This is a genomic window from Streptomyces sp. NPDC015171 (assembly GCF_043079545.1).
Taxonomy (GTDB): domain Bacteria; phylum Actinomycetota; class Actinomycetes; order Streptomycetales; family Streptomycetaceae; genus Streptomyces.
Genome location: NZ_JBIBUO010000008.1, coordinates 57,672 through 173,014 on the forward strand (window position 1 = coordinate 57,672; position 115,343 = coordinate 173,014).

The window sequence follows — 115,343 nt, forward strand, 5'->3', positions numbered from 1 at the left end:
GGCGGACATCGGCTGGACACTGGCCACCACCCGCGCCCGCTTCGCGCACCGCGCCTCGATCACCGGGGACGACCCGGCCGAACTGCGCGGCGCCCTGGCCGCCCTCGCCGACGGCGGCACCGCCCGCAACCTCGCCGAGGGCACCGCGCCCGGCCGCGCCCGGCCCGTCTTCGTCTTCCCCGGCCAGGGCTCCCAGTGGTCCGGCATGGCCACCGAACTCCTCGATTCCTCGCCGGTGTTCGCCGCCCGCATGGCCGAGTGCGCCGCCGCCCTCGCACCCCACACCGACTGGGACTTCGCCGCCGAGCTGCGCGGTGACCTCGACCGCGTGGACGTCGTCCAGCCGCTGCTGTGGGCCGTCATGGTGTCCCTGGTCCACACCTGGAGCGCCTACGGCGTCACCCCGGCCGCCGTCATCGGCCACTCCCAGGGCGAGATCGCCGCCGCCTGCGCGGTCGGCGCCCTCAGCCTGGAGGACGGCGCCCGTGTCGTCGCCCTGCGGTCCCGGGCCATCGCCGAGCTGCTGTCCGGTTCGGGCGGCATGATGTCCGTCGGCGAGGGCGCCGACGCGGTCCGCGCCCGGCTCGCCGCCTGGGACGGCCGGCTGTCCGTCGCCGCCGTCAACGGCGCCGCCTCCACGGTGGTGTCCGGCGATTCCGACGCCCTCGACGAACTCCTGGCGCGGCTGCGCGCGGAGAAGGTGCGCGCCAAGCGCCTGCCCGTCGACTACGCCTCGCACAGCGCCCATGTCGAGAGCCTGCGCGCGCGCCTCGACGAGGTCCTCGGGGGCATCGAGCCGCGCTCCACCAAGGTCCCGTTCTACTCGACGGTCACCGGCGGCCCGATCGACACGGCCGCACTGGACGCCGGGTACTGGTACACCAACCTGCGCGGGACCGTCCTGTTCGAGCAGGCGGTGCGCGCCGCCGTCGCCGACGGACACCAGCTGTTCATCGAGTCGAGCCCGCACCCGGTGCTGACCGTCGGCATCCAGGAGACCGACGACGCCGTGGCCGCCGTCGGCTCCCTGCGCCGCGACGAGGGCGGCCGGGACCGGCTGCTGACCTCCCTCGGCGAGGCGTTCACCCGGGGCGCGACCGTCGACTGGGCCGCCGTCGCCGAGGGCCGCCGCCCGCGCCGCGTCCCGCTCCCCGGCTACGCCTTCCAGCGCGAGTCGTACTGGCTCGACTCCACCGCGGGCGGCGCCGACGTCACCTCGGCCGGACTCGACCCCACCGACCACGCCCTGCTCGGGGCCGCGATGGTCCGGGCCGACAGCGAGGGCGCCGTCCTCACCGGACGGCTCTCCCCGGGCGTCCAGCCCTGGCTGGAGGACCACCGGGTCGGCGGCCGGCTGCTCTTCCCCGGCACCGGGCACCTGGAACTCGCGCTGCGCGCGGGCGACCAGGTCGGCTGCGGCGACATCGCCGAACTCACCCTGCACGCCCCGCTGGTGCTGCCCGACCGCGGCGCCGTCCAGCTCCAGGTCGTCGTCGGGCCGCCCGCGGGCGAGACCCGCCCGGTCACCGTCTGGTCGCGTCCGGAGAGCCCGGAGGAGGACCTGCCGTGGACCCGGCACGCCGACGGCCTGCTCGCCCCGACCGGCACCCTCCCGGCCACCGCCGACCCCCTCACCGCGTGGCCCCCGCAGGGCGCCGAACCCGTCCCGCTCGACGGCCTGTACGACGAACTCGCCGCCCTCGGCCTCGGCTACGGACCCCTCTTCCAGGGCCTGCGCGCCGCCTGGCGCACCGAGGACGGCCTGTACGCCGAGGTCGCCACCGACGCCGCACCCGACGGCTTCGGGCTGCACCCGGCCCTGTCCGACGCCGCCCTGCACACCGTCGGCCTCACCGACGCGGCGGGCGACGAGGCCCTGCTGCCGTTCGCCTGGTCCGGGGTACGGCTGTACGCCACCGGCGCCACCGCGCTGCGGGTCCGCGTCCGGCCGACGGGCGAGGGCACCGTCGCGCTCACCCTCGCCGACCCGACGGGCGCACCCGTCGCCACCGTCGACTCGCTCACCCTGCGGCCGCTGAAGACCGAGGCGCTCCAGGCCGCGGCACGTTCGGCCCGCTCGGGCGGGCTGTACCGGGTGGAATGGGTGCCGGCCCCGTCGGCTCCGCCGGACGCGGCCACCGCACCGGAGGCGGTCCGCGCCCCGGCCGGCGCCACCGCAGCCGAAACCCGGGCGGCGGTGCACGCCGTCCTGGACGAACTGCGCACCCGGCTCGCCGACGAGAACCCCGCCGGCGCCGCGCTCGTCGTCGTCACCGGCACCGACCCGGCGGGCGCCGCGGTCGGCGGCCTGGTCCGCTCGGCCCAGTCCGAGAACCCGGGCCGTATCGTGCTGGTCGAGGCCGAGGACATGCCGGACACCGAGCGCCTCGCCGAGGCGGTGGCCACCGGCGAGCCGCACCTGGCGCTGCGCGAGGGGGCCTGGCGGATGCCGCGCCTCGCCCGCGTGATCGACGACGGACCCGGGACCGTGCGGGGCGCCGGTCCGGGCACCGGCACCGTCCTGCTCACCGGTGCCACCGGCGCCCTCGGCCGGATCATCGCCCGCCACCTGGTCGCCGGCCGCGGCGTCCGGCACCTGCTGCTGCTCAGCCGCGGCGGCGCCCCCGACGACCTCGTCGCCGAACTCACCGAGCTGGGCGCCGAGGTGACGAGCGTCGCCTGCGACGTCGCCGACCGTGCCGCGCTCGCCGCCGTCCTGGACGCCGTACCGGCCGACCGGCCGCTGACCGCCGTGATCCACGCGGCCGGCGTGCTCGCCGACGGTGTGCTCGGCTCCCTCACCCCGGAGCGCCTCGACACGGTGTTCCGGCCGAAGGTCGACGCCGCCTGGAACCTGCACGAACTCACCGCGGACCTGGACCTGTCGGCGTTCGTGCTGTTCTCCTCGTCCGCCGCCACGCTCGGCTCGCCCGGCCAGGCGAACTACGCCGCCGCCAACGCCTATCTCGACGCGCTCGCCGTCCACCGCCGGGCCCTCGGGCTGCCCGCGCACTCCCTGGCCTGGGGCCTGTGGGCACGGGCCGGCGGCATGACCGGCACCCTCGACGAGACGGATCTGACGCGCATCGCCCGCGGCGGGGTCGCCCCGCTGGAGACCGAGGAGGGCGTCGCCCTGTTCGACGCCGCCGTGCGCGGCGCCGACCCCGCCGTGCTGCCGGTGAAACTGGACACGGCGGCCCTGCGCGCCCAGGGCGAGGAGCCGGCCCCGCTGTTCCGCGGCCTCGTCCCGGTACGGCGTACCGGCGCGGCCACCGGGCAGAGCGCGGCCGGCGGCGCCGACGCCCTGCGCGAGCGCCTCGCCGGACTGCTGGAGGCGGAACGCGAACCGCTCCTCACCGAACTCGTACGGAGCCACGTCGCCACCATCCTCGGCTACCGCTCCGCCCAGGACGTCGGCCGCACCCTGGCCTTCCGGGAACTCGGCTTCGACTCGCTGGCCGCCGTGGAACTGCGCAACAGGCTCTCCGCCGCGACCGGCCTCCGGCTGCCCGCCACCCTCGTCTTCGACCACCCCACCCCGGCCGGACTCGCCCGCCACCTGCTCGGCGAACTCACCGGCGCACTCGCCGAGACCACCGCCCGTACCGCGCCCCGCGGCGGCGCCGCCGACGAACCGATCGCCGTCATCGGCATGGCCTGCCGCTTCCCCGGCGGCATCGGCTCGCCCGAGGACCTGTGGCGGCTGGTGGCCGAAGGCCGCGACGCGGTCGGCGAGTTCCCCGCCGACCGCGGCTGGGACGTCGACAACCTGTACGACCCGACCCTGGACCGGCCCGGCACCAGCTACACCCGGCACGGCGCCTTCCTCTACGACGCCGCCGACTTCGACCCCGCGTTCTTCGCCATGGACGGCGAGGAGGCCGAGGTCACCGACCCCCAGCAGCGGCTGCTGCTGGAGACCTCCTGGGAGGCGCTGGAGCGGGCCTCCGTCGACCCCGCGGGCCTGCGCGGCTCCGACACCGGTGTGTTCGCCGGCGTGATGTACCACGACTACTTCGGCAGCTTCGGCTCCGGCAGCGTGGTCTCCGGCCGCGTCGCCTACACGCTGGGTCTTGAGGGCCCCACGCTGTCCGTGGACACGGCCTGCTCCTCCTCGCTGGTGGCCCTGCACCTGGCCGCCCAGGCGCTGCGTGACGGGGACTGCTCGCTGGCCCTGGCCGGCGGAGTGACCGTCATGGCGACCCCGGGCACCTTCGTGGAGTTCAGCCGGCACCGGGGCCTCGCCCGCGACGGCCGCTGCAAGCCCTTCGCGGACGCCGCCGACGGTACCGGCTTCGGCGAGGGCGCCGGCGTCCTCCTGCTGGAACGGCTCTCCGACGCCCGCCGCAACGGCCGGCGGATCCTCGCCGTGCTGCGCGGCACCGCCGTGAACCAGGACGGCGCCTCCAACGGCATCAGCGCGCCCAGCGGCCCCGCTCAGCAGCGTGTCATCCGCCGCGCCCTGCGGGCGGCCGGCATCGACGCGGCCGAGGTCGACGTGGTCGAGGCCCATGGCACCGGCACCACCCTCGGCGACCCCATCGAGGCCCAGGCGCTGATCGCCACCTACGGCGCCGAGCACACCGAGGAGAGCCCGCTGTGGCTCGGCTCGGTCAAGTCGAACCTGGGCCACACCCAGGCCGCCGCCGGTGTCGCCGGTGTCATCAAGATGATCGAGGCCATCCGCAACGAGACCCTGCCGGCCAGCCTGGGCATCGACCGGCCCTCCCGGCACGTGGAGTGGGAGGGCGCGGGCGTCCGGCTGCTCACCGAGAACCGCCCCTGGGCCGACCCGGGCCGCCCGCGCCGCGCGGGCATCTCCTCCTTCGGCATCTCCGGCACCAACGCCCATGTGATCATCGAGGCCGCGCCCGCCGGCGAACGGGCCGAGGCGCCCCCCGCACCCCCCGCCGACACCGTCCCGTGGCTGCTCACCGGCCACACCCCGGCCGCCCTGCGCGCCCAGGCCGCCCGGCTGCTGGAGCACCTGACCGCCGCCCCGGACACCGACCCGTACCGCCTGGCCGGCGCGCTCGCCCACGCTCGCACCCGCCTCGGCCACCGGGCCGCCCTCCTCGGTCGCACCCGCGACGAACTGACCGCGGGCGTCCGGGCCGTGGCGGAGGGCCGTACCCCGCGGTCCGGCGTCCTCGGCACCGCGACCGACGGCCGGCTCGCCTTCCTCTTCGCCGGCCAGGGCTCACAGCGGCCGGGCATGGGCAGCGGCCTCGCGGCGGCCTTCCCGGTCTTCGCCGCCGCCTTCGACGAGGTCCGGGCCCACCTGGACCCGCTGCTCGACCGCCCGCTCGCCGACGTCCTGGACTCCGCCGAGCTGCTGGAGCGCACCGAGTACACCCAGCCCGCGCTGTTCGCCGTGGAAGTGGCCCTGTACCGGCTGCTGGAGTCGTTCGGAGTACGGCCCGACCTGGTCGCCGGGCACTCCGTCGGCGAGTTCGCCGCCGCCCATGTCGCGGGTGTGCTCGGCCTCAAGGACGCCTGCACGCTCGTCGCCGCCCGGGGACGCCTCATGCAGGCACTGCCCGAGGGCGGCGCGATGATCGCCGTACAGGCCGCCGAGGACGAGGTCGTGCCCCTGCTGGGCGACGGGGTGGGCATCGCCGCCGTCAACGGGCCGTCGTCCGTCGTCGTCTCGGGCCCCGCCGGCCCGGCCCGCGCCCTGGCCGCCCGCTTCGAGCGCACCAAGGAGCTGGCCGTCAGCCACGCCTTCCACTCGGCCCTGATGGAGCCGATGCTGGAGGAGTTCCGCGAGATCGCCGCCTCCCTGTCGTACGGCACACCGCGCATCCCGCTGGTGTCCGCCCTCACCGGCGCCCCGGCCGCCCCCGACGAGCTGTCCACGCCCGAGTACTGGGTGCGGCACGCCCGCGAGGCCGTCCGCTTCGCCGACGCCGTCACGGCCCTGCACGAGGCCGGCGCACGGCACTTCGCCGAGATCGGTCCGGGCAGCGCGCTGACCGCCGCGGCCGGCGAGTGCCTGCCCGACGGGACGGCCGTCGTACCGCTGCTGCGCAAGGACCGCGCGGAGACCGAGGCCCTGGTCACCGGGGTCGCCGCCCTCCACGTGCACGGAAGCGCCGTCGACTGGACGGCCCTGCTGCCCCACCGCGACGGCGCGGACCTGCCCACCTACGCCTTCCAGCGCGACCGCTACTGGATGACCGGCGACCTCGCCCTGCCGCGCCCGGCCGCCGACCACCCGCTGCTCGGCACCGCCGTCGAACTCGCCGGCGCCGACGGCACCCTGTACACCGGCCGCCTCTCCCTCGCCGAACACCCGTGGCTGGCGGACCACGGCGTCGGCGGAGTACCGCTGCTGCCGGGCACCGCCTTCGTCGAGATGGCACTCGCCGCCGGTGCCCGCGCCGGCTGCGGCGCGGTGGAGGACCTGACCGTCACCGAACCCCTGGTCCTGCCCGGGGACGGCGCCGTCCGCCTTCAGTGCACGGTCGGCGAGCCCGACGCCTCCGGCGCGCGCGCCTTCCGCGTCTACGCCGCCCAGGCCGACGGAGACCCCTGGACCACGCACGCCACCGGCCTGCTGCGGCCCGCCGACGAGCGGCCCGGCCACGACCTCACCGCCTGGCCGCCGCCCGGCGCCGAACCCGTCCCCCTGGACGGCGTCTACGACCGGCTCGCCGAGCTGGGCGCCGAGTACGGGCCCCGCTTCCAGGGCCTGCGCGCGGCCTGGCGGCACGGCGACGAGGCGTACGCCGAGATCGCCGTCCCCGCCGACAGCGCCGCGTTCGGCATCCACCCGGCGCTGCTCGACGCCGCCCTGCACACCATCGGGCTGCGTGCCACAGCGGCGGAGCGCATGGCGCTGCCCTTCGCCTGGAGCGGTGTGGAGCTGTACACGCCGGGTGCGACCGCCCTCCGGGTACGGGTCGCCCCGGCCGGTACCGGAGCCGTGCGCATCGAGGCCGCCGACGAACACGGCCGGGCGGTGGCCCGGGTCGCCTCCCTGTCGCTGCGCGAGGTGGACCCGCAGCGGATCGCCGCGGCCGCGGCGGGCGGACACGACGACCTGTTCGCCCTGGACTGGACGCCCGTCCCGGTGCCCGCTGCCCCGCAGGCCGGGCGGTGGATCGTCCTCGGCCCCGGCCGCGCGGAACTGGCCGGCGCCCTGGCCGGCGAGGTGGCCGAGGTCGCCGTCGCAGCCGACCTGGGCGAGGCCGCCGAACTGGCCCCCGACACGCTGGTCCTCCTGCACCCCGGGGGCGACGGACCGGACGCGATCCGGGCCGGCGTCCTGAGCCTGCTCGACCAGGTGCAGGACCTCCTGGTCGACGGCCGCCTCGCGGACAGCACCCTGGTGCTGGCCACCCGGGGCGCGACCGGCCCCGACGACGTCACCGACCCCGGTGCCGCCGCCGCGTGGGGTCTGATCCGCTCCGCCCAGTCCGAGCACCCCGACCGGCTGGTCCTCGCCGACCTGGACGACACGGACGCCTCGCGCCGCCTGCTGCCCTCGGCGGTCGCCTCGGGCGAACCCCAACTGGCCCTGCGGGACGGCACGATGAGCGTCCCCCGGCTGGTGCGCGCGCCCCGGCTCGCCGAGCCCGCCCGGGCCGACTGGTCCGGCGGCGTCCTCGTCACCGGCGGCACCGGCGCCCTGGGCCGGCTGGTCGCCCGGCACCTGGTGACCGCGCACGGCGCCGAGCGCCTCGTGCTGCTCAGCCGCAGCGGACCCGACGGGCCCGGCGCGGCCGGCCTGACCGAGGAACTGACCGCGCTCGGCGCGCGGGTGACCGTCGTCGCCTGCGACGCCGCCGACCGCGCCGCCCTCGCCCGGGTCCTGGACGAGCACCCGGTCTCCGCCGTCGTGCACACGGCCGGCGTCCTCGCCGACGCCGTCCTCACCTCGCTCACCCCCGAGCGGCTCGACACGGTGCTGCGGCCGAAGCTGGACGCAGCCTGGAACCTGCACGAACTGACCCGCGAGCGCCCGCTGACGGCGTTCGTGCTGTTCTCCTCGGCGGCCGGCCTGCTCGGCAGCCCAGGCCAGTCCGGCTACGCCGCGGGCAACACCTTCCTCGACGCCCTCGCCGCCCACCGCAGGTCGCTCGGCCTGCCCGGAGTCTCGCTCGCCTGGGGCGCATGGGCGGGCAGCGGCGGCATGGCCGACCGGCTCGGCGACACCGACGGGCGCCGCATCGCCGCCGGCGGGATGCTCGCGCTCGACGCCGAGGCGGGGCTCGCCCTGTTCGACACGGGCGTGGGCCGCCCCGAACCGGTCCTGCTGCCGGCCCGTCTCGACCTCGCCCCGCGCGAGGCAGCCCGGGTGGCACCGCTGCTGCGCTCCCTGGTGCGGGCGCCGCGCCGGACCGGGCCCGCGGCGCCGGCCGCCGGCTCGGCGCTCCGCCGCGACCTCGCGGAACTCGCCCCCGAGGAGCGCACCGGACGGCTGCTGGGGCTGGTACGGGACGAGGCCGCGGCGGTGCTCGGCAGCGAGGACTTCGAGAACGAACTGCCCTTCAAGGACCTCGGGTTCGATTCGCTGACCGCCGTCGAGTTCCGCAACCGGCTCAACGAGGCCACCGGGCTGAGGCTGACCGCCACCCTCGTCTTCGACCACCCCACCCCGGCCGCGCTCGCCGGCCACCTCGCCGCCGAACTGGCCCCGCGCGGCGGCGAAGGACCGCGCGACGCGGACGACACCGTGCGGGCGGCGCTGGCCGCCATCCCGGTGGGGCGGCTCCGCGAGGCCGGACTGCTGGACAGCCTGCTCGAACTCGCCGGGCTGCGGCCCGCGCCCGAACCGGCCGAGGGCGGCGAGCCCGGCCGCGCGCCGATCGACGCGATGGACGCCGAAAGCCTGATCAGCATGGCGCTCGACGATCTCGTCGGGGACGACGACGCCCTGTGACGACGCCCGCGACCCCGCGACAAGGAAGAGGACCATGGCCGAGTCCGAGAACCCGGACACCAGGATGCTCGAGGCGCTGCGCGCCTCGCTCAAGGAGATCGAGCGGCTGCGGGAACGCAACCGCGCGCTGACCGCCGCGGCCCGCGAACCCGTGGCGATCGTCGGCATGGCCTGCCGCTACCCGGGAGGCGTCAGGTCCCCCGAGGACCTGTGGCGCCTGCTCGCGGACGGCGCGGAGGGCATCACCGAATTCCCCGGCGACCGCGGCTGGGACCCGGACCTGTACGACCCGACACCGGGCGTGCCGGGCCGCTCCTACACCCGCGAGGGCGGATTCCTGCACGACGCGGGCGACTTCGACGCGGCGTTCTTCGGGATCAGCCCGAACGAGGCCCTCGTCATGGACCCGCAGCAGCGGCTGCTGCTCGAAGGGTCCTGGGAGGCCCTGGAGAACGCCGGCATCGACCCGGTCGCGCTGCGCGGCAGCCGCACCGGTGTCTTCGCCGGCGTCATGTACCACGACTACTTCGGCAGCTTCGGCTCCGGCAGCATCGTCTCCGGCCGGGTCGCCTACACCCTCGGCCTGGAGGGTCCGACGCTCAGCGTCGACACCGCCTGCTCCTCCTCGCTCGTCACGCTGCACCTGGCCGCGCAGGCGCTGCGGCAGGGCGAGTGCACGCTGGCGCTGGCCGGGGGAGTGACGGTGATGGCCTCGCCGGGCACCTATGTGGAGTTCAGCCGGCAGGGCGCCCTCTCCCCGGACGGGCGCTGCCGCTCGTTCGCCGAGGACGCGGCAGGCACCGGGTTCTCCGAGGGACTGGGCGTCCTGGTGCTTGAGCGGCTGAGCGACGCCCGCCGCAACGGCCACCAGGTGTTGGCGGTGGTGCGGGGGTCGGCGGTGAATCAGGACGGTGCGTCGAACGGGTTGACGGCGCCGAACGGTCCGTCGCAGCAGCGGGTGATCCGGCAGGCGCTGGCGTCGGCGCGGCTGGGTGCGGCGGATGTGGATGTGGTGGAGGCGCACGGTACGGGGACGACGCTGGGTGATCCGATCGAGGCGCAGGCGCTGCTGGCTGTTTACGGTCAGGGGCGTGAGGTGCCGTTGTGGCTGGGGTCGGTGAAGTCCAACATCGGTCATACGCAGGCCGCCGCCGGTGTGGCGGGTGTCATCAAGATGGTGCTGGCGATGCGGCACGGGGTGCTGCCGAGGACCCTGCATGTCGATGTGCCGTCCACGAGGGTGGACTGGGATGCCGGGAACGTGCGTCTGCTGACGGAGCAGCGGGACTGGCCCGCGGGGGACCGGCCGCGTCGTGCCGGTGTCTCCTCCTTCGGTATCAGCGGCACCAACGCCCACACCATCATCGAAGAGGCACCCGCCGAGGACCGGGCCGCCGCCGACGCCGAACCCGATGTCCCCGTCGTCGTATGGCCGTTGTCGGCCCGCTCGGCCCAGGCGCTGCCCGCGCAGGCCGAGCGGCTGCACGCCTACCTCGCTGACCGGCCCGTCCTGCACCCGGCGGCCGTCGCCCGGGCCCTCGGCACCCGGCGCACCGCGTTCGACCACCGCGCGGCCGTCAGCGGCGGCGACCGGGACCAGCTCCTGGCCGCACTGCACGCCCTCGCCACCGGTACGCCCGCCCCCACGGCCGCGACCGGCCGGGTGCGGCCCGGGACCCGCACGGCGTTCCTGTTCACCGGGCAGGGCGCCCAGCGCCTCGGGATGGGCCTCGAACTACGCGCCCGGTACCCGGTGTTCGCCGAGACGTTCGACGCGATCGACGCCCGGACCGGCCTCGACCTGGCCGGGGTGCTGGCGGGTGACGACGACGCCGCCGTCCAGCGCACGCGGTACGCGCAGACGGCGCTGTTCGCCTTCGAGGTGGCCCTGTTCCGGCTGCTGGAGTCGTTCGGGGTGCGCCCGGACCTGCTGGCCGGGCACTCCGTGGGGGAGATCGCCGCCGCCCATGTCGCCGGCGTCCTCGACCTGGACGACGCCTGCACCCTGGTCGCCGCCCGGGGCCGGCTCATGGAGGCGCTGCCCGAGGGCGGCGCGATGGTCGCCGTACAGGCCGCCGAGGAGGACGTACGGCCGCTGCTGGACGACCGTGTCGGGCTCGCCGCGGTCAACGGTCCGTCCTCCGTGGTCCTTTCGGGCGAGGAGAAGGCGGTGCTCGCCGCGGCCGAGGGCTTCAGCAAAACCAAGCGGCTCTCCGTCTCGCACGCCTTCCACTCGCCCCTGATGGACGGCATGCTCGACGCGTTCCGAACCGTGGCCGGGAAACTGACCTTCCACCAGCCGCGGATCCCGCTGGTGTCCGCCCTCACCGGCCGCCCGGCCGAGGGCGAGCAGCTGTGCGACGCCGACTACTGGGTGCGGCACGTGCGGGAGACGGTCCGGTTCGCCGACGCCGTCGCCGCCCTCGCCGGCGCGGGCGCGGGCCGCTACGTCGAACTCGGCCCCGACGCCGTCCTGACCGGCCTCGCCCGGGAGTGCCCGGAGACCGACGGCGCGGCCTTCGTCGCCCTCGGCCGGCGGCACGGCGGCGAGTGCGCCGCCCTCATGTCCGGTCTCGCCCGCCTGTACACCGACGGCCTCGCCCCCGACTGGGCCGCGCTCTTCCCGGGCACGGCCCGCGCCGAACTGCCCACCTACGCGTTCCGGCACGAGCGGTACTGGCTGAACGCGGATGTGGCGTTCACCGCCGCACCGCTCGCCGTGCCCCTGCCCGCCGGAGCCGGCGCGGAGGCCGGCACCGAGCCGCTGCGGCAGCGGCTCGACGCCGCCCCGCCGGCCGAGCGGGAGGCCCTGCTGACCGACCTGATCCGAGCGCAGACCGCGGCGCTCCTCGGTCACGCGGGACCGGAGGCCGTGGAGCCGGACGCCGTCTTCCTGGAGATCGGCATGGACTCCGTCTCCGCCGCCGAACTCCGCGGCGCGCTCGGCAACGCCCTGGGCACCACCCTGCCGGCCGGCGTTGTCTTCGACCACCGGACCCCGGCCGCGCTCGCCGCCGCCCTCGGCGCACCACCGGCCGGCGGCGCGGCCGGGGACGCCGGTGGTCTCGAAACGGTCAGCGGCCTGGTGCGGCGCGCGGCGGCCGACGGACGGATGCCGCAGGCCATCGAACTGCTGCGGACCGTGGCCGGGATCCTGCCCGGCTTCTCCTCCCTCGCCGAACTCGGCGACATCACCGCACCCGTACGGCTGGCCACCGGCGACGCCGCGACCCGGCTGGTCTGCCTGCCCTCACCCATGGCGCTCGGCGGCGCCCACCAATTCGCGCGCTTCGCCCGGCACTTCCACGGCCGCCGGGACGTCCTGGTGCCCGCTATGCCCGGCTTCGGCCCCGGCGAGGCGCTGCCCCGCTCGGTGGAGGCGGTGGTGGACGTGGTCGTCGAGGGCATCCGCAGGGCCTGCCCGGACGAGCGCCCGTACGTCCTCGTCGGCTACTCCTCCGGCGGCCAGTTCGCCCACGCGGCGGCCGAACTGCTGGAGAAGGCGGGGCAGCCGGCGGCGGGCGTGGTGCTGCTCGACACCTATCTGCCCGGGGACGACGGCAAGGACGACCTGTGGCGGCAGATGTTCGACGGCATGCTGGAGCGGGAGTCGTCCCTGGGCGGCTTCGGCACCGCCCGGCTCGCCGCGATGAGCCGCTACAGCGACCTGATCCAGCACTGCCCGCCGGGCGCCCTCGCGGCACCCCTGCTGTTCGTGCGGCCCGAGGAGTCCTTCGCCGCCGGCACCGGTGGCGACGACTGGCGGGCGACCTGGCCCGCCGAGCACGAACCGGTCGACGTACCCGGCACACATTTCACGATTCTGGAGGATTTCGCGGAGGCCACCGCCAAGGCGGTCGACGCCTGGCTGCCGGACACCCAGGCCGGCTGACGCCACACAGTACGGAAATACGGGCGACGGCAACGGGAAACCACTGTTCCGCCGTCGGCCGTACAGGAGAGGACGAAGAGCCGCGGTGCGCACCGGCCGAATGGCCGGCGGCGCACCGCGGCTTCTTCACTCACCGGCCTCGCGGAAATGCGCCAACCATGCCTGAATATCGCAGCGGATACTGTCCGGATCCACACCTAATTGCAAGGCGATTTCGTCGGCGGCCAATTCCGGCTGCCAGCCGCTTCGCTGCAGCGCAAGCCACATCGTCGTGCCGCGCGGCCCGCACCTGTGCCGCTTCCCGGTGCGCCGGGACAGCAGCTCCAGATATCCGTCGGGCCGGACCTGGGCGGTCAGCTCGTGGTCGGGCCTCCTGGCCATGGCACTTCCCATCTTTCGAAGATTCTTCTGGCACTTCCGACGGTACCCGCAGACGGGCCGTACGGCACTGGTGGTAGCCGAACCGTTTGAAGGGGAGTCAAGTATTCGGACAGGGTGGGGTTCGGTTATCCGGACGAGGGAAGTTTCCGCACCCTTGACAGGGCGGCGAACACAAAGTCGGCAGCCGCCTGACGAAACCTGACGTGCCGAGGTAGAGAAACCTCTACCTCGAACCGGCCCGACAATGCCAATGTGCGGCGGGCGCACCGTTCCTAATCTGGTTCACAGACGCCGCGCGAGAAGCGCGTTATCTCATAGGGGAGCCCCCAGTGCACACTTCACAGGACCTCCGCCGGGCGGAGGCGGTACGGCTGGACGCCGTGTCGAAGACCTATGGCCGAGGAGACAGCCAGGTGGCCGCGCTCCGCGGGCTCACCATGAGCTTCGCCGACGGCACCTTCACCGCGGTGATGGGTCCCTCCGGATCGGGCAAGAGCACCTTCCTGCACTGCGCCGCGGGCCTCGTCCAGCCGACCTCCGGCTCGGTCACCATCGGCGGCACCGACCTCGCCGGCCTCGACGACACCCAGCTGACCAAGTTGCGCCGCAACCGGATCGGCTTCATCTTCCAGTCCTTCAACCTGCTGCCCGCGCTGACCGTCATGGAGAACATCACGCTGCCGCTGCAACTGGCCGGACAGCGCCCCGACCGGAAGCTGATCCGCGAGGTCGTGCAGCGCGTCGGCCTGGCCGAGCGGATCGGCCATCTGCCCGCCGAGCTGTCCGGCGGCCAGCAGCAGCGCGTCGCCATCGCCCGCGCCCTGGTGACCCGTCCGGCCGTGGTCTTCGCCGACGAGCCCACCGGCGCCCTCGACACCCGCACCGCCGCCTCCGTGCTCGCCCTGCTGCGCGAGTCCGTCGACGCCGGCCGCCAGACTCTGGTCATGGTCACCCACGACCCGGTGGCCGCCTCCTACGCCGACCGCGTCGTCTTCCTCGCCGACGGCGCCTTCGCCGGCGAACTGCACCGGCCCACCGCCGACGCGGTCGCAGCCCGGATGACCAGGCTCGGCGCCTGGGAGGACGACACCCACCGGCAGAGCACGCCGCAGCACTCGGGGGGCCGGTACTGATGTGGCGGCTGGCACTGCGCACCCTGAAATTCCGCAGGACGAGCTTCGTCGCGACCTTCCTCGCCATGTTCCTCGGCGCCGCGATCGTCATCGGCTGCGGCGGCCTGATGGAGACCGGCGTCCGGATGGCGGCCGACCCCCAGCGCCTCGACCGCGCCCCGATCATCGTCACCGGTGAACAGACCTATGAATCGAGCGCCCTGACGGAGCGTCACCGCATCGACGCCGGCCTGGTCGGCAAGGTGGCCTCGGTCGAGGGCGTGCGTACGGCCGTCGGCGATGTGTCGGTCCCCGCCACCGTCCTCAAGGACGGCAAGCCGGTGACCGGCAAGTCCGCCTCGTACGGCCACGGCTGGGCGGCCGCCCGGCTCACCCCCTATACCCTCGCCGCCGGTTCCTCCCCCGTCACCGGCGGCGAGGCCGTCCTCGACAAGGAACTCGCCGAGCGCGTCGGAGCGCGCCCGGGCTCCTCGGTCGACATCGTCGTCCAGGGCGCCACCCGGCGGTTCCAGGTCACCGGCATCGCCGAGCAGCACGGCGGCCACAACCCCGACGCCGCCGTGTTCTTCACGGACGACGAGGCACGCGCCCTCGCCGGGGGCCGGATCGACTCCATCGCCGTCCTGCCCGAACCGGGTGCGGGTACCGGCGCCGTCGCGGACGCCGTACGCGCCGCGGTCGGCGACCGAGCCGAGGTGCTCACCGGCGAGCGCCGGGGCCTCGCCGAGCTGCCCGGCACCCTCTCCAGCCGGCGCACCGTCGTCATCCTCTCGGCGGTCTTCGGCTCCTCGGTCGTCCTGATCGTGATGTTCGGCGTCGCCTCCACCCTCGGACTCTCCCTCCAGCAGCGCGCCCGCGAGATGGCCCTGTTGCGCGCCGTCGGCTCCACCCCGAAGCAGCTGCGCCGCATGATCCTCACCGAGACGGCCATGCTGTCGGTCGGATCCGTCCTGCTCGCCCTGCTGCCCGGCTGGGCCATCGGCCGGCTGCTGTTCGCGGTGCTGAGCGGGAGCGGTGTGGTGTCGTCGGAGATCGTCTACCACGCCGGCTGGATCCCGATGGCCGTCGGCGCGCTCGTCACCGTGCTGGCCGCGGCCGGCGCCACCCGCTTCGCCGGACGCAAGGCCGCGCGCACCGAGCCGGTCGCCGCGCTGGCCGAATCGACCGCGGGCACTCGCTGGTTCAGCGTGCCCCGGCTGCTGCTCGCGCTGTTCTTCCTCGCCAACGGCATCGGCCTGGCCGTCGCCACCGCCACCGTGATGGAGGACGGCCCCACCCTCGCCAGCACCGCGGGACCCGCCTCCGTGCTGTTCTGCATCGGCCTCGCCCTGCTCGCGCCCGGCATCACCAAGGCCCTGGTGGCGCTGCTCAGGCTGCCGGTGCGCGCCCTCTCCGGGCTGTCCGGGCAACTCGCGCTGCGCAACGCCGCGACCGCCAACGTCCGCATGGCCGGCGCCGTCGCCCCGATCGTGCTCCTCATCGGCATCGCCACCGGCACCCTGTACATGCAGTCCACCGAGGACCACGTCTCCCGCAGCTCCTACGACCGGAACATCCTCGCCGACTACGTCCTCGACTCCACCACGGGCGGATTCGCCCCCGGCGTCGTCGACAAGGTGCGCGCCACCCCCGGCGTGAGCGCGGCCTCCGAGTTCGTCACCAGCCGCGGCTTCGTGGACCGCCCGGACGGCCCCGCCGACGTCGATCTGCGCGGCGTCTCCGCCGACGGTGTGCGGCAGAGCCTCGACCTGCCCGTGGTCGCCGGCTCCCTCACCGGCCTGCGCGGCGACACCGTCGCCCTGTCCGAGAAGAAGGCCCGCGAGTACGGGGTGAAGGTCGGCGACCGGCTGCCCCTGCACCTCGGCGACGGCACCGCCGTCCGCCCCGCGGTCGTGGCCCTCTACGCCGACAACCCCAAGCAGCAGTACCTGACCCTGCCCGCGGCGAGCCTCGCCCCGCACACCGGCGACGGGCTGCCGCACCAGATCCTGGTCCGCGGCGGCGGCGCCCAGGTCCACGACCGGCTCGCCGCGCTGGCCGCCCAGATGCCCGGCACCGAACTGGACGACAGCTCCTCGCTGGCCGGCCGCAACAACCAGATCCAGCAGATCCTGGTGTCGGCCAACTACACCATCGTCGCCATGATCGTGGGGTACGCCGCGATCACCGTGGTCAACACCCTGGTGTCCGTCACCCGGAAACGGCGCGCGGAGTTCGGCCTCCAGCGGCTCACCGGCGCGACCCGCGGCCAGGTGCTCGGCATGCTGACCGTCGAGGGCGTGCTCATCGGTGTCGTCGCCACCGTCCTCGGCACGATCGCCTCGGCGACGACCATCGTCCCGTACAGCCTCGTTAAGAGCGACTCGTATCTGCCCTCCGGATCCATCGGCATCTACCTCGCCATCGTCGGCGGCTCCCTGGTGCTGGTGTTCGGCGCCACGCTGCTGCCCTCCTGGCGCGGCATGCGCACCCCCGCCGTGGACACGGTGAAGGCCGCGTGACGCACCTCCTGACCGGGCCGTCCCCGCTTCCCCCGGGCGGGGACGGCCCCTCCACGACCGGCGAACGGGGATGGGACCATGAGGGCATGAAGACTGTGCCGGTCACGTGGCGCGGCCGGCTCGGCCGCGCCACCCTGGACACCCTGGTCGGCGTGGCCGTCGCCACCGGAGCCCTGCTGTCGATCATCCTCTTCGTCACCACCGCCTACTTCATCATCCTGTGCCTGATCGGCATCGGATTCCTCGCACTGCCGTACCTCACCCGAGCGGTCCGCTGGCTGTGCGACCTCAGCCGGCGGGCCGCCGCACGCTCCGGCGTCCCGGTGGAGCGGCCCTACCGGCCCGAGCCGCAGGAGATCGAGAGGGACATCGTCGGCTGGACGCGCCGCTGCAAGTGGATCCTCGCCGACCCTGCCACCTGGCGGGACCTGCTGTGGCTGCTGCTCAACTGCGTCGTCGGACTGGTGGGTTTCGTACCGGCCGCCCTCCTCTACTACACCGGGGAGGGGCTCGTGCTCGCCGGCGGCCTGTGGCGGCCCCTCGCGGACGGCGGGCAGGGCCGCTGGTACGCCTTCGTCACGGTCGACAGCTGGCCGGCCGCGCTGGCCGCCGCCGTACTGGCGCTCGCCGTGCTCACCGGCTGGCTCTTCCTCGGCCCGCTGGTCCTCAAGGGGTACGCCTACTTCGTCCGGTTCCTGCTCGGCCCGACCCGCCGGTCGCAACTCGCCTCGCGGGTCCAGCACTTGTCCGAGACCCGCTCCGGCGCCCTGGACATCCAGGCCGCCGAACTGCGCCGCATCGAACGCGACCTGCACGACGGTGCCCAGGCCCGGCTGGTCAGCCTCGGCCTCCAACTCGGCGCCGTCGACCGGAAGATGACCCAGGACCCCGAGGAGGCGCGACGGCTGCTGCGGCAGGCCCGCAGCTCGTCCGTGCAGGCCCTGCGCGAACTGCGCGACCTGGTCCACGGCATCCACCCGCCGGTCCTCGCCGAGCGCGGCCTGTCCGACGCCCTGCGCGCCCTCGGCCTGGCCAGCCCCTTGCGGTGCGCCGTAGTGGCGGATCTGCCGGACCGGCTGCCCGACCCGGTCGAGTCCGCCGTCTATTTCGCGGTCTCGGAGCTGCTCGCCAACGCCCTCAAGCACGCCGACGCCCAGCGCGTGGAGATCGTCGCCTGGTGCGAGGAGGGCATCCTGCACGCCCGCGTCACCGACGACGGCCGGGGCGGCGCCGATGTGTCGGCCGGGAGCGGCCTGGAGGGCATCAGGCGCCGGCTGGCATCCTTTGACGGGGTCCTGGAGATCGACAGTCCTCCGGGCGGTCCGACCGTGATCAAGATGGAGCTGCCGTGCGCGTTGTCCTCGCCGAAGACCTCTTCCTCCTGAGGCAGGGAATCATCCAACTGCTGGAGGCGTACGGATTCGAGGTGGTCGCCGCCGTCGACAACGGCACGGATCTCGCCGCCGCCATCGCCGAGCACCGGCCCGACGTGGCCGTCGTCGACGTACGGCTGCCGCCCACCTTCACCACCGAGGGCCTCCAGGCCGCGCTGCGCGCCCGCCGGGAGCAGCCCGGTCTGCCGATCCTCGTCCTCTCGCAGCACGTCGAGCAGATGTACGCCCGCGAGCTGCTGGCCGACGGCACCGGCGGCATCGGGTATCTGCTCAAGGACAGCGTGCTGGACGACGAGCAGTTCATCGACGCCGTACGCCGGGTCGCGGCCGGCGGTACGGCCATGGACCCGGCCGTGGTCGCCCAGCTGATGACCAGTCACGCGAGGGACGAACCGCTGGCGGCGCTCACCGGGCGGGAGCGCGAGGTGCTGGAGCTGATGGCCGAGGGCTGCTCGAACACGGCGATCGCCCAGCGGCTCACCGTCACCGAGGGCGCGGCGGCGAAGCACATCTCCAACATCTTCACCAAGCTCATGCTGCCTCCGTCGGGCGACAGCAACCGCCGGGTGCTCGCGGTGCTCGCCTACCTCAACGCCTGACCCGTACACCTGTGTCGGGGCGGGTAGGGGTGGCCCGGACGGTGCCGCGCGGGTCAGACTGCCGGTGCCGGCCGGTGCCCCGGGCGGCAGCCGTCACCAGGAAGGACACACCCGCCCCATGAGCACGCCCGCCGACCACGACCGCCTGTGGATCCGCCGCTACCACCCCCGTCCGGACGCGGCGGTCAGACTGGTGTGCCTGCCCCACGCGGGCGGTTCGGCGACCTTCTACCGCCCGGTGTCGGCGAGCATGCCGGACTCCGTGGACGTCCTCGCCGTGCAGTACCCGGGGCGCCAGGACCGCCGCCACGAGCCGTGCGCCACGAGCATCCGGGAACTGGCCGACCAGGTCACCACCGTACTGCTGCCGTGGACGGACCGTCCGCTGATCCTCTTCGGCCACAGCATGGGGGCGACCCTCGGCTTCGAGGTCGCCCGCCGCCTCGAACGCGATCACGGCATCGTGCCGCGCGCCCTGTTCGCCTCCGCCCGCCGGGCCCCGTCCTGCCCCCGCAACGAATCCGTGCACCTGCGCGACGACGACGGACTCGTCGCGGAGATGCGGCAGTTGAGCGGGACCGACTCGGCGATCCTCGACGACGTCGAACTCATCCGCATGGCACTGCCCGCGATCCGCGCCGACTACCGCGTCGCCGAGACCTACGTCTACGAGCCGGGCCCGAACCTGCGCTGCCCCGTCGTCGGCCTGACCGGCGACGCCGACCCCAAGGTCACCGTGGACGAGGCACGGGCGTGGTCGCGCCACACGGACGGGGCGTTCGAGTTCCACGAGTTCAGCGGCGGCCACTTCTATCTGACGTCCCATCAGAAGCCGGTGCTCGACCTGCTGGCCGCGCACGCCGGGGCGCGGTAGGGGGCCGTAGGGGCTCACCCCTCAGGGCCGCGTCCCTAGGCTGCCGTGTGCTTCCCACCCCCGACTTCCCGGAAAGCAGGCGGTACGGTCATGACGGCGGTCCTCATCACCGGTTGCAGCAGCGGCATCGGCCTGGAGACGGCGCTGGCATTCGCGCGCCGGGGGGACCGCGTGCACGCCTGCGTACGCGACCCGGCGAACGCCGGGGAACTGCTCGGGCGGGCCCGCGCCGAGGGCCTCACCCTGGACTTGCCCCGCCTCGATGTCACCGACGACGCCTCCGTCACCGCCGCCGTCACCGCGGTGCGGGACCGGCACGGACCGATCGACGTCCTGGTCAACAACGCCGGAGTGGATCACACCGGGCCCGTCGAGACCATGCCGCTCGACCGGGCGCGGACCCTGATGGAGACCAACTTCTGGGGCCCGCTGCGGATGTCCCGCGCCGTGCTGCCCGGCATGCGGGCCCAGGGCGGCGGTGTCATCGTCAACGTCTCCTCCCTCACGGGCCGGACGTTCGCCGTGCCGCACGGCGGCTTCTACGCGGCGAGCAAGGCCGCCCTCGGCGCGCTCAGCGAGGCCCTGTACGCGGAGGTCCAGCCCTTCGGCGTCCGCGTGGTGTGCCTCGAACCGGGCAGCTTCGCCTCGGCGATCCGGCGCGAGTCCGCCGCGGGGGCCGCCGCCGGCGGCCCGTCCGGAGCCGGCCCGTACACCGAGGACCGGGCGTGGCTCGCGCGCTTCCTCGCCCGCGTGGCGGACGGCGCCGCCGGCTGCGGCGAGGCGGCCGAGGCGGTCGTCGCCGCGGCCGATGACCCCGCCACCCCGCTGCACACGGCGGTCGGCAAGGACGCGGAGGCGGCCCTGCGCTTCCTGGAGGGCGTCTCCTACGAGCAGTGGCTGCCGCGCTTTTTGGAGCAGGCCGAGTCCCTGGCGGGTCCCCGCCCCGCCCCGCCGGCCGGCCGCTGACCGCCTATGCGGCAGCGCCCGGACCCGCGAGGGCGGCGGTCTCCCAGGCGGTCGCGGACGCCTCGGCCTTGTCGCCGACGAGTGGGATCACGCCCTCGTGTCCGGCCCGGCGCAGCGCCTCGGCGGCGGTCAGGCCGCCCGCCGAGGCTCCGACGATGACGGTCCGGTTCACGACGCGGGCCCCTCCTCGCCGACCTGTACCTTCATCGGGGTTCCTCGGGTGGCCGGGGGACGGTCCGCGGCGGTGTGGACGCCCCAGGCAGCGCGCAGCACGGCGCAGATCTCGCCCACCGTCGCACCGGCTGCGAGCGCGTCCTTCATCGGGTACAGGACGTTGTCCCGCCCCGACGCCGCCCGGCGCAGCGCCGCGACGGGGGCGTCCACCCGTTCCTGGTCGCGCCAGGCCCGGAGTTTGGCGAGGCGTTCACGCTGCCGGGCCTCGACGGCGGCGTCCGCGCGCGAGAGCGCGCGGGACCCCTCCGGGCCGGAGCGGCCGGCGGCACGGGCGACACCGCCGGCCATCTCCCGCCGCTGGAAGCCGTCCGCGAGGGCGGCCAGCGCGCCGCCCAGCTCCTCCACCCTGCGCAGCAGCTCCCCCGCCTCCGCGCGGACCTCGTCGGTCCGCGGCGCCGCGCGCAGCGCGGCGATCTGCTGGAGGAGCGGTGCGAAGTCGTCCGTGTCCAGGCCCGCGGCGAGCGCCGTACGGACGTACTCCATGCCGTTGGCGAGCGTGAACGCCATCTCCTGCGCCGGGGAGGCGCCGGCCTCGGCCAGCAGCCGGCCGGAGAGCGCGATCGCGTTCCAGCGGGGAAGCTCGGCCTTGCAGTACGTGAAGACGTCCGCCGTCAGCCGCAGCGAGGGCGCCGGCGGGAAGATGCACGGCCCGCGCGCGATGTACTCCTGGAGCACGTCGTTGTGGACCGCGCCGGCGAGCCGGCCGGCCGGGACGCCGCGCTCCTCCGCCACCAGCTGGTACAGCAGGAGCAAGGGCGCCGCCGGCGCGTTGGCCGACAGCGACGTCGACACCGTCTCCAGCGGGATGCCGTCGAGCAGCACCCGCATGTCGTCGAGGGAGTCGACGGCCACGCCCGCCCTGCCCACCCCGCCGCGCGCGAGCGGCGCGTCGGAGTCGTGCCCCAGCCGGGTGGGCAGGTCGAAGGCGACGGACAGGGCGGTCGCGCCCTGGGCGATCAGCTCGCGGTAGCGGGCATTGGCCTCCTTGGCCGTGCCCAGGCCGGTGTACGTCGTGGGGGAGCGAGGTCCGTCCGGCACGGCTCGTCAGCCGTGTACCTGGATCGAGCGCGACGGGCAGAGGTCGGCCGCCTGCAGGACCTCGGCGCGGCGGTCCTCGCCCGGCGCCTCCCGCAGCACCACCACGAGACCGTCGTCGTCCTGGTCGAACACGTCGGGGCTGAGCATCGCGCACTGGCCGGAGCCCACGCACCGGTCGCGTTCGGTGGTGACACGCATGAAGGGGACTCCGATCGGGTCGGCCGTCACCAGGTGACGGGGAGTTCGTAGACGCCGTAGACCATGGCGTCGTCCTTGAACCGCAGTTCGTCCGGTGCCGCCGCCAGCCGCAGGCCGGGGATGCGGCGCAGCAGCGCACCGTACACGGCCTCCAGTTCCACCCGCGCCAGGTTGGCGCCGATGCACTGGTGGATGCCGTAGCCGAAGGCGAGGTGGCCGCGGGCCTCCTTGCGGTGGATGTCGAGGGTGCCCGGGTCCGGGAAGACGGACGCGTCGTGGTTGGCGGCGTTGTTCAGGGCGAGGATGCCCTCACCTGCGCGGATGGTGACGTCACCGACCTCGATGTCCGCCACCGCGACCCGGGCGGTACCGGAGTCGGAGATGGAGAAGACGCGCAGCAGCTCCTCGATGGCGTTCGGCAGGAGCGCCGGGTCGGCCCGCAACTCGGCCATCTGGTCAGGGTGGCGCAGCAGCGCCAGCACACCGAGGGCGATCATGTTGGCCGTCGTCTCATGGCCGCCGACCAGCATCAGCCGCGCCATCGTGACCACGTCGGTGTGGTCGGCGGCCTGCTCGGTGCGGTTCTTCTCCAGGAAACGGCTGATGAGGTCGTCGCCCGGCTCGTTCTCCTTGAGGGTGACGAGCTTGTCCAGGTACATGTCCAGGGCCTGCACCGCCGCCCCGTACTCCGCCGGGCTCAGATCGTGGTTCATCAGCGCGGCGGACCACTCCTCGAACTGGGCGTGGTCCTCGTAGGGCACGCCGAGCAGTTCGCAGATCACCAGTGAGGGCACCGGCAGCGCCAGGGCCGTGACCAGGTCCACCGGGCCGCCGGCGGCCAGCATCGCGTCGATGTGCTCGTCCACGATCTGCTCGATCCGCGGACGCAGCTCCTTGACCCGCCGCGCGGTGAACTCCGGGATGAGCATGCGCCGCTGCGCGGTGTGCTCCGGCGGGTCCATGTTGAGCATCATCAGCCGGATGTGCGCCAGCATCTCCTCGGGGATGTGGAACTGGTGCGGGTAGCCCGGCAGTTTCAGGTTGGAGCTCGCCCGGCTGTCGCCCAGCACCTGCCGGACGTGCTCGTGCCGGGTGACCAGCCAGGTCGGCTTGCCGTTCACCTTCAGCGCGGCGCGCGACACGGGGGTGTCGGCGCGCAGCTCGGCGTACTCGCTCGGTTCGCTGAACGGACAGGTGCGCCGCATCGGGAACTGCGGAAGCGGCGCCCCCGTCTCGGGCGCGGCGTCGGCGGACTGGGTCATGGCTGCCTTTCGGTGACGGGTCGGTGGGCGCGGGGGAGGTCCGTCACCAGGTGACGGGCAGCTCGTACAGCCCGTAGACGATGGCGTCGTCCTTGAACCGCAGCTCCTCGGCCGGGGTGGCCAGGCGCAGCGTCGGCACCCGCCGCAGCAGGGTCGTGTAGACGACGTCCAGCTCCATGCGCGCCAGGTTCTGGCCGATGCACTGGTGGACGCCGTAGCCGAACGCCAGATGGCTGCGGGCCTCGCGCCGCACGTCGAGCCGGTCGGGGTCGGGGAAGACACGCTCGTCGTGGTTGGCCGCGTTGTTCAGCGGCAGGATGCCCTCGCCGGCCCGGATGGTCACCTGGTCCAGCTCGATGTCCTCGAGGGCGACGCGCGCGGTGCCCGCGTCGGAGATGGAGAAGAGGCGCAGCAGCTCCTCCACCGCCTTCGGCATCAGCTCCGGCTCCGCGCGGAGGGCGGCGAGCTGGTCCGGGTGCTCCAGCAGGGCCAGCACACCCAGCGCGATCATGTTGGCCGTGGTCTCGTGCCCGGTGACCAGCATCAGCTTGGACATGCTGACGATGTCGGAGTGCTCCACCGCGGGCGTCTGCCGGTTGAACTCGATCAGCCGGCTGATCATGTCGTCGCCCGGCTCGCTCTCCTTGGCGGTGACCAGGCCGTCCACGTACCGGTCCAGCTCGTAGTGCGCGCGGCCCCGGTCCTCGTCGCTGATGTCGTGGTTCATGATCGCCCACGCCCACTCCTCGAACCGGCCGTGGTCCTCGTAGGGGACACCCAGCAGTTCGCAGATGACGAAGGACGGCACCGGCAGCGCGAACGCGGTGACCAGGTCGACCGGTCCGTCGGCCCCCTTGGCGAGCATCTGGTCGATCTGCTGGTCCACGATCTGCTGCACCCGCTCGCGCAGCTCGCGCATCCGCCGGACGCTGAACTCCGGGGCCAGCATGCGGCGCTGCACCGTGTGGTCCGGCGGGTCCATGGAGAGGAAGGTCAGCGGGACCGACTGGAGCGTCTCCTCCGGCACCGGCACCTGGAGGGGGTACCCGGGCAGCTTCAGGTTCGCACTGACCCGCTCGTCGCCCAGCAGCTTCTTGTACAGGTCGTGCCGGGTGACCAGCCAGGCGGGCTTGCCGTTGACCTTCAGCTGCGCCCGGGAGACCGGCTCGGTCTCGCGCAGCCGGGCGTAGGCGGCCGGCGGGCTGAAAGGACAGGCCCGCCGCATCGGGAACTCCGGCAGCGTGGCCTCGTCGGCCGGTTCGGCAGGTGCAGTCATCATGTCCTCTTCGCACGGGAGGGAGCGGGACGCGCCGGCATCGGAGGGGGTCCGGGGGCGGCGCCGGTGCCGGCGCTGTCGGCCGTCCCTCGCACGCTAGGCAGCCACGCCCGGGACTCCCAACCCCTAGGCGCCCCTAAGGGGTCAGGACGGCGGCGCACGTCACGCGGACACGACGCGGCGGGCAGGGGAGTGCGCCTGCCGTTGAGGGGTACGCCTGGGCTGGGGATGGGGCTGGGGCTGGGGGCGGCGGGCTGGTGGCTGCGGCCCTGGTGGCACGGGCTGGTGGCTGCGGCCTGGTGGCACGGGCTGGTGGCTGCGGCCTGGTGGTACGGGCTGGTGGCTGCGGCCGTGGGATGTGGGCATCGGCTGCGGAGGGGCCGTGGACGGGGCCGGTGGAGGGGGACTGCGGACTGGGGAGCCCGGGACTGCCGCTGGGGTCCAGGGCCTGGAAAATGGGGCCGGGAACCGGGAACCGGGGTCCAGGGACTGGGGAATGGGGCCGGGAACCGGGGTCCAGGGACTCGGGCCGGGAACCGGGCTTCCGGGACCGGGTACTGGGAAACCGAGGCGTCCGCGCCCGCCGCTGTGGCTACGCGTCCGATCCGCGCCAATCCGCGCTGGGAAAGCCGACCGCTGCCGGCGCCGCCGCGCTTCGGTCCGGGTGATGGCCCCGGTCGTCCGATCCGTGCCGGGAGCGCCGATCGCCGCTGTCGGCGCCGGTGCTTGTGGCCGAGGGTGCTGACCCGACGCCGGTCGCCACTTGCGCTGCCGGCGCCGCCGCGCTTCGGTCCGGGTGACGGCCCCGGTCGTCCGATCCGCGTCGGGAACGCCGATCGCCGCTGTCGGCGCCGGTGCTCGTGGCCGAGGGTGCTGCCCCGACGCCGGTCGCCACTTGCGCCGCCGCGCTTCGGTCCCGGCGGCGGCCCCCGGTGCCCCTGCCGCGCGGACATCGCCTAGGGGCGGTTAGGGGTCTGGTGGCGGCGCGGGGGCGGTTAGCGTCGGCAGCGGACCACGGCAGAGACACGGATCGCCCGCCGCACCGGCTCTCCCGGTCCCGGCCGGGTGTCCCTGCCCCGGCCGCCGCCCCGTCCGCAGCCGAGCAGAGGTGATCAGCGTGTCCCCGGAAGCCAGCGCGAAGGGCACCGTCCCCTTCGGGGAGTACCGCACCTGGTACCGGGTGACCGGTGAGCTGGGCGCCGGACGGCCCGCCGTCGTCGCCGTGCACGGCGGCCCCGGCAGCACCCATGACTATCTGCTGCCGCTGGCCAGGCTCGCCGAGGACGGCTGGCCCGTCGTCCACTACGACCAGCTCGGCAACGGCGGTTCCACCCATCTGCCCGGCAAGGGCGCCGACTTCTGGACCGTCGAGCTGTTCGAGGACGAACTCGCCAATCTCGTAAGGCGGTTGGGGATCGCCGACGACTACGTGCTGTTCGGCCAGTCCTGGGGCGGCCCGCTGTGCGCCCGGCACGCCATGACCGCCCCGCCGGGACTGCGCGGCCTCGTCGTCGCCAACGCGCCCGCCTCGTACCCGCTCTGGCTGCGGGAGATGGCACGGCTGCGCGCCGAGCTGCCGCCGGACGTGGACGCGACCCTGCGCCGGCACGAGGCGGCCGGCACCTACGACAGCGAGGAATACCACGCCGCGATGCGGGTCTTCTACGACCGCCATGTGTGCCGGGTGACCCCGTGGCCGCGGGACTTCCTCTCCTCCTTCATGGAGATCTACAACGACCCGACCGTCTACTACGCGATGAACGGGCCCACCGAGTTCCATGTCATCGGCTCCCTCAAGGACTGGTCGATCGTCGACGACCTGCACCGGATCACCACCCCCACCCTGCTGATCAGCGGGCGCCACGACGAGGCCACCCCGGCCGTCGTCCAGCCGTACCAGGACCACATCGCGGGGGCGCGCTGGGAGATCTTCGAGGAGTCCAGCCATCTGCCGCACCTGGAGGAGCCGGAACGGTTCTTCGAGGTGCTGACCGACTTCCTCAAGAGCCTGTGACGGCCACCGGAACCCGAGCCGCGCACGAGCCCGTGAAAGGGGGCGGGGATCCCGCCATGGCACACGACACCGCTCTCGTCTTCCCCGGCATGGGACCCGTCCCGTTCGCCGAGGCCGGCAGGTTCATGGTGGCCCACCCCATCGCCCGCGAGCTGGTCGCCGTCGCCGACGAGGCCCTCGGCTACTCCCTCGTGGACGCCTTCAGGACCTCACCGGGCGACTACTCGCAGGCCGCCCAGGTCGCCTTCTTCGTCAACTGCCTGGCCTGCGCCCACTGGGCCCGCGAGCACCTCGGCGTCGAACCCGACATCGTCGCCGGCCCCAGCTTCGGCGAGAAGGCCGCCCTCGCCTACACCGGCGCCCTCGAACTGCCCGACGCGGTGCGGCTGACCGCCGAGATCGCCCGCTGCCTCGAGGAGTACTTCGCCGAGGAACACCGGGACATCGTCACCCTCTCCTTCGTCCGCGCCCCGCGCGAAGGGCTCGACGAGATCCTCGCCGAGCTGGCCGGGGCGGGGGAGTGGCACGAGATCTCCTGCCACATCGACGACGGCTTCTACATGGTCTCCCTCTCCGAGCACCGGGTGGAGTGGCTGGAGGAGCGGCTGCGCGCCATCGGCAGCCTCCCGCTCTACACCATGCGGCCCCCCATGCACGCCTCCGCGTTCCGCTCGCTGCGCGACAAGGCCGAACGCGAGGTGGTCTCCCGCTACTCCTTCGCCGACCCGAAGCTGCCCGTCGTCGCCGACCAGGACGGCAGGCTGCTGCACACCGGCGAGGAACTGCGCACCATGCTGCTCGACGGCTTCGACCACCCGATGAACTGGCCGAGCGTCACCACGGCCCTCAAGGAGGCCGGCGTCCGCCGCCTGTGCGTCGCCGGACCGGACAGCCTCTTCGGCCGGGTGCCCTGCGCGACCCGCAACTTCGACGTCGTCGCCGCACCGCCGCGGCTGGCGATGACCCCCCGGCGCCGTACCCGCGCCGCCTGACCCCGCCCGACTCGTTGGAGGCCCCCATGTGGGACGACCAGTTCGACCAGATACTCCGCCCCTTCCTGCCGTTCCTCCCGCCGCACGAGGAGCTGACGCCCGAGACCGAGCTGAAGGACCTGGGCCTCGACTCGCTCGGCACGGTCCAGCTCCTGGGCACACTGGAGGACGCCTACCAGGTCCGCTTCCGCGACAGCGCGCTCACCATGGACACCTTCCGCACCGCCGGCGTGCTCTGGGACACCGTGCAGAGCATGCTGCAGAGCGCCGCGAGCTGACGGGGCGGCCACCGTGGACCCCACCATGGAGGGCACGCTCTCCGGCCGGTTCCTGCGCGGGCTGGCCCTCGCCCCCGACCGGCCCGCGCTGCGCGTCGACGGCGTCGACACCACCTACCGCGAACTGCACGAACGCGCCCTGGTCCTGGCCGGCTCGCTGCTGGCCGGCCTCCCCGACCAGCCGCCCGCCGTGGGCGTCCTGGCCGGCAAGGGAACCACGGCGTACGCGGCCCTGCTGGCCGGCCTGTACAGCGGCGTCACCGTCGTCCCGCTCCAGCCGGCCTTCCCCGCCGCCCGCACCCGGCAGATGATCGAGGCCGCCGGGGCCGGCGCGCTGCTCGCCGACGACGACGCCCTGCCCGCCCTGACCGCCCTGCACGCGGAAGGCGTCACCCTGCCGACGCTGTTCGCGCCCGGCGGCCAGCCCATGCCGGCGCTCGCCGTCGACACGGACAGCGCGCTGAAGTCCCCCATGCCCGCCCGGCCCTCCGACACCGCCTACGTGCTGTTCACCTCGGGCTCCACCGGCCGGCCCAAGGGCGTGCCGGTCACCCACGCCAACACCGCGCACTACTTCGGACTGCTGGACGAGCGCTACGACTTCGGTCCGCACGACGTCTTCTCGCAGACCTTCGACCTCAACTTCGACTGCGCGATGTTCGACCTGTTCTGCGCCTGGGGCGCCGGCGCCGCCCTCGTCCCCCTGCCCGCCCGGGCGTACGCGCGGCTGCCGGAGTTCATGGCCGAGCACGGCATGACGGTGTGGTTCGCCACGCCCAGCGCGATCACCCTGGTGCGCCGCACCGGCCAACTCGCGCCGGGCGCGCTGCCGTCGCTGCGGTGGAGCTTCTTCGCGGGGGAGGCGCTCAGCTGCAAGGACGCCGAGGACTGGGCCGCCGCCGCGCCGGGCGCGACGCTGGAGAACCTGTACGGCCCGACCGAACTGACCATCACCGTCACCGCGCACCGCTGGGCGCCGGGGCGGTACCTGAACGACATGGTGCCCATCGGCGCCGTGCACGCCGGCCACGAGACGCTGCTGCTCGACCCCTCCGGTGCGCCCACGGACGACGACGAGGGCGAACTGTGCATCGCGGGACCGCAGTCGACACCCGGCTACCTCGACCCGGCCGACGACACCGGACGGTTCCTGGAGCACGCCGGCCGCCGCTTCTACCGCACCGGCGACCGGGTCCGCCGGGCCGGCGACGGCGGCTGGCTCTACCTGGGCCGCCAGGACGCGCAGGTCCAGGTGCACGGGGTGCGGGTGGAACTGGCCGAGGTGGACGCCGCCGCGCGCACCTGCCCGGGCGTCGAGGACGCCGTGACCGTGGCGACGCCCGTGGACGGCACCGTGGAGCTGGCCGTCTTCCACACCGGCGAACCCGTACCGCCCGCCCGGCTCGCCCGCCATCTGCGGGAGCTGCTGCCGGCCGCGGTCGTGCCGCGCGCCTACCACCACCTGGACGCGCTCCCGCTCAACTCCAACCGCAAGACCGACCGCAGGAAGCTCGCCTCCCGGGCCACGGCCATGCGGCAGTCCGCCGGCGCGGGACGCACACACGAAAGGCGGCAGGAGTCGCAGTGAACGGTCAACCGACAGCGCGGGCCCGCACCGACGCCCGTGTGCACGACCTGCTCGACGAGGCCACCGCCGAGCGCCCCGACGCCCCGGCGGTCGCCGACGGCGCGGGCCGCTGGACCTACCGGGAACTGGCCGCCCACAGCCACGCCGTCGACGCCTGGCTGCAGGCGCGCGGCATCGGCCACGGCGACCGGGTGCTCGTCCAGCTGCCCAGCACCCGCGAACTGGTCGCGCTCATGTACGGCACCGCGCGCCGCGGCGCCGTGCTGGTCCCCGTCAACACCGGCATGAAGGACTTCCACCTGCGGGCGGTCGTCGAGAACGCCGAACCCTCGCTGGTCGTCGTCACCGACCCCGCCGTCGACCGGATCACCGCCCTCGCCGAGGGCGTCCCGGTCCTCGGCCTCGGCGAGGTGTGGCCCGAGATCGGCGCGCTGCGCGAGCGGGGCGCCCGCTCCGGCGGGGCCGACGTCGCCCCGGAGGACCTCGCCGTCCTCGTCTACACCTCGGGATCGACCGCCGCGCCCAAGGCGGTCGTCTGCCCGCACGGCCGGATGGTCTTCGCCACCGAGGCCATCAACCTGGAACTCGGCTACCGCCCCGACGACGTGGTGTTCTGCCGCTTCCCCATCTCCTGGGACTACGGCCTGTACAAGGTGCTGCTCACCGCCGCGGGGCGCAGCGAACTCGTGCTCGCCGACGGCGAGTCCGACCTCGTGCTGCTGCGCCGGATCCGGGAGACCGGCGCCACGGTCGTCCCGATCGTGCCGTCCCTTGCCACCATGATCGTCGCCCTCGCCGAACGCGACCCCGGCCGGGAGTCCCGGGTGCGCATGTTCACCAACACCGGCGCCGCGCTGCCGAAGACCACCGCCGACGGGCTGCGCACCGCGTTCCCCGGTGCCGAGGTGGTCATCCAGTTCGGGCAGACCGAGTGCAAGCGCGTCTCCGTGCTGCCGCCCGCCCACCAGGACGCCAAACCCGACTCGGTGGGCCGCCCGCTGCCCGGCACCCGGGCCTTCGTCGTGGACGAGGAGGGCCGGGCGCTGCCGCCCTGGCAGACCGGCGAGATCGTGGTCGAGGGCCCGCACGTCATGCCCGGCTACTGGCGCGCACCGGAACAGACCGCACGCGCCTTCCGCACCGCACCCGACGGCGGACTGCGGCTGCACACCGGCGACTTCGGCCACGTCGACGAGGACGGCTTCCTGTACTACGAGGGCCGTCGCGACGACATGTTCAAGCACAAGGGCGTGCGCATGAGCACCACGGAGATCGAGAGCGCGGCCACCGACGTCCCGGGCGTCCGCGCCGCCGCCGTCCTGCCGCCCGCCCCCGGCCGCGGCCTCGCGGTGTTCGCCGAGGGCGACATCGACCCGCACACCCTGCTCAAGGAGCTCTCGCTGCGCCTCGAACCCGCCAAGGTGCCCGGGGTGAGCCGCGTCGTGGACGAGCTGCCGCTGACCCCGCACGGCAAGCACGACCGCAAGCGGCTCGCCCGCCTCCTGGAAGGAACCGCCCCGTGACCGGCCCCACCGAACTCGCCGAGCGCTTCGGCACCCCGTCCTACGTCTACGACCTGGACCGGGTGGCCAAGGCCCGCGACGACCTGTTCGCCGCGCTGCCCGACGGGGTCGAGGTGTTCTACGCCGCCAAGGCCAACCCGCACCCGGAGCTGCTGCGCGAGCTGCGCGCCGGCGCCGCCCGCGGCTGCCGCGCCGAGATCAGCTCCGTCGGCGAACTCGACGCCGCCCTGCAGGCCGGCTTCCCCGGCGACCGGATCCTCTACACGGGCCCCGGCAAGACCACCGAGGAGCTGACCGAGGCGCTGACCCGCGGCGTCCGCCTGTTCTCCACGGAGTCCTACGGCGACCTGCGCCGCGTCGGTGAGAGCGCGCTGCGGCTCGGCCTCACCGCCGACTGCCTGATCCGGGTCAACAACGCCACCGGCGCCGCCGCCACCAGCATCCGGATGACCGGCGTGCCCTCGCAGTTCGGCTTCGACAGCGAGACCCTGCCCGGCCTCGCCGCCGACCTGCGAGCCGTCCCCGGCACCACCATCGCCGGGCTGCACTTCTTCCCGCTGAGCAACGCCAAGGACGAGGCGAGCCTCATCGCCGAGTTCCGCCACACCATCGCCACCGCCGCCGCCCTCCAGGACGCCCTCGGCACCACGTTCCGCTTCGTCGACATCGGCGGCGGATTCGCGTCCCCGTACGCCGTGCAGGGGCAGCGGCCGGTCTACGGCGAGCTGCGAGACGCCCTCGCCGGGGCACTGGACGAGCACTTCCCCGGCTGGCGCGAGGGCGCCCCGCGGATCGCCTGCGAGTCGGGCCGCTACCTGGTCGCCGACAGCGGCACCCTGCTCACCTCCGTCGTCAACGTCAAGGACAGCCGCGACACCCGCTATGTCGTCCTGGACGCCGGCATCAACACCTTCGGCGGCATGTCGGGTCTCGGCCGCATCCTGCCGGTGACCGTGGAGCCGTACGAGTCCGTCGGCGCGGACGGCACACCCGCGAACCTCGCCGGGCCGCTGTGCACCCCGGGCGACCTGCTCGGCCGGAACGTGCCGCTGTCCGACCCGGCACCGGGCGACCTGCTCACCGTCCCCAACGCCGGCGCCTACGGCCCCACGGCCAGTCTGCTGATGTTCCTCGGCAGGCCGGCGCCCGCCGAGATCGTCGTCCGCGGCGACACCCTCGTCTCCGTCTCCCGCATCCGGCACACCCGAACCTACGACCACGGACAGGCCCTGTGATGAGCCCCTTCCCGATGACCCCCGCCCCCGGCGATCAGCCCGTGCTCGTGGCCGGCGGCATCTCCGACTCCCACACCTGGAACCTCGTCTACCTCCAGCTGCTCCTCGAGGAGCACGGGCACCGCGTGGTCAACCTCGGCCCCTGCGTCCCCGAGGACCTGCTCATCACCGAGGCCCTGGCCCACCGCCCGGCACTCATCGTGGTCAGCAGCGTCAACGGCCACGGCTACCACGACGGCATGCGGACCGTCACCCGGCTGCGCGAGCACCCCGGACTCGCCGCGGTGCCCGCCGTCATCGGCGGCAAGCTCGGTATCGCCGGGCCCTGCGGTGACGAGGAGGTCGCCGCGCTGCGCGCCGCCGGTTACGACGCGGTGTTCGACGACAGCGCCGAGGGCGTCGCCGCGTTCCGGCGGATGCTCGGCACGCTGCCGCAGCGGGCCCTGGTGTGACCGGCGTCGGGTTCGGCGCGTTCGTGCGCCGGGCTCACGACGCCGGCCGCCTCGTGGTCCAGCCCCGGATGGGGATGAGCAGCCCGGACTCGATGCGGGCCGGGCTGCTCGCCACCCGGGACGCCGTCGCGACCACCGTCGGCACGATCACCCTGGACAGCTACACCAGGGTCGGCGACCTGGAGTCGGCGAAACTGGCCGTCCTGGAGGGCGTCGCCCTCAACGGCTACCCGATCGTGAGCCACGACAGGACCACCACCCTGCGAGTGCTCGACGGCATCCACGGCCCCGGCTTCCCGGTGCAGGTCCGGCACGGCTCGGCCGCCCCGCAGGACATCTTCCGGGCGCTGACGGCCGTGGGCCTCGACGCCTCCGAGGGCGGTCCCGTCTCCTACTGCCTGCCCTACGGCCGGGTCCCGCTGCGGGACTCCGTCGCCCACTGGGCCGCCTCCTGCGAACTGTTCGCCACCCTGCGCGCCTCGGGCGCCGAACCGCATCTGGAGACCTTCGGCGGCTGCGTCCTCGGCCAGCTCTGCCCGCCCAGCCTGCTCGTCGCGGTCAGCGTGCTGGAGGCCGTGTTCTTCCACCGGCACGGCATCCGGAGCATTTCGCTGAGTTACGCCCAGCAGACCGATCCGCGCCAGGACGCCGAAGCGGTGGCCGCACTGCGCAGTCTGTGCGCGCGATTGCTGCCGGACACCGATTGGCATGTCGTCGTCTACGCGTACATGGGGCTGTTTCCGGAAACCGAGGAAGGCGTCTACCGGCTGCTCGGGAAAGCGGCCGAACTCGCCGTCGCCAGCGGCTCCGAGCGGCTCATCGTGAAAACCGTGGCGGAATCCCGGCGCATTCCGACGGTGGCCGAGAACGTCGACGCCCTCGAATACGCGGCTGCGGTCGCGGCGCGCACGGCACGCGCCCCGCTCGACGGCACCGGAACCCAGACCTACGCCGAGGCGTCGGCGCTGGTGAACGCGGTGCTGGAGCTGGACGACGACCTCGGCGCCGCGTTGCTGACGGCCTTCGCCGAGGGGCATCTCGACGTTCCCTACTGTCTGCATCCGGACAACGCCGGATTCAGCCGGAGTTATATCGACGCGGACGGCCGGCTGTGCTGGTCGGACATCGGAAAGATGCCGCTGCACGGCATCGCCGACATACGCCCGGCCCGGGCCATCACCTCCGCGGATCTGCTCGACTCGCTGTCCTACGTACGCCGTTCGTTCGACCGGTACGACCCCTAGGGCGCACGGCAGGTGAACGTGGCCGCCCCTAGGGGTGCTTAAGGGTGTGGCCTTTCGGGGGCCGTCACTACGGTGTGGAAAAAGGTGAGGAAAACCGGTGTCGGCCGAAAGTGGAGATGCGTGGATGAACGGGCCCGGATCCGATTCAGCTCTGGCACGGCGGCTCGCCACGGCCGTACCGTCCCGGCACCGCAGGCTGGTGACCGAACTCGTGCGCACGGCCGTGACCGAGGCGATCGAGGCGGCCCGGCCGGGCACGGTGGACGCGCTCGACCCCGACGCCCCGTTCGCGGCGCAGGGACTCGACTCCCTGGCCGCCGTCGACCTGCACCGGCGGCTGACCGAGCACACCGGCCTCGACCTGCCGGTCGGCCTCGCCTACGACTGCCCGACCGTCCACGACCTGGCCGCCCGGCTGCTCGCCGAGGTCCACGGCACGACCGACGACCGCCCCGAGCCGGCCGGTGACGCCACCGACGGCGAACCGATCGCCGTCGTCGGCATCGGCTGCCGCTTCCCCGGCGGGATCTCCTCGCCCGCCGGCCTGTGGCGGCTGCTGACCGAGGGCGGCGAGGTCCTCTCGGGCTTCCCGCGGGACCGCGGCTGGGACCTGGACGCCCTCTACGACGAGGACCCCGAGGTGCCCGGCAGCACCTACGTCCGCAGCGGCGGATTCCTGGACACCGCCGCCGAGTTCGACGCCGAGTTCTTCGGCATCAGCCCGCGCGAGGCCCTCGGCATGGACCCGCAGCAGCGGCTCGTCCTTGAGACGTCCTGGCAGGCCCTGGAGGACGCCGGCATCGACCCCACGGGCCTGCGCGGCACCCCGGCCGGCATGTTCTTCGGCGCCGAGATACAGGAGTACGGGCCCCGGCTGCACGACGCCCCGGACGGCCTCGACGCCTATCTGCTCGCGGGCAACGCCAACAGCGTCATCTCCGGCCGCGTCGCCTACGTCCTGGGCGCCGAGGGACCGGCCGTCACCGTCGACACCGCCTGCTCCGCCTCCCTGGTAGCCGTCCATCTGGCCTGCCGCTCGCTGCGCCAGGGCGAGTCCTCGCTCGCCCTGGCCGGCGGGGTGGCCGTCATGGGCGGCCCCGGCGTGTTCACCGCCTTCAGCCGGCAGCGGGGCCTCGCCCCCGACGGGCGCTGCAAGGCCTTCGCCGCCGCCGCGGACGGCACCGGATTCGCCGAGGGCGTCGGCGTGCTCGTCCTGGAGCGGCTGAGCGACGCCCGCCGCAACGGCCACCGCGTGCTCGCGGTCGTCCGCGGCACCGCCGTCAACCAGGACGGCGCCTCCAACGGCCTGACCGCGCCCAACGGCACCTCCCAGCAGCGCCTGATCCGCCGGGCCCTCGCCGAGGCCGGCCTCACCGCCGCCGACGTCGATGTGGTCGAGGCGCACGGCACCGGCACCCGGCTCGGCGACCCCATCGAGGCCACCGCGCTGCTCGCCACCTACGGCCAGGGCCGCCCCGCCGACGCACCGCTGCTGCTCGGCTCGGTCAAGTCCAACCTGGGGCACACCCAGGCCGCCGCCGGTGTCGCCGGCATGATCAAGGCCATCCTCGCCATGGAGCACGGCCGGATCCCGGCGACGCTGCACGTCGACGAGCCCACCCCGCACGTCAACTGGTCCTCGGGGGCCGTACGGCTCGTCACCGAGCAGCGTCCGTGGCCCGAGACCGGGCGGGTCCGGCGGGCGGGCGTGTCGTCGTTCGGGGTCAGCGGGACCAACGCGCACGTCATCCTGGAGCAGCCGGCGCCCGAGCCGCCCGCCGCGGACCCCCGCCCGGCCCCGGCCGCCGGGACACCCCTGCCCTTCGCCCTGTCCGCGCGCGGCGAGGCGGCCCTGCGGGCCCGCGCCGCCGACCTGCTCGCCGTGGCCGACGAGGCCGAACCGCTGGACCTCGCCCACACGCTGGCCACCACCCGGGCCGCCCTGCCCGACCGGGCCGTCCTGGTCGCCGCCGACCGCGCCGAACTGACCGCGGCCCTGCACGACCTGGCCTCCGGCACCGCACCCCTGAGCGAGCGGGGCGACGGCGACCTCGGCTACCTGTTCACCGGGCAGGGCAGCCAGCGCATCGGCATGGGCCGCGAACTCGCCGCCGCGTACCCGGTGTTCGCCGACGCCCTGGACGAGGTCTGCGCCCACTTCGACCTCCAGCTCGCCCGGCCGCTGCGCGACGTCCTGTGGGCCGAACCCGGCAGCCCCGAGGACGGGCTGCTGCACCGTACCGAGTACGCGCAGCCCGCCCTGTTCGCCGTGGAGACCGCCCTGCACCGCCTCCTGGAGAGCTGGGGCCTCGCGCCGGACCAGCTCGCCGGGCACTCGGTCGGCGAGATCGCCGCCGCGCACGTCGCCGGTGTCCTCACCCTCCAGGACGCGACGATCCTCGTCGCCGCCCGCGGCCGGCTCATGCAGCGGCTCCCCGAGGGCGGGGCCATGGTCGCCGTACGCGCCACCGAGGACGAGGTGGCGCCGCTGCTCACCCCGCGCACCGGCATCGCCGCCGTCAACGGGCCCGCCGCCGTCGTGGTCTCCGGCGACGAGGCCGACGTGCGGGCCGTCGCCGCCGCACTCGCCGCGCGCGGCCACGACACCAAGCGCCTCAAGGTCAGCCACGCCTTCCACTCGCCGCTGATGGAACCGATGCTGGCCGAGTTCCGGCGGGTGGCACACGTCCTGGACTACGCCGAGCCGAGGCTGCCGGTGGTCTCGACCGTCACCGGCGCCCCCGTCACCTCCGAGCTGTGCGACCCCGAGTACTGGGTGGAGCACGTCCGCGCCCGGGTCCGCTTCCACGACGCCGTCCGCGCACTCGCCGACACCGGGGTACGGACGTTCCTGGAGATCGGCCCCGACGCGGTGCTGTCCGCCATGGGCCCCGACTGCACCGACGCACCCGGCACCGCCTTCCTGCCGGTGCTGCGGCGCGAGCGGCCCGAGGCGCGCGAGGCCCTCGCCGCGCTCGCCGCCGCCCACGCCCGGGGCGTCCCCGTCGACTGGCGGCGGCACTTCGCCCCGCTGGGCGGACGCCGTGTCGACGTGCCCGGCTACCCCTTCCAGCGGCGCCGGTTCTGGCTGGAGCAGCGCACCGGCACCGACGCGACGGGCCTCGGCCAGCTCCCCGCCGGCCACCCCCTGCTGGGCGCCGTGGTCGCCGTCGGCGCCGAGGGCGTCGTCCTGACCGGGCGGCTCTCCACCCGGACCCAGCCCTGGCTCGCCGACCACGTCATCGCCGGGCGGGTGCTGTTCCCCGGCACCGCCTTCGTCGAACTCGCCCTGCGGGCCGGCGACCACGTCGGCGCGGGCACCCTGGAGGAGCTGACCCTCGGCGCCCCGCTGGTGCTGCGCGCCGACGAGGACGTCGCCGTCCAGGTCGCCGTGGGCGAACCCGACGACACCGGACGCCGCGCCGTCACCGTCCACACCCGCGCAGACGAGGCGGACCCCTGGACCCAGCACGCCGCCGGCACCCTCGGCACGGCGGCGGCCCCGGCCGCGGCCGGCCTGACCCGATGGCCGCCGCCGGACGCCCGGCCGCTCGACACCGCGCGCGTCTACGCCGACCTCGCCGGCCAGGGCTATGGCTACGGCCCCGCCTTCCAGGGTCTGCGCGCCGCCTGGCGGCACGGCGACGACGTCTACGCCGAGGTCGCCCTGCCCGAGGACGCCGCCGCCGGCGCGGCCGGCTTCGGACTGCACCCCGCGCTGCTGGACGCCGCGCTGCACGCCGCCGACCTCGACGCCCCGCCACGCGCCGAGGTGCTGGTGCCGTTCGCCTGGACCGGCGTCACCCTGCACGCCACCGGCGCCGCCGCCCTCCGCGTGAAGATCACCCGCGCCGGCGGCGACACCATCGCCCTGCACCTCGCCGACGCCACCGGCGCCCCGGTGGCCGACATCGAGGCCCTGACCTCCCGTCCCGTACCGGACAGCGATGTCCTGTACGCGGTGCGGTGGTCGCCGTACCCCCGACCGGCGACCACCGCACCCCTGCGCACCGCCGTCCTCGCGGACTCCGTCGACGCCCTGCTCGAAGGCCCCGCCCCCGACGCCGTCGTCCACCGGGTGCCCGGCCCGGCCGACGCCGACGCCGCGGCGGCCCGCGCCCATGTCCAGGACGTCCTGCGGCTGCTGCGCACCTGGCAGACGGACGGCCGCCTGGCCGGCACCCGGCTGGTCCTCGTCACCCCGCCCGACAGCCCCGCCCACGCGGCCGTCCGGGGACTGGTCCGCTCCGCCCAGGCCGAGAACCCCGGCCGGTACGTCCTCGTCGAGCACGAGACGCTGCCCACCGAGGCCGACCTGCGCCGGATCCTCGCCACCGGCGAACCCGAACTCTCCCTCGCCGACGACCGGTTCGGCGTGCCCCGGCTGACCGCGCAGCCCGCCGGGGACGCGCCGGCCGCCGACTGGGGCACCGTTCTCGTCACCGGCGGCACCGGCGGCCTCGGCGCCCTGCTCGCCCGGCACCTGGTCCGCGCCCACGGCGTACGCCGCCTGCTGCTCGCCGGCCGCCGGGGCACGGCGCCCGAGCTGAGCGCCGAACTCACCGCGCTGGGCGCCGAGGTGACCGTGGCCGCCTGCGACGTCGGCGACCGCGAGGCCCTGCGGCGCCTGCTCGACGCGCACCCCGTCGACTCCGTCGTGCACGCCGCGGGCACCGTCCGCGACGGCATCGTGGACACCCTGACCGACGCCATGGTGGACGAGGTCTTCCACGCCAAGGCGCTCGGCGCCTGGCACCTGCACGAACTGACCCGGGGCCGCGACCTCGCCCACTTCGTGCTCTTCTCCTCCCTCGCCGCCGTCCTCGACGGGCCCGGCCAGGCCAACTACGCCGCCGCCAACGCCTATCTCGACGCCCTCGCCGCCCACCGTGCCGCCCTCGGCCTGCCGGCCACCGCGCTCGCCTGGGGCCTGTGGGCCACCGACAGCGGCATGGGCGCGGCCCTGGACGAGGCGGCCCTGGAACGCATCGCCGCCCACGGCGTCCCCGGCCTGTCCGCCGCGCGCTCCCTGGAGCTGTTCGACGCCGCCCTCCGCTCCGGCGCACCCCACCTGGTGCCCGTGGAGATCGACGCCGCCGCCGTACGCCGCCGCCCCGACGGCATACCGCCGCTGCTGACCGCCCTGGTCCGCCCGGTCACCCGCCGGGCCGCCGCGCACACCGCCCCCGCCGCGTCCGCCGAAGGACAGCTGGCCGCGCTGCCCGCCGCCGACCGCGACCGCGCCCTGCTCGACCTGGTGCGCACCGAGGTGGCCGCCGTGCTCCGGCACGACGGTCCGTCCGCCGTCGACCCCGGCCGGGCCTTCACCGACCTCGGCTTCGACTCGCTGGCCGCCGTGGAGCTGCGCAACCGGCTGAACACCGCCACCGGGCTGCGGCTGCCCGCCACCCTCGTCTTCGACCACCCCACCTCCCGCGCCCTCGCCGACCACGTCCGCGACACCCTCTTCGGCACCGGCGAGCAGCGGACCGCCGCCCCCGCCCCGCGCACCGCGGCCGACGACGACCCGATCGTCATCGTCGGCATGAGCTGCCGCTACCCCGGCGGCGTGCGCTCCCCGGAGGACCTGTGGCGGCTCGTCGCCGACGGCGTCGACGCGGTCGGGGACTTCCCGGCGGACCGCGGCTGGGACACCGACGCGCTCTACGACCCGGAGCCGGGCACCCCCGGCCGCACCTACACCCGCGAGGGCGCCTTCCTCTACGACGCCGCCGAGTTCGACGCAGGCTTCTTCGGCATCAGCCCCCGCGAGGCCACCGCCATGGACCCGCAGCAGCGGCTGCTCCTGGAGACGTCCTGGGAGGCGCTGGAACGCTCCGCCATCGACCCGCACCGCCTGCGCGGCTCCCGCACCGGCGTGTTCGCGGGCGTCATGTACCACGACTACGGCAGCTGGCTCGCCGAGGTGCCCGAGGACCTCGCCGCCTACCTCGGCAACGGCAGCCTCGGCAGCGTCGTCTCGGGCCGCGTCGCCTACGCCCTCGGCCTGGAAGGCCCCGCCGTCACCGTCGACACCGCCTGCTCCTCCTCACTGGTCACCCTGCACCTGGCGGCCCAGGCCCTGCGGCAGGGCGAGTGCGATCTCGCCCTGGTCGGCGGCGTCACCGTCATGTCGACACCGGACACCTTCGTCGACTTCGCCCGGCAGCGCGGTCTCGCCGCCGACGGCCGCTGCAAGTCCTTCGCCGCCGCCGCCGACGGCACCGGCTGGGGCGAGGGCGCCGGCATGATCGTCGTGGAACGCCTCTCCGACGCCCGCCGCAACGGCCACCGCGTGCTCGCGCTGGTCCGCGGCTCCGCCGTCAACTCCGACGGCGCCTCCAACGGACTGACCGCCCCCAACGGCCCCTCCCAGCAGCGCGTCATCCGCGCCGCGCTGGCCGCCGCCGGCCTCACCGCCGCCGACGTCGACGCCGTCGAGGCGCACGGCACCGGCACGACGCTGGGCGACCCGATCGAGGCGCAGGCACTGCTGGCCACCTACGGCGCCGAGCACACCGAGGACAGCCCGCTGTGGCTGGGCTCGATCAAGTCGAACATGGGACACACCCAGGCCGCCGCCGGCGTCGCCGGTGTCATCAAGATGGTGATGGCGATGCGCAACGGGGTGCTGCCGCGGACCCTGCACGTCGACACGCCGTCCGACCAGGTCGACTGGAGCGCAGGCGCCGTGGAACTGCTCACCGAGGGGCGCCCGTGGCGGCCGGCGGACCGGCCGCGCCGCGCCGGTGTGTCCTCCTTCGGGATCAGCGGCACCAACGCCCATGTGATCCTGGAGGAGTTCACCGAGCCCGAGCCCCCGGCGGCGGACCCCGCCACCGCCCCGCCCGTGCTCGCGCTCCCCCTCTCCGCCCGCTCGCCCGAGGCCCTGCGCGGCCAGGCCGGGCGCCTGCTGGAGCTGACCGGCACCGCCCCCGCCGACCTCGGCCTCGCCCTGGCCACCACCCGCGGCACCCACGCCCACCGCGCCGTCCTCCTCGCGACCGGCGACGACCAGGCCGCCACCGCGCTGGACGCCCTGGCCCGCGGCACGCAGGCACCGGGACTGCTCGTCACCGGTTCCGCCACCGACGGCACCCTGGCCTACCTGTTCTCCGGCCAGGGTGCCCAGCGGCCCGGGATGGGCCGCGACTGGTACGACGCCTTCCCCGTCTACGCCGAGCACTTCGACCGCGTGGCCGCGCTCTTCGACAAGCACCTGGAACTGCCCCTCGCCGGGGTCGTCCTCGGCGACGACGCCGAGACCCTGGAGCGGACCGCCTACACCCAGGCCGCCCTGTTCACCACCCAGGTCGCGCTCTACCGCCTGCTGGAGTCCTTCGGGCTGCGCCCGGACTGGCTGGCCGGGCACTCCGTCGGCGAGTTCGCCGCCGCGCACGTCGCCGGCGTCTGGTCGCTCCAGGACGCCGTCACCGCGGTCGCCGCCCGGGGCCGGCTCATGCAGGCACTCCCCGAGGGCGGCGCGATGATCGCCGTACAGGCGTCGGAGGAGGAGGTGGCGCCGCTGCTGGACGGGCGGTGCGGGATCGCCGCCGTCAACGGCCCCCGTGCCGTGGTCGTCTCCGGCGACGAGGACGCCGTCACCGAGATCGCCGCGCACTTCGCGACCAGCCGCAGGCTGCGCGTCTCCCACGCCTTCCACTCGCCCCGCATGGAGCCGATGCTCGCGGAGTTCCGGGAGGTCGTGCGGGGCATCCCGGCGGCGCAGCCGGCCGTGCCCCTCGTCTCCACCCTCACCGGCGCCCCCGCCACCGCGGCCGAACTCGGCTCCGCCGACTACTGGGTACGCCATGTGCGCGAGACCGTGCGCTTCGCCGACGCCGTCGCCACACTGGCCGCGAAGGGCGCCGACACCTTCCTGGAACTCGGCGCCGCGCCGGTGCTCACCGCCCTCGGCCCCGACTGCCTGCCGGACGCCGAGGACACCGCCTTCGTCCCCACCGCCCGCAAGGACCTCCCCCAGCTGCCCGGCCTGCTCGCCGCCCTGGCCGCCGTGCACACCCGGGGCGCGGACGTCGACTGGGCGAAGCTCTACGCGACGTACCACGGCAACCGGGTCGAACTGCCCACCTACGCCTTCGACCACCGCCGGTACTGGCTCCCCACGCCCGCCGTCACCGCCGGCGACGCCGCCGGGCACGGGCTCGCCGCCGCCGACCACCCGCTGGTCAGCGCCCAGCTCGACCTGCCGGGCGACGCCGGCCTGCTGCTCACCGGCCGGATCTCCACCGCCACCCACCCGGTCCTCGCCGAGCACGCCGTGCTGGGCACGGTCCTGGTGCCCGGTGCCGCCCTGGTCGACCTCGCCCTGCACGCGGGCCGGCTGACCGGGCACCCCGTCCTGGACGAACTGACCCTCCAGGCCCCGCTGGTGCTCCCCGCCGACACCGCCGTACGCCTCCAGGTCGCCGCCCGGCCCGACGGCAGCGTCGAGATCCACTCCCGCGCCGAGAACGCCCCCGCCGACGAGGGCTGGACCCGGCACGCCAGCGGCACCCTCACCGGCCCCGCGACCGCGCCGCCGACCGCGACCGGCGCCTGGCCACCGCCCGGCGCCACCCCGCTCGACGTCACCGGCCTCTATCCGGGCCTGCACGCGGACGGCTACGACTACGGCCCGGTCTTCCAGGGCGTACGGGCCGCCTGGCGGCACGGCGACACCCTGCTCGCCGAACTCGAACTGCCCGCGAGCGCACACCAGGACGCCGCCCGGCACGCGCTGCACCCGGCGCTGCTGGACTCCGCCCTGCACGCCACGTCCCTCCTGGACGGCGAGGCGGCGCCCGGCGACCGGCCCGAGGGCATCGCCCTTCCGTTCGCCTGGACCGGAGTCGCCCTGCACGCCCAGGGCTCCCTCACCGCCCGGGTCCGCGTCACCCCCGGTACCGACGGCACCCGTATCGAACTCGCGGACACCGAGGGCCGGCCCCTCGCCACCGTGGCGTCGTACGTCACCCGCCCCGTCACCGCCGACCGGCTCACCCGGCAGCGCCGCCACCTGTACGCCGTCACCGACGAACCGCTGCCCGAGGCCGCGGGGCGCCCCGACCGCCGTACCTGGGCGGTCCTCGGCGCGGACGACCTCGGCCTCGGCATCCCGGCGCACGCCGCCCTCGACGCGCTCGGCGCCACCGTGCCCGACGTGGTCATCCTGCCGGTGACCGCCCCGCACGCCGAGGGCGAGCGGCTGCCGGGCGCCGTGCGCGAGACCCTCGGCCGCACCCTGGAGACCCTGCGGGCATGGTCGGCCGACGGCCGGTACGCCGACGCGGTGCTCGTGGTCCTCACCGGCCCCGGCCTCGCCGACGCGGCCGTCCGCGGCCTGGTACGGGCCGCCCAGGCAGAAGAACCCGGCCGGATCCTGCTGGTCGAACGGGCCGGCCCGGACGCTCCGGTGCCGGACCGGGCCGCGCTGGCCGCCCTCCTCGACTCCGGCGAGCCGGAGGTGCGGTGGCGCGACGGCCGGGCGCACGCCCCCCGTCTGGTCCGCGCCGGGGAGGCCGGATCCGCCGCGGCCGGGCGCCCCTGGGGCACCGTCCTCGTCACCGGCGGCACCGGCGGACTCGGCGCCCTGGTCGCCCGCCACCTCGCCGCACGGCACGGCGTCACCCGCCTGGTGCTGGCCGGCCGCCGGGGACCCGGGGCGCCGGGCGCCGCCGGACTGCGCGCGGACCTCACCGCCCTGGGCGCCGAGGCCGAGATCGTCGCCTGCGACGTCTCCGACCGCGCAGCCCTCGCCGCCCTGCTCACCGCCCACCCCGTCGACAGCGTCGTGCACACCGCCGGTGTCCTCGACGACGGCCTGATCGGCTCGCTGACCCCGGCCCGGCTCGACACCGTGCTGCGGCCCAAGGCGGACGCCGCCTGGCATCTGCACGAACTGACCCGGGACCGCGAGCTGTCCCACTTCGTCCTGTTCTCCTCGGCCGCTGGCACCCTCGACGCCTCCGGCCAGGGCAACTACGCCGCCGCCAACGCCTTCCTCGACGCGCTGGCCGCCCATCGCGCCGGTCTCGGCCTGCCCGCCACCGCGCTCGCCTGGGGCCTGTGGTCCGGCGGCGGCATGGGCGCCGCCCTCGGCACGGCCGACGTCCAGCGCATCGAACGCTCCGGCATCGGCGCGCTCGACCCGGACGAGGGCCTCGACCTGTTCGACGCCGCCGTGGCAGCGGGCAGCCCCGCCCTGGTCCCGGTACGGCTGGACACCGCGGCCCTGCGCAGGCGCGGCGACGACCTCCCGGCCGTGCTGCGCACCCTGGCCGGCGTCACCCGCCGCGCGGACCGCGACGACCGCGCCCGCACCCTGGGCGCCCGGCTGGCCGAACTCCCCGCCGCCGACCACGAGCACACCGTGCTGGAGGCGGTCCGCACCGAGGTCGCCGCCGTCCTCGGCCACGCCGGGCCCGCCGCCGTCGAGCCGCGCCGCGCCTTCACCGAGCTGGGCTTCGACTCGCTCGCCGCCGTCGAACTGCGCAACCGGCTGAACGCGGTCAGCGGACTGCGCCTGCCCTCCACGCTGATCTTCGACTACGCCACCCCGGCGGCGCTCGCCGCCCACCTCCTGGAGCGGCTCCTGCCGGACACCGAGGAGCCCGACCCCGGCGCCGGGCGGCACGACGACGAGCTGCGCACCCTGATCGCGCGCATCCCCGTCGCCCGCATCCGGGACGCCGGCCTCCTCGACAGCCTGCTGAAGCTGTCCGGAACGGCCCCCGAGCCCGCCCCCGCCGAGCGGGCAGCGGACATCAAGTCCATGGGCGTGGCCGACCTGGTGCGCGCCGCACTCGACCGCGGCGGCGACCACTGACCCCCGCCCCGGTGCCGGACGACGCGCCGCGTCCGGCACCGGGCGAAACCCCCCGTCCGGCGCACCCCTCCACCGCGTCACCAGCGCCGCCGAGCCAGCAGGGAGCGACACCGACCGTGGACACATCCGTCGAGCAGATCGTCGAGGCGCTGCGCGAGTCATTGCTCGAGAACGAGCGGCTGCGCCGGCAGAACGACCAGATCACCGAGGCGGCGCGGGAGCCCGTCGCGATCGTCGCCATGAGCTGCCGCTACCCCGGCGGCGTCAGCACGCCCGAACAGCTCTGGCAGCTGGTCGACTCCGGCACGGACGCCGTGGGCGACTTCCCCGCCGACCGCGGCTGGGACGTCGAGGGCATCTACGACCCCGACCCCGACGCCCCCGGCAGGACCCACGTCCGCGAAGGCGGGTTCCTGTACGACGCCGCGCGCTTCGACCCCGGATTCTTCGGCATCAGCCCGCGCGAGGCCCTCGCCATGGACCCGCAGCAGCGGCTGCTGCTGGAGACCGCGTGGGAGGCGTTCGAACGCGCCGGCATCGACCCGCACACCCTCAAGGGCAGCCGCACCGGCATCTACGCGGGCGTCATGTACCACGACTACGGCAGCTGGCTCACCGAGGTACCCGAAGGCGTCGAGGGCTATCTCGGCAACGGCAACCTGGGCAGCGTCGCCTCCGGCCGCGTCTCCTACATCCTCGGCCTCGAAGGCCCCGCCGTCACCGTCGACACTGCCTGCTCCTCCTCGCTCGTCGCCCTGCACCTCGCCGTGCAGGCGCTGCGCACCGGCGAGTGCACCCTGGCCCTCGCGGGCGGTGTCACGGTGATGTCCACACCCGACACCTTCATCGACTTCTCCCGCCAGCGGGGCCTCGCCGAGGACGGCCGCTGCAAGTCCTTCGCCGAGGGCGCGGACGGCACCGGGTGGGGCGAGGGCGCCGGCCTGCTCCTGCTGGAGCGCCTCTCCGACGCCCGGCGCAACGGCCACCGCGTGCTGGGCGTCGTGCGCGGCACCGCCGTCAACCAGGACGGCGCCTCCAACGGCCTCACCGCCCCCAACGGCCCCTCCCAGCAGCGGGTCATCCGCGCCGCCCTCGCCGACGCCCGCCTCGAACCCCGCCAGGTGCACGCCGTCGAGGCGCACGGCACCGGTACCCCGCTCGGCGACCCGATCGAGGCGCAGGCCCTGCTGGCCGCCTACGGACAGGACCGCGCCGAGCCGCTGTGGCTCGGTTCCGTCAAGTCCAACATCGGGCACACCCAGGCCGCCGCCGGCGTCGCGGGCGTCATCAAGATGGTGATGGCCATGCGGCACGGCCGGCTGCCCAGGACCCTGCACGCCGACCGGCCCACCTCCCAGGTCGACTGGGAGGCGGGCGCCGTCGAACTGCTCAGGCAGGCCCGCGACTGGCCCGCCGACGGCGACCCCCGCCGCGCGGCGGTGTCGTCCTTCGGCATCAGCGGAACCAACGCCCACGTCATCATCGAGGCCGCCCCCGAACCCGAGACCCGCGCGGCGGAGCCCTCCTGGACCGGACCCCTCCCGCTGGTGCTGTCCGGCGCCGGCGAACAGGGCCTCGCCGCCCAGGCCCGTGCCCTGCTCGACCACCTCACCACCGGCACCGACCCGGTCCCCGACATCGCCCACACGCTCGCCACCGGACGCGCCGCGCTGACCGAGCGGGCCGTCGTCACCGGCGCCGACCTGCCCGCCCTCACCGCCGGCCTGACCGCGCTCGCCGCGGGCGAGAGCGCGCCGAACGTGGTGCGCGGCAGGCCGGCGGGGGAGTCCCGGATCGCCTTCGTCTTCCCCGGCCAGGGCTCCCAGTGGGCCGGCATGGCCGCCGATCTGCTCGACACCTCGCCCGTGTTCGCCGCCACCATGACCGCGTGCGCCGCCGCCCTCGCCCCCGTCACCGACTGGGACCTCATCGCGACCGTACGGGCCCGGCAGCCGCTGGAGCGGGTCGACGTCGTCCAGCCCGTGCTGTGGGCGATCATGGTGTCGCTGGCCGAGGTGTGGCGCGCGCACGGGGTCAGGCCCGCGGCCGTCATCGGACACTCCCAGGGCGAGATCGCCGCCGCCTGCGTGGCCGGCGCGCTCTCCCTGGCCGACGGCGCCCGCGTCGTGGCGCTGCGCAGCCAGGCCATCGCCCGGGAACTCTCCGGCCGCGGCGGCATGATGTCGGTGGCCCTGCCCGAGGCACGCGTGCGCGACCTGGTCGCCCGCTACGACGGCCGGGTCGCGGTGGCCGCCGTCAACGGCGCCTCCTCCGTGGTGCTGTCCGGCGACGCCGACGCCCTCGACGAACTCCGCGAGACCGTCGTGACCGGCGGCGACCGCGCCAAGCGGCTCCCGGTGGACTACGCCTCGCACTCCGCGCACGTCGAGTCGATCCGCGAGCGGCTGCTCGCCGACCTGGCGGACATCCGGCCCCGGCCCGCCGAGGTGCCGTTCTACTCCACCGTCACCGGCGCCCGGCTCGACACCACCGGCCTCGACGCCGGCTACTGGTACACCAACCTGCGCCAGAGCGTGCTGTTCGAGCCGACCACGCGCACCCTGCTCGACGCCGGGTACGGCGTGTTCGTCGAATGCGCCCCGCACCCCGTGCTCCTGCACAGCATCGAGGAGACCGCGGACGCCGCCGGCGCGGACGTCACCGGCCTCGGCTCGCTGCGCCGCGACGACGGCGGCCCCGAGCGCCTCCTGACCGCCCTGGGCGAGGCCTTCGTCGCCGGTGTCCCGGTCGCCTGGGCCGCCGTGTTCGACGGCATGCCGGTACGCGCCGCCGACCTGCCCACCTACGCCTTCCAGCGCGAGCGGTACTGGCTCGGCCGGTCCGCCGGCGCCGGCGACGTCACCGGTGCCGGGCTCCAGACCACCGGGCACCCGCTGCTGGGCGCCGCCGTCCCGGTCGCCGAGGGCGGCACCCTGTTCACCGGCCGCCTCACCACCGCCACCACCCCCTGGCTCGCCGACCACGCGGTGTCCGGCACCACCCTGCTGCCCGGCACCGCCCTCGTCGAGCTGGCACTCGGCGCCGGACACGACCTCGGCTGCGGGCACCTCGCCGAACTCACCCTCCAGGCACCGCTGGTGCTGCCCGGCAAGGGCGCGCTCCAGCTGCAACTGCGCGTGGCCGCCGCCGACGACCTGGGACACCGCGCGCTGACCGTCCACTCCCGCCCCGAGGGCGCCGCCGACACGGCCTGGACCGCGCACGCCGCCGGCCTGCTCGCCCCGCAGACCACCGCGCCCGCCTTCGACCTCACGGCCTGGCCGCCGCCGGGCGCCGAGCCGCTGCCGGTCGAGGACGCCTACACCCGCCTGGCCGCACTCGGCTACGACTACGGGCCCGCGTTCCAGGGACTGCGCGCGGCCTGGCGGCGCGGCGACGAGACCTTCGCCGAGGTCGAACTGCCCGTGGAGGCCGAGACCTTCGCCCTGCACCCGGCCCTGTTCGACGCCGCCCTGCACGCCGACGCCCTCGGCGCCGAGGGCACGCCGGGGGCCGAGGGCACGGACGCCCCGGGCACCGCCCGGCTGCCCTTCGCCTGGACCGGGGTCTCGCTGTACGCGGCCGGCGCCACCGCCCTGCGGGTCCGGCTGCACGGCGGCGAGACGCTGTCCCTCCAGCTGGCCGACCCCACGGGCGCCCCGGTCGCCGAGGTCGAGGCCCTGGTCTCCCGGCCGGCCGACCCGGCCGCGCTCACCGCGGGCGCCCCGGCCGACGACCTGTACCGCCTGGACTGGCCCGCGCTGCCGGTGGCCCAGACACCCGCACCCGCGTACGCCGTCCTGGACGAACGGGGGCCGGCCGCCCTGGACACCGTGCCGGAGTGGGTGGTGCTGCCCTCCGGCGGCGGCGACCCGGTCACCGGCGCCCGCCGGGCGACCGCACGGGCCCTGGCCGCCGTACAGGACTGGCTGGCCGACGAACGCACCGCGACGGCACGGCTGCTGGTGCTGACGCGGGGCGCCGTCGCGGCGGGGGAGGAGGACGTCACCGACCTCGCGGGCGCCGCCGTGTGGGGCCTGATCCGGGCCGCGCAGGGCGAGCACCCCGGACGGTTCGTGCTCGTGGACGGCGCCGACGGTGACGCGGCCGCGGCGGTGGCCGCCGCCGCGGCCTCCGGTGAGCCCCAACTCGCCCTGCGCAAACGCGCGGTGCGGGTGCCCCGGCTCGCCCGCGCCACGGCGCAGGGGCAGCCGCCGTCCCTCGACCCGGACGGCACGGTACTGATCACCGGCGGCACCGGCGTCCTCGGCGCCCTGGTCGCCCGCCACCTGATCGCCGAGCACGGGGTGCGCCGGCTGGTGCTCGCCGGGCGCAGCGGCACCGCCGCCGACGACTTCGCCGAGCTGGACGCGGAGATCGCCGTGGCCCGCTGCGACGCCGCCGACCGCGACCAACTGGCCGGGCTCATCGCCGGGTTGCCCGCCGCCCACCCGCTCACCGCGGTCGTCCACCTCGCCGGCGTCCTCGACGACGGACTGGTGAGCGACCAGACGCCCGAGCGCCTCGACGCCGTACTGCGGCCCAAGGCCGACGCCGCCTGGCACCTGCACGAGCTGACCCGCGACCTGGACCTCGCCGCGTTCGTCCTGTTCTCCTCCGCCGCCGGCACGGTCGACGGCGCCGGGCAGTCCGGCTACGCCGCCGCCAACGCCTTCCTCGACGCGCTGGCCGCCCACCGCAGGCACCTCGGCCTGCCCGCCCACTCCCTGGCCTGGGGCTTCTGGGAGCAGCGCACCGGCCTGACCGCCCATCTCACCGACGCCGACGTGGACCGCATGGCACGCGCCGGCGTCCGCCCCCTGCCCACCGAGGAGGGCCTGCGCCTGCTCGACGCCGCCCTCGCCGCCGACGAGCCGCTGCTCCTCCCCGTCGGCCTGGACCTGGCCGTCCTGCGCCGCGCCGTGGACGTACCCGCCGTACTGCGCGGCCTGGTACCCGCACGCGCCCGCCGCACCGCCGCCTCCCGCACCGGCTCCGCCTCGCTCGCCGGCCGGCTGGCCGCCCTCGGCCCCGCCGAACGCGAGGCGGCCCTCATGGAACTGGTCCGCACCCATGTCGCCGCGGTGCTCGGACACGGCCGCGACATGACGCTCGACCCGCGCCGCTCGTTCCGCGAGGCGGGCTTCGACTCGCTGACCGCGGTGGAGCTGCGCAACCGCCTCGGCGACGCGGCCGGCCTGAGGCTGCCCGCCACCCTCGTCTTCGACTACCCCGACGCGGGCGCGCTCGTGACGTACCTGGCGACGGAACTCCTCGGCGCACCGGCCGGGTCCGCCGGCGAAGCCGCCGTGCGGGACGTGCGGGAGGCCGACGAGCCGGTCGCCATCGTCGCCATGGCCTGCCGTTACCCCGGCGGCGTCAGCACGCCCGAGGACCTGTGGCGGCTGCTGGCCGACGGCGCCGACGGCATCGGAGCCTTCCCCGCCGACCGCGGCTGGGACCTGGACGGCCTGTACGACCCCGAGCCCGGCAAGGCCGGCCACTGCAGCACCCGGGCGGGCGGATTCCTGTACGACGCGGCCGACTTCGACCCCGACTTCTTCGGCATCGGCCCGCGCGAGGCCCTCGCCATGGACCCGCAGCAGCGGCTGCTCCTCGAGACGTCCTGGGAGGCGCTGGAGCGGGCCGGCATCGACCCGCACACCGTGCGCGGCAGCCGCACCGGTGTCTTCGCCGGCGTCATGTACCACGACTACGGCAGCCGGCTGCGGCACGTGCCCGAGTCCGTCCGCGACTACCTCGGCAACGGCAGCCTCGGCAGCGTGGCCTCCGGCCGGGTCGCCTACGCCCTGGGCCTGGAGGGCCCGACGCTCACCGTCGACACGGCGTGCTCGTCGTCCCTGGTGGCCCTGCACCTGGCCGCGCAGGCGCTGCGGCAGGGCGAGTGCACGCTGGCGCTGGCCGGCGGGGTGTCCGTGATGTCGACCGCCGACACGTTCGTGGACTTCAGCAGGCAGCGCAACCTCGCAGGCGACGGCCACGCCAAGTCCTTCGCGGACGCCGCCGACGGCACGGCCCTGTCCGAGGGCGCCGGAATGCTCGTCCTGGAGCGGCTGAGCGACGCCCGCCGCAACGGGCATCCCGTGTTGGCGGTGGTGCGGGGGTCGGCGGTGAATCAGGACGGTGCGTCGAACGGGTTGACGGCGCCGAACGGTCCGTCGCAGCAGCGGGTGATCCGGCAGGCGCTGGCGTCGGCGCGGCTGGGTGCGGCGGATGTGGATGTGGTGGAGGCGCACGGTACGGGGACGACGCTGGGTGATCCGATCGAGGCGCAGGCGCTGCTGGCCGTTTACGGTCAGGGGCGTGAGGTGCCGTTGTGGCTGGGGTCGGTGAAGTCCAACATCGGTCATACGCAGGCCGCCGCCGGTGTGGCGGGTGTCATCAAGATGGTGTTGGCGATGCGGCACGGGGTGCTGCCGAGGACCCTGCATGTCGATGTGCCGTCCACGAGGGTGGACTGGGATGCCGGGAACGTGCGTCTGCTGACGGAGCAGCGGGACTGGCCCGCGGGGGACCGGCCGCGCCGTGCCGGTGTCTCCTCCTTCGGTATCAGCGGCACCAACGCCCACACCATCATCGAAGAGGCACCCGCCGAGCAGTCCGCGCCGGACACGGCACCGGCCCGGACCCCGGTCCTGCCGCTCGTGGTCTCCGGGGCCACCCCCGAGGCGCTGGCGGCCCAGGCCGCACGGCTGCGCGAGGTGGCCGGCCTGCCGCCGGCCGACCTCGCCCGCTCCCTGGCCACCGGCCGGGCCGCCCTCACCCACCGGGCCGCGGTCGTCGCCCGCGACGGGGACGAACTCCTCGCCGCACTGACCGCGCTGGCCGACGGCACCGCCGCCGACACCGTGGTCCGCGGCAGGCCCGCCGCGGGCAGGACCGCCTTCCTCTTCACCGGCCAGGGCGCCCAGCGCCCCGGCATGGGCCGCGACCTGTACGCCGCCCACCCCGCCTTCCGCCAGGCGCTCGACGAGGTCTGCGAGGCCCTCGACGCGCATCTGGACCGCCCCCTGCGGGACGTGATGTGGGCCGAGCCCGGCACCGAGGCGGCCCGCCTGCTCGACCGCACCCTCTACACGCAGAGCGCCCTGTTCGCCGTCGGCACCGCCCTGTACCGGCTGCTGGAGTCCTACGGCGTCCGCGCGGACTGGCTGGCCGGCCACTCCATCGGCGAACTGACCGCCGCGCACGCCGCCGGCGTCTGGGACCTGGCCGACGCCGCCCGGCTGGTCGCCGCGCGCGGCCGGCTGATGCAGGCGCTGCCCGCCGGGGGCGCGATGCTCGCCGTCGACGCCACCGAGGACGAGGTGCTGCCGCACCTCGGCCCCGAGGTGTCCGTCGCCGCCGTCAACGGGCCCCGGGCCGTGGTCGTCTCCGGCACCGAGGCCGCCGTGGACGCCGTGGCCGCGGCCTTCCCCGGCCGCCGCACCAAGCGGCTGCGGGTCAGCCACGCCTTCCACTCCCCGCTGATGGACCCGATGCTGGCGGAGTTCGAGAAGGCCGCCCGCGAGCTGCGGTACGCGCCCCCCGCGCTCCCCGTCGTCTCCAACGTGACCGGAGCGCGGGCCGGCGAGGACGAGCTGTGCGATCCCGCCTACTGGGTCCGGCACGTCCGCGAGGCGGTCCGCTTCGGCGACGGCGTCCGCACACTGGAGGCCGACGGAGTGCGCACCTTCCTCGAACTCGGCCCCGACGCCGTCCTGACGGCCATGGGCGGCCACGCCGTCGCCGACGCCGAGCAGGCGGTGTTCGTCCCGGCGCTGCGCCGCGACCGCGACGAGGAGCGGACCTTCGCGACGCTGCTCGGCACCGCCCACGTCCGCGGTACGGCCGTCGACTGGCAGCGGGTGTTCGCCGGTACGGATGCCCGCCGCACCGAACTGCCGACATACGCCTTCCAGCGCACGCGGCTGTGGCTGGACGACGCGCCCGGCGCGGCCGGCGACGCGGGCGGTCTCGGCCAGGCGCCCGCCGGGCACCCCATGCTCGGCGCAGCCGTCGAGCTGGCCGCCGACGGCACGGTCGCCCTGACCGGCCGCCTGTCCCTCGCCACCCACCCCTGGCTCGCCGACCACGCCGTGGCGGGCGTCGTCCTCCTCCCGGGCAGCGCCTTCGTCGAACTGGCCGTCCGGGCCGGCGACCGCACGCACTGCCCGCGGCTTGAGGAACTCACCCTCGAACGGCCCCTGGTCCTGCCCGACCGAGGCGCCGTCCACCTCCAGGTGGCCGCGGCGGCCCCCGACACCGACGGCCGCCGGAAGCTGACCGTGCACGCCCGTCCCGAGGGCGCGGACGGCGAGTGGACCCGGCACGCCACCGGGGTCCTCGCCCCGCGCACCGCGCCCGAACCGGCCGCCGAGACCGCCTGGCCGCCCGCCGGAGCCGTACCCGTGGACGTCACCGGCACCTACGGCCACCTCGCCGAACAGGGCTACCACTACGGCCCGCTGTTCCGCTGCCTGCGCGGTGCGTGGCGGCTCGGCGAGGAGGTCTGCGCCGAGCTCGCCCTGCCCGACGCCGGCGCGGCCGACGGCTTCGGACTGCACCCGGCGCTGCTCGACTCCGCGCTGCACGCCATCGACCTGCTCGACGGCCAGGACCCGACCGTGATGACACTGCCCTTCTCATGGGAGGGCGTCAGCCTGTACGCGACCGGTGCCACGGCGGTCCGGCTGCGGCTGACCCCGCACGGCACCGACCACATGACCCTGCGCCTGTACGACGGCGCCGGGGCTCCGGTGGCCGAGGTGGCGGCGCTGCGCGTGCGCCAGGTGACCGCCGAGCAGCTGAACGCGGCCACGCCCGCGCCCGGCGACCTGTTCCGGGTGCGGTGGACCGCGCTCCCGGTGAGCACCGACGGCTCCGCGCCCGCGCCCCGCACCCTCACCGTGACCGCCGACGCCGCCCCCGGCGCCGAGCTGCCCGCCGTGGCCCGCCGGACCGCCGTACAGGCCCTCGCCGCACTGCGGCAGCACCTGGCCGGGCCACCGGACGGGACGCCGCTGGTGGTCCTGACCCGGTCCGCCGTCGCCGTCGGCGCCGACGGGGCACCCGACCCGGCGCAGGCCGTGATCTGGGGCATGGTCCGGGCGGCGGCGGTCGAACACCCCGGCCGGTTCGTGCTGGCCGACACCGACGGCGAGTCCGCGTCGGCCGCCGCCCTCGCGGCCGCCGTCGCCACCGGCGCACCCGAACTCGCCCTGCGGGCGGGCACGGTGTACGTACCGGAGCTGGCCGGGACCGGCGCGCAGGAGCCGGGCGAGGCACCCGCCCTGGACCCGGACGGCACCGTCCTCGTCACCGGCGGCACCGGCAGCCTCGGCAGGCTGCTCGCCCGGCACCTGGTCACCCGGCACGGCGTACGCCGGCTGCTGCTGGCCGGCCGGGGCGGGCGCCTGCCCGAGCCCGGCGCCCTCGACGACCTCGCCGCCCTCGGCGCGACCGTGACGGTGGCCGCCTGCGACGTCACCGACCGGGCCGCACTCGCCGCGCTGCTCGCCGCCGTGCCTGCCGAGCACCCGCTGACCGCCGTGGTGCACGCCGCCGGCGTCCTGGACGACGGGCTGCTCACCGACCTCACCCCCGAGCGGCTCGACGCGGTCATGCGGCCCAAGACCGACGCCGCCTGGCTGCTGCACGAGCTGACCCGCGACCTCGGCCTCGCCGCGTTCGTCCTGTTCTCCTCCGCCGCCGGCACCCTGGGCGCGGCCGGACAGGCCAACTACGCCGCCGGGAACGCCTTCCTGGACGCCCTGGCGGCACGGCGCCGCACCGAGGGGCTGCCCGCGCTCTCGCTGGGCTGGGGGCTGTGGGACACCGGCGAGGGCATGGCGGCCGGCCTCGGCGAGACGGAGCTGCGCCGGCTGGCCCGCGACGGCATCCTGCCGCTGCCCGCCGACCGCGCGCTGGCCCTGTTCGACCGCGCGCTGGCCTCCGCCGGCGCCCCGGACGCCGACCGGGCCCTGCTGCTGCCGGTCCGCGTCCAGGCCACCGCGGACGCGCCCGCCCTGGTACGGGGCCTCGCCCCCGCCGCCGTACGCCGCACCGCCGGGGCGACGGCCGCCGCGGTCCCGGCCGAGGGGGAGACGCTGGCGCGGCGGCTGGCCCGGATGAGCGGCGGCGACGCGCTGCGGCTGCTGACGGAGACGGTGTGCGGGCATGTCGCCGACGTCCTCGGACACGGCTCGGGCAGCGCCGTCGACCCCGAGCGGTCCCTGGGCGATCTGGGCGTGGACTCGCTCGCCGCCCTGGAGCTGCGCAACCGGCTGAGCACCGACACCGGCCTCCGGCTGTCCAGCACCCTCACCTTCGACTACCCGACCTCCGACGCGCTCGCCCGGCACCTCTTCGCGGAACTCGGCGGGGACAGCTCGGGCGGCGACCTCGTCGACATCGAGGCCGAAGTGGTGCGTCTGGAGGCGATGCTGGAGGACGCGCTGGACGCGGCCGCGCTGGACGAGGAGCAGCGGTCCCGGGTGGCCGCCCGGCTGCGCACCCTGAGCGCGCGCTGGGACGGCACCGGGCAGTGGCGGGAGAACGGGACCGGGCAGGGCGAGGACGCGGGGCTGGAGACGGCCACGGCCGACGAGCTCTTCGACATCCTGGACGACGAACTCGGCAGCTTCAGCTGACGGCCGGAACCTGGCACGGCCGAGGGCCCGGGACACCCGCCAGGTGTCCCGGGCCCTCGGCCATGCCGGGCGCCTCGGTGTAGAGCGCTCTCAGCCCGTGGACGAACTGGTGCCCGCCCAGCGGTCGGACAGCTTGGGGATCCGGTGGTCCAGCATCTTCGACGGCAGCTCGGACCGGTTGGCCACGTTCAGCTTCCGGTACACCCGGGTGAGGTGCTGCTCCACCGTGCTGATGGTGACGTGCAGCCGGGCGCTGATCTCACGGTTGGTGTAGCCGAGCGCGGCCAGCCCGGCGACCCGGCACTCCGCGTCGCTGAGGATGGCGGGGCCGCCCTCCGACTCGGTGGCCTCGGGCCGGGCCGGGTCCTCCAGCAGATGCGCGTCGACCGGCGACTCGATGCGGCAGGCCTCGGCCTCCCGCGCCGCCTGCCGCGCCACCAGCCGGGCGCGGGCGTACTCGCCCAGCTCGTAGTGCGCGGCGGACAGATCGGCGTAGGCCATGGCCAGCGCGTACCGGTCGCCGCACGTCTTGAGCAGGTCGATCGACTCGCGCAGCAGCGAGGCCCGGCGGTGCGGCTTGCAGGTCGCGGCCAGCAGGCGCAGTGCCGTCGCCCGGGCCCGGGAACTGTGGCCGCCGGGCAGCCGCAGCTGCTCCTCGGCCCATTCGCGGGCCGTACGGGCCTTGCCGATCCGCAGGTTGGCCAGGGCCAGGTCGGACCGCCAGGGGATGCCCTTCTGCAGGCTGGGGTTGCCCTCCCGGAGCAGCCGGCCGCAGGTCTCGAAGTCGTTGAGCGCGGCGAAGGGCCGGTCGGTGGCGAGGTAGTGGTGGCCGCGCGCCCGCAGGTACTGGATGCCGAACACGGTGCGGAACATCGGCTCGGGCACATCGTGCTTGAGCAGCTCGTCGGCCTCGGCGTAGGAGCCCAGGGCGGTGAACGCGGAGATCGCCGTGGACAGCGGGAGGCCGATGAGCACGCCCCAGCTCTGGGCGCGCAGGGTGTCGAGCGCGGCGAGCGCGCCCCGCGACGCGGCGGTCACGTCCCCCTGGAGCAGGGCGATCTCGGCCCGGATGCTGCCGAGCAGGGCCTGCCAGGTCGTCGCCCGGCGCTCCACGGCGCATTCCAGCAGGGCGTCGCAGGCCCCGGCGGCGAGCGCGGGCCGGTCCGCGTGGGCGATCGCCAGCAGCGACATCGCGACCAGTTCCAGGTTCAGATGGTCCAGTCGATGCCCCTGGAGGGCCTGGGCGACGGCCGCCGCCGACTCGTCGGTGGCGTCCCCGCCGATGAGCGTCGCGACACGGGCGGCGAGTCCGCCGGTCTGGGCCGGTACCGGGCGGCGGCGCGGATCGAAGCCGGCCACCGGGGCGCCCTTCCCCGGGAGCGCCACGCCGTAGAACCACTGCCGGACGAATTCCACCTCGGCGACGATCTGGGCCTCGGTGGGGGAGTGGGTGGGCACGAGGCTCGCCACGGCCTGGGCGGCCAGCTCGGTGTCGCCCCGCCACAGCATGTAGCGCAGCACGGTGGCGGTGTCCCGCATGCTCAGGACGCCGTCCAGCGCGGCCTCGCGCAGCGGTTCCAGATGGGGGCCGGCGGCGGCCGGATTGCTGCGCCACTCCGCGCGCGCGAGCGCCGCCGACAGGGCGTGGCGTTCGCGTACGTCGGCGCAGTCGCGCAGGACAAGGCCGAGGTACTCCGTGCAGCGTTCCACGTCGTCGGCGGCCAGCGCCTGTTCCGCGGCGGCGCGCAGGATCCCCGCGCCCCATCCGGCCGGGACGTGGCCGCCGAGCCGGAGGTGGCGTGCCACCTCGACGGCGGGAGCGCCGGAACGATACAGCATGTGGGCGATCCGGCCGTGGAGTTCGGTGCGCGCGGCGGTGTCCATGTCCTCGAGGACGGCCGCGGCGGCGGTCGGGTGGCGGAAGGCGTGACCGTCCAGGAGACCGGAGGAGTTGAGGGCGTCGACGGCTTCCTGGGCGCCGTCCGGTGTGGTGCCGGCCAGTTCGCCGAGCGGGACGCTCGGTGCCAGGGCGCCGAGCGCGGCCAGGGCCCGGGCCACCCGGACATGGCCGGCCTCGCCGCGGTGCAGCAGCGACAGCACCGCCTCACGGTAGGCGGCGCCGGCGATGGGGCGGCCGATCTCGGGGGCGACGCGTGTGCTGTCGTCCAGCAGGGCGTGGACCAGCAGGGGGCTGCCCGCGGTGGCCTGGTGGTAGGCGCTGCGGATCTGTCCCGGCAGGGGCCGGCCGGCCTGTGCGGCGAGGAGGTCGCCGACGCTCGTCTCCGACAGCGGGGTGAGGCGGACCCGCAGGTGCGGCTGGCGCAGGAGTTCGGTGTGCGCGGGCGAGCGAATCGCGCCGAAGTGTCCTGAGGTGGCGCACACCACGAAGACCCGTCGGGAGCGGCTTCTGCGCAGCAGGCGGACGAGCGTGCGGAGCGAGGGCGGGTCCATGGCGTGGGCGTCGTCCACGGCGATGACCAGGGGATGTTCATCACGGGCGAGGTGCAGGAGCGCCTCGGTCGTCTCGGGCGCCGCGGGCACGGGGTCGGCATGGTGCCGGGGGTCGGCGGGCAGGCGGTTTTTCGCCGATGAGTTCCCGGCCGGGGGTATGTCGTGTGATATCGCGCACCCCGACTCCGCGTTGCCGAGTAATTGCTCTGCGAGACTCATCGGCTGATCCTGTTCGGCCACTGAGGCCGTACCGGTGAGTATGCAGGCGTCGGTGCTGTTCAGTGCCGTGAGGAATTCATGCATCAGCTGGGTCTTTCCGGATCCCGGACCACCAGTGATGATCACGAGCCGGCTGTTTCCCCGCACGCTGTCGGCGAACGCTTCACCCAAGGCCCGAAGTTCTCTCGAACGACCGAAAAGGTGCATTGTGGGTCCCCCCTAGATTCATTTTTCCGACCGAGGTCGTGCCCCGATCCCCGGGTGCCGCGGCGGCGGTGAGCGACGGCGTGTGGAGAGTTTGTGAGGGCGACGGCGGCGACGTAAAGGCGGCACGCCGGGCCGGTCATGGCCCTGGTGGACAGCTCCTGAGGGGTGGCGGAGCATGCGTCCGCCCGTCGGCGCGATCCCTGGCCGCTCTGTGAGAGAGGCGTCGCATCCTCTGATCTCCCGCTTGTGCCGCGTACCGCGGGTGGACCCCAATGCTGTCCTGCATTGATGTGTCGATTCTCACCGCCGGTACAACCGCTGGACGGCCCGAAATCCGTGGACCGAATGGTTTCGGCCAATTTCTGGCTGACATTGATTCGGGGTATCCGTGGCTTTACTGGTCGAGTACCAAATTAGAGATTAGATGCTCATAGCAGACAGTGACGCTATCTGTCCAGGTCAACGTTGTCAACCATCGTCGGGTGCTGCCTCCTGCTTACTCCGGGGACGGTCCACAGAGACGTCCTTTTACAGGCCTGTGATTTACCGGATGGTTAAAGAAAGGAACCGGGCGCGACCAATCGTGACATCGGTCACGGGAAAGCGCTTCCGGTGCCCGATCGGGCACCGGGTACGGCCCCGGGGCCACCGCCCGCGGGGCCCGACCTGGCACGCGGAATGGCGCGGCCTCGGCCGCACACCCGCCCTGAGCAGGGCCGGGACCGGTCAGGGGAGGATCGAGTCGACGTACCCGCCGTCGACGCGCAGGGCTCCGCCGGTCGTGGCCGACGCCTGCGCGGAGCTGAGGTAGACGACCATATGGGCGATTTCCTCCGGCTCGATCAGCCGCTGCAGCAGGGACTGCGGACGGTACTGGCGCATGAAGGCGCGCTGCGCCTCGTCCCAGGGCAGATCCCGGTCGACGAGTTCGTACACGAAATCCTCCACGCCGCCGGTGTGGGTGGGCCCGGCGATGACGGAGTTCACCGTCACGCCCGTGCCCGCCGCCTTCTTGGCGAAGCCACGGCTCACCGCCAGCAGCGCGGTCTTCGACATGCCGTAGTGGATCATCTCGGCGGGGATGGCGACCGCCGAGTCGCTGGCGATGTACTGCACCCGCCCCCAGCCGCGCTCGGTCATGCCCGGCAGATACTGCCGGGTCAGCCGCACGGCGGCGAGGACGTTCACCTCGAAGTAGCGCCGCCACTCCGCGTCGGTGATCTCCAGCGGGTCGGCGGTGCCGAAGACGCCGAGGTTGTTGACGAGGATGTCCACCTGGGGCAGCAGCTCCGCCACCCGGGCCGCACCCTCGTCGGTGGCCACGTCGGCGGCCACCGGAACCAGTCGGGCGCCGGGCGCCCGCGTCGCCAGCGACGCGACGCTGGCGGCCACCCGCCCCTCGTCACGGCCGTTGACGCCCACACGGGCGCCGGCCCGGGCGAGGGCGACGGCGACGGCCGCGCCGATGCCCTGCGTCGAGCCGGTGACCAGGGCGGTGCGTCCTGTCAGATCGATGTGCATGGGCGGTCGGGTTCCCTTCGTGCGCGCCTGCGAGCCACGGTCCGTCAAGTGTGACCGCCCGGTGCGCGAAACGGCCGATCGGCGCGAGCGCGATCGGCCGTTCGGCCCGCGGCCGGCCGGGCCGCGGTTACCGGCGGGAGCCCCGGGCGCGCGTCACAGCCGGCTCGTCGCCAGCCAGACGGTGACCGCGGCGGTGAGCACGAGCGCGATGTTGAGGGCGATCGCACGGTCCCCGCGGCGCAGGTGCACCCTGATCGCGCCGGTCTGCAGGACCACGAATCCGGCGGCGGCGGCCGGTGCGAGCCAGGGCGCGATCCCGGTCAGCGGCGGGAGGACGAGCCCGAGCCCGCCGAGTACCTCGATCACCCCGATGGCCCGGACCGCCGGCATCGGCGTGCCGTCCACCCAGGCCATCATCGGCCGGAGCCCCTCCCGGCTCCGCACCGCCTTCACACCGCCCCCGTAGAGGGAGAACAGGGCGAGCAGGCCGGCGACGGTCCAGTAGGCGACCGTCACGAATCCCGCCCGCCCTCGTGCCCGGCGAAGTCGGTGGCCGGCTCGGTGGCGTACCGGCTCATGACCCGCACCTGCGCCTCGGGGTCCGGTGCCGGGCCGTCGGCGAACAGCTCCTGGAGGTCCCGGAAATAGCGTACGTACAGGTCGGGGGTGAACGTGCTGAGCATGACGGCCGGCTGGTCGGTCGGGTTGGCGAAGGTGTGCGGGGTACCGGGCGGCACCATCACGAGCGTGCCCGCGGTCGCGTCGTGATCCGTGGTGCCGACCGTGAAGCGTACGGTGCCCGAGATGACGTAGAACCCCTCGTCGTGCCGGGCGTGGCGGTGCTGCGGCGGCCCGGGGGTGTGCGGTGCGAGGACGGACTCGGTGATCCCGAGCCGGTGCCCCGTGCGGCTGCCGTCCTCCAGGACCCGCATGCGCGTGGTGCCCAGGACGATCGTCTCGCCTTCGCCCGGACCCACCACCGACACGGCGGGGCCGGGGGCCGGCTGACGGCTCGTCGGCTCACCGCTGTTCGGCTCGCGGGGTTCCGGTTCCCGGGTCCCCGGCTCCCGGGTGTCCGGCTCACTGGTTCTCGGTGTGTCCTTCATGCTTCGATTGCAGTGCCGGTACTCCGGGACTGTCCAAGACCCGTTCCGTGACCTCGATACCGCACGGGTATCGTTGCAGCATGGAGCTGCGCACCCTGCGCTATTTCGTGGCGGTGGCCGAGGAACTCCACTTCGGCCGGGCCGCCGCCCGGCTGCACATGAGCCAGCCGCCGCTGAGCCGGGCGGTCAAGCAGCTGGAGACCGACGTGGGCGCCGCGCTCCTCGACCGGTCCTCGGCCGGTGTCGCGCTCACCCCGGCGGGAGCGGTGCTGCTCGACGAGGCGCGTGCCCTGCTCGACCGGGCCGAACGGGCCCGCGTACGCGTGGCGGCCGCGGGCGGCGCCGCGACCCTCACGGTGGGCTTTCTCTGGGACGGCGGCGACTCGGCGGCGATCCGGCTGGCCCGCGCCTATCGCCGGCGCCATCCCGGCGTCGAGGTCCGCGTCCGCGAGACGGATCTGACCGACCCCACCTGCGGACTGCGCGCCGGTCTCGTCGATGTCGCGCTGACCCGGGGGCCGTTCGACACGACCGGACTGACCGTGATCGAGCTGCGCGCCGACCCGGTGGGGGCGCTGCTGCGCGCCGACGACCCGCTGGCCCGCCGCGCCGGCCTGGAACTGGCCGATCTGGCCCGCCACCGCTGGTTCCGGTTCCCGCCGGGCACCGACCCGCTCTGGCAGTCGTACTGGAACGGCGGGGAGCCGCGCGAGGGGCCGGTGGTGCGCGCCGTGCAGGAATGCCGGCAGGCGGTGCTGTGGAACGGCACCGTCGGGGTGGCACCCCTCGGCCACGACCAGGGCGAGGGGCTCACGGCGGTGCCGCTGGCCGACATGCCGCCGAGCCGTGTGGTGGTGGCGTGGAACGAGGGCGACCGGAACCCGCTCATCGGCTCGTTCGTACGGATCGCGACCGACGCCTACCGCGACTGACCACCCCGGCCCGGGCGGCACGGCGGAGCCGCCGGAACCCCGCCGCGACCGCGTCGCACCAGCCGGGCGCCGCCGAGGGCCGGCCCGGGCCGCGCCGCCGCGTCCGGCCCGGTTGCCCTCCCCGGCGGCTCCCGCAGGCCGGACACGGTTTCCCGGGGACGGCGAGGACGGGCGACGGGAAACCCGTCGACGCGGGCCGGCCCCGGCGGCAGCGTGGATGCCGTAAGCGCCGAGCACGACCTGCGGCGACCACACGACGCAGGAGAACTGCAAGGGGGATCCCATGCGCAACATGATTCGCGGAGCCGCCGCGTTCGCGACCGCCGCCGCCGCGGTGGTGGCGATGAGCGGCGCGGCCCACGCGGGCCCGGCCGCCGACCCCTGGGCGGGCTGCCCGGACGGGGCGGTGTGCGTCTACCCGCAGAACCAGAACCCGGCCCAGTCGCCGAGCCTGGTCTTCTACAGCTACGGGCCGCACAACCTCAGCAACCAGGTCGGCCGCCACTGGGTCCTCAACAACCAGTACGGCGGTGCGACCGCGAGCCTGTGCACGGGCTACAACGGCGTCGGCTGCGGCAGCCCCATCGCCGAGGGAACGGGCGTGTACGCCGACCTCACGCCCATCAACTCCATCACCCTCAACCGGCCGTAGCCCCACCGACGGCCGGCTGAGGAGTCACCACGGGGGCAGCTTCCGGAACCGCGACAGCGGTTCCGGAAGCTGGTTTTCGGCCACTCCGTACGCATGGCTGGGCCACCTGTCCCACCCCCGCAGTAACCTGGGCTCCCGCCGTCTCACGGCCTGGGCACGCTGCCATGGGGGACGCCTTGGGGGAGCCGCAAGAGCATGCCGACTCCGGCAACCGGAACACGGACGACGGGGACCGTACGGTGCCGACCACACCGTCCTTCCCCGCACAACTGAGACGACTGAGGCAGCAGCGCGGTCTGTCCCTCGCCGATCTGGCCCGGCAGACCCACTACAGCAAGGGGTATCTGAGCAAGATCGAGACCGGCGCGAAGCGCGCCACCGCCGACGTGGCACGGAGCTGCGACCAGATCCTGCGCGCCGAGGGCGCGTTGCTGCGCCTGGTCGCACCCCCGCGCCCGCCCGCACCCCGTGACGGCGACGACGTCACCGGACCCGCCTGCCCGTACCCGGGCCTGTCGGCCTTCACCACTCAGGACGCCGGCCGGTTCTTCGGCCGTGAGCGGGCCACGGCCGCGCTCGTGGAGCGGGTCTTCGGCCGCGTCGGCGAGGGGCCGCTGCTGCTCGTGGCCCCCTCGGGCGCCGGCAAGTCGTCCTTGCTCAACGCGGGTCTGGTGCCCGCCCTGCGGCGCCCCGGCGGCTTCCCGATGGCCGGTGCCGACCGCTGGCCGGTGGTCACGCTCACCCCCACCGCCCACCCGCTGGACGAGCTGCTGGAGCGCACCGCCAAAGCCCTCGGCGGCGATCTCGACCTCACCGCCGCCCGGCTGGCCGAGCGGCCCGAGGCCCTGCTGAGCCTCGTCCGGACCCGCACTGACACCGCCCCGGCCGGGCACCGGCCACCGCCGCCGCCCCGCCTCGTCCTGCTCGTCGACCAGTTCGAGGAGCTGTTCACCCTCTGCTCCGACGCGACCGAACGGCGCGCGTTCGCGCGCGTGCTGTGCACACTGGCCGCACCGGCGCCCGGCCCGGCCCGCGACCCCGCGGTCGTCGTCCTCGGCGTACGCGCCGACTTCTCCGGCCGCTGTCTCGAACTGCCCGAACTGGCCGCCGTCTTCACCGACGGCCTCCACGTCCTGCCGCCGATGACCACGGCGGAGCTGAGCGAATCCATCACCCGCCCCGCCGAACTCGCCGGTGTCCCCCTCGACCCCGGCCTTGTCCCGCTGCTGCTGCGGGACGCCGGCCCCACCGGCGAACCCGGCAGCCGGGCCGTCCCGTCCGGCGCCCTCCCGCTGGTCTCCCACGCGCTGCTGGCCACATGGCGGCACCGCGAGGCGGGCGCCCTGACCGTCGCCGGCTACGAGAGCACCGGCGGCATCCAGGGAGCCGTGGCCCGCACCGCCGAGGACGCGTTCGCCCAGCTGTACCCCGCCGAGCAGCAGACCATCCGGCGCATCCTGTCCCGGCTCGTCCAGGTCTGCGACGGCGCCGGTGCCACCCGGCGCCGCGTCGGCCGCACCGCGCTCATGACACAGCTCGCCGGCGCCGACGGCGCGGACACCGCGCTGGACGTCTTCGTCCGCGCCCGGCTCGTCACCGTCGACAGCGACAGCGTCGAGATCGCCCACGAGGCCCTGCTGCACAGCTGGCCCCGGCTGCGCACCTGGATCAGCGACCACCGGGCAGGACTCCTCGCCCGCCAGCAACTCGCCCATGCCGCCGCCGCATGGGAACGCGAGGGCCGCGACCCGTCGGCGCTCTACCGCGGCACCCGGCTGGACACCGTGCGCACCTGGGCCGCCGACCCGGACGGCCTCGGACCGCCGGGACCCGTCGAAGCGGCGTTCCTGCGCGCCAGCCGGGCCGAGGAGGAGGCCGGGCGGCGCCAGGCGCGGCGGCAGACCAGGCTCCGCCAGGCGATGGTGGCCACCCTCGTGGTCCTGCTCGGCTGCGCCCTGGCCGCCGGGGGCCTTGCCTACCGGCAGCGGACCGACGCACTCGCCCAGGAGCGCCTCGCCCGCTCCCAGGCCCTCGCCGCCCGGTCCACCCTGCTGGCCGGGGGCCGCCCCGAGGCGTCCATGCTGCTCGCCGCCGAGGCCTACCGCACGGAACCCACCGCCACCGCACGCGGAGCCCTGCTCAGCACCCAGGCCGAACCCATCGCCGCCCGGCTCGGCGGACACCGCGGCCCGGTCAACGCGGTCGCCTTCGCCCCCGGCGGGCGGCTGCTGGCGACCGCAGGCTCGGACGGCACGGTCCGGCTGCGGCGCCTCGCCGATCACCGCACGATCGCGACCCTCACCGTCCCCGGCCGGATCCGCTCGATCGCCTTCGGCCCGGACGGCCGGACCCTCGCCGTCACGGACTCCACCGGCCCGGTCCGGCTGTGGTCCCCGGGCCGCCCCACCGGCGCGACCCCCCTCCCGGCGGACACCCGTGCGGCCCGCGCGGTCGCCTTCGACCCCCGTGGCCGCACCCTCGCCGTCGCCGCGGCCGACGGAGCCGTCCAGCTCTGGGACACGGCCGGAACACCCCGGCGAACGGCCCGACTCACCGGCCACACCGGCCAGGTCGACGCGCTCGCGTTCGCCCCGGACGGCCGTACCCTCGCCTCGGCCGGCGCCGACCGGACCGTACGGCTGTGGGACCCGCGACGGGCCGCGCGACTGGCCGTGCTGCGCGGGCACACCGACGAGGTGCTCGGCCTCGCGTTCGCTCCCGACGGCCGCGGCCTGGCCAGCGGGGGAGTGGACCGTACGGTCCGGCTGTGGGACATCGCCCGCCGCCGGGCCACGGCGACGCTCACCGGGCACAGCGACGACGTCAACGCCGTGGCCTACACACCCGACGGCACCACGGTGATCAGCGCGAGCGGGGACAGCACGACCCGGCTGTGGGACGTGCGCGGCGGACGGCTCGTCACGACCCTGAGCGGACACACCGACTACGTGATGTCCGTGGCGGTCGACGCGACCGGCACCCTGCTCGCCACCGGCGGGTTCGACCAGACCGTGGTCCTGTGGGACCTGCGCGGCCGGACACTGGCCGCCCGCCCCTTCACCGAGGTCTCCGCCGTCGCCTACCGCCCCGACGGGCGGCTGCTCGCCACCGCCGACGCCGACCACACCGTACGGCTGTGGGACCCGGCCCGGCGGCGCGCGGCGCCCACGACCCTGGCCGGCGTGCGCGGCAGCGTCACCACCGTGGCGTTCGCACCGGACGGCACCACCCTCGCCTCGGCGGGCTCCGACGGCACGGTGACGCTCTGGGACACGGCCGCCCGCCGGCCGCGGGCCGTGCTGAAGGGCCACCACGGGGCGGTGTTCGCGGTGGCGTTCGGGCCGGGCGGGCGCACCCTCGCCTCCGCGGGCGCCGACCGCACCCTGCGCCTCTGGGACGTCCCGGGCCGCCGCACGCTCGCCGTCCTCACCGGGCACACCGACTACGTCAACGGCATCACCTTCAGCCCCGACGGCAAGACGCTGGCCAGCGCCGGCGACGACCTGACCGTGCGGCTGTGGGACGTGCGGACCCGTCGTCAGCTGGCCGTGCTGAGCGGCCACACCGGCGCCGTCCGGGGTGTGGTCTTCAGCCCGGACGGCCGCACGCTGGCCAGTTGCGGCAACGACGGCACCGTACGCCTGTGGGACGTGGTACGGCACCGGCTCCTCGTCTCGCTGACGGGCCACACCGGTTCGGTGCGCGGCCTGGCCTTCTCACCGGACGGCCGGCTGCTGGCCAGCAGCGGCAACGACCGCACGGTACGGCTGTGGGACGTGCCAGGACGGCGGCCGTGGGCCACCCTCGCCGGGCACACCAACGCGGTGTGGGGGGTCGCCTTCGCGCCCGACGGGCAGACGGTGGCGAGCAGCAGCAACGACGGCACGGTACGGCTGTGGAGCCTGGACACCGGGGGACGGCTGGCCGGGATCTGCCGCCTCGACCGGGACATGGACCGGACGACCCGCCGTTCCCTCCTGCCCGGCGAGCCGGCCCCCGGCGCCGCCGCGTGCCCGGAGCACTGAACGACCACCCTGCCGGGCCGGGGTTTCCCGGGTGTTTCCCGTTGCCCGTCGAAGGAGGGCCGCCCGGCGTCCTCGACCGGGACACCGCGCCCGGTCAGGCTCGTGACCGCACCACTCCTCTCGCGCCCGGGGGGCCTCGCTCCGTCCCGACCGGACGACCTGACAACGAAACGGGGGTCCCGGCATGCTCCGGCGAACCGGCGCCATCGGCACACTCATCGCCCTGCTGACAGCTCTCCTCCTCACCCCGTCCGCCCTCGCCGCCTACCGGCCCTCCCGGCAGGCCGACGCCGGCTGCGGCGTGCTCGCCCCGGGCGCGACGCCCGCGGCCGAACGGGCCGTCGACGCCGCCTGCGCACAGGTCGCGGCCGGCGTCTGGTACACCTGGGCCGGCGGCCACGGCCCGCAGCCCGGCCCCACCTACGGCAAGGCGGACCCGTCCGACCCGGCCAGCGAACACGACCCCGAACGCCTCGGCTTCGACTGCTCCGGCCTGGTCCGCTACGCCTACGCGCAGGCCACCAGCGCCGACATCCTCAACGGCGACGCGAGCGCCCAGTACTACACCCACCGCACCGCCGGCCGCTTCACCGCGGCCGAGGGCCTCGCCCCGCTGCGCCCCGGCGACCTGCTCGCCTACGGCACCTCGGCGGACCTGCACCACATCGCCCTCTACCTCGGCGCGGGCAGGATGGCGGAGGCCCGGCAGTCCGGCACCAAACTGATGGTCAGTGACGTCCGCCTCGGCGGCGACTACTTCGGTGCCGTCCGCGTCAACACCGGCGCTGTCGAAGGCCCCGTCTTCCGCACCTGGGGCACCGGCGTCTGGACCAAGGCCCAGCCCTCCACCCGGGCCGCCCGCGTCTACGCCTTCCCCGGCCCGACGACGGTTCGCGTCGGCTGCCAGAAGCACGCCGAAGTCGTCACCGCCGAGGGCTACACCAACGACGCCTGGTCCTACCTCCCCGACTACCGCGCCTGGGTCACCAACATCTACGTCCAGGGCCCGGCCTGGCTGGACGGCGTACCGGCCTGCGCGGACTGAGCCCGTACCCGCCGGAGGGTGCTCACCGGCACGGCGGCCCTCGGCCGCATACGGGTCACCGCTGTCCGATGTGGCGCAGGAGCGCGGCGACCGCGGGGGGCAGGTCGCCGCGCGCGTGGACGACTCTGACCGTCCAGGACGGTGCGTGCGCGGTGAAGCGGCGCACCGGGAGTTCGGGGAACCAGGCGGCGTGCGACGGCGGCATGACGCACGCGCCGAGACCGTGGCGGACCAGGTCGATCGCGGCCAGCAGGTCGTTCACCTCGAAGGTGATCGCGCGCTCGACGGACGCGGCACGGAAGGCCCGGTCGACCTCGTGCCGGATCGCCCAGCCCGGCGAGAAGTCCACCAGGGACAGCCGGGCCGCCTCGCCCAGGGTCACCGGGCCCTGCGGCGGCAGCAGGCCGGCCGTCGGGGCCGTCACCAGGACCATCTCCTCCCGGGACAGCAGCCGGGTCGTGAGACCGCGCTGCACGGGCGTGTCCAGGGCCGTCACGGCGAGATCGACCGTGCCGTCGCGCAGCGCCTGCGGTGCCTGGAGGGCCGGGCCCTGGCGCAGCCGCACCACCACGTTCGGATGCTCCCGGTGGAAGCCCGCCAGCGCCGCGGCGATGCCGGAGTAGAGCCCCTGCATCACACCGATGGTGATCTCTCCGTGCAGCTCGTCCTGGGCCAGGTCGACCGCGGCCCTGGCCTGCTCGGCGGCGAGCAGTGTGGCGCGGGCGGCCGGCAGGAAGGCGTGTCCCGCGGGGGTCGGCGACACCCGGTGGGTGGTGCGGTGGAACAGCGGTGTGCCCAGCTCGCGTTCCAGGGCTCGTACGGTGCTGGACACCGCGGACTGCACGACGTGCAGGCGCCGGGCGGCGGCGCTGAACCCGCCCTCCTCGGCGACCGCGACGACGACCTCCATCTGACGCAGATCCATGGCCCGCCTCCCCGTCCTCTCCCGTCCTGGCCGATGCTCCGTCGGCCTCGCTCATCTCATTCCCAGATAACCGTCATCTTCGACCATCTCCACTGGACGGGAAACAAGCGTGCGGGCCGTGCGTTGTCCCGTACAGGCGGTGCACGACCGGACCGGTCCGCCGCCGACCGAAGTCCAGCGTCGAAGGATCGGAGACTCTGATGCCGCAGACACCGGCGGCGGGCCCGCGCACGGCTCCCGCACCCGCGCGGACGGACCGGGACCCCGGACACCACCGTTTTCCCGCCCGCCGGTACGGCGCCGGGTTCTGGACGGTCGCCGCGGTGTTCCTGACCGCCATGGCGTTCTCCACCGTTCCCACGCCGCTCTACCCGCTCTACCAGGCACACGACCGGTTCTCCACGTTCACGGTCACCGTCGTGTTCGCCGTGTACGCCGTCGGGGTGCTGACGAGCCTGCTGCTCGCCGGGCACGTCTCGGACTGGCTGGGCCGCAAGAAGATCATGATGTCGGCGCTGGTCCTCGAACTGCTCGCCGCCGCGCTCTTCCTGGCCACCCCGTCGCTGCCGGTGCTGATCGCCGCCCGGCTGATCACCGGTCTCGGCGTGGGCCTGCTGACGGCGACCGCCACCGCGTACCTCCATGAACTGCACAGCGCGCACCGCCCCGGCGCCTCCACGCGCCGATTCGAGGTCGCGTCGAGCGCGGTCAACATCGGCGGACTCGGCCTGGGCCCCATCGCCGCCGGTGTGCTCGCCCAGTACCTCGTCGCGCCGCTGCGGCTGCCGTACGCGGTCTTCGTCGTGCTGCTGCTGGCCGGTGCGGCCGCCATCGCGCTGACACCCGAGACCGTCCGCAAGCCGGACCGGCGGCCGGCCTACCGCCCCCAGCGCGTGGGCGCCGGCCACGGCGACCGCGGCTACCTCGCCGCCGCGGCGGCCGGTTTCACCTCCATGGCCGTGTTCGGCCTGTTCACCTCGGTGGTCCCCGGCTTCGTGGGCGTGACGCTGCACCACCCGTCCCACGCGCTGACCGGGCTCGTCGTGTTCGCCGTCTTCGGCGCGGCGGCGGCCGCCCAGACGGGCACCGGCCGGCTCGGCGCCCGGACGCGCTGGTACGTCGGACTGCTCGCCCAGGCCACGGGCATGGCCGTGCTCGCGGTCGGAGTGCACCTGGCCGACCTGCCGGTATTCCTGCTCGCCGGGATCATCGCGGGAGTGGGCGCCGGGGTGCTGTTCAAGTCCGCCGTCGAGTACGTGGCCGGCGCGGCCGCCCCGGCGCAGCGCGGCGAGGCCCTCGCCGGCCTCTTCCTCGCCTCCTACCTCGGCCTGGCCCTGCTGCCCGTCGGCCTCGGCGTCGCCAGCCGCTCCATGAGCCTGAGCGCGGCGACGACCTGGTTCACCGCCGTCGTGCTGGCGCTGCTGGCCGCCGTCGCCGTGCTCACCCGCGGCCGAGGTCCGGCCGCGGGCCGCTGATCGCCGGGCCGGGAGCGGCGGCCTCCACCGCGGGACCTGTCGGGGCGACCCCGGCGCGGTCCGGGCGCTGCGGGCAGCGGGACCCGGCCCCGGCGAGGCCGCCCCGAAGTCATGAGCTGGTGAGGACGACGAGTTGCCGGGTCGCCCGGGTCATCGCCACATAGCGGTCGACCGCTCCCTCGACGCCCGTGCCGAACTTCTCCGGGTCGACGAGGACGACCAGGTCGAACTCGAGCCCCTTGGACAGCTCCGGCGACAGGGACCGCACACGGGGCCTCGACCGGAACGCGGGGTCGCCGATGACGCAGGCGATGCCCTCGTCGTACGTGGCGAGCCAGGTGTCGAGGATGGTGTGCAGGTCCGACACCGGGCCGTGGACGACGGGGACGCCGTTGCTGCGGACGGAGGTCGGCACGTTGGCGTCCGGGAGCGCGGTCCGGATGACCGGCTCGGCCGCCGCCATGATCTCCTCCGGCGTCCGGTAGTTGATGCTCAGGGAGGCCAGCTCGATCCGGCCGAACCCGATCCGGGACAGCCGTTCCTGCCAGGACTCGGTGAACCCGTGCCTGGCCTGGGCGCGGTCGCCGACGATGGTGAAACTGCGGGACGGGCAGCGCAGCAGCAGCATCTGCCACTCCGCGTCGGTCAGTTCCTGCGCCTCGTCCACGACGACATGCGCGAACGGCCCGGCGAGGAGGTCGGGCTCGATGGCCGGCAGGGAGGTCTCGTCGACCAGGGAGTCCCGCAGATCCTGTCCGTGCAGCATCGTCACCGCGCCCTCGCCGTCCTCGTCGGCCGCCAGGATGTTGTCGATGACACCGGCCATGCGCTCGCGTTCGGCGGCCACGGCGGCCCGGTGCCGGCGCTTGCGCCGTGCCGCCGCCGGGTCGCCGAGCCGCTGCCGTGCCGCGTCCAGCAGCGGCAGGTCGGACACCGTCCACGCCTGGGCCTGCGCGCGCTGCAACAGCCGTACCTCGTCGCGGTCGAGCCAGGGAGCGCACATCCGCAGATAGGCGGGCACCGACCAGAGGTCCCCGACGAGGTCGGCCGCCTCCAGCAGCGGCCAGGCGCGGTCGAAGGCCGTGATGAGTTCCCTGTTCCGCAGCAGCGACCTGCGCAGCAGCTCGTCCGGCGCGTCGCCGTCGTGCCGGTCCACCAGGATCGCGAGCAGCTCCTCCAGGACCTGGTCGCGTGCCTCGTTGTGCGGGGTTCCCGGCTCCGCCGCCTCGAACGCCACCGCCCAGTCACCGGCGGTCAGCGGGATGTCGGACCAGTGGGTGGTGACCGTCATCCCCTCGGTGGGCGGCTCCTCGTAGAACCTGACCGCCTTCTCGATCGCCTTCACCAGCTCCGCCGACGACTTCAGACGGGCCACCTCCGGGTCGGCCTCGACCGCCGCCGCTGCGCCCTCGGCGACCAGGTCCCGCAGGATGCAGGTCTGCACGCCCTCCTCGCCCAGGCTGGGCAGGACGTCGGCGACGTAGTGCAGGTACGGCCGGTGCGGGCCGACGAACAGCACGCCGCCGCGGCGGTGCCCGAGCCGGGGGTCGGAGTAGAGGAGGTAGGCGGAGCGGTGCAGGGCGACGACGGTCTTGCCGGTGCCGGGGCCGCCGTCGACGACCAGGGCGCCGCGCGAGCCGGCCCGGATGATGGCGTCCTGGTCGGCCTGGATGGTGCCGAGCACGTCCCGCATCCGCGGCGAGCGGTTGCCGCCGAGGCTGGCGATGAAGGCGGACTGGTCGTCCAGCGCGGCGTGTCCGGCCAGTCCGTCCGGGGTGAACACCTCGTCCCAGTAGTCGGTGATCCGGCCGCCGGTCCAGCGGTACCTGCGGCGGCTCGCCAGACCCATCGGCCGTGCGTGGGTGGCCCCGAAGAAGGGCTCGGCGGCGGGGGAGCGCCAGTCGACCAGCAGTCGGCGGCCCGCGCTGTCCGTGAGCCCGAGCCGTCCGACGTACACGGGCTCGGCGCTGTCGGCGGTGACCATGCGTCCCAGGCACAGGTCGAGACCGAAGCGGCGCAGCGCGCGCAGCCGGGAGGTCAGCCGGTGGACCTCCGCGTCCCGGTCCATCGCCTGCCGGCCCAGGCCACCCGGTGCTCTGCGTTCGGCGTCGAGGCTGTCGGACAGCTCGGCGATCGACTGTTCGAGGCACTCCGCGATGGCGGCGAAGTGCTGCTCGTCGTCGGCGATGAGCGCCGGACCGGCCTTGGCGGCGAGCCGGTCGGGAAGGGCGAAGGCGCTGGTGGGCAGAGGGTGGTTCAAGTCGTCGGCTCCCAGGTCAGGGCAGGTGAGGGCAGGTGAGGCCACCTGCGGGCAGGGCGGGCGGCAGGGCGTCCCGACCGGCACGGCGGATCGGGCGGCCACGTCGGGCGGGCAGCGCTGCGGCTGTCACCGATCCGGTGGCCGTGGTCGGTGGTGGTGGCGAAGGCGGGGGATCGGGTGCGGCGGGTGCCGCGGTTCCGGATCCCGGATCGGCGTGCCCGCGTGGTGCGGTCGGGCACGGGCGGAGCGTCCTCAGTCCATGATGTCGCGCAGCAACCGTGCCGCCACCGCCGTTCCGTCCGTGCGGACCCGGCCGGCCACCGCGGCCGCGCGAGCGCGGGTCTCGGGCGCGAGGGCCGTGGACAGCGCGGCCGACAGCGACGCGAAGGTCGGCGTGGGACCGTCGTGTGCCGCGCCGATGCCCAGTGCGGCCACCCGGCCGGCCCAGTACGGCTGGTCCGCCGCCTGGGGCACCACCACCTGGGCCGCGCCGGCCCGGGTCGCCGTCGTCGTCGTACCCGCGCCGCCGTGGTGCACGACGGCGGCCACCCGGCCGAACAGGGCCTGCTGGTTGACCTCGCCGACGACGAAGCAGTCGTCCCGGTCGTCGATCAGGGTCAGATCCGCCCAGCCGCCGGCCACGACCGCGCGCCGGCCCTGCGCGCGGACCGCCTCGATGGCGACCCGGCCGGCATCCGGCCAGGCGTGCAGCGGCATGCTGCCGAAGCCCACGTACACCGGCGGGGCGCCGGCGTCCAGGAACTCCGGCAGGCCGTCCGGGAGCGGGCGCGTGTCGGGCAGGATCCACGCACCCGTCTGCACGACGGAGAGATCCGGCGTCTCGTGCCAGGGGTCCAGGACCGGGTCCGTCGCCAGCCACGGCCGGTCGCCGACGACATAGCCGCGGACGTCGTCCACCGGCGGCAGCCCGAAGGCCGCCCGGTTCGTGTTGAGCGCCTCGCCGAACAGCGCGTTGACGGTCTGCGCGTCCAGGTCCCACAGCGCCCGGTTGTCGGTCACCCCGGGCGGGAGCGGCCGGCCCGGGTACGCCAGCGGCGCGCGGTGCGGGGCCGGCAGGGTGAGCTGCTGGAAGGTCACGGACACCGAGCGGACGCCCAGCTTCTCGGCCACCGACAGCGCGCCCGCGGCGGCGGGCAGCGCGCCGGTCGCCACCAGCACGTCGCACCCCTCGGCCGCGGCGGTGACCGCGTCGAGCGTGGCGGCGATCAGGTCCGCCGCCCGCTGGGGCAGCGACGCGGGCCGCGATGCCGCGGTCGTCAGCGCGCGTGCCGACGGGCCGACGGGCAGCAGCGGCACGCCGGCGGCGGCGAGGCGCCGGGCGAAGTCCTCGTCCGGCGGCGCGCACACCCGCACCTCCGCGCCCCGGTCCCGCAAGCACGCCGCCAGTCCCGCCAGCGGTTCGACGTCTCCGCGCGACCCATAGGTCGACAGCACCACACGCACGTCGTGAATCTCCTCTTTCCGCAGCTTCCGGGGCCAGGCCGACGATTCTGCGGTATGGCGGGGGCCTTGCCGCAAGGCCCCCCGTGCGCTATACGTTGAGAGTGGCAAGGAGTGGCTGACCTCCTTGCCTTTCGTTTTGTGCCGTCGCTCGGGCCGTCGCCTCGGTGCCAGTGTCCCGCAGCCGGCCGGCCCTAACGCCCTCGGGGTGGACGAACGCTTCGAGTTCGGCCTGGACGCGCTCCTCACCGGACCGACCCACCGAACCACCGGCTGACCGGCTGCGCGGCGAAGGCACGGATCACGCGCCGGCCGCGCCGCGAGCGCGGGTGCCGGACGCCTGGTGGTGAGGGATTCTGAAGGGATGCGGGGTGCTCTGCGCGCACGGTTGCCGGCGGCCTACGCGGCCTCCGGTCGTCGTGCGCTGCGCGTGACACTGGTCGCGGCGGCCGGCTTCTACCCCTTCCGCTACGGCTTCGACCGCCCGGTGGCGGCGACGTACGCGCTGTTCGCCGTGGTGGCGCTGGGCGGACTCGCCAGGATCCCCGGCACCGGGCGGCAGCGCGCCGCGGTGATGGCGCGGCTGCTGCCGCTGTGCTGGGTGCTGGTGGTCGTCGGCACCTATCTGTCCGTACGGACCTGGAGCGCGGTCCTCGGCATGCTGGTCGTCGGGTTCGCGCTGGCCTTCGCCGGCGTGGGCGGACCCCGTCCGGCGGGGGCCGCACCCGGCCTGCAACTCCTGTACATCCTGCCGTCCTTCCCGCCCTACGACCCCGGCGCGCTCGGCGACCGGCTGATCGGAACGACCACGGGCCTCGTCCTGCTCGCCGCCGCCGAGGCACTGCTCTTCCACGAGTCCGGTCCGCCGGCGTACCGGGAGCGCTCCGCCCGGGCCGCCGTGATCGCCGAGCGGTGCGCGGCGCGGCTCGCCACACCGCCCCATGCCCTGACCGGCGACGACATCCGGGCGGCTCAGGAGGCGGGCCAGGCGCTGCGCTCGCGCAATGTGCCGGAGGCGGAACGGCCCGCGGGTCCCGGGGTGCGCGAGCGTGCCCTCTCCCACACCGGGCTGGCCACCCGCACCCTGCTCGAAAGACTGGTGCGGGCGACCTGCGTGCCGAGGGGGGACACCGGGCCCGGTGTGAGCGCCGTGCTGCACGCGGTGGCGGGACTGGCCGCCGCGACCGCGACCTGTCTGCGGGCGGGGACACCCCCCATGGCCCAGCAGCAGGAACTGATCGCGGCGCACGCACGGCTTTCCGCCCTGTCCGCGGGAGCGCCCCCCGCCCCGCCGAGCGGCGGCCTCCCGGACGGAGCGGCCCCACAGCCGCCCGGCTTCCCGCCACCCGTACTGCGCTGCCACGCCGCCGTCCTGGAGATCGCCGACGCGGCGCTGGCCATGGGCGCGGCGGCCGATCTGGCGGCGCGCGGCCGGCACGCCTCGACGGGGGTGCCGGCCGGCCCCTTCTGGTACGCCACGAGCCGGGCCCCCGTCCTGTGGTGGCGCCGGCTGTGCGGGCACGCCGGGCGCCGGTCCGTGTTCTTCCAGAACGCGGTACGCATGGCCCTGGCCCTGACGGCCGTCCGGTTCGTCGCCGGTGTCGACACCCTGCCGCACGGGTTCTGGGCCATGCTGGCCACCCTCACCCTCACCCGGACCACACTCGGCGAGACCTGGAGCACCATCCGGCTGGCGCTCGGCGGCACCCTGGCCGGTGCCCTGGTGAGCACGGCGATACTGATCCTGGCGGGGGGCGACACCGCCGTCTACGCCGTGCTGCTGCCGGTGTGGATGCTGCTCGCCTTCACGGTGGGACCGGTCAAGGGCGTGGGCTGGGCCCAGGGGCTGTTCACCGTGCTCGTGGCGCTCGTCTTCGCCCAGCTGGCGCAGCCGACCTGGCGGCTGGCGGAGGTCAGGGTGCTGGACGTGCTGGTCGGCAGCGCGGTCGGCGCCGTCTTCGGTCTGCTGGCCTGGCCCCGGGGCGCCCATGACGAGCTGCGCCGTACGGCGGCGGAACTCCTGCGCAGGGCGGCGGAGATCGTCGTGGCGACCAGCGCGTCGGTGGCGGCCGGCACGCGGGCGGCCGTGCCGTCGGGAGTGCCGGGCCACCGGTCGCTGCAGCACGCCGTCGTCCTCGCGGAATCCGCGTACGCGCAGATGCAGAGCGAGCCGACGCCCTTCGGGGGATGGGCGCGCGGGAGGGAGCTGCCCACGGTGGACTGGCAGGCCACGCTGATCGCCGGACACCACACCCTGTGGGGCTCGGCCCGGCTCCTGGAGCCGCCGCTCACCCCGCTGAGCCCGGCGGCGGCCGAGTCCGCCGACATGCTGGGGGAGCGGGTGGCGGGGCGGATGCTGCTGATCTCGGCGGCGCTGGACCCGGCCGACGACACCCCGACCGCATGCGTACCGGTGATCGATCCGGTCCTGGCCGGTTTCACCGCCGAGCCGCCCGGCGCTCCCCGGCGGTACTACGCCACCGTGGCCTGGCTGAGTTCGCTCATGACCGACCTGACCCGGATCGCCCACGCCGCCCACACGGCCGAGGCCCGGGCGCGGGACGCCGCGAGGAGCTGACCGCACGCGCGGACTCCCCGCCCGGAGCCGGGTTCACGGTTCCCGTTGCCTCACCGCTCGTCGAGGACACCGGCGCCCCAGGTGACGGCAGGCGGTACGACACGCGCGCAGAGCGGGCCCCCGCGCGCGTCGGTGAGGCCGAGACGTGCGGTCAGCAGCCCGCCGTGCGCGGCGGCGGAGAGGACGTCGGCGGGGACCGCGCCGAGCATGATCTTGGCCCGGCGGAACATGGTGAAGGCGCCGGAGGGATCGACGCTGCCCCAGGAGAGGTAGACGAACCGTTCGTCCGGACGCCCCTGCACATACGGGCCCGTGACATCGACGCCGGTGGTGGTGCACGGCAGCGTCCAGCGGGCCGACGCCGCGTCGCCGGGCTGCGGGTCGAGGAGTTCGCCCGGCCGGTTGCGGCGCTGCACGGCGACATGGACGTTGTCGTACGTGACGACACCGCCGTCACGGGCCGCGGCGGTCACGAAGGTGCGACCGGGCAGGCCGGCGCCCTCGATGCGGATCCGCAGGACACTCATCGGCGTACCGTCCTCGTCGCGGCGGTGCGGGGGCGCGCACCGGCCGGTGCGCGCCCCCGCGTGGTGAGCGAGAGCGTACCGAGGCCGTTCGGCCCGCGTGCGCCGCCCGGCACGGATGCCACCATGGAAGGGCCCCAGTGCCGCATGGCGTGTCACCCCCAGGAAGGCGGCGGGGACCATGACGCTCCCCCTGGTTGTCGGCGTCGACGGATCGGACGCGTGTCTGCTCGCGGTCGACTGGGCCACGGACGAAGCCGTCCGCCACCGCGTCCCCCTGCGGCTCGTCTACGCCTCGCACTGGGAGCGCTACGAGGGCGGACTGCCGGTGACCGAGGACGAGAGCCCTTCCGAGCACGATCTGGCGGAGCACATCGTCGCCTCCGCCGCCGAGCGCGCCGAGCGGCGCGGCCCCGGCGTGCGGGTCAGCACCGGCATCCTCCCGGACGACGCGGCCGCCGCGCTCGTACACGCCGGCCACGCGGCGTTCGCGCTGGTGACGGGCTCGGACGGACGAGGCAGGGTCAAGCGGCTGCTGCTCGGCTCGGTGAGCCGGGCCGTCGCGGCCCGGGCGCACTGCCCCGTCATGGTGGTGCGCGGCGACCGGGCGGCACTCGCCGGCACCCGCGGACGGATCCTGCTCGGCCTCGGGGACGCCGACGCCGACACCGGCGCCGAGGCCCTGCGGTTCGCGCTGCGCGAGGCCGACGCACGGCGCTGCGCCCTGGACGTCGTACGCGCCTGGCGCCGCGCCGCCCGCGACCGGGGGCGCGGGCGGACGCGTGCGGACGAACCGGCCGACGTCCGGGCCGCCGCACTGCTCGACGCCTCGCTGGGGGCCGCGATCGCCGAGTACCCGCACGTCAGGGCGGACCGTGCGGCGCTGGAAGGGCCGGCGAGCACCGTCCTCGTGAACCGGTCAGCCGTCGCCGATCTCGTGATCATCGGAGCGCACCACGGAACCGGCCCATTCGGCCTCCAGCTCGGCCGGGTGGGCCGCACCTTGCTGCAGCACGCCCAGTGCCCGGTCGCGGTCGTGCCGCGGCGTCCGCGCGTGCTCGCGATCTGACCGCGGCAGCGGGCGGCGCTGCCCTGGCGAGATGGGCGGACCGCGTGCAGCGTGGAAGGGAAGGGAGCCGACCGGCGGGGCGGGGATCCGTAGGAGAGGTGGAACGCATGGACATGCATGTCTCCGAGCCCCGGGTGGTCGTCGGCGTCGACGGCTCGCCGTCCTCGTACACCGCGCTGCGCTGGGCCGTGCGGTACGCGGCCCTCGTCGGCGGCGTCGTGGACGCGGTCGCGGTGTGGGAACTGCAGGGGCTGTACGGCTGGTCGGCCCCCGCCGTGGACACGGACGTCGACGAGGACGAGACCCGCCGGCGGATGCGGAAGGAGCTGGACGACGTGCTCGGTGCCGACGCCGCCGGCTCGGTCCGGACCCATGTGGTGCACGGCAACCCCGCCGACGTGCTGCTGCGGGCCGCGGAGAACGCGGAGGTCCTGGTGGTCGGCAGACGCGGGCGGGGCGGCTTCGCACGCGCCCTGCTCGGCTCGGTCAGCCAGAACGTGGCGCACCACGCGAGCTGTCCCGTGGTGATCGTGCGTTCCGACGAGGAGTGAGCTCCTCCGCGGAGGAGTGAGTTCCGCGGAGGGTGACGCGAGGCGGGCGGGGTCCGGCAGCCTCTAGTGCCTCCGGGGCTCCTGGCGCTCCCGGGGCTCCAGTTGGGACGCCAGGACCGCAGCCTGGACCCGGCGCTGGACGCCCAGCTTGGCGAGCAGCCGCGAGATGTGGTTCTTGACGGTCTTCTCCGACAGGTACAGCTTCCGGCCGATCTCACGGTTGGTCAGCCCGTCGCCGATCAGCGCGAGGATGTCCAGCTCGCGCGGCGACAGGTCCGCGAGTTCCGGCGGCACCGACGGGGTCCGCGCCGGGTCGGCCCGCAGGGAGTCCATGAGCCGGGCCGTGGTCGCCGGGTCGAGCATCGACTGTCCCGAGGCGACGGTGCGAACCGCGGAGACCAGGTCGGAGCCCCTGATCTGCTTGAGCACATAGCCACGGGCGCCGGCCATGATGGCGTCGAGCAGCGCGTCCTCGTCGTCGAACGAGGTCAGCATCAGACACGCCAGTTCCGGCATCCGGCTGCGCAGCTCCCGGCAGACCGAGATGCCGTCGCCGTCGGGCAGCCTGACGTCCAGCACCGCGACATGAGGGCGCAGCGCGGGGCCCCGGACGAGCGCGTGCTCGGCGGTGTCGGCGTCGCCGACCACGGAGATGTCCGGTTCGGCGTCGAGCAGGTCGGCCAGGCCGCGCCGTACGACCTCGTGGTCGTCGAGCAGGAACACCCGGATCGGGTCCCGCTCGGTGAAGGTGCGTGTCTCGGCCATGACGACCTCTCGTTCCCCGGGTAAGGAAGCCTGCGGGCTGTCCACGAAGCCGATCATCCGCCCGGCGGGGCCGTGCGGACCAGGGCCGATCGGCCCCCTTCGCCTTCAGGCCGCGGCACGGAGCACTCCTCGGCCGCGGCACGACGCCCTCCTCGGCCGTGGCGCGACGCCCTCCTCGGCCGTGGCGCGACGCCCTCCTCGGCCGTGGCAGGACGCAGTCCTCGGCCGTCGCACGACTCCTCGGCCATGGCACGCGGGGCCGCCCCGAGCGGGTCGGCTCAGCCCGTACGGTGCGCCCAGCGGGGCTCCACCGCATCCCACTCCCGGGCCCAGCGGGCCATGCGCCGACGGTCGAGCCAGAGCCGTCCGAGCGCTCGCACCCCGTACGCCGGGGCGGCCACCGAGAGGGCGGCCGCGGCACCGAACAGACCGGCCTCGACCGCGCCCTCGACGGGATCCGGCGGCTCGGCCGGGGCGAGCCTGCCGTGGTCGTCCTGCCAGACCACCACCCGGGACCCGGTCCGCAGTCCACCGCCGACCAGTGCCGTACCGGTACGGGCGGAGCCGTCCGGAGCCGTCCAGCGCACCGGCGCCCGGACCAGCCCGTCCTCGGGCCAGGCCGCGGTGGCGCCGGTCGGCGCCTCGGCGAGCAGTACGGCGCCGACGGCGTGCCGGTGGGCGCGCTGCTGGGCGAACACGTCCCCGGCGGCCCGCGCCGTCAGTGCGCCCGCCACGGCCCCGCCGACCACGGCGATGACCCAGAGGGCCAGCACGATCCAGGCCTCCACGATGTCCTCGCGCCGCCGCAGCGGATTGCTCCGCCACCGCCACAGGCGCTGCTGGGTGTCCATGCGGGCGGCACCTCCTCCTCGTGGTGGCACCTTCCCCTCCGACGCTGCCGCCGGCGGGGCGTCCGGGCAAGGGCCGACGGACCCTGCCCGGCGGCTGACCGGACCGGAACGCCCCGCCTACGCCGCACCGGTGCGGCACGGCGCGGGCTCCGGGAGGCACGCGCACACCTCGAAGACGTCCCTCAGCCCCGTGGCCCGCAGCAGGCGCCGGAGGAACGCGCTCTCCGTGACCAGCCGGAGCCGGCCCTTCCTCGCCAGGGCCCGGTTGCGGGCACGGCACAGGATTCCGAGCCCGGTGCAGTCGATGAACGTGACCGGCCGCAGGTCGAGCACCAGATCGGGACGCGGGGACGCGGTGAGCGCGTCGAGCCGTTCCGTCAGCGCCGACACGGTCAGCAGGTCGATCTCGCCGCGCAGCGCGACGACGGTCGCCCCGCCGATCTCACGGTGGGACACGACCACATCGTGTGCGGTGTGGTGCTCTGACACGCATGCCGCGTCGTTCTCGGACATGGGACAAGCGAACCCGCAGCACAGGGTCGCGCGGAAGGGCCGTAAGTCCTGCGCCCGCCGGGTCCTGCGGGCAGCGTGCCGACCCCGGGCGGCCCGAGCGGCACGGCGGGCCACCGGCGAGACTGGAGGTGCGGGACGGAGCCGGCACGGCGCCGGGACTCACGGATCCCGCGGTGGTCCGACCGAAGCGGGTGAGGAACGCGATGAAGGGCTTCGTCTTCCACGGTCCCGGACAGGCGTCCTGGCAGGACGTCCCGGACCCCGCCGTCAAGGAACCCACCGACGCCATCGTGAAGGTGGGCGCCGTCAGCATCTGCGGGACGGATCTGCACATCCTCAAGGGCGACGTTCCCGAGGTCGTCCCCGGCACGGTGCTCGGCCACGAGGCGGTCGGCGAGATCGTCGAGGTGGGCGGCGACGTGCGCACCGTGCGCCCGGGGGACCGGGTGCTGATCTCCTGCATCACCTCCTGCGGCCGCTGCCGCTACTGCCGGGAGGGCACCTACGGCCAGTGCATGGGCGGCGGAGGCTGGATCCTCGGCCATCTGATCGACGGCACCCAGGCCGAGTACGTCCGTGTCCCCTGGGCCGACCTGTCCGTGCATCCGCTGCCGAACGCCCTGCCCGCCGCGGACGCCGTCCTGCTGGCCGACATCTTCCCGACCTCCTACGAGGTCGGCGTCCTCAACGGGCACGTCCGCCCGGGGGACACCGTCACCGTCGTCGGCGCCGGCCCCGTCGGCCTCGCCGCCGTCGCCACCGCCCGGCTGTTCTCCCCGGAGCGCGTCATCGCCGTCGACCTGGTCCCGGCCCGGCTCGAGGCCGCCCGCCGGTGCGGCGCCGACGCCGTGGCCGACGTCCGCGAGGATCCCGGCCAGCTGGTCGCCGACCTGACCGACGGGCTCGGCGCGGACGTGGTCATGGAGGCCGTCGGCGTTCCGGAGAGCTTCGAGCTGTGCACCCGCGTGGTCCGTCCCGGCGGGCACGTGGCCAACATCGGGGTGCACGGCCGGCCGGTCACGCTGCACCTCGAAGACCTGTGGATCAAGAACGTGACGATCACGACCGGCCTGGTGGACACCCGCTCCACGCCCATGCTGCTCAGGATGGCCGCCGCCGGCCGGCTGCCGACCGGGCAACTGGTCACCCACACCTTCCCGCCGGCGCAGATGGAGGAGGCGTACGAGGTCTTCGCCAAGGCCGGCGAGACCGGTGCCCTCAAGGTGGTGGCCGGCGAGGAACGGCACGCGGAAGTGGCCGTCCCGGCGGCCTGACCGCGCCGGGCACGGCAGCCACCGGGCACCCGGCGGCCCGGACCGGCACGGCGCTCGCCCACGGCCGGCCGCGCTCACGCACGGCCACCGCCGCACCCCCGTGCCCGGGCGGACGCCTCGTCCGCGCCGGTGAGCAGCACCCCCGTGACCAGCTCCGGCCGGATGCGGACCGCGTGGTCCACCCCCTGCCGCGGGACCCAGGGCTCCAGCAGCCCGCGGATACGCGCCAGTTCGGCGGGGTCGGTGACCAGACGGGCGTAGCCGGTGACCACCACGCTCCAGCCGAGACGTGTCCCGGGATCGATGGCGTCCGCCTCGTAGGCGACGACCACCCCGGCGTGGTCGGCCTGCCGGGCCTGCGAGGTCAGGGCCACGCCCTCGGAGGTTCGGATCACGATGTCACCGGCGTCCAGGATGTGGTTGACCGGCCGTACGGTGGGCAGCGCGTCCCGGGTGAAGACGACCCGGCCCAGGGGCACGCTGCCGAGCAGGCGCAGCGCCTCGGCCCGGTCGAGGTCGACCAGGCGGTGCGGCGGATCGTGCTCACGGATCATGGCTGGCTTCTTCGCGCGTGGGTGGCCCTCGGTCCCCGGGATGCGCGCCCGGTGGGCGGCACGGCGCCGGGCGGGCGGAGCGGCACCGCGCGGGGGAGGCCGGGCGCCGCTCCTGACTCCACTGTCGGCCACCGCCTCGCACCGCTCCAGTGCCGTTCGGCCCAGCACCCCGGGGCCGGTCGGCCCGCGCTCCCGTGCGCCCGGGTGATGCCGCCGCGCGGTCCGGCAGCCCCGCATCCCGAAGGCCGTCGCGATGCGCGGGGAAGGGCCCGATACGGTGGGAGGGACCCGCCGGTGCCGGGTCCGTACACCGACGGGACCTGGAGGACGTGGTGGCGAGTTCCGAGGAGCCCCGCGTACGTCTGCCGCAACTGAAGCTCGACGAGCTGCTGGAGGAGCTGCAGGCCCGGATCAATGCGGCCCGCGACACCCAGGACCGGGTGCACAGCCTGCTGGAGGCGGTCCTCTCCGTAGGCCGGGAACTGGACCTGGAGCAGGCGCTGCGCTCCATCGTGGAGGCGGCAGCGGCGCTCGTGGACGCCGAGTACGCGGCGCTGGGCGTCATCGGACCGGACGGCACCCGGCTGTCCGCCTTCCACACCGTGGGCGTCACCGAGCGGCAGATCGCCGCGATCGGCCTCTACCCGGAGGGCCACGGCATCCTCGGCGAACTGATCCGGCGCCCCCGGCCGCTGCGGATCGCGAAGATCTCCGCGCACCCGGCCTCCTACGGCCTGCCCCCGGGCCACCCGCCGATGAACAGCTTCCTCGGCGTCCCGATCCGGGTGCGCGACCAGGTCTTCGGCAATCTGTACCTGACCGAGAAGCGCGGCGGCGCCGAGTTCGACGAAGAGGACGAGTCGGTGCTCTCCACGCTGGCCGTGGCCGCCGGCGTCGCCATCGACAACGCCCGCCTGTACGAGGACTCCCGGCGCCGTGAGCGCTGGCTGCGGGCGAACGCCGAGATCACCCACGGTCTGATGTCCGGCAGCGACCGCACCGGGGCACTGGATCTGATCGCCGAGCGCGCGCGGGACATCTCCGGCTCGGCGCTCGCCGTGGTCGCCATGCCGATGGCGGACACCGATTCGCTCACCGTGGAGATCGCCGTCGGTGTGGACGCGGAGGCGCACCGCGGACTGGTGCTGCCCGTGCGGGAGAGCCTGATCGGCCTCGCGTACACGGCGGCGGCCCCGGTCGCCAGCGACGACGTGGTCCGCGACCCGCGGATCTCGCCGAAACCCCCGCGCTTCGGCGGGCTCGGCCCCGCCGTGGCCGTTCCGATCGGCACGGGTGCGGGCGGCGTGCGCGGTGTGGTCCTGGTGGCCAGGGAAGCCGGCCGGGCGGTCTTCCTGCCGAAGGAGACCGAGATGCTCCAGGGTTTCGCCGCCCAGGCCGCGATCGCGATGGAACTGGCCGAGCGCAGACAGGACGCCCAGCAGATCGCGCTGCTCGAGGACCGCGACCGCATCGCGCGGGACCTGCACGACCTGGCCATCCAGCGGCTGTTCGCGACGGGCATGACCCTGCAGAGCGCGGGCCGCTTCATCGACCATCCCGAAGCCGCCGAGCGGGTGCTGCGGGCCGTGGACGACCTGGACGAGACCATCAAGATCATCCGATCGACGATCTTCGGGCTGCGGGCGCGCGAGGGCACCGCCGACAGCGGGCTGCGGGCCCGGGTGGTCCGTACGGTCGGCGCCGCCGCGCCCGTGCTGGGCTTCGCGCCCAGCGTGCGGATGGAGGGCCTCGTCGACACCGATGTGCCGGCCGGCACCGCCGATCATGTGGTGGCCGTGCTCTCCGAGGCCCTCACCAACATCGCCCGGCACGCCCGGGCCGGCCGGGCTCAGGTCCTGCTGACGGCCGCGGGCGGCGAGGTGTGCCTGACGGTCACGGACGACGGCGTGGGCATCGCCCCCGGCGGCCGGCGCAGCGGACTGCGCAACATGGCCGAGCGGGCCGAGGAGCTGGGCGGGCGGCTGGAGATCGCCGGCCCGGACGACGGCGGCACCACACTGGCCTGGCGCGTCCCGCTGCCCGCGGCGTAGGGGTTTCGCCGGAGGGGTCCCGCCGGGGAACGCCTGGCACCGGCCGTCGAAGGCCCGGCACCCGCCGTCGAGCGCCCGGCACCCGGGGCCGGCATCTGCCGTCGAGCGCCCGGCATCCGCCGCGGAACGCCTGGCACTCGCCGTCGAGCGCCCGGCATCCGCCGCGGAACGCCTGGCACTCGCCGTCGAGCGCCCGGCACCCGCCGCGGAACGCCCCGGGCACCCGCCGACGGATCCGCGCGGGCGCACCCGGGTGCGGGAGGGGCCGGACGCGCCGGTCAGGCCGGGCCGCCGCTGCCGTAGGGGCCGTACAGGTCGAGCAGCCGGACCCGTGAGGCGTGCAGCCGCTGCGCGACGACGCGCCCGACCCAGACGGCGATCGCCCGGCCGAACCCGGGGTCCTCGGCGCACAGCGACCGCACGGTCCCCGCGTCGAACTCCCACGCCCGTACCGGACTCACCGCCTCGGCCCCCAGGTGCCACAGGTACGGCGGGAAGTGCCAGGACCAGCCGATCAGCTCGCCGTGCCCGAGGGAGTCGATGACGGCGGACCGGCGGCCGGGCACCCGCAGATCGAGGGCGACGGTGCCGGTGCGCACGATCCAGAAGCGGTCGGCACGCCTGCCCTCCTCGAACAGGCGGACCCCGTCCGCGAAGGAGACCTCGCGGGCGGTGCGCATCAGCTGCTCGCGGTACACGGGCTCGAGCGCCGTGGACATGGTGGTGGCGGAGGTCATCGCACCGGCTCCCTTCATGGAGTGCGTGCCCCCAGCGTGGGCGCTGCCGGCGCGGGGGCGCCACGGGCCGATCGGACCTGTCCTCGGACCTTTCGGCCCGCCCCCGGTGATCCGAGCAGTGGCCCGGGCGGGCCTCCGGCAGGCCTTCACCCCCGGCCGGCTGCCGGGCCGGACGAGCGCGACGGCCCGCCCGGTCTCCTGGGGCGGCACGCCCCTTGACGGCCTCCTGGGCGGTACGTCGGGCTCCGCGTCCGGAGCGGCGACTCCGCGGCAGCCTTCGCGCTCCGCTGCCCGGTCACAGGCCCATGACGTCGAACAGGGCCGACGGATCCGGTTCCGCCGCGTGGTCGAGGGCCTGCTCGGCCCAGATCACCTTGCCCCGCGGGGCGTAGCGCGTCCCCCACATGTCCGCGAACTGGGAGACGAGGAACAGACCGCGCCCGCCCTCGTCGGTGGCGCCCGCGCGCCGCGGCCGGGGCGAGGTGTTGCTGCCGTCGGCCACCTCGCAGACCAGCGTGCGGCCCAGCAGCAGCCTGACCCGCACGGGCGGAGCGCCGTAGCGGATCGCGTTGGTGAGGAGTTCGCTCAGGATCAGTTCCGTGCTGAACGCCACCCCGTCCAGCCCCCAGTCGGCGAGCCGCCGGCCCACCGCGCCGCGCACCTGGGACACGGCCGTCACCTCGAACGGGACCTCCCAGGTCGCGACGTGCGCGGGGTCGAGCAGCCGGGTGCGGGCGACCAGCAGCGCCACGTCGTCACGGGGGCGCTGCGGCAGCAGCGTCTCCACGAGGGCGCCACAGGTCTCGTCCGGTGTCCGGTCCGCGTGCGCGACGGTCGAGGCGAGCAGTTCGAGGCCCTCGTCGATGTCCCGTCCGCGCTCCTCGACCAGGCCGTCGGTGAACAGGATGAGACGGCTGCCCTCGGGCAGCTCCAGCTCGCCGGCCGTGAAGGGTTCCCCGCCGACGCCCAGCGGCGGTGACAGGGGCAGGGCGGGAAAGGTGACCGTGCCCGAGGGGTCCACCACGGCGGGCGGGAGGTGTCCGGCACGGGCGAACGTGCAGCGCCCGTCGACCGGGTCGTAGACGGCGTAGAGGCAGGTGGCGCCGGTGAGCGGTACCCGCTCGTCGTCGGCGGTCGCGGTCTGGCCGTCCAGCCGGGTCACCATCTCGTCGAGATGCCCGAGCAGTTCGTCGGGGGCCAGGTCCAGGGAGGAGAAGTTCAGTACGGCCGTGCGCAGCCGCCCCATGGTCACCGCGGCCTGCAGCCCGTGCCCCACGACGTCGCCGACGACGAGGGCCACCCGGAACCCGGGCAACGGGATGACGTCGAACCAGTCGCCGCCCACCCCGGACTGCGCCGGCAGATAGCGCGAGGCGATCTCCAGCACCTCCTGTTCCGGCAGGCCCAGCGGCAGCAGGTTGCGCTGGAGCGACACGGCCAGCGCGTGCTCCCGGGAGTACCGGCGCGCGTTGTCGATCGCGACGGCGGCACGGGCCACCAGCTCCTCGGCCACGGCGACGTCCTCGGCCTCGAACCGGGGGGTGCCCGCCCCGCGCCAGAAGTTGACCATGCCGAGGATCACCCCGCGCGCCTGGAGCGGCACCGTGATCAGCGAGTGGATGCCGTGGTCCAGCGCCCGCCGCGCCCCCTCGGGATCCTGCGCCCGCCAGTCCTGCGCGGCGTGCAGATCCGGCACCAGCACGGCCTTGCCCCGGCGCAGCGCCGCCACGGTCGGCGTCTCGGCCATCACGAACCGGATCACCTCGCCCACCGGCTGCAGGGGAGGGTCGCTCTCCACGGCACGCAGCGCGGTACGCCGCATCTCGCGCACCGCGCCCGTCGGCTCCTCGCCGCGCAGCACGGCGTCCAGCAGCTCCACGGAGACCAGATCGGACAGGCGCGGCACCGCCACCTCGGCCAGCTCCTCGGCGGTACGCCGCACGTCGAGCGTGGTGCCGATCCGCATGCCCGCCTCGTACAGGAACGCCAGCCGGCCGCGCGCCACCTCCGCCTGCCCGGACACGGCGCGCAGCTCCGTGGTGTCACGCAGGGTGGCCACCAGGCCCTGAGCGCCGCCGTACGGGGCGATGGGCCGGATGTTCACCGCCAGCAGCCGGCCCCCGGCCATCACGACCTCGTCGGAGGCGGGCTCGCCCGCCAGCAGCAGCCGCATGAGGTCCGGCGCCGGCTCCAGCTCGGTCAGCTGCCGCTGGTCGGCGTCGGCCGGCAGGTCCAGCAGCCGGCGGGCCTCGTCGTTGACGAGCAGGACGCGCCCGTCGCCGTCGACGATCAGCACGCCCTCGCGCACCGCGTGCAGCACGGCGTCGTGGTGCTCGTACATCCGGGTCATCTCGACCGGGCCGAGGCCATGGGTCTGGCGCCGCAGCCGCCGGCTCACCAGCGCCGCGCCGCCGGTCGCCAGCACCAGCACGCCCGCCGCGGCGCCGAGCAGCTTCGGCAGCTCCCGGTTGAGCACATGACCCACGTTGGCGTACTGGATCCCGGCGGTGACCATGCCGACCACGCGCCTGCTCGAATCCGTCACCGGGACGACCGCGCGCACGGCGTCGGCCGGCCGGCCGTGGTAGGTCTCGGTGAACGTCTCGCCCGCCGCGGCCCTGCCGACGCCCTCCGCCTTCGTGCCGATCAGGGCGGGGTCGGGGTCGGTGAGCCGGATCCCGTGTGCGTCGAGGACGCTGACGAAGTCGACGCCGGAGCCTTTTTGGACCTGCTCCGCCGCCGCTTCGAGCCGGGCTGAGGGGTCCGGTGACCGCAGGGCGAGCGCCGTTCCGGGCGCGTGCGCGAACGCCTCCGCCGCGGCCAGCGAGCGGTCCCTGGCGCTGCTCTCGGCGTCGTACCGCCCCTGCACCAGGAGGGCGGTGGCCGCCACGGCGACCAGGATCAGCATGATCAGCGCCTGGAAGAGGAAGACCTGCGCCGCGAGGGTGCGGAGGCTGAGGGACGACGAAAGGTGGCGTCGGTGCGGCGCCCCAGGCCCTCGACCAGGGGACGGACCGGATGTCCCGCGCGGGTCCGGCGGCGCCGCTCTCGCCCATGGCCGACGGGAACGTCCGCTCATCTCCCATTTCTAGCACTGGACCTCCATGACCGGCGACCGCTGTGCCCGCTCGGCGCGGCGGCCGGGCGGCCGGCCGCGGTCAGCGCCTGCGCAGGGCGCACGCCCTCTCCCCGGTGCGCTCGCGGAGCAGGATGCGCAGCGTGTTGGCGTGCTCGTAGCCGACCTTGCGGGCGATGGTCTCCAGCGGCAGGCCGGTGGTGCGCGGCAGATGAGCGGCGCGCTCGACGCGCAGGTCCCGCACGAAGCCGACGGGGGAGGTGCCGAGGGTGCGGCGCACCGCCCGCTGCAGCGTGCGCTCGCTGACGCCGACGGCCCGCGCCCCTTCGGCGATCGAGAGCGGCTGGTCCAGATGGGCGCGGGCCCAGTGTTCGAAGGCGGCGAGGACGGGGTCGGTCTGCGCCAGCGCGGCGACCGTCACCGCGGGGTGGCGCCTGCGGAAGCGGGGCGCGAGCCACCAGCTCGTCGTGGCGTGCCGCCCGTCGAGCACACCGGACTCCGCCAGCAGGAAGGTGCCGGTGCCGGCGGAGGCGACGGGCGTGCCGCGTTCGCGCGCCCCGGCCACCAGGCGCCGTACGGCGGCGGAGTCGGGGCCGGAGACATGGGCGAGCAGGGCGTCGGGCCGCCGCTCGGCCAGCGCCGGCACCAGCAGCAGGTCGGCGTTCTCGGCGGCGCTCACCGCGGCGGTCCCGACCAGGTGCCCCCCCCACCCGTACGGACCCGGCGGCGGAAGCCGGCCTTGGTGATGTTCCAGGGGGGCGGGGTCTCGGGAAGCTCGGTGCGCATCGCGTCTGCCGCGTCGAGCACATCGAGCAGGGCGGAGAGCCCGGAGTCGAACACACCGTCGTTGGCCTGGGGGCGGCGTCTTCGGCGGCCTAGGTTAGTTGGTGTCCGGACGATCTCCGGTGCCCGGTACCGGCACCCTGTCCGTCACGAAGACCACATCGGACGACACATCACGGGAGTACGCCATGACCAAGCTCGGACTGCTGGCCCGCATCGAGGCCAAACCCGAACACGCCGACAAGGTGGCGGCCCTGCTGCGGGACGCGGTACAGCTCGCCCGGCAGGAGGACCGCACCGTCACCTGGTTCGCCTTCCGGCAGAGCGAGACCACCTTCGGCGTCTTCGACACCTTCGACGACGAGGAGGGGCGTCGGGAACACCTCCAGGGCAAGATCGCCGCCGCGCTGGCGGACGCCGCCCCGACCATGCTCAGCGAGGCACCGGACATCCGCCCCGTCGACCTCCTGGCGGTCAAGCTCCCCTGACCCGCGCACCGCGTTCCCCTCCCGCGCCGGGCGGCACGCGCGCTCCGCGCCGCCGCCCGGCGCCCCCGCCGACACCGGGCCCCGACCCAGGGCCGCGAAGAACGGACAGCACCATGGCGCAGCACCCCACCCGCACCTATTGCGAGCGCCGGCGGGCGCAGCGGGGTCGAGCCGGCCCGGATGAGCCCGGACGGCCGGCTGCCCGAGCCCCCCATGGCCGGCACGCCCGGCTTCCGGCTGGTGGCGGTCGAGGAGGGCCTTGCCGTCTTCGAGGGCGATCCCGGTGAGCACCTGTACAACCCCATGGGCACGGTCCACGGAGGTTATACGGCCACCTTCCTGGACTCCGCGCTCGGCACCGCGATCCTCACCGCCCTGCCGGCCGGCCGCGCCCACACCACCGTCCAGCTCGGGGTGAACATGGTCAGACCGGTGTTCGCCGCCACCCCGACGCCGCGCTGCGAGGGCCGCGCCGTCCACGTCGGCCGGACGACGGCCACCGCGGAAGCCCGGCTCGTCGGGGCGGCCGACGGCAGGCTGTACGCGCACGGCACGGCCACCTGCGCCGTCTTCCCGGTGCCCGAGGCGGCCTGACAGCTCCGGGGTGGCCCCGCATGTCACCCGGCCCGCGACACGAATCGCCCGGTGATCGCCAGGGCCGCGGCCATGATGCTCAGCTGAGGGTTCACCTCCGGACAGCTCGGCAGCACGGATCCGTCGGCGATCAGCACGCCGTGCACGCCGCGCAGCCGTCCCTCGGGGTCCGCCGGTGACCGCTCCGGATCGGCACCGGCCCCCGCCGTGCCCGTGGGATGGAACGCGGAGACATGCAGCTGACGGGCGCTCACCGTGTCGAGCAGTGACTCCAGCTCGGCGGGGGTGCGGGCCCGCGGGGCCTGGGGCACCCCGGTCAGCACCTCCTCGGCGCCGGCGGCGAACAGCAGCTGCCCCATGGCACGCTGGGCCCGCAGCAGCCGGTCGGCGTCGCGTGCCGCGAGGGCGTACCGCGTGAGCGGGCGCTCCCGGCCGAGGACGCGGCCCGAGGGGCGGTCGGCGATCATGGCGCCGAGGGTCGCGAGCTGTTCGGTCCGCTCCAGCTCGCGGCGCAGTTCGCGGCCGATGCCCGGCAGGACGAAGGAGCTCATGCCCGGCGGTGCCGCGGTGGCCTCGATGAGGATGCCGTCGGCGCGCAGGTGCTCCACCCCGACGCTCTGCAGGACGCCCGGCCGGCCGGTGACCGGGCGGTCGAAGCGGCCCGCGACGCTGATGGCGGGATGCACGCTGAGGTTGCGGCCGAGCCGCGGGTGGCCGCCGAGACCGGAGCGGCGCAGCAGCGGCGGGGTGTGCAGCGCCCCGGCGGCGACCACGACCAGGGGGCTGAGTATCTCCAGTTCGCTGCCGTCCGGGCGGCGGACCAGCACGCCGGCGGCCCGTGGGCCGGCCGGTCCGTCGCGGTCGGTGAGGATCCGCCGTACCAGCGCGCCGGTCACGATGCGGGCACCCGCCGCGCAGGCGTCGGGCAGCACGGACAGCTGGACGCTCTGTTTGGCGCCGGTCGGACAGCCGACGACGCACTGGCAGGAGCCTTTGCAGCCAGGGGCGTTGCGGCGCAGCGGCGCGGCGCCCCAGCCCAGTTCCCCGGCCCCGGACAGGGCGAGCAGCCCGTTGTCGCCGAGGACGTCCAGCGGCTGCGGTGCCACCCGCAGGGCGCGTTCGACCTCGTCGAGCCGTGCGCCGAAGCCGTCGGCCGCGGCGAATCCGTGCTGGTCCAGCCAGCGCCCGACGACGTGGTCCGGTGTGCGGTAGCAGGTACCGGAGTTGACGACGGTCGTGCCGCCGACGGCCCGCCCGACGGGAAGCACCAGCGGCGGATCACCCACGGCGACGGTCGCGCCGCCGTCCCGGTAGAGGTCGATGAACCGGTCCAGCGGGGCCCGCCGGCCGAACGAGGCGGTGGAGTGGTGCTCGCCCTCCTCCAGGACGATCACGCGCAGGCCGGCCGCGGCGAGCGTACGGGCCGCCATCGCGCCGCCCGCGCCCGATCCGACGACGACCGCGTCGGCGGTGGAGCGGGCGGGCCAGTCGGCGCAGGGCGTGCAGTCGAGCGGCGGGTCCTTTGGGGCGGACACCGCGGGTGCGGGGCCGTGGTGCAGCATCCGTTCGGTGCCGGCGGCCAGCAGGAGGGGCACCTTGACCGCGTCCAGCAGCGGCAGCAGGGCCCGGCGCCCCGCGAGCGAGGCGAGGACCCGCTCCCGGTCCTGCGGGCCGAGACCGGACAGCCGCCTGCCCGTGCGGGCGACGGCGTACGCGTCGATAGCCGAGGCCGCGCCGCGCACCGCCGTGCGCACCGGTGCCGGCATGGCGCCGAGCAGTTCCGCGACGCGGTGGGGCACGGCCGCCGGCCACTCGGCCGTCCCGTCGTCGGCGAGGACAGCGGCCACAAGTCCGTTCATGGCGTGGGACGTTGTGCTCATCGGTCACCGACCTCCGCGTGCGCGGTGCCCGACAGGTGCCAGGCCGCCTCCGGCCGCCACCGCCCCCACCAGCGTTCAAGGCGCACCGTAGCGTCGGCCCGTTCGCTGTTGCGGCACACCGCGGCGGAACCGTCCGGATCGGTGTAGTCGAGGGTGAGCGTCCCCTCCGGCGGCTGCGTCACCGTCACCCGGATACGGCGCAGCCCCGCACGGCCCTCCACCCGCCAGCGCGGGAGGCCGATGACGGCGCGGAACCGGCCGAGGCCCGCCCAGCCCACGGCGGCCCGTTCCGCCCGCCGGGGCCAGGTGCGGCCGTCGCGGTACAGGCGCAGGAACACCAGTGGCGGCAGCCGGTCCAGTCCGCGCCGCGCCGACACCGCCGCGACGATCTCCAGCACGTCACCGCCGCCCAGGTCCGCGTGGAGCCAGGCCCAGCGGCGGGCGTTGCCGTGGCCGTAGATCCGGGCGCTCGCGCCGGGCGCGTCCGTGAGCCGCAGAGTGCCGGAGGCGTGGCGGACGGTTCCGCTGTAGCGGGCGCGGGCGGCGGGCAGCATGTGCGAGGCCGGCAGCCAGGGGCGCCGCCAGGACCAGCGCGGAAAGGTGTGCAGTGGGGGTCCTTCGGACTCCTCGGTGAGCGTCCAGCTGAACGGCCCGGCGGAGCCGGTGAGACGGCCGGCGGCGGCACTGGTGTCGGCGGTGGCGAACCCGGCCGCCCGGCCGGTCCAGGGGGTGGGGCCGAAGCGCGCGTGCTCCGCCGGGCCGTCTTTGGGGAACACGGCGATCCAGCCGTGCACGTAGGCGGGTGTGCCGTCGAGGGGGGCGACGAGTTCGTGGTGCAGCCACAGGCCGCTGCCCGTCGCCGGATCGGTCAGGGTGGTGTACCAGACCTCCGTCCGCCCCGGTGTGCCGTCCCAGCGCGGCGCCAGGTACCGGCCGGCCTCGGGCTCGGCGGTTCCTGGCTCGGCGGTCCCGGTGTCCCGGGGGAAGCGGAAGCCGGCGAGGAAGGGCAGCAGGCCGGTGGCGACGGGGAAGCGCAGGGTGCCCTCGCCGACGCGTTCGCCGGCCTCGTAGAGGGTGTACGGCAGGACGGTCAGCGAGGACAGGGGGCGCTTGAGCGACACCGACTTCCAGCCGTCCAGCAGTAGCCGCCGGCCCCCGAGGGAGAAGCGGAGGCGGTAGCGGATCCTGCGGCGGGCCAGCGGCGAGATCTCCAACTCGCCCTCGGCACCGGGGTCGTCGGCCAGGCCCGCTATCCGGACCCGCCCGGTGAGCCGTGCCCGGGTGGTGCGGTGGGGGAGCATGAGGCTGTCGGCACGGGCCAGCAGGTCCAGCCGCACCGGACGGTCGGCGCCCTCACCGGTCAGGCGGACCCGGCCCGGCATCGTCTCCCGGAACGTCGTTCCGCGCGCGGTCACCGGGCCTCCCCCTTGCGCCCGCCGGCCCGCGCGAGCCCTTCGAGCATGAGGCGTTCCGTCGTCGACAGGTAGTCACCGGCCGCGGCGCGCGCGGCCTTCTGGTCGCCCGCCGCCACCGCCTCGACGACCGGCGCCAGACGGTCGTGCGCGGCCCGCGGGTCCTGGAAGGGGCCGACCAGCGCGGCACGCACCGGCAGATACGCGTTGAACAGGGTGTTGGTCAGCAGGACGTAGACACGGTTCCCGGTGGCGCGGGCCAGGGCCCGGTGCACCTCGGCGTCGGCCAGCTGCGCGGGGTCGCCGCCGTCCGCCCGCCCGACGTCCGCGAGCAGCCGGCGCAGCGCGGCGACGTCCTGAGCCGTGGCCCGGGTGGCGGCCCGCTCCGCGATCAACGCGCCGATGCCGCGCCGGACTTCGAAGATCTCGCCGATCCAGTCGGGGCTGTGGCGCACCAGCATGGGCAGCAGATCGGCCCCGCCGAGGCGCAGGAAGTCCCGTACGCGGGTGCCGACTCCGTGGCGCGTCTCCAGCAGTCCCGACTGGACGAGCCGGCCGAACGCGTGCTTGAGCGTGGTGCGGGTGACCCCGAACCCGTCGGCGAGTTCGCGCTCGGGAGGCAGATAGCTGCCGGCCGGGTGGCGCCCGGCGAGGATCTCCTCGCGCAGCTTCTTCTCCAGTACGTCGACGATCGTCTCGCGCGGCAGTGCTTCCACCCGGGCCTCCAGCGATGCAGTGGTTCAGTGGCTGAGCCACTCAACCAATATGGGTCCATGGAGTCAATGGCCGTGCCGGAACATGCCGTTGAGTGGAGCAATACCGGCGTGCCGCGGCCCGGCCCCTCAGGCTGGAGCGTTGTCGAGTTGCTGTGACAGGAGTCCGTGTGCGCAGACCACGTATGCCGAGTCGTGGACATACCGGTCGGGAGCCGGAGGGAGGGGCCGGCGCGCTGACGCGGTTGCCGGAGCCGCCCGCATGGATGAGGTGGCTTCCGGTCCTGTACGTCGTGGTCCTGCTGCTGCTGGAGCCCGTGACACCCGTGGAGTGGCCGGTCAGCTTCGTGCTGATCGCCCTGCCGCTGGTGACCGCGTTCGCCCACGGCCCCGCCGTCGTCGCCGGCTCCGCGGCGTTCGCCGTCTTCCTGGAAGGGGTGCTGGCCGGCACGCCCTGCTGCGCCGGCCGGGAGGTCGGCTACCTGTGGGACCGCCACTACGTGGCCGCCTACATCTGCACCGCACTGGTCGGCGTCCTCGGCACGATCCTGGCCGCGCACCGCACCCACCGTGAGCGCACCCTGGCCGACGTGCGCTTCGTGGCCGACATCGCACAACGGGTCCTGCTCAGACCGGTTCCCCACCGGATCGGCAGTCTCCAGCTGGACAGCCTCTACCTGTCCGCCGCCGCGGAGGCGCGCATCGGCGGCGACCTCTACGAGGCCGTCCCCACCGGGTACGGGGTCCGGCTGCTGATCGGCGACGTCCGGGGCAAGGGGCTGCTGGCGGTGGAGACCGCCGCCGCCCTGCTCGGCGCGTTCCGCGAGGCGGCGCACGACGAACCCGCGCTGCCCGCCCTGGCCGCGCGGGTGGAGACCAGCATGGACCGCAGGGCGACACAACTGGGCGGACACGAGGTGGTCGAACGGTTCGTCACCGCCGTCTTCGTCGAGATCCCCCCGGAGGGACAGCTGATCCGCGTCGTCAACTGCGGCCATCCGCCCCCGGTCCGCATCCGCTCCGGCGAGGTGCGCGAACTGGACCGGGGACACTCCGCTCCGCCCCTGAACCTCGGCATGCTGCTGGGGGAGCCGTACCACGTCGACACCTACGACTTCCTGCCCGGCGACCAGCTCCTGCTGTACACGGACGGCATCACCGAGACACGCGACGCGAACGGCACCTTCTACCCCCTGCTCCAGCGCCTCGGCAGCTGGCGCACCCTCCCGCCCCGGGGGCTGCTGGAACGGCTCCACCAGGACCTGCTCGCCTACAGCGGCAACCGGATGCAGGACGACATCGCCGCGCTCGCCGTCCGGCTCCCCGCCGACGAACCCTCCCTGCCGCCGCCGTCACCGGCCGGCTGAGCGCGGATCGCCGCCGGCCGGGCGCCCGGTGCCGCTCAGAAGGCCGTGTGGGCGAACCAGCGGTCGAGGAGCGCGGCGTCGCCGGAGACCGCGAAGGCGGACTCCCGGTAGGACCGGCGCCCGTAGAGCAGCAGCAGAAGATCCGCCGCCCGCCCGCGTACGACCGCGTCGGGCGGCCCGGTCTCCGCGTCGCCGTCGGCCGGCAGCAGCCGGAAGCCCTCCGGGTCCAGCCGCACCCGCCACTCCTCACCCGCGGTGCCGTCCGCGGTGGCGCACCGGAAGGCGATGGTCTCGCCGGTACCGCGCAGCTTCGTCACCCCAGGGGCGAAGACCCCCGCGTACGGCAGGTTGACGAGGAACTCGTCGACGGCGTCCGCCGCCAGCGCGGGGTCGACGTCCCACTCCCGGCCGACGGCGCGCTCCGCGTCCACCCGGTGCACCAGCGTCTCGCAGAGCATCCGGCGGACCCAGAACCGCGCGTGCTGGTCCTCGCCCCAGGCCCACATCGCGGTGTGCGGATCCGTCTCCCGCAGGGCGGCCGACACCTCGCTCGCCCCCGCGGCCACCCAGTCGGCGTAGTCCCGCGGCTGTTCGGGCAGCCCCAGCTCCACCTCGCGGCTGCGCGGCGGTTCCTGGACGCGCCGGCTCACCAGTGCGCCGAACCAGCGCTGCACCGCGCCCACATGCCGGCTGAGATCGGCCAGTGTCCAGTCCGGGCAGGAGGGCACCGCATCGGCCGGGTCGGCGCCCCGCACCACCTCGGCGAGGCGCTGGGACTCGCGCTCGATCGCCGCGAGGTAGGTGTCGTAGGGCAGGGGATGCCCCGCCCTGCTGGTCGTCGCCATCTGCTGCCGCCGTTCTGTGCGTGGGCCGATCTCCGTCGCGATCAGTGTGGAGCCTGGAGCCCACTCCAAGCCAAAACGACACCGGCGACCCCGGCGGCGGGGTGACCTGCCGGTACCCGCGCCGGTGCCGTGCCCGCGCCGTACGGCGGACACGGCACCGGGCGGCTGTCCGCCCGGCGGTCAGGGCTGGGCGGCCAGTTGGAAACTCTGGGTGCTGGAGCCGTCGCAGGCCCGCTGGGTGAGCTGGACGCTGTCGGTGGCGGAGCCGGACGCCGTCAGGCACTTGCCGCTGTGCCGGGCGGTGAAGTGGTACCGTCCGGCGGCCTCCTTCACCGGCTGCCACTGCTGGTTGGCGCCTCCCGCGTAGGACCACAGCTGCAGCGGCGCGTTGTCGGCGGTGGACCGGTCGACGACATCGAGGACCTGCTGCGGATTGCCGCGGGCGGTGATGCGCAGATAACCGCTGTCGGTGCCGCGGAACTGGAACTGCTGGGCCGCGGTGCCGTTGCACGCGTACTGCTGGACGACGGTCCCGTTGGCGGTGCCGGCCGCGCGGGTGTCGACGCAGGTTCCGTTCCCCTGGTTGCGCACGGTGTACCAGGCGGTCTCCGAGATCCCGTCCCCCGGCGGCTGACCGGCGGCAGCCCCGCCCAGCCACTTCAGCCCGTCCAGGAGGAACCGGTTCTGGGTCGCGCTGGCGAACGTGGACGACAACGCCGTGTTCGTGTCGTAATTCATCGCGTTGTGGCCGAAGTTCGCGTACAGCATCCGGTACTTGGTGTTCGTCCACAGGATCGGGTAGTAACCGCTGTACCAGGTCTGGTTGGGATCGGTGCCGAGCGGGAAGCTGCTGGGGTCGATGGAGGCCAGGATCTTGATGTCCGGGTTCTGGCGCAGATCGTTGGACCAGCTGTACCACTCGCTGACGGACGAGGTGAAGGTGGCGGGCAGGTTCGCCGTGGCGGGGTGGGTACGGTCCTCCACCCGCAGGACGGCCGTGGTCGGCCCCCAGGTGTTCGACTTGAAGTTCCCGCTGCCCAGGAACTGGTTGTGGTACCAGGACCAGCTCTGCGCGTCGGTGGTGAAGGCCGACACGTGGAAGCCCATCCACGCTCCGCCGCCACGCATGTACTGCTCGAAGCCCGAGCGCTGGGCGGCCGACTGCGGGAGGTCGTCGAGGAAGAGGACGACCTGGTAGGCGTTGACGCCGCCGTTCGCCAGGAGGTCCCAGTTGTTGCTCGCGGTGTAGGTGAAGCCGTTCGCGGCCGCCTGCCGGGGGAACCAGTCGTTGGCTTCGTGGACGAAGTTGATGTGGGCGGCATCCCAGGTGCCGCTGTAGAGCGCCAGCACACGGAACGGCTCGGCCGCCGGCGCGGCCTGGGCGGGTGGCTGCGCCACCAGACTCATCAGCGCGGTGAGCAGAAATGCCAGCCACACGGAGACGCGCGCCGCACCCGATCTCGCCTGTTGCATCCGATGTTCCCTTCAGGGGGTGGAGGGACCGGCATGAGATGTTCACATACGTGACAGCTGAGCGTATGTATAGAAGCCGCTGCTGGCCCGTGAACCTAAAGGTCTGAACCAGACACGTCAAGAGGTGACGTCATCAACGCTCGCTCCGCACGGATGAGTTGACCGCTTGTAACCGGCAAAGCGGACGCCCGCCTCACCGGTGCGGAGGCGGGCGCTGTCGCGGGACGGTCGCGTCTTCTGCGTTTCACGTGGAACATGCCGGACATCAGGGACAGGCGGTCCCCGGGGTCACACAGGCGTGACGGCGAGCGCGTCGACCACGTCCTGGAGGGAACCTCCATGGCTCTCCGCGACCCGCCGCTGTCGCACGGAGCCGCTCCCGTGCCGCTGGACCTCGCTCAGCCAGTCGCTGACCGGCCGGTCGTCGCCGTAGCGGCTGAGGTGCGACTCGACCCGCTTCCACAACTCCTCGATCAGCCGGACGACGGCGGTGGGGGTGCAGTCACGGGTATGGGTGGCGGGCAGGGTGCCGGCCGTCCCGTACCGGGCGGCCTGCCAGCACGCCGCCCTCAGCAGCGCGTCGGGGATCTCGGGAGCGCGCTCACCGGCGCGGACCGCTTCCACGGCGCAGCTGACGAGGGCGCGGACGAGGAGTGCGTAGGCCGCGGTGGTCCCCGGCTCGGGCTGCACATCGGCGACGCGCACCTCGATGGTGGGCAGGTGCGGAGAGGGCCGGACGTGCCAGTAGACCATGCCCGGGTCCATCGCCGCTTCGGTGGCCACGAGCTGGCCGACCAGCTGTTCGTGGTGGGCCGTGTCCCGGAGGTAGGGCGGCGGCCCCGCGGAGGGCCACCGGCCCCAGACCATGGAGCGCCAGCTCGCGTATCCGGTGTCCGCCCCGGCGCTGTACGGCGAGTTGCCGGTGATGGCCAGCAGCAGGGGCATCCAGCCCCGCAGATGGTTGACCGCCCGTACGGCTTCCTCGCGGTCGGCCACGCCGACGTGCACATGGCACGCGTTCACCCCTTGGTCGTGGAGCAGCGGCCCGAAGCGGTCTATGAAGGCGCGATAGCGGGGCTTGTCCACGACGGGCGGCGGGCCGGTTCTGCCGAGTATCGCGGTGCCACTGGGTATGAGCAGGCAGTCGGACTCGGCCGCCGCGGCGGCCGTGCCCCGGCGCAGCCGCAGGATCTCCGCCTCCAGCTCGGCGGCGGTCCGGCACACCGCGCTGACGGTCTCCACCTGGGCCTGCGAGACCTCCGGTGTGACATGGGACGGGCCGAGGCGGTCGAGGGCGGCATGCACCACGGAGGGCGCCCGGTACACGGCGGCCCTGCTGTCCCGGTCGACCAGGATGAACTCCTCCTCCACGCCGACCGTCGGCGGTGCGATCACCTCGGCCGGGACGGTGGGCGTACCGGCGACGGCAGGGGTCACGGCATCAAGCGGCTCAGGCACGTCCAGCCCTTTCGGAAGACTCGGGAGACCGGCATCCACATCCCGCGGGCGTTGCGCGGCTCGTGATCACTCCTGTCGCGCTCGGGGGCGTGAGCCACTCCCAGTCGAACAGCGGGTGGGACCCATCATGGTCGTGCCGCGCCCGTGGGCACGGCAAGCGACTGCCCAGTCACCCTCAGGAAGCACAGACCGTCTCCGACCCGTCCGGGCGGTCATGGCCGAGACCGCGCCGGGCGCGTGCAGGCGCAGGTCCGGATGTCCCGCGGGGACGGTGCGTGGTGCGGGACGGGCCAGTGGTGCGCGTGGGCGGAAGTGCCCCCGATGGCCGAAAAGGGGGACGGGGTGTGGAGAGCGGGCGGTGCGGCAGGGCGCGGGCCGGCGGACCGCCGTGGACCGTGGCCGGGCGAGGACCGGCCCCTGCTGGACACCACCGGCCGCCGGCATCGTCGGGCGGCGGTACGCGGAGGGCAGTCCTCACTCTCGGTGACCCTGCCGAGGCCCCGGCGGCCGACGACTGCTCCCCCCTCGGCCGAGGGCCGGGGATCCGCACATCACGTGGCGCGGTACGCCGAGCCGTCCTGCCCCGTCGCGTTCCGCGCGGCGTCGTCGGCGCGGAAGGTGACCGACTTCCCCGAGAAGCGGGCGGTGAGGCCGTCCGCCGTGGTGGTGACCGACCGCAGGCGCAGCCCGCTCGGGATGTTCCGCAGCTGGACCGGCTTCTCGAAGACCTTGTCCAGCACCGCTCGTCCCGCCTCGGGCAGCAGACCGCCCGTGACCTGGAAGTCCTTGAACGCGATGCGGTTGCCGGGGACGGCCGACACCGTCGTCGTCACGGTGATGTCCTGGCCGGGGAAGAGGGTGATCTTCGCGCTGATCCGGTTCGGCCGACTGCCCTGGGCGACCTCGAACCCGAGGGCGTGGGACACGTCCGCGTAGGACAGCCGGGCGGTCGCCTCCGCCGACCGGGCCCAGGCGGTCCTGTCGTCACCGGACTCCCGCAGCCCCGCGAGCCGCAGGGAGAGTTCGCTCACCGGCAGCCGGCTGGTCGAACCGTCGGCGGGTATGTCGTGCGCGGTGATGTCCACCTGCCGCAGACTGCCGGAGGCCATCTGGGTCAGGACCGGGAAGCCGTGCACCCGCACCTCGGGCGCCGAGGGAGTGTGCATCCCGTCCTGGAACGCCTTCGCCGCCCGGGACTCCACCTGCCCCGCCGTGAAGCGGTCGACGGCGACGAGCGCGACGGCGGTCAGGGCCAGCGCGCCGACGGCGATGACGCCCCGTCGCCGCCTCGTGCGGGGCGCGTGCGCCTCGTCGCGGTCCTGCGTCGTGTACGTGTCGCGCGTGTCGCCGGGCCCGTACGGCTGGTGCTGCTGGGTGCCCTCGTCGCCGTATCCGTGCTGCGGCTGATGCATGTGCTCTCCTTCGGCGGAGTGGGTGGGCCGGGCCCCGAGCGAAACCCGATGCTTGCACACTGGTGAGCAGAAAGTCAGGCCGCACAGCGAAGGCCGTGCGGGCGCCGCGCCTGCTGATCGTCGTCGCGGGTGCCCTTCGCCGCCGTCCGCGCGGCCCGCGCGGAGTCCGCTCGCGGCCCCGGCGGCGGCCGTGCCCGACGCGGGTGAGCCGGTGCAGGATCTGTTCAGTCGGGGGCGGGGGCGGAGACGAGGTCGGTGAGGCGGCGCAGGAGGGTGACGAGCTGGACGCGCTCGGCCGGCGTGAACGCCTCGTAGGCCTCGGCCTGGCGCTCCCGCAGCCGGGTCCGGAGCGCCGCCACCAGCTGGGCCCCGTCGTCGGTGAGGCTGACCAGGACCCGCCGCTCGTCCTCGGCGGACCGGCGCCGCACCACGACGCCCCGCGTCTCCAGCTGCTGGAGCATACGGGTGGCGGTGGGGACGCTGACGCCGGCGCTGCTCGCCAGCCGGCCCACCGGGATGTCCGGCTCCGTCGCCAGCGGTTCGAGCAGGGCGATCTGGGCCAGCGAGAGCCCGCCCAAGCGCTCGGCCCCCGCCGAACGGGCCCGCCGCATGGCGACGAAGAGCGCGTCGGCCGCCTGGGCCATCTCCTCCGCGCCGATCTCGGAGATCTCACCGAACTCGCCGGCCGCGTCGACCTCGCCGGCGTCGTCCGCCGCGATCCGCTCGGCATTGTGCTGTTTGCTCACGAGGGGTAACTTAACAGAGCAATGGTTAGCCACCTAAATATTAGGAGGCGAGAGAATGTCCTCTCCGTACCGTGTCGACGTCCACCAGCACCTCCTCCCGCCGGCCTACCGGGAGGTGATGGACCGCCACGGTGCGACGGCCGGCGGCTGGCCCACGCCGGCCTGGGACGCGGACAGCGCGATCGCGATGATGGACCGCCGGTCGATCGCCACCGGCGTCCTCTCGATCAGCTCGCCCGGCACCCACTTCGGCGACGACGCACAGGCGCGCGCGATCGCCCGCCGCGTCAACGAGTACAGCGCCGAGCTGGCCAGGGACCGGCCGGACCGCTTCGGCTTCTTCGCCTCCCTTCCGCTGCCGGACGTGGACGGCGCCCTGGCCGAAGCCGCCTACGCGCTGGACGAACTGCGCGCCGACGGCGTGGTGCTGATGTCGAACGCGCGGGGCCGCTACCTCGGCGACAGGGAGTTCGAGCCGCTGTGGGCCGAACTCGACGCGCGCGGCGCCGTGGTCTTCATCCACCCCGACGCACCGCCGATGCCCGCGCTGGAGGGCATGCCCAGCCCGCTCCTGGACTTCCCCTTCGACACCACCCGGACCGCCGTGCACATGGCGCTGAACGGCGTGATGAGCCGCCACACCCGGATGAAGGTGATCCTCTCCCACGCCGGCGGCTTCCTGCCCTACGCGGCCTGGCGGTTCACCGCCGGCGCCCGGTTCAACCCCGGCACCACGCCTGCGGGCATCCTGACCGACCTGCGGCGCTTCTACTTCGACACGGCGCTGTCCGCCACACCGACCGCCCTCCCCTCCCTCCTCGCCTTCGCCGCCCCGGGACACATCCTCTACGGCAGCGACTTCCCCTTCGCCCCGGAGGAGGCGGGCCCGCTCCTCGACTCCGTGCTGGACGACTACCAGGGCTTCGCCCCCGGCCAGCTCGACGCCATCGACCGCGGCAGCGCCGAGGCGCTGTTCCCCCGGCTCGCCCGGGCCTGATCACGCGATGCCCCGGTCACACCACCGGTTCCGGGTGCTTGACCGGTGGCACGGCAGGGCAGGACGGACCCATGACCGCACTTCCCAAGGAGATCCGCGAGCGGATCGAGGCCCCGCACATCTGGTACGTCGCCACGGTGGACGCCGACGGCGCTCCGCACGTCAGCCCGATGTGGGTCGGCGTCGACGGCGACCTGGTCTTCTTCAACACCGCCGTCGGACGTGTCAAGGAACGCAATCTCCGCCACGATCCGCGCGTGTCCCTGTCCCAGGCGCACCCCGACAACCCGTACGACCGCATCCAGATCCGCGGCAGGGTGGTCCGTTTCGTCCAGGGACCGGAGGCGGACCGGAACATGGACCGGCTGGCCGCCAAGTACGTCGGCACCGAACGCTTCGAGTGGGCGATCCCGGGCGAACAGCGCGTCGTCGCGTTCGTCGAACCGACGAAGGTGCGGCATGTCGTCGGCGTCGAACCCCTCCCCCCGGGTGCGCCCGGGGCGGGGAACGAGCCCGTGCCCGACGGGGACGCGTACCGGACCCGGGACTGACGCGCCCGGAGCGTGCCGCGGGCGGCCCGGCGGAGGCACCAGAGGCATGCGTAAACCGCTCTGCGGCAAAGGGTGTTCAGGGTTTCGGATCGATGTGCTTCCGGCCGTCGTCCGGCGCCCTCCCGCTCCGTCACGCTGGTCCTCAGGACCGGCGGTGCCGCACCCGCCGGTGACGCAGACCGGGGGTACGGATGGACCCACCGGACTCCGCGAGGGCGTGCTCGCCGTCCGCGCACGGCAGACGCCCGAACCGGCGGGGGAGCAGCAGCTCGCGGCCTGCCGGCAGGGGCGCCTGCCCCGGCACGCGGTGGACGGATGCGCCGATTGCGCGGGCCGGGCCGGCCGGCGACACACATGACCGGGCCCGTACGGGACCCCATGGGCGACCGGAGCCGGCCGGGACGGGACAGCGGTACGGACCGCGGGACAGCGCCGCGGTCCGTACCTCGGGGAGGGCTTGGCCTGGGGAGCGTCAGCCCGTCGTGCCGACCGGGGTCAGCGCGCCCCGCCCGCCTGCGCGAGGGCCTTGGTGAGGCCGTTGGCCCACAGCTGGTTGACCCGGGAGCGCTCGGCGGCGTTCGGGTACCGGTTGGTGCAGGACGTGCCGGGGCCGCCGCCCGACATCAGCTCGCTGCACGGGCCGCTGTAGTGGTCCGGCAGGCCCAGCACGTGCCCGGTCTCGTGGGCGGTGACCCGGATGGAGTCGTACTGCTGGTTCTGCGCGTAGTCCAGGAAGATGTAGCCGCGGCCGTGGCCGTTGGTGGAGGCGTAGGACCCGCGCGAGTCGTTGCCCTCGTAGTAGGTGAAGTCGCCGGTGCCGGAGGTCGCCTGGAGCTTGACGTTCGACACGGAGCTGTTCCAGATGGAGGCCGCGCTCGATATCTGGGAGCGGAAGCTGGGGGCCTGGGCGGCGTTGTAGTAGACGGTCACCACCTTCAGGGAGGGCTGCTCGGCCTGCCGCTCGGCGACCGACTTCAGCACGGCGTCGAAGAACGCCTTGTTGCCGGTGTTCCCGGCCGCGCCCACGTAACCGGCGGTGGCGGTACGGGAGGCGGACGCGACGGTGTCCTGGGCGCTCGCCGGGTTCGCGGTGCCGAGCGCGGCGGAGGCCAGACCGAGGCCGAGCGCCAGGGCCAGAAGCCGTCTGGTGCTCTTCGACCCGGTGCTGGTACGGAACGACGCCATGGGGGGCTCCTACTCGTCCTGTGGGGTTGAACGATCGGTTGCCTGTGAGTCTCGGACAGGCCAACGGGATGGCGGATGATGGCAATCGGGGATAGCACCGGGCTATCACCGGCCGACTCGTCCACTTTCGTTGGACCTTGAACATCTGGTGCGGTCTCCCGTGCCGCCCTACGCTCCCTCCATGGAGCTAGAGGTGAGGCACCTGCGCGTGCTGTGCGCCATAGCCGACACCGGCAGCCTGCACAAAGCGGCCCGTGAACTCGGCCTGGCGCAGCCCTCGTTGAGCACCCAGCTGCGGCGGATCGAGCGCGCGCTGGGCGCTCAGCTCTTCGTGCGGGCCCGCAACGGGTGCAGCCCCACCCCCCTGGGCATGGTGGTGCTGGCGCGGGCCCGGCCGCTGGTCGCGGAGTTCGCCGCGCTCGTCACCGAGACCAGGGCGGCGGCGGCCCGTGCCGCCGGCGGGTTCCAGCTGCGCATCGGCTCCACGGCGAGCAGGGCCATCCCGGGCTGGCTGCGCCTGCTGCGGACACGGCCGTCGCGGGTCGAACCGACCCTGCACATGAGCGTGTCCGCCAACTCCCTGCTGGGCATGGTCGCCGCCGGGCGGCTGGACATGGCCTTCGTGCACGAGGTCGAGGGCAGCCCGCTGCGCATTCCGCCCGGCCTGTGCGTGCGGGTGATGGTCGAGCGCGAACCGCAGTTCGTCACGCTCGCCGCGGACCATCCGGCGGCGGCGCGGCGGGAGATCGGCCTCGCCGACCTGGCCGGCGAGCGCTGGATGGTCGACTCGACGGTCGACGGCGAGTGGGACGCCCTGTGCCGGGTGCTGCGGGCCGCCGGCCTGAACCCCGAGGTGCTGCACGGCGACTACCTCACCGCGTACTCACTGGCCGCCACCGGAGAGGTGGTCACGGTCAGCCAGCCGACCGCCCATCCCCGCCCCGATCTCGCGATCCGTCCCCTGGCCGGCGACCCGATCGGGGTACGGCTGCTGCTCGCGGCCCGTTCGGAGGCGGAACTGGACGACGCCTACCCGGAGTTGGAGGAGGCCTACTGGGCGGTGGCCCATGAGGCACCGGCCTACCGGGAGTGGCTGCGGCGCGCGTACCCGCTCGGCGCACCGGACCGGCCCGACGCACCGGACCCGCCGGACGCGCACCCGTCTCCGGTGGCGTGGCGGCGGCCGGTGCGGGCCGACCTGCGGACCCCGTAGGGCAGCCGCGTCCGGCCGGGACGGTTCACGCGGCCGTGTGTTCGCGCAGGTACGGGCTGATGTGCCGCGGGTCCCTCGTGCAGGGAACGACGGCGTGGAGCACTTCCAGGGTCCGCTCGATGATGTCCGTCCGGTCGTTGACGACCCAGGACAGGTGCTGGGCGCCGAAGAACGCCGAGACCAGTACCCGGGCCAGGGTCTGCGGGGGTGTGTCGTGCTCCAGTTCGCCCGCGGTGCGCGCACTCTGGAACCAGGCGGAGATCAGCGCGGTGTAGTCCTCGAAGGGCAGGGGGAGTTCCACGTCGATCAGCGCCCTTTCGATCTGCAGCCGGGCCCCGGCTTTCATCAACGGCTCGTCGCGCAATGCGGCGGCGGTGCGGAGCAGCAGTTCCGCCACGGAGGCGACCGGCGGCACCGCCAATCGGGCGACGGCGTCGGAGATGGCGGGCAGGCGTGTGTAGAACTCGGTGGTGACGGCGAGCGCCAGGCTTTCCTTGTTGGCGTAGTGAAAGTAGACGGCTCCTTTGGTCATTCCGGAGAGGTCGGCCACGTCATGCATGGTTACGGTCGGGTAGCCACGTTCGGCGAACGCGCGGGCGGCGGCGTGCAGGATGTTCTGCCGGGACCGGATGGCGCGTTCCTGCTTGAGTTCCTTGGCACGCGCGGAAGGGACGTGGCCCATGGCATGGTCGCGGGGCAGTTTCACAAAGGCCTCCCTTGCCTCGTGCTGGTGATCGACAACGCGTCGCGGCGGCTTCTCGCCCCGGCGGACCTCGGGGCGGCTCCCGTCGCCGTCCGCCGTTGGCCGTGGCGCGGACCGCCGGGCAACGGGGGCCGGGGTCTTCGTGGGCGCCGCCCCGGCCGTACGAGCCGGCCGCGGACCCTCCGCGGCAGGCACCGGGGAGCCGGGGACAGGAGCCGTGTGCAGGGGCGAAGACGCCATGATGCGCCGTCGTGGTTTCCGCGCCCGGAAGAGTGGCGTGGTTGCGGCGCCCGGACCGCCCGTCCGACCCTGCCCGGGCAGCGCCGTCGGGCCGGAATCAGGCGGTCCGTCAGCGCGGCCGCCCGGCACCGCGCCCGAGGGACCCGGCTCGCCCGGGGCCCGGCACGGCGGGAGCCGCGCTCGGGTGCGGAGGGCAGGCACAGGCGGCCGGGCGCCCGGTCCGGGCAGGGGCGCGGCATGTGGTGGCGCACGGGTGCGGAAGCGGGCGGCGGCAGGACGGCCATCGACGAGAACCATGTACTCCCAGGTGGCGGAAAACCGTCCTATGCATACAGGACAGAGCCGCCCGGCAAAAGACCGGTCGCCCGAATGGTTTCCTACTTGTCGAAGTGGCCGCGGGCGCACGGCCGTTCACGGGACCGGGCCGGGCGGCGGCCGTCGCTGCGGCCGGTTCGGTCACGGCCGTTGCGGGTGCCGATGCCTGGTCAGGGCGACGGCGAGTGCTCAGGCGGGTGTGCCGCGCGGCCGGGCCGCAGAGCACGGGGGCCCCGTGGAGCCGTTCCTCGGCCGGGCGGCGCCGTCGCCTCTCCGGTGACGGAGCGCCGCCCAGGCCCGGTGGCCGGCGGGCCTCGGCTAGGCGCGGACGCGGGGAGCGGGCAGGGAGGACTCCTGGGCGGCAAGCGCCTCCTGGCCGCCCCCCAGGGCCTGCCACCAAGCCGTGCACAGGAGTTCGGTGAACCGGTCCATACGGCATTCGGGCGTGCTGTAGTAGACGCCGAACATCAGGGCCAGCAGCAGATGCCCCAGCCGCTCGGGTTCCGGCGCCCCGGTCAGCTGGCCCTGCTGGCGGGCCTGTGCCATGAGGCTGGAGACGCTCCCGCGAAGGTCCTGGGCGACCCGGGGGAGCCGTCCATGGGCGCGGGCCGCCTCGCTGGCGAGATGGAAGCCGGCCCGGAACCGCAGATCCGACTGCAACCGCTCGGCGATCCGGACGGCCAGCAGGCGCAGCGTCTCCACCGGTGGGGCGTCGGACCGATCGGCCTGTGCCAGCAGTTCGTGCCAGGCGTGCTCGAACGGACCGGTCAGCTCCTTGGCCAGGAGCCGCTTCGAGGCGAAGTGCGCGTACAACGCACCCTTCGTCATATGGGCCTCCTGGGCCACCCGTTGCAGATTGGCCCCCGTGTAACCGAATCGGACGAACTCCGCCGCCGCCGCGTCCAGTAGTAACTCATGCGTCCTGCGTGCCCTGTCTTGCTTGATCACGATGCCCCTTCGCGCTGCGGGATCGAACGACACATCACCCCCCCAAGAAATCCTTTCTTAACGCCGCGGGGCTCACAAGCGCACTCGGGTGAGCTGTCCGAAACAGACACCGCTGTCCAGAGCCGTATAAAGACAGTGACCGGGTGGTGCGAAGCGGTACCGCCGACTGGCCAGATGACCGCTGTCGCCATGGCTCCGATGAAGGTGTGTGTCCCCGACTCGTCGACACGACGAAGGTGTGTCCGGCCGGGCGGGGAATGCCGGCCTCCGGTGCCGCCCCCGGGGCACGGCCCGGCGGGGTGCGCTGTCCGGCCGCCGACGCCGGTCAGGTACATGGCCCCGCTGTGCGTCACTTCGGGTGCCCGGGTGTTGGCGCAGGTCGCACGGGGAGGTTGGAAAGTCGTCAACTGCTCCGCAGAAATTGACGTTTGAGAAGGTATTTTGTCTGCGGGGCCGATTGCGCATATGCACCGTTCACCGCACCAGCTGCCGGTGCGGGCGATGCGAGGGGGAGAGGTTTCACATGCCGTCAGGCACCTTAGGCGCACCTACGATCGACACACATGAGCTGCGAACCTTCGCTGAGGAGGTCTTCGAACCACTTCAGCGGGCGGACCAGCGCCGATGGGCTCATGCGTATCTCGGCGCCCTGCTGAGTGTGCCAGGCAAGAAGACGCTGCAGCGGCTGGCCAAAGCGGTATCGCCCGCTCCCGCCGCCGCCCACGGGCTGCAGCAGTTCATCAACGCCAGTCCATGGGACTGGGGCCCGGTCCGGCGCAGTCTGGCGCGGACCGTGGCCGGCCGGGGGCTTCCGCGGGCATGGACCGTGAAGGAGCTGACCATTCCCAAGCGAGGTGAGCACTCCGTGGGTGTGCACCGCCGCTTCGACGTGGAGCTGGGGCGCACGGTCAACTGCCAGCTGGCGATGGGCCTCTTCCTGGCCGCGGACATCGGGTGCGTACCGGTGGACTGGAGCCTGCTGCTGGAACGGTCCTGGTGCGCGGACGAGGAACGCCGGGCGCGGGCGCGCATACCCGAGTCCGTCACGGCCCGTCCCGCCTGGAGACACATCCTGGACTTCGCGACGGACGTGGCCGCGAACCCCGGTCTCTCGGGCATCCCATGGGTGCTCGACCTGCGCCGCACCGACGACGCCGGAGCGGTCGTGGAGGGGCTCGCGCGGCGGGGTCTCGACTTCGTCTGCGAGGTGAGTCCGGCGGAACCCGTCGTGCCGGCGTCGGCCGTCGCGTCCGCCGCCGCACTGGGGGAGTTGATGGCTCGCGGCCATATGCGCCAGCCGCAGGTCGTGGTGCGCCAGGCGGCCACGGGCCGGCTGGAACGGCTGACGGTCCACTTCGGGGAGGTCCGCCTCCCCGGACGGGCGGGCGAACCGTCCGGCGTTCCGCGGGTCTACCGCGCCCTGGCACGCCCGTCCGGCGCCGGACGGCTCGGCGTCCGGTACTGGCTCACCAGCCTGACCGACTGGCGGGCCGAGGAGGTGCTCGGACTGGCCCGGCACGCCTCTGCCGTCGAGCCGGCCGTCCGGGACCTGGGGCACTTCGGTGTCCAGGACTTCGAGGGCCGGTCCTTTCCCGGCTGGCACCACCACATGACGATGGCCTCGGCCGCCCACGCCTTCGCCCGGCTGCGGGCGTCGGGCCCGGCCCCGGCCCTCGCGGCACCCGACCGCGCCTGCGCCTGATCCGGCGGCGCGGGCGGACCTGATCCGCCGTGCGACTTCCGCAAGTCGAGGTTGCTCCTCGGCGAGGGACTCACCAAGAATCACCGTGAATCCGCGTGATACGGCCCCGCGTCCCTCCCGATCTTCGATCCCGTCAGCTGCCCATCCGCGTACCCATTGGTACGTAAGTTGTAGTACTTACGAATGGAGATTGCTGTGAACTCAGCCGGCGCCGCGGGCGACATACTCCGCCCGTCCCCGTCCGAGCAGACCCTGGACTGGCTGGCGCGTGTGGAGAAGATCGCGCCCGTCATCGAGGAGAACCGCGAGCGGGCCGAACGCGACCGGGTCACACCTCGCCCCGTGTTCGAGGCCCTGCGCGACGCGCGCATCACGCGCATGTGGGTGTCCGAGGAGTTCGGCGGCGAGCAACTGCCCATCGAGACCGGCTCGGCCGTCGTCCAGGCACTCGCCCGGCTCGATGCCTCCGTGGCCTGGCAGATGGGCGTCCAGGGCGCCATCGGACGGCTGTCCGACTACCTGCCGGAGAGCACGTCCCGGACCCTCTTCAAGGAGAGCGACGGCCTGGTCGTGGGCGGAGTCAACCCCTCCGGCCACGCCGAGGAGGTCGAGGGCGGCTACCTGCTGACCGGCGAGTGGGCGTTCGCCAGCGGCTCGGCCCACGCCGACTGGCTCGTGTGCGCCGCGTTCGTCACCGACGGCGGCGAGGTCCGCCAGACCCCCGCGGGACCCGCGCTGCGCATGCTGTTCGTGCCGCGCTCCGACGCCGAGATCCGCGACACCTGGCACACCGTCGGCCTGCGCGGCACCGGCAGCAACCACTACCGGGTGGAGCGGGTCTTCGTGCCGCGGGAGTTCACCGTAGACGGCGCCGACATGCACCGGCCGCCCGCCGACCGCCCGTCACGCGCCTATGCCATCAGCTACTACGACTTCGGGCCGTTCACCTCCGCCTCCACCGCCCTCGGGGTGGCCCAGGACGCCCTCAACGCCTTCAAGGAACTGGCGGCCCGCAAGACCGCGACCGGCGCGTCCAGCTCCCTGGCCACCAGCCACACGGTCCAGGACCGGCTGGCCCGCGCACAGGCGGACGTACACATCGCACATGTCCTGATCGACCATGCCGCGGCGCAGGTGACCGCGCACGGCACGGACGGCGGCGAGGCCCTGACCTCGCTGGTGCGGCTGACCGCGGCGACGGTCTCCGAGAAGACCACGGCAGCGGTGGACTCGCTGTTCACCCTGGCCGGTGCCACATCCGTGTACGCGACCAGCCGGCTGGAGCGCTGCTTCCGGGACATCCACTCGGCCACGAAACACATCACCCTCTCCGCCTCCCACTTCGAGACGGTCGGGCAGTACCTGCTCGGCGGAGAACTGCGGATGCGGCGCTAGCCGGTCCGTCCGCCACGGCCGGCCCCGGGCGCTCCCGGCGCCCGGCCGGCCCCGTGGCACCCACACGCCCGACCACACCACGTCCCACCACACGACGAGGACCCACTCATGCAGACGATGAAGGCCGTGCAACTCCTCGCCCCGCGCAAGACGGTGCTGGCCGACCTGCCCGTCCCGCCCACCCCGGCGGACGGGCTGCTGATGAAGACGCGCTGCGTCTCGATCTGCTCCACCGACATCTCCTTCTTCGAAGGCCACCTCTTCCCTTCCGAGTACCCGGTGATCCTCGGGCACGAGTACCTCGGGGAGGTCGTCGACATAGGCTCCGCGTTCGACCGGACGGGCACCGACATCTCGATCGGTGACCGGATCGTCTACTGGGGCCAGACGGACTTCGGCGGCTTCGCCGAGTACCGCACCGTCCGGCCGATCTTCTCCGGCCAGGTCAAGGAGGACGTCTTCGACGCCGACCGCAACTTCCACGACGACCGCCGCGCGGCCGCCGTGAAGATCCCCGAGGACATGAGCGACCTCGAGGCCTCCTTCATCGAGCCGGTCACCGGCGCGCTGCGCTCGGTGCTGGCCAACCCGCCGCGGATCGGCGACCGGGTCCTCATCATGGGGACCGGACCCATCGGCGTCATCGCGGGCAGCGTCATCCGACGCCTCCTGGCACCCAACTCCGTGGTCTCGGTGGACTCCAACCCGGCCCGCAACGCCTTCGCCGAGCAGCAGTTCTCCGAGCGGGCCTACCTGCCGGACGAACTGATCGAGAGGGTCGAGGAAGGCACCTTCGACTACGTCTTCGACGCCCTGCCCACCGTCAGGGTCGACGACGAGAACAAGGACCCGCGCCGCGTCGCCATGCGCAAGCTCAAGGCCGGCGGCCGCTACATCCTCTACGGCGCCTCCCAGGAGATGCAGAAGTTCGACACCTGGCTGATGCTCGCCAAGGGCATCACCATCCGGTCGGCGCCCTTCGACGTGACCAGCTTCCCGATGCACCAGAGCGCCAACGTGATCGCCTCCGCGATGCAGATGCTGCGCTCGGGCGTGGTGGACGGCAAGGCACTGCTGTCGACCGTGCACCGGTTCGACGACTACGACGGCCTGGTGGACATCTTCGAGAACTACCGCTCCACCACCGACCTCAAGACCATCGTCGACTTCCGGCGATGAATCCGCTGCCGATGGACGCGGCAAAGGAGGCGCCCGCCCCGCAGGGCGCTTTGCTGCCCGCGTCAGGGGCCGGGCTCGTGGTGGTGGCCAACCGGCTGCCCGTGAGCCTGGAGCAGAGCGCCGGTGACGGTGTCCGGCGCTGGCGGCGCAGCCCCGGCGGCCTGGTGAACGCGCTGGAGCCGTTCCTGCGCACGCACCGGGGTGCCTGGGTGGGCTGGCCCGGAACCGCCGGGCCGGCCGGCACCCCGGCCCACGCGTGGCGGCACGAGGAACTGATCCTGTACCCGGTCGCCCTGAGCGCCGAAGAGGTCGACGGCTTCTACGAGGGCTTCTCCAACGCGACCCTGTGGCCGCTGTACCACGACGTGATCATGCCGCCCCGCTACCGGCGCAGCTGGTGGGACGCGTACGTGCACGTCAACCGCAGATTCGCCCAGGCCACCGCCGACATCAGCGCCCCCGGCGCCACGGTCTGGGTGCAGGACTACCAGCTCCAGCTGGTCCCGGCGATGCTGCGGGAGCTGCGGCCCGACCTGCGGATCGGCTTCTTCCTGCACATCCCGTTTCCGCCGGTGGAGCTGTTCATGCAGGTGCCCTGGCGGACCCAGCTGGTCCAGGGGCTGCTGGGCGCGGACCTCATCGGCTTCCACCGGCCGGGCGGCGCCCGCAACTTCCAGTGGCTCGCCCGGCGGCTGGCCGGGGTGCGGGTGGAACGGCCCGTGTCGGAGGTCGGCGCCGAACCGGGGCTCCTCGGCGTCGCGGAGCCCGAGTCCGGCCGCCGGGTCGTCAAGGTGGGGGCGTTCCCCATCTCCGTCGACGCCGCCGACCTCGACCGGCTGGCGCGGCGCGGGGACGTCCAGCGGCGGGCGGAGCAGATCCGCGCCGAGCTGGGCGACCCGCGCAAGATCATCCTCGGCGTCGACCGGCTCGACTACACCAAGGGCATCGACATCCGGTTGCGCGCCCTGCACGAACTGCTGGCCGAGGGCCGCGTCAGCGCGGAGTCGACCACGATGGTGCAGATCGCCACGCCGAGCCGGGAACGCGTCGACCACTATCTGCGCATGCGGGAGGACATCGAGCGCACCGTCGGCCGGATCAACGGCGAGTTCGGCCGGGTCGGCCGTCCGGCCGTGCACTACCTGCACACCTCGGTCGGCCGCGAGGAACTGGCCGCCCTGTACTGCGCGGCCGACGTCATGCTCGTCACGCCGCTGCGCGACGGCATGAACCTGGTCGCCAAGGAGTACGTCGCCTGCCGGGCCGACCTGCGCGGCGCCCTCGTACTCAGCGAGTTCGCCGGTGCGGCGGCCGAGCTGACCAGCGCGTTCCAGGTCAACCCCTACCATCTGGAAGAGGTCAAGTCCGGCCTGGAGAAGGCCCTGGACATCAGCCGGGCCGAGGCCGGGCGCCGGATGAGGGACCTGCGCGCCCAGGTGCTCGCCCACGATGTGGGGCACTGGGCCCGCTCGTTCCTGACCACGCTCGGCGACCGCACGCCGGTCGGCGAGCCCGCCGCACGGACCGCCTGAGCCTGACACCGGGACACCGCCGCCATGGCAAGGACGCCATGCCCCGCGCGCCGCGCAGCCCCCTGGGCGAGCACGGCTGCCGCCTCGCGGCAGCGCGGCACGACGGGACCGCGCGGCCGTGCCGGGCGGGGCCCCGGCCGTGCGGGCCGCGGGAGGACAGCGAGTGCTCCACGGTCCGGCTCGGCGGCCGGCGCCGCCGGCAAGGCGCCCGCGGGCCCGCCCTGAGGACGGCACGCCGTCCCGGCACCGTCGTACCGCCCACGCTCCACACACGAACGGATCCCTGTATGCCTGTAGACCGGCTCGCCTTCACCCGGACCCTGTCCCGCGCGCCCGCCCCCGTCACCGTGGCCACCACGGCCGACGCGTCCGGGCGGCGGTGGGGCTTCACCGGAAGCTCCTTCTGCTCCCTGTCCCTCGACCCGCCGCTCGTACTGATCTGCCTGGACAAGGGGGCGAGCACGCACGGCGCCTTCACCTCGGCCCCGCACTTCCTCATCAACGTGCTCGCCCACCATCAGAGCGATGTCGCCCTGCGCTTCGCGACCTCGGGCGTGGACCGGTTCGCGGCCGGCGACATGACACCCTGCGAACTCGGGCTGCCCGGACTGCCCGGGGCGACGGCCCGGATCGCCTGCACCACCCACGAGATCCTCGACGGAGGCGATCACAGCATCCTGATCGGCCGGGTCGAGGAGACCCACACGGGCGAGCGCGCCCCCCTCGTCTACAGCGACCGCGTGTTCGCCCGGCCCGTGCCGAACGACCAGATGGCCGCGACGAGATGACCCGGGCCCCGGCCGTGCTCCGGCTCGCGGTGCTGGGCACGGACCACGTCCACCTGCCGGACTACCTCGACGTGCTGGCCGCCGACCCCCGGGCCGCGCTGGCCGCCGTCTACAGCGGCCGGCGCTCACCCGTGGCAGGGGTCCGGCCCGCACTGAGCGCGGCCGAGGCGCTGGCCGGGGCCGACGCGGCCGTGGTCGTCTCCACCACCGCGCGCCACGCCGAGCTGCTGCGGGACATCGTCGCTGCGCGTGTCCCGGCCCTGGTCGAGAAGCCGTTGGCGGCCTCGGCCGCGGAGACCGGCCGGCTGGCGGCGCTGCTCGCGGCGGCCGAGCAGCCGGTCACCACCGCCATGTTCCTCAGATGTGCGCCCGAGCTGAGACATGTGCGTGCCCTGCTGGCCGAGCGCGCGCTGGGCGAACTGGCCGGCGTGCACCTCCGGTTCACACATCCGGGACTGCTCGACGGCGCCTTCACCGGCGCCGCCGGGTGGATGCTGGAGGAACGGCACGGCGCGGCGGGCGCCTTCGCCGACCTCGCGGTCCATCTCGTGGACCTGCTGGGGTGGTGGGACCCGTCGGCCGGCCTGCGGGTGCGCGGCGCCTCGTACCTCTGCCGTCCCGGGAGTGCCTTGAACGCGGGCGGCGCGGCGGTCCTGTCCTGGGGCGGCGTACCGGTGACGCTCCAGGCGGGCTGGACGTCCCGCCCCGGCGGGATGCTCCTGCACATCGAGGGGACGCGGGAGAGTGTGACGGTCGAGCCGCGGCTCCGGGCCGGCGCCGCGCTGGAGGCCTTCCTCGGTCAGCTCACAGGAGAGGTCCGGTGGGAGCCCCCGACCGCCCGGGAGATCGTCCGAGCCGCACGTGTCCTGGACGCCGTCGACCGGGCCGCCCGCGCGGAGCCGGGGTGACACCACCTGTCCCACCTCCCGAAGTCGTCGTGGTTCGGCCGCACCCCCCTGGAGAGCGTTCGTACATCCTCGTACCGTCGAAGCGAGTCGAGTCACACGTCACCGATGAACGACCGGAGGACATCCATGACTTCGCCCCTCACGCCGACCCCGCTGATGGATCTGACCCTCGGCGTCTACGCCTTCAAGGCGCTCGGACTGGCCACGGAGCTCGAACTGTTCACCGAGCTCGCCGGGGGCGGCGGCACGACCC

At 74.5% G+C, this 115,343-nt stretch carries 74 protein-coding genes (2 of these 74 cut by a window edge); 41 read left to right on the plus strand and 33 right to left on the minus strand.

Annotated elements, in window-relative coordinates:
- Together ACF073_RS22365 and ACF073_RS22370 are read left to right on the plus strand one after the other, a co-directional pair.
- On the plus strand, positions 1 to 8,887 hold the 3' portion of the coding sequence (locus ACF073_RS22365; RefSeq protein ID WP_392073147.1) for an SDR family NAD(P)-dependent oxidoreductase. The gene continues 6,512 nt to the left of window position 1, outside the view; 8,887 of the gene's 15,399 nt are visible here — the last part of the coding sequence; the start codon falls outside the window, past its left edge; its stop codon occupies positions 8,885 to 8,887.
- Between the two features lie 34 nt (positions 8,888 to 8,921).
- Positions 8,922 to 12,779: a type I polyketide synthase gene (locus ACF073_RS22370; protein WP_392072552.1), complete on the plus strand. Its 3,858-nt coding sequence runs from the start codon at positions 8,922 to 8,924 to the stop codon at positions 12,777 to 12,779.
- Positions 12,780 to 12,905: 126 nt separating this feature from the next.
- Here the strand turns inward: ACF073_RS22370 and ACF073_RS22375 are convergent, their stop codons facing one another.
- Complete coding sequence (locus ACF073_RS22375) at positions 12,906 to 13,172, minus strand: hypothetical protein (RefSeq protein WP_392072555.1); 267 nt, start codon at positions 13,170 to 13,172, stop codon at positions 12,906 to 12,908.
- A 317-nt stretch (positions 13,173 to 13,489) separates the two neighbouring features.
- Here ACF073_RS22375 and ACF073_RS22380 point away from each other — a divergent pair, with 317 nt between their 5' ends.
- The 6 genes from ACF073_RS22380 to ACF073_RS22405 all read left to right on the plus strand — a co-directional run bounded on the left by ACF073_RS22380 (position 13,490) and on the right by ACF073_RS22405 (position 20,627).
- The gene (locus ACF073_RS22380) at positions 13,490 to 14,293 is read left to right on the plus strand and encodes an ABC transporter ATP-binding protein (RefSeq protein ID WP_392072557.1); all 804 of its coding nucleotides are present in this window, start codon (positions 13,490 to 13,492) and stop codon (positions 14,291 to 14,293) included.
- Entirely contained in the window at positions 14,293 to 16,794 is a 2,502-nt protein-coding gene (locus tag ACF073_RS22385) for an FtsX-like permease family protein (protein ID WP_392072559.1), read from the plus strand. Before ACF073_RS22380 ends, ACF073_RS22385 begins: the two co-directional genes overlap by 1 nt.
- A gap of 86 nt (positions 16,795 to 16,880) precedes the next feature.
- Positions 16,881 to 18,179, plus strand: coding sequence for a sensor histidine kinase (locus ACF073_RS22390; RefSeq protein WP_392072561.1), 1,299 nt, complete (start codon positions 16,881 to 16,883; stop codon positions 18,177 to 18,179).
- On the plus strand, positions 18,143 to 18,787 hold the full coding sequence (locus tag ACF073_RS22395; protein WP_392072563.1) for a response regulator: 645 nt from the start codon (positions 18,143 to 18,145) through the stop codon (positions 18,785 to 18,787). The genes ACF073_RS22390 and ACF073_RS22395 overlap by 37 nt, the downstream gene beginning before the upstream one ends.
- A 118-nt stretch (positions 18,788 to 18,905) precedes the next feature.
- On the plus strand, positions 18,906 to 19,661 hold the full coding sequence (locus ACF073_RS22400) for a thioesterase II family protein (RefSeq protein WP_392072564.1): 756 nt from the start codon (positions 18,906 to 18,908) through the stop codon (positions 19,659 to 19,661).
- 90 nt (positions 19,662 to 19,751) lie between these two features.
- Entirely contained in the window at positions 19,752 to 20,627 is an 876-nt protein-coding gene (locus ACF073_RS22405; protein WP_392072567.1) for an SDR family oxidoreductase, read from the plus strand.
- Between the two features lie 4 nt (positions 20,628 to 20,631).
- Here the strand turns inward: ACF073_RS22405 and ACF073_RS22410 are convergent, their stop codons facing one another.
- From ACF073_RS22410 to ACF073_RS22430, 5 genes are read right to left on the minus strand one after another with little or no spacing between them, the layout of a single operon-like run.
- Entirely contained in the window at positions 20,632 to 20,799 is a 168-nt protein-coding gene (locus ACF073_RS22410) for a hypothetical protein (protein ID WP_392072569.1), read from the minus strand.
- The gene (locus ACF073_RS22415; RefSeq protein ID WP_392072571.1) at positions 20,796 to 21,899 is read right to left on the minus strand and encodes a methylmalonyl-CoA mutase family protein; all 1,104 of its coding nucleotides are present in this window, start codon (positions 21,897 to 21,899) and stop codon (positions 20,796 to 20,798) included. Before ACF073_RS22415 ends, ACF073_RS22410 begins: the two co-directional genes overlap by 4 nt.
- A gap of 6 nt (positions 21,900 to 21,905) precedes the next feature.
- A complete protein-coding gene (locus tag ACF073_RS22420) occupies positions 21,906 to 22,097 on the minus strand; it encodes a ferredoxin (RefSeq protein WP_392072573.1) in 192 nt (63 codons plus the stop codon).
- A gap of 26 nt (positions 22,098 to 22,123) precedes the next feature.
- Positions 22,124 to 23,359, minus strand: a complete 1,236-nt coding sequence (locus ACF073_RS22425) for a cytochrome P450 (protein WP_392072576.1) — start codon at positions 23,357 to 23,359, stop codon at positions 22,124 to 22,126.
- Between the two features lie 43 nt (positions 23,360 to 23,402).
- Complete coding sequence (locus tag ACF073_RS22430; RefSeq protein WP_392073149.1) at positions 23,403 to 24,635, minus strand: cytochrome P450; 1,233 nt, start codon at positions 24,633 to 24,635, stop codon at positions 23,403 to 23,405.
- 1,117 nt (positions 24,636 to 25,752) lie between these two features.
- On the opposite strand from ACF073_RS22430, the gene ACF073_RS22435 reads away from it, so the two are divergent.
- The 10 genes from ACF073_RS22435 (at position 25,753) to ACF073_RS22480 (ending at position 55,441) form a co-directional block, all read left to right on the plus strand.
- The gene (locus ACF073_RS22435) at positions 25,753 to 26,649 is read left to right on the plus strand and encodes a proline iminopeptidase-family hydrolase (protein WP_392072578.1); all 897 of its coding nucleotides are present in this window, start codon (positions 25,753 to 25,755) and stop codon (positions 26,647 to 26,649) included.
- Positions 26,650 to 26,705: 56 nt separating this feature from the next.
- Positions 26,706 to 27,641, plus strand: coding sequence for an ACP S-malonyltransferase (locus ACF073_RS22440; protein ID WP_392072580.1), 936 nt, complete (start codon positions 26,706 to 26,708; stop codon positions 27,639 to 27,641).
- A 26-nt stretch (positions 27,642 to 27,667) separates the two neighbouring features.
- Positions 27,668 to 27,919, plus strand: a complete 252-nt coding sequence (locus ACF073_RS22445) for a phosphopantetheine-binding protein (protein ID WP_392072582.1) — start codon at positions 27,668 to 27,670, stop codon at positions 27,917 to 27,919.
- Positions 27,920 to 27,944: 25 nt separating this feature from the next.
- Positions 27,945 to 29,507: an amino acid adenylation domain-containing protein gene (locus ACF073_RS22450; RefSeq protein ID WP_392073151.1), complete on the plus strand. Its 1,563-nt coding sequence runs from the start codon at positions 27,945 to 27,947 to the stop codon at positions 29,505 to 29,507.
- On the plus strand, positions 29,504 to 31,030 hold the full coding sequence (locus ACF073_RS22455; RefSeq protein ID WP_392072585.1) for a class I adenylate-forming enzyme family protein: 1,527 nt from the start codon (positions 29,504 to 29,506) through the stop codon (positions 31,028 to 31,030). The genes ACF073_RS22450 and ACF073_RS22455 overlap by 4 nt, the downstream gene beginning before the upstream one ends.
- On the plus strand, positions 31,027 to 32,265 hold the full coding sequence (locus tag ACF073_RS22460) for a type III PLP-dependent enzyme (protein ID WP_392072587.1): 1,239 nt from the start codon (positions 31,027 to 31,029) through the stop codon (positions 32,263 to 32,265). Before ACF073_RS22455 ends, ACF073_RS22460 begins: the two co-directional genes overlap by 4 nt.
- Positions 32,266 to 32,279: 14 nt before the next feature.
- Positions 32,280 to 32,717 carry a cobalamin B12-binding domain-containing protein gene (locus ACF073_RS22465; RefSeq protein ID WP_392072589.1) on the plus strand — a complete coding sequence of 146 codons (438 nt, stop codon included), beginning with the start codon at positions 32,280 to 32,282 and terminating at the stop codon, positions 32,715 to 32,717.
- Positions 32,714 to 33,961: a methylaspartate mutase gene (locus tag ACF073_RS22470; protein ID WP_392072591.1), complete on the plus strand. Its 1,248-nt coding sequence runs from the start codon at positions 32,714 to 32,716 to the stop codon at positions 33,959 to 33,961. The genes ACF073_RS22465 and ACF073_RS22470 overlap by 4 nt, the downstream gene beginning before the upstream one ends.
- Before the next feature lie 124 nt (positions 33,962 to 34,085).
- A complete protein-coding gene (locus ACF073_RS22475; protein ID WP_392072593.1) occupies positions 34,086 to 44,789 on the plus strand; it encodes an SDR family NAD(P)-dependent oxidoreductase in 10,704 nt (3,567 codons plus the stop codon).
- A gap of 116 nt (positions 44,790 to 44,905) precedes the next feature.
- A complete protein-coding gene (locus ACF073_RS22480; RefSeq protein ID WP_392072595.1) occupies positions 44,906 to 55,441 on the plus strand; it encodes an SDR family NAD(P)-dependent oxidoreductase in 10,536 nt (3,511 codons plus the stop codon).
- Positions 55,442 to 55,531: 90 nt separating this feature from the next.
- Here the strand turns inward: ACF073_RS22480 and ACF073_RS22485 are convergent, their stop codons facing one another.
- From ACF073_RS22485 to ACF073_RS22500, 4 genes are all read right to left on the minus strand, one after another.
- Positions 55,532 to 58,318 (minus strand): AAA family ATPase, encoded by a 2,787-nt coding sequence (locus ACF073_RS22485; RefSeq protein ID WP_392072597.1) that lies wholly within the window; start codon positions 58,316 to 58,318, stop codon positions 55,532 to 55,534.
- 726 nt (positions 58,319 to 59,044) lie between these two features.
- On the minus strand, positions 59,045 to 59,839 hold the full coding sequence (locus ACF073_RS22490) for an SDR family NAD(P)-dependent oxidoreductase (RefSeq protein ID WP_392072599.1): 795 nt from the start codon (positions 59,837 to 59,839) through the stop codon (positions 59,045 to 59,047).
- A 153-nt stretch (positions 59,840 to 59,992) separates the two neighbouring features.
- Complete coding sequence (locus tag ACF073_RS22495) at positions 59,993 to 60,355, minus strand: DoxX family protein (protein WP_392072601.1); 363 nt, start codon at positions 60,353 to 60,355, stop codon at positions 59,993 to 59,995.
- Complete coding sequence (locus ACF073_RS22500; protein WP_392072603.1) at positions 60,352 to 60,945, minus strand: cupin domain-containing protein; 594 nt, start codon at positions 60,943 to 60,945, stop codon at positions 60,352 to 60,354. Before ACF073_RS22500 ends, ACF073_RS22495 begins: the two co-directional genes overlap by 4 nt.
- Positions 60,946 to 61,025: 80 nt before the next feature.
- Between ACF073_RS22500 and ACF073_RS22505 the strand changes: the two genes are divergently transcribed.
- The 4 genes from ACF073_RS22505 to ACF073_RS22520 all read left to right on the plus strand — a co-directional run bounded on the left by ACF073_RS22505 (position 61,026) and on the right by ACF073_RS22520 (position 67,599).
- Entirely contained in the window at positions 61,026 to 61,877 is an 852-nt protein-coding gene (locus ACF073_RS22505; RefSeq protein ID WP_392072605.1) for a LysR family transcriptional regulator, read from the plus strand.
- Between the two features lie 283 nt (positions 61,878 to 62,160).
- Positions 62,161 to 62,529, plus strand: coding sequence for a hypothetical protein (locus ACF073_RS22510; RefSeq protein WP_392072607.1), 369 nt, complete (start codon positions 62,161 to 62,163; stop codon positions 62,527 to 62,529).
- A gap of 176 nt (positions 62,530 to 62,705) precedes the next feature.
- The gene (locus tag ACF073_RS22515) at positions 62,706 to 66,554 is read left to right on the plus strand and encodes a helix-turn-helix domain-containing protein (protein ID WP_392072609.1); all 3,849 of its coding nucleotides are present in this window, start codon (positions 62,706 to 62,708) and stop codon (positions 66,552 to 66,554) included.
- A 184-nt stretch (positions 66,555 to 66,738) separates the two neighbouring features.
- A complete protein-coding gene (locus ACF073_RS22520) occupies positions 66,739 to 67,599 on the plus strand; it encodes an NlpC/P60 family protein (RefSeq protein WP_392072611.1) in 861 nt (286 codons plus the stop codon).
- 55 nt (positions 67,600 to 67,654) lie between these two features.
- On the opposite strand, the gene ACF073_RS22525 is transcribed toward ACF073_RS22520, so the two are convergent.
- Complete coding sequence (locus tag ACF073_RS22525) at positions 67,655 to 68,524, minus strand: LysR family transcriptional regulator (protein ID WP_392072613.1); 870 nt, start codon at positions 68,522 to 68,524, stop codon at positions 67,655 to 67,657.
- Between the two features lie 200 nt (positions 68,525 to 68,724).
- Between ACF073_RS22525 and ACF073_RS22530 the strand changes: the two genes are divergently transcribed.
- Positions 68,725 to 69,999, plus strand: coding sequence for an MFS transporter (locus tag ACF073_RS22530; protein WP_392072615.1), 1,275 nt, complete (start codon positions 68,725 to 68,727; stop codon positions 69,997 to 69,999).
- Positions 70,000 to 70,108: 109 nt separating this feature from the next.
- On the opposite strand, the gene helR is transcribed toward ACF073_RS22530, so the two are convergent.
- Entirely contained in the window at positions 70,109 to 72,259 is a 2,151-nt protein-coding gene (gene helR / locus ACF073_RS22535) for an RNA polymerase recycling motor ATPase HelR (protein ID WP_392072617.1), read from the minus strand.
- A gap of 252 nt (positions 72,260 to 72,511) precedes the next feature.
- Positions 72,512 to 73,717: a glycosyltransferase gene (locus ACF073_RS22540; RefSeq protein WP_392073153.1), complete on the minus strand. Its 1,206-nt coding sequence runs from the start codon at positions 73,715 to 73,717 to the stop codon at positions 72,512 to 72,514.
- A gap of 367 nt (positions 73,718 to 74,084) precedes the next feature.
- Here ACF073_RS22540 and ACF073_RS22545 point away from each other — a divergent pair, with 367 nt between their 5' ends.
- Positions 74,085 to 76,298, plus strand: coding sequence for an FUSC family protein (locus tag ACF073_RS22545; protein WP_392072620.1), 2,214 nt, complete (start codon positions 74,085 to 74,087; stop codon positions 76,296 to 76,298).
- A 50-nt stretch (positions 76,299 to 76,348) separates the two neighbouring features.
- Here ACF073_RS22545 and ACF073_RS22550 read toward each other — a convergent pair whose 3' ends face one another.
- On the minus strand, positions 76,349 to 76,825 hold the full coding sequence (locus ACF073_RS22550; RefSeq protein ID WP_392072622.1) for a DUF5990 family protein: 477 nt from the start codon (positions 76,823 to 76,825) through the stop codon (positions 76,349 to 76,351).
- A gap of 178 nt (positions 76,826 to 77,003) precedes the next feature.
- Here ACF073_RS22550 and ACF073_RS22555 point away from each other — a divergent pair, with 178 nt between their 5' ends.
- The gene (locus ACF073_RS22555) at positions 77,004 to 77,891 is read left to right on the plus strand and encodes a universal stress protein (RefSeq protein ID WP_392072624.1); all 888 of its coding nucleotides are present in this window, start codon (positions 77,004 to 77,006) and stop codon (positions 77,889 to 77,891) included.
- Positions 77,892 to 77,998: 107 nt separating this feature from the next.
- Positions 77,999 to 78,442 carry a universal stress protein gene (locus tag ACF073_RS22560; protein ID WP_392072626.1) on the plus strand — a complete coding sequence of 148 codons (444 nt, stop codon included), beginning with the start codon at positions 77,999 to 78,001 and terminating at the stop codon, positions 78,440 to 78,442.
- A 63-nt stretch (positions 78,443 to 78,505) separates the two neighbouring features.
- On the opposite strand, the gene ACF073_RS22565 is transcribed toward ACF073_RS22560, so the two are convergent.
- The 3 genes from ACF073_RS22565 to ACF073_RS22575 form a co-directional block, all read right to left on the minus strand.
- The gene (locus ACF073_RS22565; protein WP_392072628.1) at positions 78,506 to 79,207 is read right to left on the minus strand and encodes a response regulator; all 702 of its coding nucleotides are present in this window, start codon (positions 79,205 to 79,207) and stop codon (positions 78,506 to 78,508) included.
- A 278-nt stretch (positions 79,208 to 79,485) separates the two neighbouring features.
- The gene (locus ACF073_RS22570) at positions 79,486 to 80,058 is read right to left on the minus strand and encodes a hypothetical protein (protein ID WP_392072630.1); all 573 of its coding nucleotides are present in this window, start codon (positions 80,056 to 80,058) and stop codon (positions 79,486 to 79,488) included.
- A gap of 117 nt (positions 80,059 to 80,175) precedes the next feature.
- Positions 80,176 to 80,571, minus strand: coding sequence for an STAS domain-containing protein (locus ACF073_RS22575; RefSeq protein ID WP_392072632.1), 396 nt, complete (start codon positions 80,569 to 80,571; stop codon positions 80,176 to 80,178).
- A 203-nt stretch (positions 80,572 to 80,774) separates the two neighbouring features.
- On the opposite strand from ACF073_RS22575, the gene ACF073_RS22580 reads away from it, so the two are divergent.
- Positions 80,775 to 81,845 carry a zinc-dependent alcohol dehydrogenase family protein gene (locus ACF073_RS22580; RefSeq protein ID WP_392072634.1) on the plus strand — a complete coding sequence of 357 codons (1,071 nt, stop codon included), beginning with the start codon at positions 80,775 to 80,777 and terminating at the stop codon, positions 81,843 to 81,845.
- Positions 81,846 to 81,919: 74 nt separating this feature from the next.
- On the opposite strand, the gene ACF073_RS22585 is transcribed toward ACF073_RS22580, so the two are convergent.
- Positions 81,920 to 82,399 carry a pyridoxamine 5'-phosphate oxidase family protein gene (locus ACF073_RS22585; RefSeq protein WP_392072636.1) on the minus strand — a complete coding sequence of 160 codons (480 nt, stop codon included), beginning with the start codon at positions 82,397 to 82,399 and terminating at the stop codon, positions 81,920 to 81,922.
- A gap of 332 nt (positions 82,400 to 82,731) precedes the next feature.
- Here ACF073_RS22585 and ACF073_RS22590 point away from each other — a divergent pair, with 332 nt between their 5' ends.
- The gene (locus tag ACF073_RS22590; RefSeq protein ID WP_392072638.1) at positions 82,732 to 84,450 is read left to right on the plus strand and encodes a GAF domain-containing protein; all 1,719 of its coding nucleotides are present in this window, start codon (positions 82,732 to 82,734) and stop codon (positions 84,448 to 84,450) included.
- A 278-nt stretch (positions 84,451 to 84,728) separates the two neighbouring features.
- Here the strand turns inward: ACF073_RS22590 and ACF073_RS22595 are convergent, their stop codons facing one another.
- The 4 genes from ACF073_RS22595 to ACF073_RS22610 form a co-directional block, all read right to left on the minus strand.
- The gene (locus tag ACF073_RS22595) at positions 84,729 to 85,187 is read right to left on the minus strand and encodes a Crp/Fnr family transcriptional regulator (RefSeq protein WP_392072640.1); all 459 of its coding nucleotides are present in this window, start codon (positions 85,185 to 85,187) and stop codon (positions 84,729 to 84,731) included.
- 295 nt (positions 85,188 to 85,482) lie between these two features.
- A complete protein-coding gene (locus ACF073_RS22600; RefSeq protein WP_392072642.1) occupies positions 85,483 to 88,095 on the minus strand; it encodes a SpoIIE family protein phosphatase in 2,613 nt (870 codons plus the stop codon).
- A 250-nt stretch (positions 88,096 to 88,345) separates the two neighbouring features.
- Positions 88,346 to 88,942, minus strand: a complete 597-nt coding sequence (locus tag ACF073_RS22605; RefSeq protein WP_392072644.1) for a helix-turn-helix domain-containing protein — start codon at positions 88,940 to 88,942, stop codon at positions 88,346 to 88,348.
- On the minus strand, positions 88,939 to 89,103 hold the full coding sequence (locus tag ACF073_RS22610) for a hypothetical protein (RefSeq protein ID WP_392072646.1): 165 nt from the start codon (positions 89,101 to 89,103) through the stop codon (positions 88,939 to 88,941). Before ACF073_RS22610 ends, ACF073_RS22605 begins: the two co-directional genes overlap by 4 nt.
- Before the next feature lie 131 nt (positions 89,104 to 89,234).
- Here ACF073_RS22610 and ACF073_RS22615 point away from each other — a divergent pair, with 131 nt between their 5' ends.
- Complete coding sequence (locus tag ACF073_RS22615) at positions 89,235 to 89,534, plus strand: putative quinol monooxygenase (protein ID WP_392072648.1); 300 nt, start codon at positions 89,235 to 89,237, stop codon at positions 89,532 to 89,534.
- 180 nt (positions 89,535 to 89,714) lie between these two features.
- Complete coding sequence (locus ACF073_RS22620) at positions 89,715 to 90,128, plus strand: PaaI family thioesterase (RefSeq protein ID WP_392072650.1); 414 nt, start codon at positions 89,715 to 89,717, stop codon at positions 90,126 to 90,128.
- A gap of 23 nt (positions 90,129 to 90,151) precedes the next feature.
- On the opposite strand, the gene ACF073_RS22625 is transcribed toward ACF073_RS22620, so the two are convergent.
- The 3 genes from ACF073_RS22625 to ACF073_RS22635 are packed head-to-tail and all read right to left on the minus strand — an operon-like array spanning position 90,152 to position 94,136.
- Positions 90,152 to 91,987: a GMC family oxidoreductase N-terminal domain-containing protein gene (locus ACF073_RS22625; protein WP_392072652.1), complete on the minus strand. Its 1,836-nt coding sequence runs from the start codon at positions 91,985 to 91,987 to the stop codon at positions 90,152 to 90,154.
- Between the two features lie 17 nt (positions 91,988 to 92,004).
- On the minus strand, positions 92,005 to 93,423 hold the full coding sequence (locus ACF073_RS22630) for a hypothetical protein (RefSeq protein WP_392072654.1): 1,419 nt from the start codon (positions 93,421 to 93,423) through the stop codon (positions 92,005 to 92,007).
- Positions 93,420 to 94,136, minus strand: coding sequence for a FadR/GntR family transcriptional regulator (locus tag ACF073_RS22635; protein WP_392072656.1), 717 nt, complete (start codon positions 94,134 to 94,136; stop codon positions 93,420 to 93,422). Before ACF073_RS22635 ends, ACF073_RS22630 begins: the two co-directional genes overlap by 4 nt.
- A gap of 263 nt (positions 94,137 to 94,399) precedes the next feature.
- Between ACF073_RS22635 and ACF073_RS22640 the strand changes: the two genes are divergently transcribed.
- Complete coding sequence (locus ACF073_RS22640) at positions 94,400 to 95,500, plus strand: PP2C family protein-serine/threonine phosphatase (RefSeq protein ID WP_392072658.1); 1,101 nt, start codon at positions 94,400 to 94,402, stop codon at positions 95,498 to 95,500.
- Positions 95,501 to 95,535: 35 nt separating this feature from the next.
- On the opposite strand, the gene ACF073_RS22645 is transcribed toward ACF073_RS22640, so the two are convergent.
- The 5 genes from ACF073_RS22645 to ACF073_RS22665 form a co-directional block, all read right to left on the minus strand.
- Positions 95,536 to 96,345 (minus strand): maleylpyruvate isomerase family mycothiol-dependent enzyme, encoded by an 810-nt coding sequence (locus ACF073_RS22645; RefSeq protein WP_392072660.1) that lies wholly within the window; start codon positions 96,343 to 96,345, stop codon positions 95,536 to 95,538.
- Positions 96,346 to 96,525: 180 nt separating this feature from the next.
- Positions 96,526 to 97,818: a ThuA domain-containing protein gene (locus ACF073_RS22650; protein ID WP_392072662.1), complete on the minus strand. Its 1,293-nt coding sequence runs from the start codon at positions 97,816 to 97,818 to the stop codon at positions 96,526 to 96,528.
- A 288-nt stretch (positions 97,819 to 98,106) separates the two neighbouring features.
- Positions 98,107 to 99,276: a glutamate--cysteine ligase gene (locus ACF073_RS22655; protein ID WP_392072664.1), complete on the minus strand. Its 1,170-nt coding sequence runs from the start codon at positions 99,274 to 99,276 to the stop codon at positions 98,107 to 98,109.
- Positions 99,277 to 99,827: 551 nt separating this feature from the next.
- A complete protein-coding gene (locus ACF073_RS22660) occupies positions 99,828 to 100,688 on the minus strand; it encodes a DUF2993 domain-containing protein (protein ID WP_392072666.1) in 861 nt (286 codons plus the stop codon).
- A 224-nt stretch (positions 100,689 to 100,912) separates the two neighbouring features.
- The gene (locus ACF073_RS22665) at positions 100,913 to 101,434 is read right to left on the minus strand and encodes a MarR family winged helix-turn-helix transcriptional regulator (protein ID WP_392072668.1); all 522 of its coding nucleotides are present in this window, start codon (positions 101,432 to 101,434) and stop codon (positions 100,913 to 100,915) included.
- Between the two features lie 55 nt (positions 101,435 to 101,489).
- Between ACF073_RS22665 and ACF073_RS22670 the strand changes: the two genes are divergently transcribed.
- Together ACF073_RS22670 and ACF073_RS22675 are read left to right on the plus strand one after the other, a co-directional pair.
- Positions 101,490 to 102,431: an amidohydrolase family protein gene (locus tag ACF073_RS22670; protein WP_392072670.1), complete on the plus strand. Its 942-nt coding sequence runs from the start codon at positions 101,490 to 101,492 to the stop codon at positions 102,429 to 102,431.
- 71 nt (positions 102,432 to 102,502) lie between these two features.
- On the plus strand, positions 102,503 to 102,982 hold the full coding sequence (locus tag ACF073_RS22675; protein ID WP_392072672.1) for a PPOX class F420-dependent oxidoreductase: 480 nt from the start codon (positions 102,503 to 102,505) through the stop codon (positions 102,980 to 102,982).
- 495 nt (positions 102,983 to 103,477) lie between these two features.
- Here ACF073_RS22675 and snpA read toward each other — a convergent pair whose 3' ends face one another.
- Positions 103,478 to 104,167: a snapalysin gene (gene snpA, locus ACF073_RS22680; RefSeq protein WP_392072674.1), complete on the minus strand. Its 690-nt coding sequence runs from the start codon at positions 104,165 to 104,167 to the stop codon at positions 103,478 to 103,480.
- A 181-nt stretch (positions 104,168 to 104,348) separates the two neighbouring features.
- Between snpA and ACF073_RS22685 the strand changes: the two genes are divergently transcribed.
- A complete protein-coding gene (locus ACF073_RS22685; RefSeq protein ID WP_392072676.1) occupies positions 104,349 to 105,380 on the plus strand; it encodes a LysR family transcriptional regulator in 1,032 nt (343 codons plus the stop codon).
- Between the two features lie 25 nt (positions 105,381 to 105,405).
- Here ACF073_RS22685 and ACF073_RS22690 read toward each other — a convergent pair whose 3' ends face one another.
- Positions 105,406 to 106,086: a ScbR family autoregulator-binding transcription factor gene (locus ACF073_RS22690; RefSeq protein WP_392072678.1), complete on the minus strand. Its 681-nt coding sequence runs from the start codon at positions 106,084 to 106,086 to the stop codon at positions 105,406 to 105,408.
- 870 nt (positions 106,087 to 106,956) lie between these two features.
- Positions 106,957 to 107,586, minus strand: a complete 630-nt coding sequence (locus ACF073_RS22695; protein ID WP_392072681.1) for a TetR family transcriptional regulator — start codon at positions 107,584 to 107,586, stop codon at positions 106,957 to 106,959.
- Positions 107,587 to 108,109: 523 nt separating this feature from the next.
- Here ACF073_RS22695 and ACF073_RS22700 point away from each other — a divergent pair.
- The 7 genes from ACF073_RS22700 to ACF073_RS22730 form a co-directional block, all read left to right on the plus strand.
- Complete coding sequence (locus ACF073_RS22700) at positions 108,110 to 109,288, plus strand: IS701 family transposase (protein ID WP_392072683.1); 1,179 nt, start codon at positions 108,110 to 108,112, stop codon at positions 109,286 to 109,288.
- Positions 109,289 to 109,483: 195 nt separating this feature from the next.
- On the plus strand, positions 109,484 to 110,683 hold the full coding sequence (locus ACF073_RS22705) for an acyl-CoA dehydrogenase family protein (protein WP_392072685.1): 1,200 nt from the start codon (positions 109,484 to 109,486) through the stop codon (positions 110,681 to 110,683).
- 108 nt (positions 110,684 to 110,791) lie between these two features.
- On the plus strand, positions 110,792 to 111,862 hold the full coding sequence (locus ACF073_RS22710) for a zinc-binding dehydrogenase (RefSeq protein WP_392072687.1): 1,071 nt from the start codon (positions 110,792 to 110,794) through the stop codon (positions 111,860 to 111,862).
- Complete coding sequence (locus tag ACF073_RS22715; protein ID WP_392072689.1) at positions 111,859 to 113,394, plus strand: trehalose-6-phosphate synthase; 1,536 nt, start codon at positions 111,859 to 111,861, stop codon at positions 113,392 to 113,394. Before ACF073_RS22710 ends, ACF073_RS22715 begins: the two co-directional genes overlap by 4 nt.
- A gap of 287 nt (positions 113,395 to 113,681) precedes the next feature.
- Entirely contained in the window at positions 113,682 to 114,182 is a 501-nt protein-coding gene (locus ACF073_RS22720; protein ID WP_392072692.1) for a flavin reductase family protein, read from the plus strand.
- Positions 114,179 to 115,090, plus strand: coding sequence for a Gfo/Idh/MocA family protein (locus tag ACF073_RS22725; RefSeq protein WP_392072694.1), 912 nt, complete (start codon positions 114,179 to 114,181; stop codon positions 115,088 to 115,090). The genes ACF073_RS22720 and ACF073_RS22725 overlap by 4 nt, the downstream gene beginning before the upstream one ends.
- A gap of 126 nt (positions 115,091 to 115,216) precedes the next feature.
- A protein-coding gene (locus tag ACF073_RS22730; protein WP_392072696.1) for a methyltransferase crosses the window boundary here: on the plus strand, positions 115,217 to 115,343 show its 5' portion. The gene runs 899 nt beyond the window's last position; 127 of the gene's 1,026 nt are visible here — the first part of the coding sequence; it begins with the start codon at positions 115,217 to 115,219; its stop codon lies beyond the right edge, outside the window.

Bases quoted from the DNA above. Each gene is read 5' to 3' on its own strand.
- ACF073_RS22430 (WP_392073149.1), bottom strand. From the start codon at position 24,635: ATGACTGCACCTGCCGAACCGGCCGACGAGGCCACGCTGCCGGAGTTC.
- ACF073_RS22670 (WP_392072670.1), top strand. From the start codon at position 101,490: ATGTCCTCTCCGTACCGTGTCGACGTCCACCAGCACCTCCTCCCGCCG.
- ACF073_RS22505 (WP_392072605.1), top strand. From the start codon at position 61,026: ATGGAGCTGCGCACCCTGCGCTATTTCGTGGCGGTGGCCGAGGAACTC.
- ACF073_RS22475 (WP_392072593.1), top strand. From the start codon at position 34,086: ATGAACGGGCCCGGATCCGATTCAGCTCTGGCACGGCGGCTCGCCACG.
- ACF073_RS22440 (WP_392072580.1), top strand. From the start codon at position 26,706: ATGGCACACGACACCGCTCTCGTCTTCCCCGGCATGGGACCCGTCCCG.
- ACF073_RS22710 (WP_392072687.1), top strand. From the start codon at position 110,792: ATGCAGACGATGAAGGCCGTGCAACTCCTCGCCCCGCGCAAGACGGTG.
- ACF073_RS22620 (WP_392072650.1), top strand. From the start codon at position 89,715: ATGAGCCCGGACGGCCGGCTGCCCGAGCCCCCCATGGCCGGCACGCCC.
- ACF073_RS22525 (WP_392072613.1), bottom strand. From the start codon at position 68,524: ATGGATCTGCGTCAGATGGAGGTCGTCGTCGCGGTCGCCGAGGAGGGC.
- ACF073_RS22510 (WP_392072607.1), top strand. From the start codon at position 62,161: ATGCGCAACATGATTCGCGGAGCCGCCGCGTTCGCGACCGCCGCCGCC.
- ACF073_RS22555 (WP_392072624.1), top strand. From the start codon at position 77,004: ATGACGCTCCCCCTGGTTGTCGGCGTCGACGGATCGGACGCGTGTCTG.
- ACF073_RS22725 (WP_392072694.1), top strand. From the start codon at position 114,179: ATGACCCGGGCCCCGGCCGTGCTCCGGCTCGCGGTGCTGGGCACGGAC.
- ACF073_RS22640 (WP_392072658.1), top strand. From the start codon at position 94,400: ATGAGGTGGCTTCCGGTCCTGTACGTCGTGGTCCTGCTGCTGCTGGAG.
- ACF073_RS22485 (WP_392072597.1), bottom strand. From the start codon at position 58,318: ATGCACCTTTTCGGTCGTTCGAGAGAACTTCGGGCCTTGGGTGAAGCG.
- ACF073_RS22465 (WP_392072589.1), top strand. From the start codon at position 32,280: ATGACCCCCGCCCCCGGCGATCAGCCCGTGCTCGTGGCCGGCGGCATC.
- ACF073_RS22450 (WP_392073151.1), top strand. From the start codon at position 27,945: ATGGAGGGCACGCTCTCCGGCCGGTTCCTGCGCGGGCTGGCCCTCGCC.
- ACF073_RS22645 (WP_392072660.1), bottom strand. From the start codon at position 96,345: ATGGCGACGACCAGCAGGGCGGGGCATCCCCTGCCCTACGACACCTAC.
- ACF073_RS22625 (WP_392072652.1), bottom strand. From the start codon at position 91,987: ATGAACGGACTTGTGGCCGCTGTCCTCGCCGACGACGGGACGGCCGAG.
- ACF073_RS22425 (WP_392072576.1), bottom strand. From the start codon at position 23,359: ATGACCCAGTCCGCCGACGCCGCGCCCGAGACGGGGGCGCCGCTTCCG.
- ACF073_RS22580 (WP_392072634.1), top strand. From the start codon at position 80,775: ATGAAGGGCTTCGTCTTCCACGGTCCCGGACAGGCGTCCTGGCAGGAC.
- ACF073_RS22585 (WP_392072636.1), bottom strand. From the start codon at position 82,399: ATGATCCGTGAGCACGATCCGCCGCACCGCCTGGTCGACCTCGACCGG.
- snpA (WP_392072674.1), bottom strand. From the start codon at position 104,167: ATGGCGTCGTTCCGTACCAGCACCGGGTCGAAGAGCACCAGACGGCTT.
- ACF073_RS22370 (WP_392072552.1), top strand. From the start codon at position 8,922: ATGGCCGAGTCCGAGAACCCGGACACCAGGATGCTCGAGGCGCTGCGC.
- ACF073_RS22660 (WP_392072666.1), bottom strand. From the start codon at position 100,688: ATGCATCAGCCGCAGCACGGATACGGCGACGAGGGCACCCAGCAGCAC.
- ACF073_RS22385 (WP_392072559.1), top strand. From the start codon at position 14,293: ATGTGGCGGCTGGCACTGCGCACCCTGAAATTCCGCAGGACGAGCTTC.
- ACF073_RS22615 (WP_392072648.1), top strand. From the start codon at position 89,235: ATGACCAAGCTCGGACTGCTGGCCCGCATCGAGGCCAAACCCGAACAC.
- ACF073_RS22575 (WP_392072632.1), bottom strand. From the start codon at position 80,571: ATGTCCGAGAACGACGCGGCATGCGTGTCAGAGCACCACACCGCACAC.
- ACF073_RS22595 (WP_392072640.1), bottom strand. From the start codon at position 85,187: ATGACCTCCGCCACCACCATGTCCACGGCGCTCGAGCCCGTGTACCGC.
- ACF073_RS22445 (WP_392072582.1), top strand. From the start codon at position 27,668: ATGTGGGACGACCAGTTCGACCAGATACTCCGCCCCTTCCTGCCGTTC.
- ACF073_RS22715 (WP_392072689.1), top strand. From the start codon at position 111,859: ATGAATCCGCTGCCGATGGACGCGGCAAAGGAGGCGCCCGCCCCGCAG.
- ACF073_RS22675 (WP_392072672.1), top strand. From the start codon at position 102,503: ATGACCGCACTTCCCAAGGAGATCCGCGAGCGGATCGAGGCCCCGCAC.
- ACF073_RS22570 (WP_392072630.1), bottom strand. From the start codon at position 80,058: ATGGACACCCAGCAGCGCCTGTGGCGGTGGCGGAGCAATCCGCTGCGG.
- ACF073_RS22500 (WP_392072603.1), bottom strand. From the start codon at position 60,945: ATGAAGGACACACCGAGAACCAGTGAGCCGGACACCCGGGAGCCGGGG.
- ACF073_RS22390 (WP_392072561.1), top strand. From the start codon at position 16,881: ATGAAGACTGTGCCGGTCACGTGGCGCGGCCGGCTCGGCCGCGCCACC.
- ACF073_RS22375 (WP_392072555.1), bottom strand. From the start codon at position 13,172: ATGGGAAGTGCCATGGCCAGGAGGCCCGACCACGAGCTGACCGCCCAG.
- ACF073_RS22520 (WP_392072611.1), top strand. From the start codon at position 66,739: ATGCTCCGGCGAACCGGCGCCATCGGCACACTCATCGCCCTGCTGACA.
- ACF073_RS22545 (WP_392072620.1), top strand. From the start codon at position 74,085: ATGCGGGGTGCTCTGCGCGCACGGTTGCCGGCGGCCTACGCGGCCTCC.
- ACF073_RS22565 (WP_392072628.1), bottom strand. From the start codon at position 79,207: ATGGCCGAGACACGCACCTTCACCGAGCGGGACCCGATCCGGGTGTTC.
- ACF073_RS22700 (WP_392072683.1), top strand. From the start codon at position 108,110: ATGCCGTCAGGCACCTTAGGCGCACCTACGATCGACACACATGAGCTG.
- ACF073_RS22400 (WP_392072564.1), top strand. From the start codon at position 18,906: ATGAGCACGCCCGCCGACCACGACCGCCTGTGGATCCGCCGCTACCAC.
- ACF073_RS22720 (WP_392072692.1), top strand. From the start codon at position 113,682: ATGCCTGTAGACCGGCTCGCCTTCACCCGGACCCTGTCCCGCGCGCCC.
- ACF073_RS22685 (WP_392072676.1), top strand. From the start codon at position 104,349: ATGGAGCTAGAGGTGAGGCACCTGCGCGTGCTGTGCGCCATAGCCGAC.
- ACF073_RS22550 (WP_392072622.1), bottom strand. From the start codon at position 76,825: ATGAGTGTCCTGCGGATCCGCATCGAGGGCGCCGGCCTGCCCGGTCGC.
- ACF073_RS22405 (WP_392072567.1), top strand. From the start codon at position 19,752: ATGACGGCGGTCCTCATCACCGGTTGCAGCAGCGGCATCGGCCTGGAG.
- ACF073_RS22490 (WP_392072599.1), bottom strand. From the start codon at position 59,839: ATGCACATCGATCTGACAGGACGCACCGCCCTGGTCACCGGCTCGACG.
- ACF073_RS22530 (WP_392072615.1), top strand. From the start codon at position 68,725: ATGCCGCAGACACCGGCGGCGGGCCCGCGCACGGCTCCCGCACCCGCG.
- ACF073_RS22560 (WP_392072626.1), top strand. From the start codon at position 77,999: ATGGACATGCATGTCTCCGAGCCCCGGGTGGTCGTCGGCGTCGACGGC.
- ACF073_RS22650 (WP_392072662.1), bottom strand. From the start codon at position 97,818: ATGCAACAGGCGAGATCGGGTGCGGCGCGCGTCTCCGTGTGGCTGGCA.
- ACF073_RS22420 (WP_392072573.1), bottom strand. From the start codon at position 22,097: ATGCGTGTCACCACCGAACGCGACCGGTGCGTGGGCTCCGGCCAGTGC.
- ACF073_RS22600 (WP_392072642.1), bottom strand. From the start codon at position 88,095: ATGCTGATCCTGGTCGCCGTGGCGGCCACCGCCCTCCTGGTGCAGGGG.